107 protein-coding genes (2 of these 107 running past the window's edge) are annotated in these 110,365 nt (G+C 71.9%); 59 read left to right on the forward strand and 48 right to left on the reverse strand.

The window, feature by feature from the left end; all coding sequences use genetic code 11:
• A protein-coding gene (locus tag ACIBEJ_RS36715; protein WP_397187894.1) for a glycosyl hydrolase family 28-related protein crosses the window boundary here: on the reverse strand, positions 1-1,029 show its 5' portion. The gene continues 759 nt to the left of window position 1, outside the view; 1,029 of the gene's 1,788 nt are visible here — the first part of the coding sequence; its start codon is at positions 1,027-1,029; its stop codon lies off the left edge, out of view.
• On the opposite strand from ACIBEJ_RS36715, the gene ACIBEJ_RS36720 reads away from it, so the two are divergent.
• Positions 1,028-1,195 carry a hypothetical protein gene (locus tag ACIBEJ_RS36720; protein WP_397187533.1) on the forward strand — a complete coding sequence of 56 codons (168 nt, stop codon included), beginning with the start codon at positions 1,028-1,030 and terminating at the stop codon, positions 1,193-1,195. The two genes, ACIBEJ_RS36715 and ACIBEJ_RS36720, sit on opposite strands and share 2 nt — an antisense overlap.
• Positions 1,196-1,231: 36 nt before the next feature.
• Here ACIBEJ_RS36720 and ACIBEJ_RS36725 read toward each other — a convergent pair whose 3' ends face one another.
• The 5 genes from ACIBEJ_RS36725 to ACIBEJ_RS36745 all read right to left on the reverse strand — a co-directional run bounded on the left by ACIBEJ_RS36725 (position 1,232) and on the right by ACIBEJ_RS36745 (position 7,332).
• Complete coding sequence (locus ACIBEJ_RS36725; protein ID WP_397187534.1) at positions 1,232-2,752, reverse strand: glycoside hydrolase family 13 protein; 1,521 nt, start codon at positions 2,750-2,752, stop codon at positions 1,232-1,234.
• Positions 2,753-2,783: 31 nt separating this feature from the next.
• On the reverse strand, positions 2,784-3,734 hold the full coding sequence (locus ACIBEJ_RS36730) for a carbohydrate ABC transporter permease (protein ID WP_397187535.1): 951 nt from the start codon (positions 3,732-3,734) through the stop codon (positions 2,784-2,786).
• A complete protein-coding gene (locus ACIBEJ_RS36735; RefSeq protein WP_397187536.1) occupies positions 3,731-4,630 on the reverse strand; it encodes a carbohydrate ABC transporter permease in 900 nt (299 codons plus the stop codon). Before ACIBEJ_RS36735 ends, ACIBEJ_RS36730 begins: the two co-directional genes overlap by 4 nt.
• 69 nt (positions 4,631-4,699) lie before the next feature.
• Positions 4,700-6,085, reverse strand: a complete 1,386-nt coding sequence (locus ACIBEJ_RS36740; protein WP_397187537.1) for an extracellular solute-binding protein — start codon at positions 6,083-6,085, stop codon at positions 4,700-4,702.
• A gap of 203 nt (positions 6,086-6,288) precedes the next feature.
• Entirely contained in the window at positions 6,289-7,332 is a 1,044-nt protein-coding gene (locus tag ACIBEJ_RS36745) for a LacI family DNA-binding transcriptional regulator (RefSeq protein WP_397187538.1), read from the reverse strand.
• Positions 7,333-7,561: 229 nt separating this feature from the next.
• On the opposite strand from ACIBEJ_RS36745, the gene ACIBEJ_RS36750 reads away from it, so the two are divergent.
• The 4 genes from ACIBEJ_RS36750 to ACIBEJ_RS36765 all read left to right on the forward strand — a co-directional run bounded on the left by ACIBEJ_RS36750 (position 7,562) and on the right by ACIBEJ_RS36765 (position 15,535).
• On the forward strand, positions 7,562-11,797 hold the full coding sequence (locus tag ACIBEJ_RS36750) for a discoidin domain-containing protein (RefSeq protein WP_397187539.1): 4,236 nt from the start codon (positions 7,562-7,564) through the stop codon (positions 11,795-11,797).
• Positions 11,798-11,884: 87 nt separating this feature from the next.
• Positions 11,885-13,252 carry a xylulokinase gene (gene xylB, locus ACIBEJ_RS36755; protein WP_397187540.1) on the forward strand — a complete coding sequence of 456 codons (1,368 nt, stop codon included), beginning with the start codon at positions 11,885-11,887 and terminating at the stop codon, positions 13,250-13,252.
• Positions 13,249-14,403, forward strand: a complete 1,155-nt coding sequence (xylA, locus tag ACIBEJ_RS36760; RefSeq protein ID WP_397187541.1) for a xylose isomerase — start codon at positions 13,249-13,251, stop codon at positions 14,401-14,403. Before xylB ends, xylA begins: the two co-directional genes overlap by 4 nt.
• Positions 14,390-15,535, forward strand: coding sequence for an ROK family protein (locus ACIBEJ_RS36765; RefSeq protein ID WP_397187542.1), 1,146 nt, complete (start codon positions 14,390-14,392; stop codon positions 15,533-15,535). The genes xylA and ACIBEJ_RS36765 overlap by 14 nt, the downstream gene beginning before the upstream one ends.
• 296 nt (positions 15,536-15,831) lie before the next feature.
• Here ACIBEJ_RS36765 and ACIBEJ_RS36770 read toward each other — a convergent pair whose 3' ends face one another.
• Positions 15,832-16,029 (reverse strand): hypothetical protein, encoded by a 198-nt coding sequence (locus ACIBEJ_RS36770; RefSeq protein ID WP_397187543.1) that lies wholly within the window; start codon positions 16,027-16,029, stop codon positions 15,832-15,834.
• Between ACIBEJ_RS36770 and ACIBEJ_RS36775 the strand changes: the two genes are divergently transcribed.
• Positions 16,028-16,675 carry a DUF1345 domain-containing protein gene (locus ACIBEJ_RS36775; protein ID WP_397187544.1) on the forward strand — a complete coding sequence of 216 codons (648 nt, stop codon included), beginning with the start codon at positions 16,028-16,030 and terminating at the stop codon, positions 16,673-16,675. The genes ACIBEJ_RS36770 and ACIBEJ_RS36775 overlap by 2 nt on opposite strands.
• 299 nt (positions 16,676-16,974) lie before the next feature.
• Here the strand turns inward: ACIBEJ_RS36775 and ACIBEJ_RS36780 are convergent, their stop codons facing one another.
• Positions 16,975-17,610 (reverse strand): TetR family transcriptional regulator, encoded by a 636-nt coding sequence (locus ACIBEJ_RS36780; RefSeq protein ID WP_397187545.1) that lies wholly within the window; start codon positions 17,608-17,610, stop codon positions 16,975-16,977.
• 77 nt (positions 17,611-17,687) lie between these two features.
• Between ACIBEJ_RS36780 and ACIBEJ_RS36785 the strand changes: the two genes are divergently transcribed.
• Genes ACIBEJ_RS36785 through ACIBEJ_RS36795 form a run of 3 tightly spaced genes read left to right on the forward strand, consistent with a single transcriptional unit; the run spans position 17,688 to position 21,210 of the window.
• A complete protein-coding gene (locus tag ACIBEJ_RS36785; RefSeq protein ID WP_397187546.1) occupies positions 17,688-18,164 on the forward strand; it encodes a 2Fe-2S iron-sulfur cluster-binding protein in 477 nt (158 codons plus the stop codon).
• Positions 18,161-19,120 carry an FAD binding domain-containing protein gene (locus tag ACIBEJ_RS36790; RefSeq protein WP_397187547.1) on the forward strand — a complete coding sequence of 320 codons (960 nt, stop codon included), beginning with the start codon at positions 18,161-18,163 and terminating at the stop codon, positions 19,118-19,120. The genes ACIBEJ_RS36785 and ACIBEJ_RS36790 overlap by 4 nt, the downstream gene beginning before the upstream one ends.
• Positions 19,117-21,210, forward strand: a complete 2,094-nt coding sequence (locus ACIBEJ_RS36795) for a xanthine dehydrogenase family protein molybdopterin-binding subunit (protein ID WP_397187548.1) — start codon at positions 19,117-19,119, stop codon at positions 21,208-21,210. The genes ACIBEJ_RS36790 and ACIBEJ_RS36795 overlap by 4 nt, the downstream gene beginning before the upstream one ends.
• A 66-nt stretch (positions 21,211-21,276) precedes the next feature.
• Here the strand turns inward: ACIBEJ_RS36795 and ACIBEJ_RS36800 are convergent, their stop codons facing one another.
• Entirely contained in the window at positions 21,277-21,888 is a 612-nt protein-coding gene (locus ACIBEJ_RS36800) for a TetR/AcrR family transcriptional regulator (protein ID WP_397187549.1), read from the reverse strand.
• A gap of 94 nt (positions 21,889-21,982) precedes the next feature.
• Between ACIBEJ_RS36800 and ACIBEJ_RS36805 the strand changes: the two genes are divergently transcribed.
• The 4 genes from ACIBEJ_RS36805 to ACIBEJ_RS36820 all read left to right on the forward strand — a co-directional run bounded on the left by ACIBEJ_RS36805 (position 21,983) and on the right by ACIBEJ_RS36820 (position 26,971).
• Entirely contained in the window at positions 21,983-22,732 is a 750-nt protein-coding gene (locus tag ACIBEJ_RS36805) for an SDR family oxidoreductase (RefSeq protein ID WP_397187550.1), read from the forward strand.
• Positions 22,733-22,801: 69 nt separating this feature from the next.
• Positions 22,802-24,919, forward strand: a complete 2,118-nt coding sequence (locus tag ACIBEJ_RS36810; protein WP_397187551.1) for a hypothetical protein — start codon at positions 22,802-22,804, stop codon at positions 24,917-24,919.
• Between the two features lie 289 nt (positions 24,920-25,208).
• Positions 25,209-25,787 carry an ArsR/SmtB family transcription factor gene (locus ACIBEJ_RS36815; protein ID WP_397187552.1) on the forward strand — a complete coding sequence of 193 codons (579 nt, stop codon included), beginning with the start codon at positions 25,209-25,211 and terminating at the stop codon, positions 25,785-25,787.
• Positions 25,784-26,971: an aspartyl protease family protein gene (locus ACIBEJ_RS36820; RefSeq protein ID WP_397187553.1), complete on the forward strand. Its 1,188-nt coding sequence runs from the start codon at positions 25,784-25,786 to the stop codon at positions 26,969-26,971. The genes ACIBEJ_RS36815 and ACIBEJ_RS36820 overlap by 4 nt, the downstream gene beginning before the upstream one ends.
• 17 nt (positions 26,972-26,988) lie before the next feature.
• Here the strand turns inward: ACIBEJ_RS36820 and ACIBEJ_RS36825 are convergent, their stop codons facing one another.
• Positions 26,989-27,678, reverse strand: coding sequence for a hypothetical protein (locus ACIBEJ_RS36825; RefSeq protein ID WP_397187554.1), 690 nt, complete (start codon positions 27,676-27,678; stop codon positions 26,989-26,991).
• Positions 27,679-28,168: 490 nt separating this feature from the next.
• Between ACIBEJ_RS36825 and ACIBEJ_RS36830 the strand changes: the two genes are divergently transcribed.
• From ACIBEJ_RS36830 to ACIBEJ_RS36840, 3 genes are all read left to right on the forward strand, one after another.
• Positions 28,169-28,495, forward strand: coding sequence for a PadR family transcriptional regulator (locus ACIBEJ_RS36830; protein ID WP_397187555.1), 327 nt, complete (start codon positions 28,169-28,171; stop codon positions 28,493-28,495).
• Entirely contained in the window at positions 28,492-29,421 is a 930-nt protein-coding gene (locus tag ACIBEJ_RS36835; protein WP_397187556.1) for an HD domain-containing protein, read from the forward strand. The genes ACIBEJ_RS36830 and ACIBEJ_RS36835 overlap by 4 nt, the downstream gene beginning before the upstream one ends.
• A 153-nt stretch (positions 29,422-29,574) precedes the next feature.
• Positions 29,575-30,225: a lysophospholipid acyltransferase family protein gene (locus tag ACIBEJ_RS36840; RefSeq protein ID WP_397187557.1), complete on the forward strand. Its 651-nt coding sequence runs from the start codon at positions 29,575-29,577 to the stop codon at positions 30,223-30,225.
• A gap of 298 nt (positions 30,226-30,523) precedes the next feature.
• Here the strand turns inward: ACIBEJ_RS36840 and ACIBEJ_RS36845 are convergent, their stop codons facing one another.
• Positions 30,524-30,949, reverse strand: a complete 426-nt coding sequence (locus ACIBEJ_RS36845; protein WP_397187558.1) for a hypothetical protein — start codon at positions 30,947-30,949, stop codon at positions 30,524-30,526.
• A gap of 167 nt (positions 30,950-31,116) precedes the next feature.
• On the opposite strand from ACIBEJ_RS36845, the gene ACIBEJ_RS36850 reads away from it, so the two are divergent.
• On the forward strand, positions 31,117-34,878 hold the full coding sequence (locus ACIBEJ_RS36850) for a hypothetical protein (RefSeq protein WP_397187559.1): 3,762 nt from the start codon (positions 31,117-31,119) through the stop codon (positions 34,876-34,878).
• 85 nt (positions 34,879-34,963) lie between these two features.
• On the opposite strand, the gene ACIBEJ_RS36855 is transcribed toward ACIBEJ_RS36850, so the two are convergent.
• Together ACIBEJ_RS36855 and ACIBEJ_RS36860 are read right to left on the reverse strand one after the other, a co-directional pair.
• Entirely contained in the window at positions 34,964-35,632 is a 669-nt protein-coding gene (locus tag ACIBEJ_RS36855; protein ID WP_397187560.1) for an NUDIX hydrolase, read from the reverse strand.
• Positions 35,633-35,636: 4 nt separating this feature from the next.
• Entirely contained in the window at positions 35,637-36,269 is a 633-nt protein-coding gene (locus tag ACIBEJ_RS36860) for a TetR family transcriptional regulator (RefSeq protein ID WP_397187561.1), read from the reverse strand.
• A gap of 48 nt (positions 36,270-36,317) precedes the next feature.
• Here ACIBEJ_RS36860 and ACIBEJ_RS36865 point away from each other — a divergent pair, with 48 nt between their 5' ends.
• The 8 genes from ACIBEJ_RS36865 (at position 36,318) to ACIBEJ_RS36900 (ending at position 42,547) form a co-directional block, all read left to right on the forward strand.
• Positions 36,318-38,339: a HelD family protein gene (locus tag ACIBEJ_RS36865; RefSeq protein WP_397187562.1), complete on the forward strand. Its 2,022-nt coding sequence runs from the start codon at positions 36,318-36,320 to the stop codon at positions 38,337-38,339.
• 52 nt (positions 38,340-38,391) lie between these two features.
• The gene (locus ACIBEJ_RS36870) at positions 38,392-38,757 is read left to right on the forward strand and encodes a hypothetical protein (RefSeq protein WP_397187563.1); all 366 of its coding nucleotides are present in this window, start codon (positions 38,392-38,394) and stop codon (positions 38,755-38,757) included.
• Between the two features lie 33 nt (positions 38,758-38,790).
• Positions 38,791-39,549, forward strand: coding sequence for a MerR family transcriptional regulator (locus tag ACIBEJ_RS36875; protein WP_397187564.1), 759 nt, complete (start codon positions 38,791-38,793; stop codon positions 39,547-39,549).
• A gap of 14 nt (positions 39,550-39,563) precedes the next feature.
• Positions 39,564-40,139: a hypothetical protein gene (locus ACIBEJ_RS36880; RefSeq protein ID WP_397187565.1), complete on the forward strand. Its 576-nt coding sequence runs from the start codon at positions 39,564-39,566 to the stop codon at positions 40,137-40,139.
• 14 nt (positions 40,140-40,153) lie between these two features.
• On the forward strand, positions 40,154-40,486 hold the full coding sequence (locus ACIBEJ_RS36885; protein ID WP_397187566.1) for a YciI family protein: 333 nt from the start codon (positions 40,154-40,156) through the stop codon (positions 40,484-40,486).
• Positions 40,483-40,827: a YciI family protein gene (locus ACIBEJ_RS36890; protein ID WP_397187567.1), complete on the forward strand. Its 345-nt coding sequence runs from the start codon at positions 40,483-40,485 to the stop codon at positions 40,825-40,827. The genes ACIBEJ_RS36885 and ACIBEJ_RS36890 overlap by 4 nt, the downstream gene beginning before the upstream one ends.
• The gene (locus ACIBEJ_RS36895) at positions 40,824-41,993 is read left to right on the forward strand and encodes an RNA polymerase sigma factor (protein ID WP_397187568.1); all 1,170 of its coding nucleotides are present in this window, start codon (positions 40,824-40,826) and stop codon (positions 41,991-41,993) included. Before ACIBEJ_RS36890 ends, ACIBEJ_RS36895 begins: the two co-directional genes overlap by 4 nt.
• Before the next feature lie 74 nt (positions 41,994-42,067).
• Positions 42,068-42,547, forward strand: a complete 480-nt coding sequence (locus ACIBEJ_RS36900) for an SRPBCC family protein (protein WP_397187569.1) — start codon at positions 42,068-42,070, stop codon at positions 42,545-42,547.
• 3 nt (positions 42,548-42,550) lie between these two features.
• Here the strand turns inward: ACIBEJ_RS36900 and ACIBEJ_RS36905 are convergent, their stop codons facing one another.
• Both ACIBEJ_RS36905 and ACIBEJ_RS36910 read right to left on the reverse strand, forming a co-directional pair.
• Positions 42,551-42,958: a DUF4440 domain-containing protein gene (locus ACIBEJ_RS36905; protein ID WP_397187570.1), complete on the reverse strand. Its 408-nt coding sequence runs from the start codon at positions 42,956-42,958 to the stop codon at positions 42,551-42,553.
• A complete protein-coding gene (locus ACIBEJ_RS36910; protein ID WP_397187571.1) occupies positions 42,958-43,809 on the reverse strand; it encodes an SDR family oxidoreductase in 852 nt (283 codons plus the stop codon). The genes ACIBEJ_RS36905 and ACIBEJ_RS36910 overlap by 1 nt, the downstream gene beginning before the upstream one ends.
• Before the next feature lie 71 nt (positions 43,810-43,880).
• On the opposite strand from ACIBEJ_RS36910, the gene ACIBEJ_RS36915 reads away from it, so the two are divergent.
• Positions 43,881-44,840, forward strand: coding sequence for an AraC family transcriptional regulator (locus ACIBEJ_RS36915; RefSeq protein WP_397187572.1), 960 nt, complete (start codon positions 43,881-43,883; stop codon positions 44,838-44,840).
• Between the two features lie 193 nt (positions 44,841-45,033).
• Here the strand turns inward: ACIBEJ_RS36915 and ACIBEJ_RS36920 are convergent, their stop codons facing one another.
• A complete protein-coding gene (locus ACIBEJ_RS36920; protein WP_397187573.1) occupies positions 45,034-46,062 on the reverse strand; it encodes an Rv2578c family radical SAM protein in 1,029 nt (342 codons plus the stop codon).
• Positions 46,063-46,195: 133 nt separating this feature from the next.
• Here ACIBEJ_RS36920 and ACIBEJ_RS36925 point away from each other — a divergent pair, with 133 nt between their 5' ends.
• The 4 genes from ACIBEJ_RS36925 to ACIBEJ_RS36940 all read left to right on the forward strand — a co-directional run bounded on the left by ACIBEJ_RS36925 (position 46,196) and on the right by ACIBEJ_RS36940 (position 51,269).
• Complete coding sequence (locus ACIBEJ_RS36925) at positions 46,196-46,462, forward strand: DUF3040 domain-containing protein (RefSeq protein WP_397187574.1); 267 nt, start codon at positions 46,196-46,198, stop codon at positions 46,460-46,462.
• An 87-nt stretch (positions 46,463-46,549) separates the two neighbouring features.
• Complete coding sequence (locus ACIBEJ_RS36930; protein WP_397187575.1) at positions 46,550-46,675, forward strand: hypothetical protein; 126 nt, start codon at positions 46,550-46,552, stop codon at positions 46,673-46,675.
• Between the two features lie 70 nt (positions 46,676-46,745).
• Complete coding sequence (locus ACIBEJ_RS36935; RefSeq protein ID WP_397187576.1) at positions 46,746-49,847, forward strand: S41 family peptidase; 3,102 nt, start codon at positions 46,746-46,748, stop codon at positions 49,845-49,847.
• 150 nt (positions 49,848-49,997) lie between these two features.
• On the forward strand, positions 49,998-51,269 hold the full coding sequence (locus ACIBEJ_RS36940) for a glycosyltransferase family 4 protein (protein ID WP_397187577.1): 1,272 nt from the start codon (positions 49,998-50,000) through the stop codon (positions 51,267-51,269).
• Between the two features lies 1 nt (position 51,270).
• Here ACIBEJ_RS36940 and ACIBEJ_RS36945 read toward each other — a convergent pair whose 3' ends face one another.
• The 3 genes from ACIBEJ_RS36945 to ACIBEJ_RS36955 all read right to left on the reverse strand — a co-directional run bounded on the left by ACIBEJ_RS36945 (position 51,271) and on the right by ACIBEJ_RS36955 (position 54,226).
• The gene (locus tag ACIBEJ_RS36945; RefSeq protein ID WP_397187578.1) at positions 51,271-52,182 is read right to left on the reverse strand and encodes a S1C family serine protease; all 912 of its coding nucleotides are present in this window, start codon (positions 52,180-52,182) and stop codon (positions 51,271-51,273) included.
• A gap of 413 nt (positions 52,183-52,595) precedes the next feature.
• A complete protein-coding gene (locus tag ACIBEJ_RS36950; RefSeq protein ID WP_397187579.1) occupies positions 52,596-53,027 on the reverse strand; it encodes an MmcQ/YjbR family DNA-binding protein in 432 nt (143 codons plus the stop codon).
• Between the two features lie 473 nt (positions 53,028-53,500).
• The gene (locus ACIBEJ_RS36955; protein WP_397187580.1) at positions 53,501-54,226 is read right to left on the reverse strand and encodes a DinB family protein; all 726 of its coding nucleotides are present in this window, start codon (positions 54,224-54,226) and stop codon (positions 53,501-53,503) included.
• 62 nt (positions 54,227-54,288) lie between these two features.
• Between ACIBEJ_RS36955 and ACIBEJ_RS36960 the strand changes: the two genes are divergently transcribed.
• Positions 54,289-54,639 (forward strand): TetR-like C-terminal domain-containing protein, encoded by a 351-nt coding sequence (locus tag ACIBEJ_RS36960; RefSeq protein ID WP_397187581.1) that lies wholly within the window; start codon positions 54,289-54,291, stop codon positions 54,637-54,639.
• A 363-nt stretch (positions 54,640-55,002) separates the two neighbouring features.
• Here the strand turns inward: ACIBEJ_RS36960 and ACIBEJ_RS36965 are convergent, their stop codons facing one another.
• From ACIBEJ_RS36965 to ACIBEJ_RS36980, 4 genes are all read right to left on the reverse strand, one after another.
• Positions 55,003-55,743 carry a TetR/AcrR family transcriptional regulator gene (locus ACIBEJ_RS36965; RefSeq protein ID WP_397187582.1) on the reverse strand — a complete coding sequence of 247 codons (741 nt, stop codon included), beginning with the start codon at positions 55,741-55,743 and terminating at the stop codon, positions 55,003-55,005.
• A 152-nt stretch (positions 55,744-55,895) separates the two neighbouring features.
• The gene (locus ACIBEJ_RS36970; RefSeq protein WP_397187583.1) at positions 55,896-56,294 is read right to left on the reverse strand and encodes a hypothetical protein; all 399 of its coding nucleotides are present in this window, start codon (positions 56,292-56,294) and stop codon (positions 55,896-55,898) included.
• Positions 56,291-56,674, reverse strand: coding sequence for an SgcJ/EcaC family oxidoreductase (locus ACIBEJ_RS36975; protein ID WP_397187584.1), 384 nt, complete (start codon positions 56,672-56,674; stop codon positions 56,291-56,293). Before ACIBEJ_RS36975 ends, ACIBEJ_RS36970 begins: the two co-directional genes overlap by 4 nt.
• A 115-nt stretch (positions 56,675-56,789) precedes the next feature.
• A complete protein-coding gene (locus ACIBEJ_RS36980) occupies positions 56,790-57,392 on the reverse strand; it encodes a PadR family transcriptional regulator (RefSeq protein ID WP_397187585.1) in 603 nt (200 codons plus the stop codon).
• Between the two features lie 83 nt (positions 57,393-57,475).
• Between ACIBEJ_RS36980 and ACIBEJ_RS36985 the strand changes: the two genes are divergently transcribed.
• Positions 57,476-58,072: an NAD(P)-dependent oxidoreductase gene (locus ACIBEJ_RS36985; protein ID WP_397187586.1), complete on the forward strand. Its 597-nt coding sequence runs from the start codon at positions 57,476-57,478 to the stop codon at positions 58,070-58,072.
• Between the two features lie 6 nt (positions 58,073-58,078).
• On the opposite strand, the gene ACIBEJ_RS36990 is transcribed toward ACIBEJ_RS36985, so the two are convergent.
• From ACIBEJ_RS36990 to ACIBEJ_RS37000, 3 genes are all read right to left on the reverse strand, one after another.
• Positions 58,079-58,522, reverse strand: a complete 444-nt coding sequence (locus ACIBEJ_RS36990; RefSeq protein ID WP_397187587.1) for a hypothetical protein — start codon at positions 58,520-58,522, stop codon at positions 58,079-58,081.
• Between the two features lie 287 nt (positions 58,523-58,809).
• Positions 58,810-59,154 carry a fluoride efflux transporter FluC gene (locus tag ACIBEJ_RS36995; protein ID WP_397187895.1) on the reverse strand — a complete coding sequence of 115 codons (345 nt, stop codon included), beginning with the start codon at positions 59,152-59,154 and terminating at the stop codon, positions 58,810-58,812.
• Between the two features lie 5 nt (positions 59,155-59,159).
• Complete coding sequence (locus ACIBEJ_RS37000) at positions 59,160-59,546, reverse strand: fluoride efflux transporter FluC (protein ID WP_397187588.1); 387 nt, start codon at positions 59,544-59,546, stop codon at positions 59,160-59,162.
• 60 nt (positions 59,547-59,606) lie between these two features.
• Here ACIBEJ_RS37000 and ACIBEJ_RS37005 point away from each other — a divergent pair, with 60 nt between their 5' ends.
• On the forward strand, positions 59,607-60,317 hold the full coding sequence (locus ACIBEJ_RS37005; protein WP_397187589.1) for an HNH endonuclease family protein: 711 nt from the start codon (positions 59,607-59,609) through the stop codon (positions 60,315-60,317).
• On the opposite strand, the gene ACIBEJ_RS37010 is transcribed toward ACIBEJ_RS37005, so the two are convergent.
• On the reverse strand, positions 60,314-61,108 hold the full coding sequence (locus ACIBEJ_RS37010) for a GDSL-type esterase/lipase family protein (protein ID WP_397187590.1): 795 nt from the start codon (positions 61,106-61,108) through the stop codon (positions 60,314-60,316). The two genes, ACIBEJ_RS37005 and ACIBEJ_RS37010, sit on opposite strands and share 4 nt — an antisense overlap.
• A 184-nt stretch (positions 61,109-61,292) precedes the next feature.
• Between ACIBEJ_RS37010 and ACIBEJ_RS37015 the strand changes: the two genes are divergently transcribed.
• Complete coding sequence (locus tag ACIBEJ_RS37015) at positions 61,293-62,525, forward strand: isochorismate synthase MenF (protein WP_397187591.1); 1,233 nt, start codon at positions 61,293-61,295, stop codon at positions 62,523-62,525.
• A gap of 178 nt (positions 62,526-62,703) precedes the next feature.
• Here ACIBEJ_RS37015 and ACIBEJ_RS37020 read toward each other — a convergent pair whose 3' ends face one another.
• From ACIBEJ_RS37020 to ACIBEJ_RS37030, 3 genes are all read right to left on the reverse strand, one after another.
• Positions 62,704-63,408 (reverse strand): GNAT family N-acetyltransferase, encoded by a 705-nt coding sequence (locus tag ACIBEJ_RS37020; protein ID WP_397187592.1) that lies wholly within the window; start codon positions 63,406-63,408, stop codon positions 62,704-62,706.
• Positions 63,409-63,425: 17 nt separating this feature from the next.
• Positions 63,426-64,853, reverse strand: coding sequence for an adenylosuccinate lyase (gene purB, locus ACIBEJ_RS37025; protein WP_397187593.1), 1,428 nt, complete (start codon positions 64,851-64,853; stop codon positions 63,426-63,428).
• 125 nt (positions 64,854-64,978) lie between these two features.
• The gene (locus tag ACIBEJ_RS37030) at positions 64,979-68,230 is read right to left on the reverse strand and encodes an efflux RND transporter permease subunit (protein WP_397187594.1); all 3,252 of its coding nucleotides are present in this window, start codon (positions 68,228-68,230) and stop codon (positions 64,979-64,981) included.
• A 103-nt stretch (positions 68,231-68,333) separates the two neighbouring features.
• On the opposite strand from ACIBEJ_RS37030, the gene ACIBEJ_RS37035 reads away from it, so the two are divergent.
• Entirely contained in the window at positions 68,334-68,771 is a 438-nt protein-coding gene (locus ACIBEJ_RS37035; protein WP_397187595.1) for a MarR family winged helix-turn-helix transcriptional regulator, read from the forward strand.
• 323 nt (positions 68,772-69,094) lie between these two features.
• Here the strand turns inward: ACIBEJ_RS37035 and ACIBEJ_RS37040 are convergent, their stop codons facing one another.
• Complete coding sequence (locus ACIBEJ_RS37040) at positions 69,095-71,344, reverse strand: HelD family protein (protein WP_397187596.1); 2,250 nt, start codon at positions 71,342-71,344, stop codon at positions 69,095-69,097.
• Between the two features lie 145 nt (positions 71,345-71,489).
• On the opposite strand from ACIBEJ_RS37040, the gene ACIBEJ_RS37045 reads away from it, so the two are divergent.
• The 3 genes from ACIBEJ_RS37045 to ACIBEJ_RS37055 all read left to right on the forward strand — a co-directional run bounded on the left by ACIBEJ_RS37045 (position 71,490) and on the right by ACIBEJ_RS37055 (position 74,008).
• The gene (locus ACIBEJ_RS37045) at positions 71,490-72,110 is read left to right on the forward strand and encodes a hypothetical protein (protein ID WP_397187597.1); all 621 of its coding nucleotides are present in this window, start codon (positions 71,490-71,492) and stop codon (positions 72,108-72,110) included.
• Positions 72,111-72,135: 25 nt separating this feature from the next.
• On the forward strand, positions 72,136-72,891 hold the full coding sequence (locus tag ACIBEJ_RS37050) for an SDR family NAD(P)-dependent oxidoreductase (RefSeq protein WP_397187598.1): 756 nt from the start codon (positions 72,136-72,138) through the stop codon (positions 72,889-72,891).
• A gap of 739 nt (positions 72,892-73,630) precedes the next feature.
• Positions 73,631-74,008, forward strand: a complete 378-nt coding sequence (locus tag ACIBEJ_RS37055) for a hypothetical protein (protein ID WP_397187599.1) — start codon at positions 73,631-73,633, stop codon at positions 74,006-74,008.
• A gap of 57 nt (positions 74,009-74,065) precedes the next feature.
• Here ACIBEJ_RS37055 and ACIBEJ_RS37060 read toward each other — a convergent pair whose 3' ends face one another.
• Positions 74,066-74,602, reverse strand: a complete 537-nt coding sequence (locus tag ACIBEJ_RS37060; RefSeq protein WP_397187600.1) for a CGNR zinc finger domain-containing protein — start codon at positions 74,600-74,602, stop codon at positions 74,066-74,068.
• Between the two features lie 110 nt (positions 74,603-74,712).
• Between ACIBEJ_RS37060 and ACIBEJ_RS37065 the strand changes: the two genes are divergently transcribed.
• Genes ACIBEJ_RS37065 through ACIBEJ_RS37075 form a run of 3 tightly spaced genes read left to right on the forward strand, consistent with a single transcriptional unit; the run spans position 74,713 to position 76,375 of the window.
• A complete protein-coding gene (locus tag ACIBEJ_RS37065; protein ID WP_397187601.1) occupies positions 74,713-75,582 on the forward strand; it encodes a hypothetical protein in 870 nt (289 codons plus the stop codon).
• A 44-nt stretch (positions 75,583-75,626) separates the two neighbouring features.
• Entirely contained in the window at positions 75,627-75,950 is a 324-nt protein-coding gene (locus ACIBEJ_RS37070) for an ArsR/SmtB family transcription factor (protein ID WP_397187602.1), read from the forward strand.
• On the forward strand, positions 75,947-76,375 hold the full coding sequence (locus ACIBEJ_RS37075; RefSeq protein WP_397187603.1) for an SRPBCC domain-containing protein: 429 nt from the start codon (positions 75,947-75,949) through the stop codon (positions 76,373-76,375). The genes ACIBEJ_RS37070 and ACIBEJ_RS37075 overlap by 4 nt, the downstream gene beginning before the upstream one ends.
• A gap of 4 nt (positions 76,376-76,379) precedes the next feature.
• Here the strand turns inward: ACIBEJ_RS37075 and ACIBEJ_RS37080 are convergent, their stop codons facing one another.
• The 4 genes from ACIBEJ_RS37080 to ACIBEJ_RS37095 are packed head-to-tail and all read right to left on the reverse strand — an operon-like array spanning position 76,380 to position 78,955.
• The gene (locus ACIBEJ_RS37080; protein ID WP_397187604.1) at positions 76,380-76,592 is read right to left on the reverse strand and encodes a hypothetical protein; all 213 of its coding nucleotides are present in this window, start codon (positions 76,590-76,592) and stop codon (positions 76,380-76,382) included.
• A gap of 3 nt (positions 76,593-76,595) precedes the next feature.
• Complete coding sequence (locus ACIBEJ_RS37085; protein WP_397187605.1) at positions 76,596-77,324, reverse strand: alpha/beta fold hydrolase; 729 nt, start codon at positions 77,322-77,324, stop codon at positions 76,596-76,598.
• Positions 77,321-77,950 carry a LysE family translocator gene (locus ACIBEJ_RS37090; protein WP_397187606.1) on the reverse strand — a complete coding sequence of 210 codons (630 nt, stop codon included), beginning with the start codon at positions 77,948-77,950 and terminating at the stop codon, positions 77,321-77,323. The genes ACIBEJ_RS37085 and ACIBEJ_RS37090 overlap by 4 nt, the downstream gene beginning before the upstream one ends.
• Positions 77,951-77,980: 30 nt before the next feature.
• Positions 77,981-78,955, reverse strand: a complete 975-nt coding sequence (locus ACIBEJ_RS37095; protein WP_397187607.1) for a helix-turn-helix transcriptional regulator — start codon at positions 78,953-78,955, stop codon at positions 77,981-77,983.
• Between the two features lie 62 nt (positions 78,956-79,017).
• Between ACIBEJ_RS37095 and ACIBEJ_RS37100 the strand changes: the two genes are divergently transcribed.
• Positions 79,018-80,349 carry an AAA family ATPase gene (locus ACIBEJ_RS37100; RefSeq protein WP_397187608.1) on the forward strand — a complete coding sequence of 444 codons (1,332 nt, stop codon included), beginning with the start codon at positions 79,018-79,020 and terminating at the stop codon, positions 80,347-80,349.
• The gene (locus ACIBEJ_RS37105) at positions 80,328-81,530 is read left to right on the forward strand and encodes a tetratricopeptide repeat protein (protein ID WP_397187609.1); all 1,203 of its coding nucleotides are present in this window, start codon (positions 80,328-80,330) and stop codon (positions 81,528-81,530) included. Before ACIBEJ_RS37100 ends, ACIBEJ_RS37105 begins: the two co-directional genes overlap by 22 nt.
• Positions 81,531-81,533: 3 nt before the next feature.
• On the opposite strand, the gene ACIBEJ_RS37110 is transcribed toward ACIBEJ_RS37105, so the two are convergent.
• The 3 genes from ACIBEJ_RS37110 to ACIBEJ_RS37120 all read right to left on the reverse strand — a co-directional run bounded on the left by ACIBEJ_RS37110 (position 81,534) and on the right by ACIBEJ_RS37120 (position 83,813).
• Positions 81,534-82,295 carry a TSUP family transporter gene (locus ACIBEJ_RS37110; protein WP_397187610.1) on the reverse strand — a complete coding sequence of 254 codons (762 nt, stop codon included), beginning with the start codon at positions 82,293-82,295 and terminating at the stop codon, positions 81,534-81,536.
• A gap of 340 nt (positions 82,296-82,635) precedes the next feature.
• A complete protein-coding gene (locus ACIBEJ_RS37115; RefSeq protein WP_397187611.1) occupies positions 82,636-83,250 on the reverse strand; it encodes an ATP-dependent Clp protease proteolytic subunit in 615 nt (204 codons plus the stop codon).
• Between the two features lie 2 nt (positions 83,251-83,252).
• Positions 83,253-83,813 carry a ClpP family protease gene (locus ACIBEJ_RS37120; RefSeq protein ID WP_397187612.1) on the reverse strand — a complete coding sequence of 187 codons (561 nt, stop codon included), beginning with the start codon at positions 83,811-83,813 and terminating at the stop codon, positions 83,253-83,255.
• A 141-nt stretch (positions 83,814-83,954) separates the two neighbouring features.
• Here ACIBEJ_RS37120 and ACIBEJ_RS37125 point away from each other — a divergent pair, with 141 nt between their 5' ends.
• Positions 83,955-85,172, forward strand: coding sequence for a sensor histidine kinase (locus ACIBEJ_RS37125; RefSeq protein ID WP_397187613.1), 1,218 nt, complete (start codon positions 83,955-83,957; stop codon positions 85,170-85,172).
• Entirely contained in the window at positions 85,169-85,807 is a 639-nt protein-coding gene (locus ACIBEJ_RS37130; protein WP_397187614.1) for a response regulator, read from the forward strand. The genes ACIBEJ_RS37125 and ACIBEJ_RS37130 overlap by 4 nt, the downstream gene beginning before the upstream one ends.
• Before the next feature lie 4 nt (positions 85,808-85,811).
• Here the strand turns inward: ACIBEJ_RS37130 and ACIBEJ_RS37135 are convergent, their stop codons facing one another.
• Entirely contained in the window at positions 85,812-86,666 is an 855-nt protein-coding gene (locus ACIBEJ_RS37135) for a DUF2268 domain-containing protein (protein WP_397187615.1), read from the reverse strand.
• Between the two features lie 45 nt (positions 86,667-86,711).
• Entirely contained in the window at positions 86,712-87,461 is a 750-nt protein-coding gene (locus ACIBEJ_RS37140; protein ID WP_397187616.1) for a hypothetical protein, read from the reverse strand.
• Positions 87,462-87,542: 81 nt separating this feature from the next.
• On the opposite strand from ACIBEJ_RS37140, the gene ACIBEJ_RS37145 reads away from it, so the two are divergent.
• Genes ACIBEJ_RS37145 through ACIBEJ_RS37175 form a run of 7 tightly spaced genes read left to right on the forward strand, consistent with a single transcriptional unit; the run spans position 87,543 to position 93,826 of the window.
• Positions 87,543-88,544, forward strand: coding sequence for an AAA family ATPase (locus ACIBEJ_RS37145; protein ID WP_397187617.1), 1,002 nt, complete (start codon positions 87,543-87,545; stop codon positions 88,542-88,544).
• A 26-nt stretch (positions 88,545-88,570) separates the two neighbouring features.
• Entirely contained in the window at positions 88,571-89,533 is a 963-nt protein-coding gene (locus tag ACIBEJ_RS37150) for a DUF58 domain-containing protein (protein WP_397187896.1), read from the forward strand.
• A complete protein-coding gene (locus ACIBEJ_RS37155) occupies positions 89,530-90,477 on the forward strand; it encodes a VWA domain-containing protein (RefSeq protein ID WP_397187618.1) in 948 nt (315 codons plus the stop codon). Before ACIBEJ_RS37150 ends, ACIBEJ_RS37155 begins: the two co-directional genes overlap by 4 nt.
• A gap of 11 nt (positions 90,478-90,488) precedes the next feature.
• On the forward strand, positions 90,489-91,079 hold the full coding sequence (locus tag ACIBEJ_RS37160; protein WP_397187619.1) for a class I SAM-dependent methyltransferase: 591 nt from the start codon (positions 90,489-90,491) through the stop codon (positions 91,077-91,079).
• Positions 91,076-91,615, forward strand: a complete 540-nt coding sequence (locus tag ACIBEJ_RS37165) for a TrmH family RNA methyltransferase (RefSeq protein ID WP_397187620.1) — start codon at positions 91,076-91,078, stop codon at positions 91,613-91,615. Before ACIBEJ_RS37160 ends, ACIBEJ_RS37165 begins: the two co-directional genes overlap by 4 nt.
• A gap of 35 nt (positions 91,616-91,650) precedes the next feature.
• Complete coding sequence (locus ACIBEJ_RS37170; protein ID WP_397187621.1) at positions 91,651-92,451, forward strand: glycerophosphodiester phosphodiesterase; 801 nt, start codon at positions 91,651-91,653, stop codon at positions 92,449-92,451.
• Between the two features lie 7 nt (positions 92,452-92,458).
• Positions 92,459-93,826: an MFS transporter gene (locus tag ACIBEJ_RS37175; RefSeq protein WP_397187622.1), complete on the forward strand. Its 1,368-nt coding sequence runs from the start codon at positions 92,459-92,461 to the stop codon at positions 93,824-93,826.
• Here ACIBEJ_RS37175 and ACIBEJ_RS37180 read toward each other — a convergent pair.
• Complete coding sequence (locus ACIBEJ_RS37180) at positions 93,823-94,302, reverse strand: winged helix-turn-helix transcriptional regulator (protein ID WP_397187623.1); 480 nt, start codon at positions 94,300-94,302, stop codon at positions 93,823-93,825. The genes ACIBEJ_RS37175 and ACIBEJ_RS37180 overlap by 4 nt on opposite strands.
• A gap of 33 nt (positions 94,303-94,335) precedes the next feature.
• Here ACIBEJ_RS37180 and ACIBEJ_RS37185 point away from each other — a divergent pair, with 33 nt between their 5' ends.
• Entirely contained in the window at positions 94,336-94,845 is a 510-nt protein-coding gene (locus ACIBEJ_RS37185; protein ID WP_397187624.1) for a nuclear transport factor 2 family protein, read from the forward strand.
• Here the strand turns inward: ACIBEJ_RS37185 and ACIBEJ_RS37190 are convergent.
• Complete coding sequence (locus ACIBEJ_RS37190; RefSeq protein WP_397187625.1) at positions 94,832-96,178, reverse strand: FAD-binding oxidoreductase; 1,347 nt, start codon at positions 96,176-96,178, stop codon at positions 94,832-94,834. The genes ACIBEJ_RS37185 and ACIBEJ_RS37190 overlap by 14 nt on opposite strands.
• Positions 96,179-96,283: 105 nt before the next feature.
• On the opposite strand from ACIBEJ_RS37190, the gene ACIBEJ_RS37195 reads away from it, so the two are divergent.
• On the forward strand, positions 96,284-96,580 hold the full coding sequence (locus ACIBEJ_RS37195; protein ID WP_397187626.1) for a winged helix-turn-helix domain-containing protein: 297 nt from the start codon (positions 96,284-96,286) through the stop codon (positions 96,578-96,580).
• Between the two features lie 24 nt (positions 96,581-96,604).
• Positions 96,605-99,265, forward strand: a complete 2,661-nt coding sequence (locus tag ACIBEJ_RS37200) for an ATP-binding protein (protein WP_397187897.1) — start codon at positions 96,605-96,607, stop codon at positions 99,263-99,265.
• On the opposite strand, the gene ACIBEJ_RS37205 is transcribed toward ACIBEJ_RS37200, so the two are convergent.
• Positions 99,252-100,667 (reverse strand): OmpA family protein, encoded by a 1,416-nt coding sequence (locus ACIBEJ_RS37205; RefSeq protein WP_397187627.1) that lies wholly within the window; start codon positions 100,665-100,667, stop codon positions 99,252-99,254. The two genes, ACIBEJ_RS37200 and ACIBEJ_RS37205, sit on opposite strands and share 14 nt — an antisense overlap.
• Positions 100,668-100,817: 150 nt before the next feature.
• On the opposite strand from ACIBEJ_RS37205, the gene ACIBEJ_RS37210 reads away from it, so the two are divergent.
• The gene (locus tag ACIBEJ_RS37210; protein WP_397187628.1) at positions 100,818-101,423 is read left to right on the forward strand and encodes a hypothetical protein; all 606 of its coding nucleotides are present in this window, start codon (positions 100,818-100,820) and stop codon (positions 101,421-101,423) included.
• A 141-nt stretch (positions 101,424-101,564) separates the two neighbouring features.
• Positions 101,565-101,909: an RNA polymerase-binding protein RbpA gene (locus tag ACIBEJ_RS37215; protein WP_157247199.1), complete on the forward strand. Its 345-nt coding sequence runs from the start codon at positions 101,565-101,567 to the stop codon at positions 101,907-101,909.
• Positions 101,910-101,978: 69 nt separating this feature from the next.
• Here ACIBEJ_RS37215 and ACIBEJ_RS37220 read toward each other — a convergent pair whose 3' ends face one another.
• From ACIBEJ_RS37220 to ACIBEJ_RS37235, 4 genes are all read right to left on the reverse strand, one after another.
• On the reverse strand, positions 101,979-102,494 hold the full coding sequence (locus ACIBEJ_RS37220; protein WP_397187629.1) for an FxsA family protein: 516 nt from the start codon (positions 102,492-102,494) through the stop codon (positions 101,979-101,981).
• 85 nt (positions 102,495-102,579) lie between these two features.
• On the reverse strand, positions 102,580-103,320 hold the full coding sequence (locus ACIBEJ_RS37225; RefSeq protein ID WP_397187630.1) for a polyprenol monophosphomannose synthase: 741 nt from the start codon (positions 103,318-103,320) through the stop codon (positions 102,580-102,582).
• 9 nt (positions 103,321-103,329) lie between these two features.
• Complete coding sequence (lnt, locus tag ACIBEJ_RS37230) at positions 103,330-104,961, reverse strand: apolipoprotein N-acyltransferase (protein ID WP_397187631.1); 1,632 nt, start codon at positions 104,959-104,961, stop codon at positions 103,330-103,332.
• A gap of 535 nt (positions 104,962-105,496) precedes the next feature.
• Positions 105,497-107,641, reverse strand: a complete 2,145-nt coding sequence (locus ACIBEJ_RS37235) for a HelD family protein (protein WP_397187898.1) — start codon at positions 107,639-107,641, stop codon at positions 105,497-105,499.
• A gap of 416 nt (positions 107,642-108,057) precedes the next feature.
• On the opposite strand from ACIBEJ_RS37235, the gene ACIBEJ_RS37240 reads away from it, so the two are divergent.
• Together ACIBEJ_RS37240 and ACIBEJ_RS37245 are read left to right on the forward strand one after the other, a co-directional pair.
• Positions 108,058-109,257 (forward strand): ROK family protein, encoded by a 1,200-nt coding sequence (locus ACIBEJ_RS37240; RefSeq protein WP_397187632.1) that lies wholly within the window; start codon positions 108,058-108,060, stop codon positions 109,255-109,257.
• Between the two features lie 13 nt (positions 109,258-109,270).
• Positions 109,271-110,365: the 5' portion of an ABC transporter substrate-binding protein gene (locus ACIBEJ_RS37245; RefSeq protein ID WP_397187633.1), read on the forward strand. Its footprint extends 249 nt past the window's final position; 1,095 of the gene's 1,344 nt are visible here — the first part of the coding sequence; it begins with the start codon at positions 109,271-109,273; its stop codon lies off the right edge, out of view.

Raw genomic sequence — 110,365 nt, forward strand, 5'->3', positions numbered from 1 at the left:
GTTGAGCGCGTCGGCGATCTGGTCGACGACGATGTTGCCGGTCACCTTGACGTTGCGCATCGGGCCGTCGAACCACAGGCCGACCTTGGTGTGGCGGATGTGCAGCCCCTGGATCGTCGAGTCGCTCATGGCGCCGCCGATGCCGTTGACCTGGTCGGTGTCGATGCGCTCGCGTACGTCGCCCTCGATGGCGAACCCCGACAGGTGCACGTTACGGCTGCCGCCCTCGGCGGCCGGCCTGCCGTAGAAGCCGACGCCGGTATGCACGGAGCCGTCGGGCGACGGTTCCGGCAGCGCGACCTGCCTGCCCCTGATGATCGTGTACCAGTTGCCGGCTCCCTCGATGGTCACCTCGTCCACGATGACGTGGCGGTTGACCTGGTAGACGCCGGGCGGCACGTACACCTTGAGGTTCTCGCGCTTGGCGAAGGCGATGGCCCGGTCGAAGGCGGCGGCCGACTCGCGCCTGCCGGTGGGGTCGGCGCCGAAGGCCAGCACGTTCGCCGCCACCAGCCGCACGTGCGGCGGCCCGACGAGCTCGGAGTCGAGCAGGTCGATGACGGTCCACGCGGCGTTGCCGGCCTGCGGGACGGTGAGCCTGATCCGGTCGCCGGCGCGGTAGGTCCTGCCGAGCAGGAGCCGCTGCTCGTCGTAGAAGTGCGTGGGGCGGAACGGCTTGGCGAAGGTGGGCGCGGGGCTGGTGGCGGACGGGACGCAGGAGCACTCGGTGACCCACCAGTCCGGGTGCAGCAGGTCGGCGCCGGGGTCGTTGGTGAACGGGTACTGGTTGTAGAGCCAGGCGTACTCGGAGGTGAGGGTCATCACCTTCCTGGCCCCGCCGTTCACCGTGACCTCAAGGGGGGCCTTGATGCCGCCGCCGGTCGGGGAGTCGGGGATGCTGTAGCGCACGGTGATCGCGTTGGCGGCCTTCGGGAGCGTGAACTCGACGTGCCGGCCCGGCGTCAGCCGCACGGCCCTGCGGCCCGACGCCTCGGCGGGCAGCGTGTAGGCCGTACGGTCGGGGCCGATGACGGTGCCGTCGGTGGCGGCGTTCTCGGCCTCCTGCTCGGTGAACCTGACGTCGGCGCCGCGGCCGGCGACGAGGGCCGGGCGGGTCGAGCGCGGCCCTGGTCACGACCGGCGCGGTGGCGGCGACCGCGGGGGCAGGGGCCACGAGGACCGTGGCCACGAGTAACAGCGCGGTGAGGAGTCGGGACATCGCGTCCGCCTTTCACGGAGTGCGGGGGGAGAGCCAGACGGCGGTGTCGCCGGGGAGCTCGCCCCCGTCGAGCGGGCCGCTGGCCAGCAGGACCGACCCGTGCGGCGGCAGCCGTACCGGATCGGGACCGAAGTTCACGACGCAGGCCAGGCCCGAGTCGCGGGTGAAGGCCAGCACGTCGGGGCGGCCCTCCAGCCAGCTCAGCGTCCCGTCGCCGAGCCAGTCGCGGCGCAGGCGCAGCGCCGTGCGGTAGAGGGTGAGCATGGAGCCCAGGTCGGCCTCCTGCGCCTCGACGGTGAGCTTGCGCCAGGTCTCCGGCTGGGGCAGCCAGGGGCTGCCGGCGCCGAATCCGAAGGGAGGCTCCTCGCCCGACCACGGCATCGGGACCCGGCAACCGTCGCGGCCCGGCACGGTGTGGCCGGAGCGGCGCCACATCGGGTCCTGGCGCAGCTCGTCCGGGATGTCCTCGACCTCGGGCAGGCCGAGCTCCTCGCCCTGGTAGATGTAGACGCCGCCGGGCAGCGCCATGGCCAGAAGCGCCGCCGCCCTGGCGCGGCGGTAGCCGAGCTCCAGATCGGCGGGCACGCCGTCGCGGCGGTTGCCGTGGTCCCAGGAGGTCTCCGCCCTGCCGTACCTGGTGACCACGCGGGCGACGTCGTGGTTGGACAGCACCCACGTGGGCGGGGCGTCGAGCGGCAGGTGGGTGGCGAGCGTGCGGTCGATGCAGGCGCGCAGCGCCTCCGGCTCCCACGGGCAGGCCAGGAAGTCGAAGTTGAAGGCCGTGTGCAGCTCGTCCGGCCGCAGGTAGCGGGCCATGCGCTCCTGGTCGGGCAGCCACACCTCGCCCACCAGCATGCGGTCGGGGTACTCGTCCGCGATCCGCCGCCAGTCGCGGTAGATGTCGTGCACGCCGTCGATGTCCTCGAAGGCGGTCTCCGACTTCACGAGCAGCGCGGCCGAGTCGATGCGCACGCCGTCCACGCCGCGGTCCAGCCAGAACCGCAGCACCTGGCGGAACTCCTCGTGGACCTCGGGGTTGTCCCAGTTCAGGTCGGGCTGCCCCGGGTCGAACAGGTGCAGGTACCACTGGCCGTCGGGCACCTGCGTCCACGCCGGCCCGCCGAAGATCGACTGCCAGTCGCCCGGCTCGTCGCGGAACCAGAAGCGGTCGCGCTTGGCAGGATCGGCGAGCGCCTCCTGGAACCAGGCGCTGGCGGTCGACCCGTGGTTCGGCACCACGTCGATGATGACCTTGATGTCCAGCGCGTGCGCCTCGCCGATGAGGAGCTCGGCCTCGCCCAGGGTGCCGAAGTCCGGGTGGATGTCGCGGTAGTCGGCGACGTCGTAGCCGCCGTCGGCCATGGGCGAGGGGTACCAGGGGGTGAGCCAGATCGCGTTGACACCCAGGTCCTTCAGGTACGGCAGGCGGGCCCGCAGGCCGCCGAGGTCGCCGATCCCGTCACCGTTGCCGTCGGCGAAGCTGCGCGGGTAGACCTGGTAGATCGCGGCTCCCCGCCACCACGTCTGAGGCATGCTAAAACACAACTCCTTGCGTTGTCAGAGCTCAGCCCTTCAGGCTGCCTGCGGTGAGACCGGCCATGATGTGCCGCTGGAAGATGAAGAAGACGATGATCGTCGGGATGCTGGCGATGACGAGCGAGGCGATCAGCACGTTCTGCGGCATCTGGCTCGACAGCGAGGCGATGCCGATGCTGACCGACATCTTCTCGGGGTCCTGCAGCACCAGCAGCGGCCAGACGAAGTCGCGCCAGACGTTGACCACGGTGAGGATGGAGACCACGCCGAGGATGGGCCGCGAGACCGGGACGACCACCGACCACAGGATGCGGCCGGGCGAGGCGCCGTCGATCTCGGCCGCCTCCAGCAGCTCCCTGGGGATGGAGTCGAAGAACCGCTTGAGCAGGAAGATGTTGAAGCCGTTGGCGGCGGCGGGCAGCCAGATCGCCCAGGGGGTGTTCAGCAGGTCCCAGCCCAGCAGCGGCAGGTCCTTGACGGTCAGGTACGCCGGCAACATGATCACCATGGGCGGGATCATGAGCGTGGCCAGCATCAGGCCGAGGACGAGCCTGCCCAGGGCGGGACGCAGCTTGGACAGCGCGTAGGCGGCGGTCACGTCGAGGGCCAGGGTGAACAGCCAGGCGCCGCCGGCGTACAGGGCGGTGTTGCCCATCAGCAGCTTCAGGTCCATGATCTCCCACGCCTCGGCGAAGGCCTCCAGGCCGAAGCGCGAGGGGAGGAACGTGGGCGGGATCGCCACCAGTTCCTCGGTGGTCTTCATCGCTCCCGTGATCATCCAGTAGAGCGGGAAGACGAACGCGGCGGTGAAGCTGATCACGACGAAGCCCAGGACGAGCCAGTAGACGCGGCGTCCCCAGCGCGAGTTGAGCTGGTGCGGCGAGACGACCGTGCGGATGTCGCTGTGGATCGTCCTGCGGGGCCGTGGCCGTTTGCCGCCCCGGTGGCCGGTCGCCGGCCGTTCCAGAAGCGTGGTCATGACCTGTTCTCCCTCGACACGCGCAGGTAGATGGTGGAGAACACGAGCAGGACGATCATGAGCATCACACCGAGCGCGTTGCCGCCGTTGATGTTGCCGAAGTTGAAGGCGTACTGGTACATGAGGTAGACCACGGTGACCGTGGAGTTCTCCGGGCCGCCGCCGGTCAGCAGGAAGGGCTCGATGAACACCTGCATCGTGGCGATCACCTGCAGCAGCAGCATGACCAGGAGGATGAGCTTGGTCTGCGGGATCGTGACGTGCCAGATGCGCTGGAAGATGCCCGCGCCGTCCAGTTCGGCCGCCTCGTACAGCTCGCCCGGGATGGTCTGCAGCGCGGCGAGGTAGATCAGCGTTCCGGAGCCCAGGTTCATCCACGTGGAGACGATCACCAGGGAGACCAGCGCGGTGTCGGTGGAGTTGAGCCAGCCCAGGGCGGGCAGGTTCAGCCCGCCGAGGATGGTGTTGAACAGGCCCGTCTCCGGCTCGTAGAACCACTGGAAGAGCAGCACGCCGACCGCGGGCGGCAGCATCACCGGGAGGTAGACCACGAAGCGCAGGTAGGCCCGGCAGTGGCGGAGCTCGTTCAGGACGATGGCGACGACGAACGGCACGCCGTACCCGATGACCAGCGCGAGCGCGGTGAACGTCACGGTGTTCAGCCAGGCCGGGGCGAACGCCGAGTCCGCGAAGACGGTGCGGAAGTTCTCCAGGCCCACCCACACCGGCGGGTCGACGAAGTTCGTCTGCTGGAAGCTGAGGATGATCTCCCAGACCATCGGGTACCAGGAGAAGAACGCGAAGCAGATCAGCGCCCCGCTGAGGAAGCCGTAGGCCGTGATGTTGCGTCTGATCGCGCGGCCGCGTTGGGCTCTTCTGATGGTGAGTGTCGTCATCGTTGATCCGATCCGGGTGCTCGGCTGCCCGGAGCCCGGGGTGCGGGCTCCAGGCAGCGTGCCGTCAGGTCAGCCCTTCTTGCTCAGCAGGGCGTTGACCTTCGCCTCGGCGTCGGCGAGCAACTGGTCGATGTTGGCGTCCTGCCTGGTCAGCACGGCCGACATCGGGGTGTCGAGGATGGCGTAGATCTCCTGGGCGTACGGGCCCGGCTCCGGCTTGGGCGCGATGCCCTTCGAGCCCTCCACCCACTTGGCGAACTGGGCCAGGTCGATGTTGGCGTTGGCGGCGCGCAGGTCGGCGACGGCCTTGCCGGACTCGGTGTCGGCTCCGTACAGGTCCGGGTACGGCTGGCCGACAGTCAGGTCGGCGCCCTTGGCGCGTACGTAGTCGAGCTGGCCCTTGCCCGGGGTCAGGAACTCGTACTCGATCCACTTCAGGCCGGCCTTGATCTGCTCGGGCGTGGCCTTCGGGTTGATCATGTAGCCGGCGCCGCCGTTGAACAGCGCCTTGGCCTCGGGCACGGAGGTGACCGCGTAGTTCTCGAACTTGGCCTTGAAGTCGTTGCGCAGGCCGATCAGCACGTCGGGCGCGCCGAGCATCATGCCCATCTTGCCGCCGGCCATGGCGCGCATCAGCGCCGGCCACTCGTTGTACAGGCGCGAGCCGGTGCTCTTGTCGGTCCAGCGCATCTGCTTGAGGAAGTCGAGCACGGCCTTGCCCTCGGGCGAGTTGAAGGCCGCGGACTTGCCGTCGGGGGCCAGGATGTCGCCGCCGCGGGCATAGAGGGAGGCGGTGAAGTGCCAGCCGCCGGTGTTGCCGCCGGAGTACTCGCCGAAGCCGACGTAGCCGGGGCCGAGCGCGGCGACGGCCTTGGCGGCGGCCTGGACCTCGGCCCAGGTCTTGGGCGGGTTGTTCGGGTCCAGCCCGGCCTTGGTGAAGACGTCCTTGTTGTAGACCAGGCCCATGCCGTAGCCGTCGGTGGGCAGGCCGTAGACCTTGCCGTCCTTCTTGAACAGGTCGATCGCCTGGTTGTAGTCCTTGTAGGTGGTGAGCGAGTCGAGGTAGGGCGTGAGGTCGGCCGCCTGGCCGGACTCGATGAGGCGTCCCACGTTGGGGAAGTTCACGTAGAAGACGGTTTCGAGCTGGCCGCCCGCCAGCTTGGCCTCGAAGGTCCGCGGCTCGTAGCAGGGGAAGGCGTCGACCGCCTTCTCGATCTTGATGTTCGGGTTGAGCTGCTGGAACGCGTCGACGTCCTGCTGGAAGGTGGCGCGTTGCGCGGTGTTCGTCTTCGGCGGCATGCAGTTGATCGAGATCGACACCGGCGCCGCGGACGCCGCCGAGCCCGATGCGGTGGCCGCCGCGCTGGACTGGGGCGGGGCGCCGCCGGAGCCGCACGCTGCGAGGCTGAGTGCGAGTCCTGCGCCGAGCACGATCGCGATGGGACGGGCTTTCATGGGTGGGTTACCTCCTGGACGGTCCCCGACCGACGAGGCTCAAAAGTCGGACCCGGCTTCGCGAGCCGATTGCGAGGAACATACTGCGCCACACAGATCGCAGCAAGAGTTCGGCAACAACTCCGCAAAAAAGTGACAAGCCCGCGATACAACGACGGCCCGGCCCCCTCCGGGAGAGGAGCGCCGGGCCGGGAGAAGGGGCGTCAGGCGCGCACCTTCAGCGGGGCGGTGGAGCCGCGCACGACGAGCTCCGGCTCGAACAGCAGCTCCTCGACCGATCCCGCGGTGCCGTCGACCTGGTTGACCAGCAGGGTGACGGCGGTGCGCCCGATGGCCTCGATGGGCTGGCGGACCGTGGTCAGCGGGGGGTTGGTGCAGTTCATGAAGGCGGAGTCGTCGAAGCCCACCACGGAGACGTCGTCGGGGACCGACATCCCGAGCCGCCGCACCGCCCGCACCGCCCCGAGGGCGAGCACGTCGCTGGCGCAGATGATCCCGGTGATCCCCTTCTTGACCAGCCTGGTCGTCACGGCCTGCCCGCCCTCCAGGGAGAACAGCCCGCGCTCCACCGCCTCGGGGTCGAACACCATGCCCGCCTTGGCGGTCTCGGCCTGGAACGCCTCCAGCTTGCGGCGCGAGGGCATGTGGTCCTCGGGCCCGAGCACCATCCCGATCCGGTCGTGGCCCAGCGAGGCGAGGTGGCCGAAGGCCTGCTCCACCGCCACGACGTCGTCGGTGGAGACGCGGGGGAAGGCCAGCCCCTCGGTGGCGGCGTTGATCAGCACCACGGGCAGCCGCACGTCGAGCAGCCGGTAGTAGTGCTCGTGCGGCGCGTCGGACTCGGCGTAGTGGCCGCCGGCGAACACGACGCCGGAGACGTGCTGGTCGAGCAGCATCTCGATGTAGTCGGACTCCGACAGGCCGCCCGCCGTACGGGTGCAGAGCACGGGGGTGAAGCCGCGCTGCGCCAGCGCGCCGCCGAGCACCTCGGCCAGCGCGGGGAAGATGGGGTTGCCCAGCTCGGGCAGGACCAGGCCGACCAGCCGGGCCCGCTCGCCGCGCAACTGGGTCGGCCGCTCGTAACCCAGCACGTCCAGCGCCGTGAGAACGGAGGCCCGTGTCGCCTCCGACACCCCGGGCTTGCCGTTGAGCACGCGGCTGACGGTCGCCTCGCTGACGCCGACCTTCTTGGCGACCTCCGCGAGGCGGCGCGTGGTGGACCGGCTTGACGTCGGGTTTTCAGTCACGTTGCAAGCATAGAGCGAAAGTCACTCAAACGGCTTGCGAAGTATCGGGAAGCAGAGTCGTGCTTGCACCACTCGATTGCCTTCGATCCGTAATCTAGTCGTTACATTTCATCACTCAGTCGAAATATTGCAGAGATCTGCTCGGCAACTTAATGTGTGGGCAGTCAGCCGGGCAGAAGCGGTCCGAGCGTCCCTGACCGAGAGCCCCCCATCACGGACAGAGGAAGCGATGACAAGCAAGCATGTGGCCTTACGCCTGCTCGCCGCAGTGCTCGCGGCGAGTTGCGTCGTCCTCGGCCTGGTGGCCGTCCCCGCCTCGGCCGCCGGCGGCCCCAACCTCGCGGCGGGCCGTACCGCCACCGCGAGCAGCAGCGTCAACGGCAACGTCGCCTCGAACATCACCGACGGCAACCCCGGCTCCTACTGGGAGGGCACCAACCACGCCTTTCCCCAGTGGGCCCAGGTGGATCTCGGCACGAGCGTCGGCATCGACCAGGTCGTGCTGAAGCTCCCGCCAAGCTGGGGCGCCAGAAATCAGACGCTGTCGGTGCAGGGCAGCGCGGACGGCACCGGCTTCTCCACGATCGTGAACTCCGCCTCCCACGCCTTCGCCCCCAGCGCGACGATCAACTTCCCCGCCACCGTCACCCGATTCGTGCGGATCGCCATCACCGCCAACACCGGCTGGCCCGCCGGACAACTGTCCGAGCTGGAGGTCTACGGCGCAAGCACCTCCTCCGACAACCTGGCCGAGGGCAAGACGATGAGCGCCGGCAGCACCGTCAACGGCTACGTCGCGGCCAACGCCAACGACGGCAACCAGGCCACCTACTGGGAGAGCGCCAACCACGCCTTTCCGCAGTGGATCCAGGTCGACCTGGGCGCTGCCGTGAGCGTGAACAGGCTCGTCCTGAAGCTGCCCGCCTCGTGGGGCGCCAGGACGCAGACGATCACGGTCAGAGGCAGCACGAACGGCTCCGCCTTCACCGACCTGGTCCCCTCGACCGGCTACTCCTTCAATCCGGTCGCGACCATCTCCTTCAACGCCGCCACCACGCGCTACCTCCGCCTGCACATCACCGCCAACACCGGCTGGCCCGCCGGACAACTGTCGGAGTTCGAGGTGTACGGCCCGGCCACCGGCGACACCCAGCCGCCCAGCGCCCCCGCGAACCTGGCCTACGCCCAGCCCGTCTCCGGCCAGATCCGCCTGACCTGGAACGCCTCCACCGACAACGTCGGCGTCACCGGCTACGACGTCTACGCCAACGGCGCCCTGCTGACCTCCGTCACCGGCACCAGCCACGTCGACCAACGCCCCGACAGCGAGACGGTCTCCTACCACGTCAAGGCCAGGGACGCCGCGGGCAACCAGTCCCCGGCCAGCAACACCGTCACGCGCCAGGGCCAGGGCGGTGACACCCAGCCGCCCACCGCGCCCGCCAACCTCGCCTACACCCAGCCCGCCCCTGGGCAGATCCGCCTGACCTGGAACGCCTCCACCGACAACGTCGGCGTCACCGGCTACGAGGTGTACGCCAACGGCGCGCTGCGCACGACCGTGACCGGCACCACCCACACCGACAACCAGCCGGACAGCGCGACGGTGACCTACCACGTCAAGGCCAAGGACGCCGCGGGCAACCTGTCGGCCCAGAGCAACACCGTGACGCGCCAGGGCAGCGGCGACGGCACGAACCTCGCGGCGGGCAAGGAGGTCACCGCCTCCGGCCACGTGCACACCTTCGTCGCCGCCCACGCGGTCGACGGCGACCTGAACACCTACTGGGAGGCCAACTCCGGCGCCTTCCCCAACACCCTCACCGTGAAGCTGGGCGCCAACGCCGCCCTCAACCGGGTCGTGCTCAAGCTCAACCCGTCGAGCGCCTGGGGCACCCGTACCCAGAACATCCAGATCCTCGGCCGCGACCAGGGCTCCTCGTCCTTCACCAGCCTGGTCGGCGCCGCCAACCACACCTTCGACCCCGCGACGGGCAACAGCGTCAGCATCCCGGTCCCGGCCACGGCGGCGGACGTGCAGCTCAGGTTCGCGAGCAACACCGGCGCGCCCGGCGGCCAGGTCGCCGAGTTCCAGGTCTTCGGCACCCCGGCGCCCAACCCGGACCTCGTCGTCACCGCCGCGTCCTGGACCCCCGCCTCGCCGGTGGAGACCGACGCGATCACCCTGTCGGCCACGGTGAAGAACCAGGGCACCGCGGGCTCAGTCGCGACCGGCGTCAATCTCTACCTGGGTGACACCAAGGCCGGCACCGCCGCCGTCGGCGCTCTGGCGGCCGGGGCGTCGGCCACCGTGACGGCCGGCATCGGCCCGCGCGACGCCGGCTCCTACCAGGTGAGCGCCAAGGTGGACGAGGACAACGGCGTCATCGAGCAGAACGAGGGCAACAACTCCTTCACCGCGCCCGGCTCGCTGACCGTCCGCCCCGTGGACAGCTCCGACCTGGTCCCGGTCCTGAGCTGGACGCCCGGCAACCCGGCGAGCGGCGCCACCGTCACCTTCTCGGTGGCGCTGAAGAACCAGGGCACGGTGGCCTCCGCGAGCGGCGCCCACCCCATCACCGTGACCGTGCTCAACGACACCGGCGGCACGGTGAAGACCCTGAACGCCACGCACAACGGCGCCATCGCCGCGGGCGCCACCACCGCGCCGGTCGGCCTCGGCACCTGGACCGCGGCGGGCGGCCGCTTCACCGTCCGGGCCGTCGTCGCCGACGACGCCAATGAGCTGCCGGTCAAGCGCGCCAACAACACCGTCAGCCGGTCGCTGTTCGTCGGGCGCGGCGCCAACATGCCCTACGACCACCTCGAAGCCGAGGACGCCGTGACCGGCGGCGGCGCCACGACCGTCGGCCCCAACCGCACCATCGGCGACCTGGGCGGCGAGGCTTCGGGCAGAAGGGCGGTGACGCTGAACGGCACCGGCGCCTTCGTCGAGTTCACCACCAAGGCGCAGACCAACACGCTGGTCACCCGCTTCTCCATCCCGGACTCCCCCGGCGGCGGCATCAGCTCGACCCTGAACGTCTACGTCAACGGCGCCTTCCACAAGGCGCTCAACCTCAGCTCCAAGCACATGTGGCTCTACGGCGCCGAGGCCAGCCCGAACAACTCCCCCGGATCAGGCGCCCAGCGGCACATCTACGACGAGGCGAACCTGATGCTCGACGCCTCCTTCCCGCCCGGCACCAAGATCAAGCTGCAGAAGGACGCGGCCAACACCACCACCTACGCGATCGACTTCGTCGACACCGAGCAGGTCGCGCCGATCGCCAACCCCGACCCGGCCAAGTACGTCGTGCCCAACGGCTTCACCCACCAGGACGTCCAGGCCGCGCTGGACAAGGCCCGCATGGAGAGCGGCTGGGAGGGCGTCTACCTGCCCGCGGGCAACTACCAGACCTCCCAGAAGTTCAACGTGTACGGCAAGGCCGTCAAGGTGGTCGGCGCCGGCCCCTGGTTCACCCGGTTCTACGCGCCCACCAACCAGGAGAACACCGACCTCGGGTTCGACGTGCCGGCCTCCGCCAACGGCACGCGCTTCGCCGGCTTCGCGGTCTTCGGCAACTACACCTCGCGCCAGGACGGCCCCGGCAAGGTGTTCAACCTGACCGGCGTCAGCGACATCACGATCGACAACCTCTGGATCGAGCACCAGATGGTCATGGTCTGGGGCACGAACCTGCAGAACGTCACGGTCACCAACAGCCGGGTCCGCGACCTGTTCGCCGACGCGATCAACTTCACCAACAACAGCGACAACAACGTCGTGCGCAACGTCGACGCCCGCACGACGGGAGACGACGCCTTCGCCCTGTTCAACGCCGTGGACATCGTCCAGGGCGACAACACGGGCAACGTCTTCGAGAACCTGTCGGCCACGCTTCCCTGGCGGGCCGCGGGCATCGCGGTCTACGGCGGCTTCGACAACGTCTTCCGCAACATCTACATCGCCGACACCCTCACCTACTCCGGCATCACGATCAGCTCGCTGGACTTCGGCTACGCCTTCCGCGGCTTCGGGACCACCCCGACGCGGTTCGAGAACATCTCGATCGTGCGCTGCGGCGGCCATTTCTGGGGGGCGCAGACCTTCCCGGGGATCTGGCTCTTCTCCGCCTCCAAGGAGTTCCGCGGCATCCGGGTGAACGACGTGGACATCGTCGATCCGACGTACCACGGGATCATGTTCCAGACGAAGTACACCGGCGGCCAGCCCGAGAACCCGGTCACCGACACGATCCTCACCAACGTCTCGATCTCCGGCGCGCGCAAGAGCGGTGACGCCTTCGACGCCAAGTCCGGGTTCGGGATCTGGGCCAACGAGCTGCCCGAGCCGGGTCAGGGCCCGGCGGTCGGCTCGGCCACCTTCAACAACCTGACGCTGACCAACAACCACCAGGACATCAGGAACACGACGACCACGTTCACGATCAACAGGAACTGACACGGACCGGGTGCCCGGCGGGAGGAGGACGCACCCTCGCCGGGCATCCTCATTGACTTTTAGTTTGGACAGTGAACAAATAAGGGCATGCTGGTCGCGGGCGTGGACTCGAGCACGCAGAGCACCAAGGTCGTCCTGTGCGAGGCCGACAGCGGGGCGGTCGTGGCCGAGGCGTCGGCGCCGCATCCGGAGGGCACGTCCTGCCCGCCCGAGGCGTGGTGGCGGGCGCTGACCACGGCCGGGGACGGATTGCTGAGCAGGGCGGCGGCCGTGGCGGTCGCCGGCCAGCAGCACGGCATGGTGGTGCTCGACGGCGACGGCGCGGTGGTCCGCGACGCCCTGCTGTGGAACGACACGCGCGCGGCCGGGGCGGCCCGCGACCTGGTGCGCGAGCTGGGCGGCCCGGACACGTGGGCGGCCACGACGGGCAGCGTGCCCACGGCCTCCTTCACCGTCACCAAGCTGCGCTGGCTTTCGCGCAACGAGCCCGAGGCGGCGTCCAGGGTGCGCCGGGTGATGCTGCCGCACGACTACCTGACCTGGCGGCTGGGCGCCCGCGATCCGGTGACCGACCGGGGAGACGCCTCGGGCACCGGGTACTTCGACGTCCGGACCGGGCGGTGGCTGCCGGCGTACGTGGAGGCGGCCTTCGGGCGGCCGCTGGAGCTGCCCCGCGTGGCCGGGCCCGCCGAACGGGTCGGCGAGACCGCCTGGGGCGCGGTGCTCGCTCCAGGCACCGGCGACAACATGGCGGCGGCGCTCGGGCTGGACCCTCAGCCGGGCGACGTCGTGGTGTCCCTGGGCACCTCGGGCACCGCGTTCACGGTGAGCGCCGCCCCCAGCGCCGATCCGCGCGGCGAGGTCGCCGGCTTCGCCGACGCCACCGGCCGCTTCCTGCCCCTGGTGTGCACGCTCAACGCGGCCCGGGTGCTGGACTCGGCCGCCGCGCTGACCGGGGCGAGCCTGAGCGAACTGTCCGACCTGGCGTTGCGGGCCGAGGCCGGCGCCGGCGGGCTGACCCTTCTGCCCTACCTGGACGGCGAGCGGACCCCGAACCGGCCCGGCGCGAACGGGGTGCTGCGTGGGCTGACCACCCGCAACGCCACCCGGGAGAACCTGGCCCGCGCCGCCGTGGAGGGCATGCTGGCCAGCCTTGCCGAGGCCGCCGACAGGCTCGGGCCCGCGCCGCGGCGGATCGTGCTGATCGGCGGCGCGGCGGCCAGTGACGCCGTCCGGCGGATCGCGCCCGAGGTTTTCTGCGTGCCCGTCGTGGTGCCGCGGCCCGCCCAGTACGTGGCGCTCGGCGCCGCCCGCCAGGCCGCCTGGGCGCTGACCGGGACCCTGCCCGCCTGGGAGCGGGCCCCAGCCGAGACGTTCACCGCCCCGGCGCGGCCGGTGATCCGCAAACAGTTCGTCGCGCTGCGTGACGACACCCGACCGTGGACCGAGGAGTGACCGTGACCTACACACCCTCCCCTGACGACAAGTTCTCCTTCGGGATCTGGACGGTCGGCTGGACCGCCCAGGACGTGTTCGGCGGGGCCACCCGTACCCCGATGCCGGCCGAGCGGGCCGTGCGCGAGCTCGCCGAGCTGGGCGCCTACGGCGTCAACTTCCACGACAACGACGTCTTCGCCTTCGACGAGTCCGACCGCGACGAGCGCGTCCGCGCCTTCCGCAAGGCGCTGGAGGCAACGGGCCTGGTCGTCACCACGGCGACCACCAACCTGTTCTCCCATCCGATCTTCAAGGACGGCGGGTTCACCGCCAACGACCGGGACGTGCGCCGCTTCGCGATCGCCAAGGTCCTGCGCAACATCGACCTGGCCGCCGAGCTGGGCGCGCGGACGTACGTCTGCTGGGGCGGGCGCGAGGGCGCGGAGTCGGGCGCGTCCAAGGACGTCAGGGCCGCGCTGGACCGCTACAAGGAGGCCCTCGACATCCTCTGCTCCTACGTGCTCGAACAGGGCTACGACCTGCGGTTCGCGATCGAGCCGAAGCCGAACGAGCCGCGCGGCGACATCCTGCTGCCGACCATCGGCCACGCCCTGGCCCTCATCGGCGAGCTGGAGCACCCCGAGATCGTCGGGCTCAACCCGGAGATCGGCCACGAGGAGATGGCCGGGCTCAACTTCGCCCACGGCATCACGCAGGCGCTGTGGCACGGCAAACTGTTCCACATCGACCTCAACGGCCAGCACGGGCCCCGCTTCGACCAGGACCTCCGCTTCGGCGCGGGCAACGTGCGCGGCGCCTTCTGGACGGTCGACGCACTGGAGTCCGGCGGCTACGAGGGGCCGGTCCACTTCGACTTCAAGCCGCCCCGCACCGAGGACGACCGGGGGGTATGGGAGTCGGCCAGGGCCTGCATGACCAACTACCTGATCCTGCGCGCCAAGGTGCGGGCCTTCCGCTCCGACCCCGCGGTGATCCAGGCGCTCGCCGAGGCCAGGGTGGGCGAGCTGGCCGTCGGCACGCTGGCGCCCGGCGAGACCTGGCGGACCCTGCGGGAGCTGACCGTCGACGTGGACGCGCTCGCCGCCCGTGGCATGGCCTTCGAGGCGCTCGACCAGCTCGCCCTTGAGCACCTCTATGGCGTTCGCTGACGATCCGGCGACACCGGCCACCGTACGCAGGCACAACGCCCGGCTCGTCCTCGCCCGGGTCAGGAGCCACGGCGCCCGCTCCCGCGCGGACCTCGCCCGCGACACGGGGCTGGTGAAGGCGGCGGTCTCCGCGATCGTCGCCGACCTGATCGGGGCCGGGCTGCTCGCCGAGGCCGGGCAGGTCCCCGTCGGCGGCAGGGGCCGTCCGGTCACGCTGCTGCGGCTGGACGGCGGCCGGGCGGCGGCCCTGGGCGTCGAGGTCAACGTCGACTTCGTCAACGCCGTCGCGGTCACGCTGGACGGCCGGGTCGTCCTCAGCGAGCGCGTCCCCGTCCGGGACCCCTCGCCCGAACAGGCCAGAGCGACGCTCGCCGCGCTCGCCGACCGGCTCGGCCGTCCCCTCCTGGGCGCCTGCATGGCGGTCCCCGGGCTGGTCGACACCGCCACCGCGACCGTCAGGCACGCCCCCAACCTGCGGTGGCACGACGTCCGGGTGGCCGACTGGCTGCCCGGCGGGCTGCTGTGCGACAACGACGCCAACCTCGCGGTCATCGCCGAGCACCGGCGCGGCGCGCCCGCGGACTCCGCCTACCTCACCGGCACCGTGGGCGTCGGCGCCGGGCTGCTCCTGAACGGCCAGGTCTACCGGGGCGGCTTCGGCTACGCCGGCGAGATCGGGCACATGCCCATCGCCGGCAACCACGCCCGGTGCGGCTGCGGGCGCACCGGCTGCTGGGAGACGGTCGTCGGCCTCGACGCGCTCAGCCGCCGCATCGCGCCGGACGCCGGCGGCACCTACGACACCAAGGTCGCCGCGCTCGTCAGGCGGGCGCGGACCGGCGAGCCGCAGGTGCTGGAGGCGCTGCGCGAGCACGGAGCCTGGCTCGGGCGCGGCGCGGCGGCGATGATCAACCTGCTCAACCCCAAGGCCCTGATCCTCGGCGGCTACCTGGCCGACCTGGCGCCCTGGTTCCTGGACACCCTGCGCGAATCCCTCGACACCCACGTGGTCGCCGCCGACCTCAGCCCGTGCCGGCTGCGCCTGTCCTCGCTCGGCGTCACCGCCGCCTCCCTCGGCGCCACCGACCTCGTCCTGGACCGGATCTTCGCCGACCCGCTCCCCGCCAGGTGACCCAAGCCGGCCGTTCGCCCTGGCGAAAGCTCCCTGCGCCCAGGACCCGCGCCGCGCCGCCACAGTGGATCGCAGGTCTTCCCTCCCCCAGCCTGCCGATGGCGCATTCGTGACCTTGTCCCCGCAGGGTTCCCACCGTGCGCGGCCCCGTGGCCGCCGATGATCTGGGCACCGTCCCGATGCACGAGCCCGTCGGCGCCACCGCCGACTGGACTACTTGCGAAGGCTCGCCGACAACGGCTCGTACCTGTCACGAGGAGTCGTGCCGGACGCCTGGCCCGCGGAGCCGTCCGGCGTCACGGGCTCGCGGGCTGCGGTACGTCCCCGGACCGCTGCCAGTCGAGTCTCCCCGCCCAGGGCCCGCAGATCCTGCTCGCGCCGTGCAGGCTGGTGAACGCGTCGTTGCACGCGCTCACCGAGGGGATCGGATCGGCCGGGCCCCAGGAGTACATGTCCCTGGTCAACCGCCTGTGGTCGGCTAGGGTGCGGATCATGCCGGTCCGATGGTGGATGCACGAACTGCCCAAACAGCTCCTGGCCATACCACCCGCCCTGCTCAGCCTTCTCGTGCCGGGCGAACCCCTGGTCAGGTATCTCCTCGCGTGGGACATCTACGCCGTCTGCTACCTCCTGCTCACCTGGCTCGCCGCCCGCGGGCGCGACCCCTCGGACCTGCGGGCGATGGCGCTCGCGTTGCGGAGCCGGCGTACCGACCACCTGCTGGCGTCCACTCCGGAACGGCTCTCGCAGCTCGCCGCGGCCATCGCCCTGGTCGCGACCGTCAACGTGATGCCCCGGGCCCAGGAACTGGGCGCGCCGCCCGCCCTGGTCCTCACGATCAGCGTCGTCGCGGTGGCGACCGCGTGGCTGACCGTGCACACCGGCTTCGTCATGGTCTATCTGGGTTTGTACGCCGAGTCGGGCGGGCTGGAGTTCCCCGGCGACGACGAGCCGGACATGGTCGACTTCCTGTATTTCGGGTTCTCGATCGGCACCACCTTCGGCACCACCGACGTCACCGTCACCCGGCGCCGGGTGCGACGCCAGGTCCTCGTGCACGGCATCCTCTCCTTCCTGTTCAACACCATGATCCTCGCCGTCGCCATCACGATCCTGACCTCCTACATCACCGGTCCCTGACCGCGCCCGGTCGCGTCCGAGCGTGTCGTTGCGGCATGGCGGGGAAGGGAGTCGGGCGAGGCGGACGGAGCAACAGGTCATGGCGTGAGCACGCGGGAGATCGCCGACCTCGCGGCCGGCGCCCTCATCGCCGCAAGCAAGGACTTCGACCTGCTCATCGTGCCCAACTCCGACCACGCGCTGCTGTCCGGCACCGCGTACACGATCCGGCGCCGCTGGGACCACTTCGTCCGGCACCCGATACGCCGCCCGGCTGCCGGATCGCCGACATCCCGCCCGGCCCGGAGGCGTTCGCGTGATCAGCGCATGGTCTGGAAGCCCCTCGCGCACGCCGTGAGGGCGCGGTGCAGGGTCGGGGAGAAAGGCGGGCAGACGGCGGCGATCTCGGGGTCCTGGGCGTAGAGCTCGGCGATCGTCGGGGGCGGGTTGGTGACCGCGTGCAGGGTGCCCGCGAGGGCGGTGGCGAGCATGACGAGCTCGGTGGCCTCCTGCTCCGGCAAAGACGGGTCGGCGGCGGCCGCCTGGGCGCCCAGGGCGGCGATGGTGGCGATGACGACCGTCTTGAACTCGCGGGCGGCCTCCACCGAGATGTTGTGCTCCAGCGAGGTCGGGCTGTGGGCGAGCAGGTCGCAGAAGAGGTGCCGCTCGGCCAGCGTGTCGACCAGGACGGTGACGAGGCCGTCGCCCGTGGCCAGGCGGGCGGTCACGGCCTCGGCCCAAGCGCGCCACTCCGCGGCGGCCAGGGTCAGGAAGACCTCCTCGCGGGTCCCGAAATAGCGCACCACGTTGGATTTCGCCAGGCCCACGGCGGCGGCCAGGGCGCCGAGGCTGACCTCGCGGACGCCGCGCTTCACCGCCAGCTCGCGGGCGGCGGCGAGGATCGCGTCGCGTCGCTGCTGTTTCTGCTCTGGCCGCCTGGCCCGGCTGAACGTCATGACCGTGGCATCATATCCCGAGATAACGGGACACTGTTCTCTTGTTAAGAGGACGATGTTCCGTTAGCGTGCGAAATATGCGGATTAGGGTGAACGGAACGGTCGAGGAGCTCGATCTTGAGCCCCGGGTCAGCCTGCTCGACGCGCTACGCGAGCACCTGGGGCTGACGGGCACGAAGAAGGGCTGCGATCAGGGGGCGTGCGGCGCCTGCACGGTTCTGGTGGACGGCGAGCGCATCCTGTCCTGCCTGACGCTCGCCGTGCAGTACGAGGGCCGCGAGGTCACCACGATCGAAGGCGTGGCGGACCCGATCCAGGAGGCGTTCGTCAGGAACGACGGCTTCCAGTGCGGCTACTGCACCTCCGGCCAGATCTGCTCGGCCCTCGGCATGCTGGCCGAGCACAAGTCGGGCATGCCGAGCGCCGTCACCGAGGACCTGGCGGCGCCGTACGGGGAACTGTCGGATGAGGAGATCAGGGAACGCATGAGCGGCAACCTGTGCCGGTGCGGCGCGTACAACGGCATCGTCGAGGCGATCAAGGAAGTCCGATGAGAACCTTCGCCTACGAGAGCGCCGCCGACCTCGACGCGGCGCTGCGGAGCATCACCCGCGAGCACACCAAGGTCATCGGCGGCGGCACCAACCTCGTCGACCTCATGCGCGAGCACATCGAGCGGCCCGAGACCGTCGTCGACATCACCAGACTGCCGCTCGACGGGATCGACGAGCTGCCGGGCGGCGGCCTCAGGATCGGCGCGCTGGTGCGCAACAGCCACCTCGCCGCCCACCCGCTGGTCAGATCCGGCTACCCGGTGCTCGCGCAGGCCCTGCTCATGGGCGCCTCCGGTCAGCTCCGCAACATGGCGACCGTCGGCGGCAACCTCATGCAGCGCACGCGCTGCCCGTACTTCTACGACACCCACGCCGCCTGCAACAAGCGCGAGCCCGGAGCGGGCTGCGACGCGATCGGCGGCTTCTCCCGCGGCCACGCGATCCTCGGGACCAGTGACAGCTGCGTGGCCACCCACCCGTCGGACATGTGCGTCGCGCTCGCCGCCCTCGACGCGACCGTCGAGGTGCGGAGCCTGCGCGGCGAGCGCCGCATCCCGCTGACCGGCTTCCACCGGCTGCCGGGCGACACCCCGCACCTGGAGACCGAACTGGCCGCCGACGAGCTGATCACCGCCGTCGAGCTGCCGCCGCTGCCGGTCGCGGCCCACTCCCGCTACCGCAAGGTGCGCGACCGCGCGTCCTATGCGTTCGCGCTGGTGTCGGTCGCCGCCGCCCTGCGGGTCGCGGACGGCCGCATCCAGGAGGTACGGCTCGCGCTCGGCGGAGTGGCGCCCAAGCCCTGGCGCGCCGCCAAGGCGGAACGGATCCTGACCGGCGCCGAGGCGGACGAGGAGACGTTCGAGCGGGCCGCCCGAACGGAGGTGGAGGGCACCGAGGGATTCAAGGCCGAACTGGCCCGCCGTACGATCGTCGCGACCCTGAGGGAACTGGCATGAGCATCGACAGGATCGACGGCCCGGCCAAGACCACCGGAGCCGCCCGGTACGCCGCCGAGTTCCCCTACCCGGACCTCGCCTATGCCGTCATGGTGCACGCGACGATCAGCCGGGGCCGGATCACCTCGATCGACACGAGCGAGGTCAAGGACGTCGTCGCCGTCATCACCCACGAGAACGCCCCGCGGATGAAGCCGCCGCCCCGCCCCAACCCGGTCGTCAACATCGCGACGCTGATGACCGGCTCGTCGGTCAACTACCTCAACACCGACGAGGTCCACTGGGACGGGCAGCCGGTGGCCGTGGTCGTCGCCGACACCCTGGCCGCCGCCCAGGAGGGGGCCGCGCGGGTCAGGGTCGGCTATGCCGTACAGGAGGGTGTGGTCGACTTCGCGGCCGAGGAGCCCAACGCGGTCCCGCAGAAGAACGACATCGTCTCGCAGGGCGAGGCGAAGAAGGGCGACGCGGAGGCGGCGCTGGCGGCCGCCGCGGTCACGGTCGACCTGCGCTTCACCACTCCCCCGCAGAACCACAACGCGCTCGAACCCCACTCCACCACCGCGATCTGGGACGGCGAACGGCTGACGCTGCACGACAGCACGCAGAGCCTGGCCGCCGTCCGGTATTTGATCGCCCACAAGTTCGGCCTCAAGCAGAGCCAGGTCAGGGTGATCGCGCCGCAGGTCGGCGGCGGCTTCGGCGGCAAGGCCGGCACGTGGCCAGGCACGATCATGGCGGCGCTCGCGGCCCGGGTCACCGGCCGGCCGATCAGGATGATGCTCAGCCGTAAGGCCGTCTACCGCACGGTCGGCGGGCGCACCCCCTCGACCCAGCGGGTCGCGCTGGGCGCCGACGCCGATGGCGCGATGACCGCGCTCATCCACACCAGCGTCGCCAGGGTGGGGCGCACCGGCGGGCACGCCGAGCAGATCACCTCGCAGACGCACCACCTCTACGACGCCCGCAACCTGCTCGCCCGGCAGAACCTCGTCAAGCTCGACCTGGTGCCCAACACCTCGATGCGGGCACCCGGGGAGGCGATCGGCACGTTCGCGCTGGAGTCGGCCGTGGACGAGCTCGCCGTCAAGCTCGGCATGGACCCCATCGAGCTGCGCCTGCGCAACGAGCCGGAGCGCGACCCGATCGAGGGCAAGGCGTTCTCGCACAGGATGCTGCGCGAATGCTACGAGCGGGGCGCGAAGCTGTTCGGCTGGGAACCCGGCGAGCGGCCCAGGCGCGAGGGCAGATGGCTGGTCGGCAGGGGTGTGGCCACGGCCTACCACCCGGCCTGGCAGTTCCACGCCAACGTGGTCGTGCGCCTGAAGGCGGACGGGTCCGTGCTGGTGCGCTGCGGCTTCCAGGAGATGGGGATGGGCAGCGCGACGGCCGTCACGCAGATCGTCAGCGAGGCGCTCGGCGTGCCGCCGGAGAAGATCACCGTCGAGTACGGCGACAGCGACCTGCCGACCGGCCCCGCCGCCGGAGGCTCGGCCCAGACGGCCAGCGTGGCCGCCGCCCTGGTCGAGGCGTGCGCCAAGCTGGCCAGGCGGCGGCACCGCGCGCCCGTGGAGGTCAGGGTCGGCGCGGACAGCGGGCTCGGCGCGATCGCCGGTCAGGTGCGGTTCATGGGCAAGCTGCTGCGCGACCGGCGGCGATGGCAGAAGGCCGCCTGCGGCGCCCACTTCTGCGAGGTACGCGTCGACGCCGACACCGGGGAGACACGGGTGTCGCGGTGGACGTCGGTGTTCGACGTGGGCCGGGTCATCAACGCCAAGATGGTGGCCAGCCAGCTCCGCGGCGGCATCGTGATGGGCATCGGGGCGGCGCTGTCGGAGGAGACGCTGGTGGATCCCCGGTCCGGGCGGGTGATGAACGCGAGTCTCAGCGAGTACCACGTTCCGGTGCATGCCGACGTTCCGGTCATCGACGTGCATTGGATCGGCGACCCCGACCCGACGATGCCCCTCGGTGTCGTGGGGGTGGGTGAGGTCGGGATCACCGGGGTCGCCGGGGCCGTGGGCAACGCCGTACGGCACGCCACGGGGATTCGCGTGACGGATCTTCCCATCACGCTGGACAAGCTGCTCTAGCCGCACGCCCGGCCCGAGGCGATCGAGGTCCTCGGACGGTTCGCGGCGACCCCGTTGCCCCGCGCGTCACGGCGTGAGTGGCCAGGTGCGGAGGGCGGCGTCGGCCATGGCCTGGAGTTCGTCCCGGCCGACGCCGCTCGCCGCCTGTACGGCGATGCCGAAGGCCAACGTGGTGACATAGCGGGCCAGGACCACCGGATCGGCCCCCGGAGGCAGGTCGCCGTCGTCGGCGGCACGCTGGAACCGTTCCCGGACGCGGGTGCAGCCGTCGTTGCGCCAGGCGGCGAGAAGGTCACGGGCCGGTTGCCCGGAGTCGCCGGTGGCCAGGGCGCCCTGGACGCCCAGACACCCTTGAGGATGGGCCGGGCGGGTGGTGGTGTGAATCACGCCGGCCAGGATCGCCGCGGCCACGCCGGCGGCGGTCGGCTCGCCCAGGGCTCGGGCCAGATACGCGCTCGGGCCCTCCGTGTAGCGCTCCACCGCCTTGCGGAACAGCTCCTCCTTGTTGCCGAAGGCGGCGTACATGCTGGTGGTGGAGATGCCCATCGCCTCGGTCAGCATGGCGAGGCTGGCGCCCTCGTAACCGTGCTCCCAGAAGACCAGCATGGCGCGCTCAAGCGTCTCCTCGGCGTCGAATCCCCGCGGCCGGCCGACGGGGCCGCTCTGTCTGGTTGCCACCCCCGCAGCCTACCCCTTCTGTATCGATCGCTGCAGAAAGTGCTACGGTGAAATTCCGCATCGATCGCTACAGAATTCGGAAGAGGCGACCCACATGGGACTGCTTGAGGACAAGACCGCACTCGTCACCGGGGGCAGCACCGGAATCGGCCTGGCCACCGCCGTACGGATGGCCGAGGAGGGCGCGCACGTGTTCATCACCGGCCGGCGCAAGACCGAGTTCGACGCGGCCGTCGAGGTCATCGGCTCGTCGGCCACCCCGGTGATCGGCGACATCGCCGACCCGGCCGACCTGGACCGGCTCTACGACACGGTCCGCGACCGGGGGCGGGGCCTGGACGTCCTGTTCGCCAACGCGTCGGTCGTCAAGTTCGTGACGCTGGAGGAGGTCACCGAGGAGCACTTCGACACCCTCTTCGGCATCAACGTCCGGGGCCTGCTGTTCACCGTGCAGAAGGCGCTGCCGCTGCTCAACGACGGCGCTTCGGTGATCCTGAACGGTTCCACCAACGTGGACTCCGGCCCGGAGGCGCTCGGCGTGTACTCGGCCACCAAGGCCGCCACGCGATCCTTCGCCCGGACCTGGGCCAACGAGCTCAAGGGACGCGGCATCCGGGTCAACACCGTCACCCCGGGCCCGACCGACACCCCCGGTCTGTCGGGGCTCGCTCCCGATCCGGACCAGGCCGCGATCTTCAGGGGGCACGTGGCCGGGCAGGTGCCCCTGGGCCGGCTGGGGCGCCCGGAGGAGATCGCCGCCGCCGTCACGTTCCTCGCCTCGGCGCAGAGCAGCTTCGTCACCGGTTCCAGCCTGTACGTGGACGGCGGCCTGAACCAGATCTGAACTCCTCCGGCCCTTCAGCGGCAGGAAAAGGGCCAGCGTATCGGGCTTACTCGCCTATAAGGTGCGCACGTGGACAATCTTGAGGGGCTCGTGATCGCCCGACGGCTGCGCGTCCCGATCGGCGACGTCCCGGCCGGTTCCCACCCGGGCTGGGGCGAGGTCGCCGCCCGCCAGCTCGACGCCGCGCTGCTCAGCGCCGGCTTCAAGTGCTCGGCGGCCCTGCTCGACCGTCTGGCGAGCCTTCGCGGCGAGACCGTGCTCGACCTCGGTGTACGCGTGCTGGCCGCCGTGCGCCACCTGGTCGGCGACCACGTGGCGCACAACGCGTACTTCATCGACTTCCCGAAGAACGTGCCCGACACGATCGAGTTCTGGGTCGGCCTGCTGCGGGAGGCGATGCTCGACCCCGTCGCCGCCGCCCGGGTCCGGCCCGCCACGCTGAACCTGCTCGAACTACCCGGCTACGGCCGCTACCGGCACACCTACGCCGACCTCCTGGCCGCGCACGCCGAACTGGTCCCGGCGGCCGGCGACCGGGTGACGGTCCTGGAGCTCGGCGGCAGCGTCGAGGCGGAGGCCCGCGAGCTCTACCTGTCGCTGGCGGTCTCGCCGGTTCCGCTGCCCGCCGAGGATCTGGAGGTGCTGCGCGGCCTGGCCGCGTTCTGCGGCGACGAGCCCGAGCACATCCCCGTGCGGGAGAACCGGGCGGTCATCAACGAGACGCGCCTGGCGGCGGGCCGTCCGCTGCTCGTCGACACGGTCACCGACGTACTCCGGCTGGCCTGCGGCAGTTCCGGCGGCGACGTCACCCTCGCCGTGCCGACCGCCTTCCGCTCCTTCCCCCGCGGTGAGCGCCGGGCCCTGCTCCAGGCGCTGGACGCGGTCGCCACCCCGGCCAAGCTGGGCGACGTGCCGCGCCACCGCGAGCAGTGGAAGCGGCTCGGGGAACGCCTGCACGCGGGCGAGTACGCGCGCCGCTTCCCCAGGGCCGCGCGCGTCTTCGAGGTGGCCCGGGGCGGCCGCGCGGTGCGCAGTTTCGACAGCCAGGTCGAGGCCGCCCTCTCGCAGGGCCGCACGAGCGACGCCGTCGCCCTGCTGGAGCGGGCGCCGGGCGCGCTGCTGCGCCGCCTCGACCATCTCCTGCGCACCGCGCCGTCGCCCGCCGCCGTCCTCGACGCGGCCGAGCGGGCCGTCGCGGGCGCCTCCGGGCGGGTACTGCTGTCGCTGCGCGAGCACCTGCAGAACCGGCTGACCCCCGTCGCGGGCCGGACCTTCGCCAACCGGCACGGCCGGGCCTGGGCGGCGCCCGATCTCCGCCCTCCGCTGCGGGAGGACGTGCTGGCGCAGGCGGCAGCCGTACTGGATGAGGAGATCAGCAGGCGCCTGCCCGACCTGGGCACGCTGATCGTCGACCCCGACGCGCTCGACGTGGCGCTGCCGCTGTCCGGCATGTCCGTCACGCCCGGGCTCGGCATGCTGCCGCGCGGCTCGCTGTCGCCGGTGGACGGGGAGCTTCTGCGCTTCTTCGTGTACTGGCGGCAGGCCGAGGACCGCACCGACTACGACCTGTCGGCGCTGATGCTGGACACCGCCTACGGCAACCCCGAGCACATCTCGTGGACGAACTACCGCAACGGGTTCGCCGAGTACTCCGGCGACCTCACCGAGGCCCCCGAGGGGGCGAGCGAGTTCATTGACATCCGCCTCGCCCAGGCGACCCGGCCGATCATCATCCCGCAGGTCAACATCTTCGACGGCGAGGAGTTCGACGAGGCCGCCGAGGCGTTCTTCGGCTACATGAGCCGGGACGCCGACCAGGACGGGCGGCCGTTCGAGCCGCGTACCGTGCGCATGAAGTCGGACCTGCGTGGTTCCGGGCGGGTCGCGCTGCCGCTGGTGTTCCTGCGCGACGAGCAGGGTGAGTGGCGGGTGAAGTGGCTGCACCTCTACCTGAAGGGCCATCCGTCCTTCAACCGGGTCGAGGGCAACCGGGTCACCGCTTCCCTTCTGGTGCGCTCGATCGTCGAACGCGACCACCTGCGCGTCCGCTACCTCGCCGACCTGCTGCGGGCCAGGCAAACGTCCGGTTCGCACACCACCTACATCGGGCTGCACCGGCCGGACGACCTGCCGGAGGGGGCGCGGGTGTACACGCCTACGACGCTGCACGAGCTGATCCCCGCCTGATAGTGTGAAGATCGCGAGGCCATGGGAGGGCTTCCTTCTTCATCTTTTCAATGAATCTCTAGCCTTTCCGCTTTCCTCGCACCCTTTTCCTCCGGTACGGCGGCGCCTTGCCGCGGCAGGCGCCGAGACGTACGCGGCAATCCCCGGCATCGGTTGATCTTCCGCTGCCGTCACCTTCGTGCGCGCGTGTACTCGTGCCGCGGCTCCGCATGCCCGGAAACTCTTGTCCGCCTCCGGTCCATCGATCTACGATTTTACGAAATATCGGAATATCGTGGTTGGGGGATCCATGGAGGACCGCCTGACGGCGTTGGAACGGCGGATCGCCCGGCTGGAACGGCAGGCCGGGATGCCAGCCGCCGAACCCGCCAGCACACCCGGCGCACCGCCTGGCGCGTCGGCCCTGGAGCTCGCCCAGCACTTCCGCGAGCGGGCCACCGCGGACGGGAGCGCGGGCACGGTCGCCTACCAGGGGGCGGTCCACGTCAACGGCCTGGAGTACTCGTGGGCCGGGCAGCGCGAGGTCGGCGACCTCCTGGCCGCCGGATGGGCGCCCGCCGCCGCGGTGCTGGAGGCGATGGGCAGCCCCGCCCGGCTGGCGCTCCTCGGGAGGCTCGTCGGCGGCACGCGTACCTCCGCCGAGTTGCAGGAGACGCTCGGCGGGGACAGCTCGACCGGGCACCTGTACCACCACCTGCGCGAGCTGCAGCGCGCCGGGCTGGTCACCCAGCGGCGGCGGGGGGCCTACGAGCTGTATCCGCAGGCCGTCGTCCCCCTGCTGGCCATCCTGTCCGCCGCGCTCGACCTCCGGCCGGGCGATCACTCCCCCGGCAGCGGGCCGGGCACGAGCGGACAGGAGCTCCCATGACGCCGCGCAGGCCGGCGACGGCCACGACCAGAGCCGCCGCCCGGACCGCCTGGCGGACCGGCGACATCGACGCGGCCGCACGGCTCGCCACCGCGGCCGGGGACGAGCACCTGGCGCTCCTGACCGATCTCGTCCGCGGCCGGCTGGCAAAGGCGCTGAACCGCTACAGCCGCCTCCGCCGCCGTCCCCGCGCTCTGGACCTGCCGATCGCCGACGCCTGGCTGCACCTCGACCAGCCCGGCCAGGCGTGGGAGCACCTGCGCCGCAGGCGTCGCCGCGTCCCGCCGCATGTGGCCTTACGCCACGAACGCCCGATGACGGTGAAGGCGGCCGGCCCGGTCGAGCTGCCGTTCGCCGACCAGCCGCTGGCCCCCTACCTGCCGGCCGTACAGGCCACGCTCAACGGCCGCCGCACGCTCCTGCACCTCGACACCGGCGGCACGTTCCTGGTGATGGGCCCCGCACGGGCCGCCGCGGCGGGCGTCGAGTCGATCGCGAACGGGCGCCGCTTCCACGGCATCACCGCCGCGCCCGCCCGCGCCGGCCTCGCCGACGAGCTGAACCTGGGCGGGACGGTGCTCACCAACGTCCCCGTCGACATCCTGCCCACGCTCACCGGCCCGCAGGACCTCGTCATCATGGGCACCTGCCTGCTACGGCGCTTCCTGCCCACCATCGACACCCCGGAGTCCCGGCTCCTGCTGGCCCCCCGAGGATCGGTTGTCCCGGCCGGTGGCACGCGCATGCCGTTCCATCTGTGGGGCGATCACTTCATGTTCGCCGCAGGCGGCTACGGCGAACGCGACCTGACCTTCTTCGTCGACTCCGGTCTGGTCCACCTGCTGCAGGACGGCGACACGCTGCGCCAGGCCGCCGTCCTGGCGACCAGGAGCCAGTACCGCTCCTGGGGCCTGACGCCCGGCGAGCTGTCCGGCACCCACCACAACGCCACCCGCCCGCTACGGCTCGGCCCGCTGGAGCAGGACGGACACCTGCTGGCGATCGCGCCCGGCCGCCGGGCGCCCTGGTCGGAGCTGGGCGGGGTGAAGGTGAACGGTCTCCTCTCCCAGGCGTTCCTGTCCCGGTACGCCTGGACCCTCGACTTCGACCGCCACGAATACACCTTCACGTCCGGGCTCTCCCACGGCCCCTTGGAGAAGCCAGAACACCGCGACGGATCGTGAACGTCTCCGGCATGTGCTCAGGACGTGGCTGAACCGGCGGTCAGGGGGAGGCCGTTCAGGAGGCGTTCGCGCAGGACGTCGCCGCGGATGCCCGCCTCCGGCAGGTCGTCAGGGCCGGGGGCGCCGGTGATCAGGAGTTCGGGGGCGAGGAGGCGGCTCAGCGGGGTGCCGGAGGTGGGGTCGGCCAGGGCGCCGATGGGGGCCGTGGACAGGTCGAGGTAGGGGGGAACGACGGTTCTGCCGAAAAGGGTGCCGGCGACCAGGTCCGGGCAGAACTCGTTCCAGAAGATCGAGACCTTGGCCCGCAGGTTGCCGTGGATCATCACCAGGTTGCCGGTCATGTCGCCCACGAAGGTCTCGGCGGTCACGTCGCCGGTCACGATCAGCTTGGTGTCACCGGCCAGGTAGAGGTCCCTGGCCCGCAGGTCACCGAGGACGATGAGCGCGGCGTCGCCGTAGTCCACGTCGATCACGTTCCCGTCGACGACCAGGTCCCCGTCCACGACGTAGCCGGTGGCGGCCTCGGGGGTGTCGTCCCGCCACGGGGTCCGCTCGTGGTCGTCGAGGGGGAGCTCGCCGGTGACCGTGGCGGGGCCCGGCACCAGGATGTACTCCTCCTCGTAGAGGTTCTCGTACGTCTCCTTCGGCAGCCCGCGCCGCTCGAACAGGCTCACCGCGTCGTCCCAGCCGAGGTAACTTGATCGCATGCGCGCGACCTTATCCAAGGCGGTACGCGCCGGTCACCGACGGCCGCCCGGCCACGATCGGGCAATGACCCCGCCAACGATTACCTTCCACGGCCAGCCGTGTGCTTAACTCGAGTTGCCGCTGTGGTTTGTGTCCCCCGGGCCGCAAATTACCGCCTTCACGGAATACCGTTCGGCTGGAGCCGTGTTGTGCCTCTCGCCGAGGAGGCGACCGCCACAGCGGCCTAGACGACCTGCAAGGGCGCCCCACATCACGTGGGGCGCCCTTCGTCGTTCCGAGACGGCTGCCCGCGAGCCGGCCGACGACATCGGCGCCGAAACCCTCCCTGGCCAGCCGGCCGACCCGGAGGAGGCCTGGAGTCACTAGGCCCTACCTGCTGCTCGAGATCGGCGTCACCGATCAGCCCGGCGTGATGCCCTGATCGAGGGCAGGTGGTTGTCACCTGGACAGGGATGTCACGCTCGGTGGTGGATGTCTAGAGTTCGACACATGGCGGAAGACCCGCACATGACCCTGCAGACGATGCTGATCCTGCGCGTGCTGCTGTCCGATCCGGCCAGGCGGCGTTACGGGCTGGAGCTGTGTGAGCGCACGGGCCAGCACTCGGGGACCGTCTACCCGATCCTGGCCCGGCTGGAGCGCACCTTCGGCTGGCTCGAGCGCCACAAGGAGTCGCCCGCCGAGCACCTCGCCGAAGGGCGGCGCGCCCGGTACTACTACGTCCTGACCGAGGAGGGCGCGGTGCGCGCGCGGGCGGCCCTCGATCGGGCCGAGCGGTCGCGGGCGATCCTGAACCTCAGGACGGCGACGCCATGACCGGCCTCGTGGCCCCGCTGCTGGGCCGCCTGCCCGCCGGCTTCAGCGCCGCCGACCGGGACAGGATCCGGCGCGCGTACGAGCTGGCCGCCGTTCACCACGCGGGTCAGTTGCGCAAGAGCGGCGACCCCTACATCACCCACCCGATGGCCGTGGCGGAGATCGCCGCCGACGCGGGGATGGACTGCGACACCATCTGCGCGGCGCTGATGCACGACGTTCTCGAGGACACGGAGTGCGACGCCGCGCGCATCCGCGCGGAGTTCGGCGACGAGATCACCGCGCTGGTCCAGGGCATGACCGACCTCGACAGCCGGCACGACCGGGAGGCGATCGACGCCGCCGACGAGCGCGTGCTGGCGCTGAAGGTGCTCGACCGCCTGCACAACATGCGCACGATTCATCCCTTCGACCAGGCGAAGCGGCAGCTCAAGAGCCGGCAGACGCTGGAGGTCATCGCGCCGCTCGCCGAACGTCTCGGCCTGCGGGCCGTCGCGGAGGAGCTCGAGTCGATCGCCCGCCGCCATCTGCCGGGCAACCGGGTGCTCGCCGTGGGGTCGCTGCTCCTGCCGAGGGCGCACCGGGTGAGCTATCTGGACGAATGGCTCGGTGAGCTGGAGGGGGTGGCGGCCCGCCGTACCCGGACGCGCTTCGTGTTCGGGCTGATGTACGGCATGCCCGCGCTCGCGCTGACCCTGAGGCGCTCCCCCGGACGGCTGCCAGGCGTGCTGCGATGGATCCTGCGCTCGAACCTGCGCACGTGGGCTCCCCTCGGCCTGCTCGTAGGCTGGATGATCATGGAGACCGCGCGGAACAGCGTCGGCGACGCGGTGGCCATCCTGATCACCGTGCCGCCCGTCCTGCACGCCGGCGTCAGCCGCCTGCGCGCGAGGCTCGGCCTGTCCCGCCAGGCCGGCGGGGAGTGAGACCGGCGGCGTTCAGGAATATTTCACGGAATGATCAACGTTGCAGGGTGGCCGGACTCCACCGCAGATCAGGGACGATTCGATACCGCACATCGGGTGGGGCGCCTGCTTTATGGTGGGGTGCGCCGGAGCGAGATCGAATCAGGAGACCTGTTGCTGTACCAAGTGGTCAAGTTCGCCGCCACCCCCCTCGCGAACGTCATGTGCCGCCCGCACATCTCGGGTGGGTCGAACGTCCCCAGGACCGGCGGAGCCATCCTGGCCGCCAACCACCTGTCGATGATCGACTCGTTCCTGCTGCCCGCGCTGCTGCCACGCCACGTGACCTTCGCCGCCAAGAGCGAGTACTTCTCCGGCAACCCGGTCTCCCAGTGGTTCATGCGACTGGGCGGAAGCCTGCCGACCGACCGCGACAGCGCGCACGCGGCCCAGGCCATGCTCGACGCCGCCGCCGAGATCCTTGAGGACGGCGGACTGTTCGGCATCCACCCCGAGGGCACGCGCTCCCCCGACGGACGCCTGTACCGGGGCAAGATCGGGGTGGCGTGGCTGGCGCTCAAGACGGGCAAGCCGGTGCTGCCGGTGGCGCTGTCGGGGACGGAGAAGGTGATGCCGGTGGGCGCCAAGGTCCCGCGCCCGGCCAGGGTGGGGATCACGATCGGCGAGCCGATGCGGTTCGAGGGCGACTACAAGAACGCCCGCGACCGGCGCCGCGTCACGGACGACATCATGTCGGCCATCCAGCGCCTCTCCGGCCAAGACTACGTCCCCCAGTACGCCTCTTCTTTCAAAGCCGCCTCGTAGCGGTTCTCCGCGCGCGGTGCCGTCCCGTTGTGGCGGCTCGCCGTCACAAGCCTCGTCCGCGGTGCCGTCCCGTTGTGGTGACTCGCCGCCGCAAGCCCCATCCCGTACGGCAAGCCGCCCCACCCCCACCCGCCGCCGTGCGCGGGCGCAGATCGTGGGGATCGCTTCTCACGTCGGACGAACGCGCCACCGCAACGGCCCAAGTGAGCCAGCGCCCCGAGCCCCCGTGCCAGGTGGCGTCGGGTATGCGGAAAGCCGGGGACAGGGTTGTTCGTCCCCGGCCGGCCCCCGCCGTCTTCTATGTGTAGTTCTGGACCCTCACGTAAGCCGTGCAGTTGACCGCCGCGACCCGCACGTCGTAGTACCGCGACGGGTTCAGGCCGGTGATCTTGGTGGACCTGGCGATGGGGAAGGCCCACCTACCGCCGAAGAACCGTTCCTGGCCGGTCGTCCGGTCCGTGTACCAGAAGTTCAGGTAGCAGGACGCCACGTTGATCGCGTTGTAGCGGACGTAGAGCCAGCCCTCCGGGTTGTGCGGCTCGATGGCGCCGGACTGTGAGCCGGCCTGGTTGACGACGCAGTCGAGGATCACGTAGCTGGGGGCGCACCAGCGCCACCCCCAGGGGTCGGCGCTGGCCGGCGCCGGGTTCGCGGTTAACAGGGCCGCGGCGCTCGCGAGCGTCGTCGCGAGCACGGCCAGGGTCCTTTTGATGCGTGTGCGCATGTCTCTCCCCGTGATTCGAGCAGGTGTGGGCTACCGATCGAGGCCAGCGAAAGCGATCTCCGGGGCGAGCGGCAACGGGTCGCGAATTGTCCGCACAAGGCCGCACAAAAGGGTTCGGCACTCCGCCACTATTAGGGCGACGTCGCGCCGGTTCCGCGGAGGATGGCATGCCCGATGGCTTAGATCGGCCCGACCCCGACCGGGTCACCACGCGCGAGGATCTCGCTCGCGAGCTCACGCTCCTGCGCAACACGGCGCGCAGGACCATCAGGGAGATCGGCAAGGCCGTCGACATGCCCTACGGCACGCTGGGCGGGTGGTTCCGCGGGGCGAACGTGCCGCTGGCCTCGCAGGCCGACCAGTACGAGAAGGTCCTGCTCATCTGCGGGGTCACCGATCCCGAGCAGCGTGAGCGGTGGGTGCTGGCGCTGTTGCGGGCCCGGCGGGCTCCGGGGCGGCGACCGGCCGGGGAGGCGGCGCCGTACCGCGGACTGGAGTGTTTCCAGCCGGAGGACGCCGGCTGGTTCTTCGGGCGGCAGGAGCTGACCAGGAAGCTGGTCGACCAGGTGTCGCCGGGGCTGACGATGGTGGTCGGGCCGTCGGGATCGGGCAAGTCGTCGCTGCTGCGGGCCGGGCTGATCCCGGCGCTGCCGTCCTGGACGCTGCTGGAGCCCGGCGGGAGCCCGCGGCCGCCGGGCGGCGGCGGGGTGGTGATCGTCGACCAGTTCGAGGAGGTCTTCACCTCGGGGCTGAGCGACGGCGAGCGGCTGCGGTTCGTGGGCGAACTGGCGGAGCTGGCCGAGTCGGCGCCGGTCGTGGTCGGGATGCGGGCCGACTTCTATCCGCACGCGCTGCGGCATCCGGTGCTGGCCGGCGCGCTGCAGTCGCGTCAGCTCGTGGTGGGGCCGATGACCGAGAGCCAGTTGCGCCAGGCCATCGAGGGACCGGCCCGCCGCGCCCGCCTCGACCTCGATCCCGGGCTGGTCGAGTTGCTGCTGCGCGAGAGCGCCCCGCACGAGGCCGGCGCGCTCCCCCTGCTCTCGCACACGCTGCTGGCCACCTGGGAGAACTCCCGTGGCCGCAGGATGACCGTCGAGCACTACCGGGCCAGCGGCGGGCTGCGGGGCGCGGTGGCCGCCACGGCCGAGTCCGTCTACGGCGAGCTGACGCCCGCCCAGCAGGAGCTGGCCAGGCAGGTGTTCCTGCGGCTGACGCACATCGGCGCCGACACCGCCGACACCCGGCGCCGGGTCACGCGGGACGAACTGGCCGAGGAGGCGGGGCCGGTCCTGGATCATTTCGTGCGGCGCCGGCTGCTGACCGTGGACGCCGGCTCCGTGCAGATCAGCCACGAGACCCTGCTGTCGGCGTGGCCGAGGCTGCGCTCGTGGATCGACGCCGACCGGGCGGGACTGCGCGTGCTGCGCCGCCTCACCCAGGACGCCCAGTCCTGGGAGGCGGGCGAACGCGACCCCGGCGCCCTCTACCGAGGCGGGCGGCTGGAGGCGGCGCGCGAATGGGCCGGCGAGCCTGCGCACCGCGCCCAGCTCAACCCGCTGGAGCAACGCTTCCTCGACGTCAGCCTCCAGCAGCACCGGCGCAGGAACCGCCACCTCCACCAGCTGCTGGCCGCGCTGACCGTGCTGGCCGTGCTGGCGGGCGGGCTGGCGGCGTACTCCCAGTGGAAGCGGGTGGAGGCCGACCAGGCGCGGGACATGGCGATCTCGCGGACCATGACCATGACGGCGGCCCGGCTGCGCGGCACCGACCCCGTGCTCGCCGCCCAGCTCGCGGTCGCCGCCTACCGGCTCGCGCCGACCGTCGAGGCCCGCTCGGGGCTGGTCGAGGCGGCCGGCGCGCCCGCGGTCACCCGGCTGGTGCGCCCGAGCCGGGCGCTGCAGGCCGTCGCGACCTCGCCGTCGGGGCGGCTGCTGGCCGCGGCGGGCGCGGCCGTGACCGACAGCACCGTCCTGCTGTGGGATCTGTCCGACCCCCGCCATCCGGTACGGCTCGGCCCGCCGCTCACCGGGCACATGAGTTCGATCTACGCGGTGGCGTTCAGCCCGGACGGCAGGATCCTGGCCACCGGCGGCAAGGACCGCACCGTCCGCCTCTGGGACGTGGCAGACCCGGCACACGCCAGGCCGCTGGGCCCGCCGATCACCGGCCCGGCCGACACCGTCTACGCGCTCGACTTCAGCCCATCGGGTCAGACCCTGGCCATCGGCAGCCGCGACGGCACGATCCGCCTGTGGGACCTGCGCACCACCACCCTCGGCCCCGCCCTGACCAGCCCCAACAGCACAAAAGGCCCCGACAGCCCGGACAGCACGAAGAGCCCAGGCGACGCGAAAGGCCCGGACGGCAAGACAGGCACGAGCGGCTCGAAGGATCCGGCCAGCGCGCCCCCGGCAGTGCGGGCGCTGGCGTTCCGGCCCGACGGGCGGGTGCTGGCGGCGGGCAGCGGCACCGACACCGAGGGCTCCCTGCGGCTCTGGGACACCGGCGACCCGGCCAGGACACGGCCCGCGGGCCCGCCGCTGCCGTTGCCGAGCCGGGTGAACGCCCTCGCCTACCACGGCGACCTGGTCGCGGTCGGCAGCAACGACGGCTCGGTGCGGTTGTGGGACACCGCCCGCCCCGACCGGCCCGAGCCGTTCGGGCGGCCGCTCGTGGCGGAGGTGAGCGTGTGGGTGAACGTGGTCTCCTTCAGCTCGGACGGACGTCTGCTGGGCGTGGGCAGCGCCGACAACAGCGCGCGGGTGTGGGAGGTGGCCAGCGGGCGCGTGGTCGGGCTGCTGCCGCACCCCGAGCCCGTGACGGCCGTGCAGTTCAGGAACGGCGACCGCCTCGTCGTCACCGGCGGCGCCGACGGCGTGGCCCGCGTCTGGGACCTGCCTGGACCGGTGATCAAGGCGAGCGAGCACCCGATCGACAACGTGGCCTTCCGCGGCGGCTCCGCCATGCTGGCCGCCGCCGCGGGTGACATCAGGCTGTGGGACGTGACCGGCCGGCGTCCCACTCCGGTGAGCCCGCCGCTGACCGCGCCGCCGCCGTACGACCGGATGGGCAGCACCGTGGCGATCAGCCCGGACGGCCGCACGCTGGCCGGGGGCACGCGGCTGGGCAACGCCGTCCTGCTGTGGGACATCACCGACCCGCGGCGGCCGGTGCGCCGCGCCACGCTGCTGGGGCCGTCGGCGCTGGTGCAGGGCGTGGCGTTCAGTCCCGACGGCGGGCTGCTGGCGGCGGGCAGCGACGACGGCACGGTGCGGCTGTGGGACGCGCGCACCTGGCGGGCGCTCGCCACGCTGAACCCGGGCTCCGGGCAGGTCTTCGCGGTCGCCTTCAGCCCGGACGGGCGGCGGCTGGCGGCGGCGACCCAGGGCGGGGTGGTGGCGCTGTGGGACGCGCGGGCGCCGGGACGGGCCACGACGCTGCTGACCGCGCTGGGCGACGACGTGCGTTCGGTCGCCTTCAGCCACGGCGGGAAGTTGCTGGCCGCCGGGAACGCCTCGGGGACCATCCGGCTGTGGCGGCTGGGCGAGGGGGCCGCGCCGGTGCTGGCGGGCGCGCCACTGACCGGCCCGGACGGTCGGGTCTTCGCCGTGGCCTTCGACCCGCGCGACGGCATGCTGGCCGCCGGTACCGGCGCGGGACACCTGTGGCTCTGGGACATCGCCGACCCCGCCGCGCCGAGGCTCCAGGTGGCGGTCAACAGTCCGGGCGAGAGCTACACGGAGCTGGCCTTCAGCGCGGACGGCGGCACGCTGGCCAGCGCGGGCGGCGACGTGCGGCTGTGGGAGGTGGAACCGGAACGGATCGCGGCCAGGCTCTGCGGGGAGTCCGGCGAGCCGATCACCGAGCCGGAGTGGCGCAAACACGTGAGCGGCGTGGCCTTCCAGCCGCCCTGCTCGCCACGAGGCTGACCACCACTCAGCCCTCGCCCTTGCGGGGCGCGCCTGGCTGATCGCCGTTCAGCCCCCCTCCTGCGGGGGCGGGGCTAAGTGGGGGTCAGGTTCTGGTCCAGGCGGGCTGGGCGACGTCGAAGACGCGCAGCTCGCGGCCGCGCAGGCACACCTCGGCGAACTGCCACAGGATCGCGCCCGTCGGCGCGTGCACCACGATCTCGGGTCCCAGCGGCATCTGCAGCAGGGGCCCGCGCCAGCGCGGCACGCCCGGGGCCAGCAGGCGTTCCAGCGGGACCTCGTGCACGGAGGCGACCTCACGGGGGTCGGGCACGGCCCGCTGACGGCCCCCGAAGGCCACCACCGGGGTGATCACGAACCCGGAGTCGGTGACGAAGTCGTCCAGCAGCCCGGCCACCCGCACCCCGCTGATCCCGGTCTCCTCGGCCAGCTCGCGCAGCGCCCCCTCCACGGGCCCCTCGCCGTCGTCGAGCCGCCCGCCCGGCAGCGCCCACTGTCCCGCGTTGCGCCCGCGCGGCGCGCGCCTGATCAGGATCAGGTACGGCTCGCGCCCCTCCAGCACGCACACCGTCACCGCCGCCCCACGCAACCCCTCGACCCCCGCCGCCCGGCCCCGCCCCTCGGCCCCCGGCTCTGCCCGGCCCAGCCCCTCGGCCACCGGCTCTGCCAACCGCAACCCCTCGGCCCGTGGCACCGCGCGGCGCTCGAAGCCCTCCAGGTTGGCCCGTACCTTCGCCTCTAACGCCTCGAACACCTGCTCAGGATCTCATCTCCGAGGCGGCGGGCCGTACCTCGAAGGCGTGGGAGAGGCGGTGGAAGGAGCGGTCGGCGGCGGCCACCGCCTCGGGGTGGACCTCGGCGGCGGTGCGGCCGCGAGCCAGCTCCAGCCACGTACGGCGGGCCAGCACCCGCTGCGCGGCCAGCGCCTGGGCGGCCAGCAGCGCGGCCGACAGCTCGTCGAAGGGCCCGGTCAGGGCGGCGGCGAGGGCGGCCTCGTCGGCGGCCGTGTACACGGCGACGCGGGCGGCCAGGCTGGGCGTGTCGAAGACCATGCGGTGGAAGGCGAGCACCTCGGGGTGGTCGTTGAGGCCGGTGACCGGGTCGCGGCGGGCCAGTCCGTCCACGAAGTGGGCGTGCAGGGCGGCCACGGGGTCGCCGCCGGCGGCGCGCACGACCCGGGCGGCCTCGCCCTGGTGGTCGGCGATGCGGTGGACGACGAGGTCCTCCTTGGTGGCGAAGTACTTGAAGAGCGTGGGCTTGGAGACGCCGGCGGCGGCGGCCACCTCGGCCACGGACACCTCGTCGAAGCCGCGCTCCAGGAACAGCGTGATGGCCGCCGCCGAGATCGCCTCGTGTACCTGCTGCCGCTTGCGCTGGCGTAGTCCCGTCATGCCCCTATGTTAACCTGGTTAATAACTTAACCGAGTTAAGGGAGTTGGATGAGCGCGCTGGACCAGGAGCGTGACTACGTCGAGGCGTGCCGCGCGGGGCTGCGGCGCATGCTGGCGGGGGCACGGGAGAACGTCATCATCGGCGAGAGCGTCGCCGGCGACCGCTACAGCGCCGAGCGCCTGGGCCGCTACCTCAAGAGCCTGGCCAAGGAGCTCGGCGAGGAGCCGGACGGGCCGCCGTTCTTCGGCCGGCTGGCGTTCGGCCAGGGCGAGCACGCCGGGCGCTCCTACTACATCGGCCGCCGCCACATCCCCGGCGAGCACGGCGGCGTGCCGCTGGTCATCGACTGGCGGGCGCCGGTCTCGCGCGCCTTCTACCGGGCCGGCGCCCGCGACCTCCAGGGCGTGGCCACCCGGCGCCGCTACGGGTGGTCGGGGCTGCGCCTGACCGGGTTCGAGGACGAGGACCTGGGCCGGGGCGAGCAGGGCGGCGGCACGATCCTGGCCGCCGAGATCGAACGGCCGCGCGTGGGACCCATGCGCGACATCGTGGCCACCATCCAGCCCGAACAGGACGACCTGGTACGGGTCGGGGTGGGCGAGTCGGTGTGCGTGCAGGGCGCGCCGGGCACCGGGAAGACGGCGGTGGGGCTGCATCGGGCGGCGTACCTGCTGTATGCGCACCGGGCACGGCTGGAACGCTCCGGCGTGCTGGTGCTCGGGCCCAACCGGGCCTTCATCGGCTACATCTCCGCGGTGCTGCCCGCGCTGGGCGAGGTGGAGGTGGAGCAGACGACGCTGGAGGAGCTGCTCGGCGGCGCCGAGGCACGGGCCGCCGACCCGCCGCACGCGGCGGCGGTCAAGCACGACGCGCGGATGGCCCGGGTGCTGCGCCGGGCGCTTTACGACCGGATCGCCCGGCCGGTCGAGCCGGTGGTGGTGACCGACGGGGCGGCGCGGTGGCGGGTGCCCGAGGAGGAGTTGCGGCGGATCGTGGACGACACGCGGCGCGAGCGCCTGCCGTACCTGACGGGGCGCGAGCGCGTGCGCTCGCGGATCATGGCGCGCGTGATCCGCCAGGCCGAGCTGCGCGGGCACCTCGTCACCGCGGCCTGGACGAGGAAGGCGGGCCGGCAGGTCACGCCGTTCCTGGACGCGGTCTGGCCGGCGCCCAAGCCCGAGCAGGTGCTGGCCGAGCTGCTCACCGACCCCGCGCCGGCCGCCGCGGGCGTGCTGGAGGAGCACGAGATCGCGGCGATCACCTGGGCGCGCCCGCCGCGTTCGTACAAGAGCGCCCGCTGGACGGCCGCCGACGCGGTGCTGCTGGACGAGCTGGCCGGGCTCATGGAGCGGCCGGCCGGATACGGGCACGTGATCGTCGACGAGGCGCAGGATCTTTCGCCCATGCAGTGCCGCGCCATCGCCCGGCGCAGCGAGCACGGCTCGCTGACCGTCCTGGGCGACCTGGCCCAGGCCACGACGCCGTGGGCGGCGCGCGGGTGGGCCGACCAGCTCGCCGCACTGGGCAAGCCGGAGGCGCGCACGGTCGAGCTGACGACCGGCTTCCGCGTGCCCGCGGCGGTGGTGGAGCTGGCCAACCGGCTGCTGGCCGCGCTGGAGGCGGGGGTGCCCGCGACGCGTTCCCTCCGCCGCGACGGCGCGCTCAGCGTGCGGGAGGCGCCCGACCTGCCGGCGGCGGTCGTGGCGGCGGTGCGGCGGGCGCTGGAGCTGGAGGGCTCGGTCGGCGTGATCGCCGCCGACCCGGCCGTGGACGGGCTGCGCGCGGCGCTGTGGAACGCCGGCCTGGACGCCACGCTCGTCGAGCCCGGCTCGGGCGGCGCCGCCGCGTGCCGGGTCAGCCTGGTGCCCGCCTCGGCGGCCAAGGGGCTGGAGTACGACCACGTGATCGTCGCCGAGCCCGCCGAGATCGCCGAGGCCGAGGCGCGCGGGCTCAACCGCCTGTACGTGGCGCTGACCCGGGCCGTGTCCCGGCTGGACGTGCTGCACGCCCGCCCGCTGCCAGACCCTTTGATCACCACGTACTCGACAGGACATGCGCGTTCGGTGTGAGATGAGTCCTGACAGGCACGACTTTCGGGGGTCCACACCTAGGAGCAGTCCTATGACCACACCGCAGAACCCGCCCCAGGGCGACGACCCGAACGCCCGGGAGCCGCAGTGGTCGCCCCCGCCCCAGCAACCGGGGCCGGCTCCGCCCTACGAGCAGCCCTACGGCCAGGCCCCCTACGGCGGCCAGCCGCCCAAGAGCGGCTCGGGCACCCAGGTGCTGTCCATCATCGCGTTCGTGATGGCGGCGGTCGCGCTGCTGTTCATCCCGATCCTGTTCGGGCTGATCGGGATCGTGCTCGGCATCGTCGGCCACACCCGGGGCGAGTCGCTCGGCAAGTGGGCCGCGGTCACCTCAGGCGTCACCATGATCCTCGGCATGCTCATCGGCCTCCTGGTGGTCCGGAGCATGGCGGGTTGACCTTGACGTAGCGTCAGGGTTTTTCATGGAGGTATGCGGATAGGAGAACTCGCCGCCCTGGCCGGCGTCTCGACCAGGGCGGTGCGCCACTACCACCAGCTCGGCCTGCTGCCGGAGCCGGAACGGCGGGCCAACGGCTACCGCCAGTACACGCTACGCGACGCCGTCGTCCTGTCGCGCATCCGGCGGCTGTCGGAGCTGGGGCTGTCGCTGGAGGAGATCCGCGACGTACTGGCCGACCAGCACGGCCGCGAGCTGCGTGAGGTGCTGACCGAGCTCGACGCCGACCTGGCCAGGCAGGAGTCCGAGATCAAGGAGCGGCGGGCGCGCCTGGCCACGCTGCTGGAGCAGGAGAGCCTGCACCCCGACGACGCGCTCTCGCCCGAGATGGCGCGCGTCCTCGGGCGGCTGCCCCAGGCCGGCGGCGGTATGGCCGCCCGCGACCGCGAGCTTCTGGCGCTGCTGGACACCTCGATGCCCGCGGATCGGCGGGCCGGCTTCGTCGACCCCGTCCTGGCCCTGCCGGAGGCCGACCCCGAGTTCCACGCCCGGGCCGCCGCCGTCTACGCCGAGCTCGACGCGTTCGCCGACATCGTTCCCGACGAGGACGACCCCCGGGTGGAGGAACTGGCCTGGCGGCTCATCGAGCTGACGCCGCGCGAGCTCATGCCCGCCGACGGCCTGCCGATCCCCGGCGAGGAGGATCCGTTCGTGCGGGCCTTCGTCGCCGACCTGACGCCCGGTCAGGCGGTCGTCATCCGCCGCGTCATGCACCTGCTGAGCAAGCCGTGAGGGTGGCGCGCCGCATGCTGGCGCACGAACTGCGCGCTCTGGCCAGCCTCGGCTACTGGGTGCTGGGCCGCCGGCACGGCGTCGGACCGGGCCAGGTGGCGATCTCTTACCACGCGGGCGGGGGGATCACGATGTGGCTGTTCCTGTTCGGGATCGTGATCGAGGGCGTGGCGCTGGAGTTGTGGCTGGACTGGCCGATCCTGACCGTCATGCACGTCTACCTCGTGCTCGCCTGCCTCGGCATGATCGCCGCCGCCCGCGCGCGTCCGCACGTGGTGGACGAGCACGAGGTACGGCTGCGCCAAGGAGCCGCCTTCGACCTGCGCATCCCCCGCGAGCTGATCGTCTCGGCGCGGGCCGGCAGCCGGATCCACGACTCCGGGTTCGTCGTCCTGGAGGACGGGCGCCTGGACCTGGTCGTCGACTCGCGCACCAACGTCGTGCTGGAGCTGGCGGAGCCGGTGACGGTCGTGCGGCCGCTGGGCCGTACCGGGGAGGCTGGTGTGATCAGATTGTTCGCCGACGATCCGCGAGAATTCCTCCGGACGCTGTCGATTTCCGCGCCGCCCGCGCGTCATGGCAGTGACTGAAGGGAGACAGACCCATGAAGTACATGCTGCTCGTCATGGGCGACGAGAGGCCGTGGTCGCAGGCTGGACCCGAGGAGCGTGCCGCCGTCTACGCCCGGTGGGGCGCCTACACCGCGATGCTCAACGAGCGCGGGGCGAACCTGGCCGGGCACGAGCTGGCCCACTCCTCCACCGCCACCACGGTCAGGAAGAACGGCGACCAGGTCCTCATCACCGACGGGCCCTATGCCGAGACCGTGGAGCAGATCTCCGGCTACCAGATCGTGGCGGCCAGGGACCTGGACGAGGCGATCGAGCTGGCCGCGGCCATGCCCTCCGACGTGGAGATCAGGAGGTGCGCGTCATGAAGTACGCCCTGCTGCTGTACGGCAACGCCGCCGAGTGGGCCAGCGCCACCCCGGAGCAGATCCAGGAGGGCATCGCCCGCCACGGCGCGTTCATCGAGATGCTCAAGAACCGCGGCTCCTTCCTGGAGGGCGAGGAGCTGGGCGCGCCGGGCGAGGCCGTATGCCTGCGCAGGGGCGAGGCGGAGACGCTGCGCACCGACGGGCCGTTCGTGGAGACCGTCGAGCACCTGGGCGGCTACTACCTCATCGAGGCCAAGGACCTGGACGAGGCGATCGAGCTGGCGACCGCCTGCCCGGAGCGGATCGTGGAGGTGCGGCCGGTGGTGGAGTACTCGGGATGACCGCCGTCGAGCAGGCGTACCGCGAGCACTGGGCGCGCCTGCTCGCCATCCTCACCGCCGAGCTGCGCGACCTCGACCTGGCCGAGGAGTCGCTGCAGGACGCCTTCGCCGCCGCGGTCGCGTCCTGGCCGCCGGTGCCGGACAACCCGCCGGCGTGGCTGCTGACCTCGGCCCGGCGGCGGGCGGTCTCGCGGCTGCGCCGGATGGCGGTGGCGGCTCGCAAGCTGCCGCTGCTGGTCGTGGACGAGCCGCAGGCGGGCGACGACCTGCTCAGCCTGATCTTCACCTGCTGCCACCCGGCGCTGTCGATGGAGGCGCGGGTGGCGCTGACGCTGCGCTGCGTGGGCGGGCTGAGCACGCGGCAGATCGCCCGGTTGTTCCTGGTCGGCGAGGCGACGATGGCGGCCAGGATCACGCGTGCCAAGAAGAAGATCAGTCAGGCGGGCATCCCGTACCGCGTGCCGTCCGGCCCCGAGCTGGCCGCGCGCCGCGACGGGGTGCTGGCCGTGCTCTACCTGATCTTCACCGAGGGGTACGCGGCGGCGGAGGGCGAGGACCTGATCCGCACCGAACCGGCGGAGCAGGCGATCGCCCTGGCCAGGATGCTGGCCGAGCTGATGCCGGACGACAGCGAGGTCGGCGCGCTGCCGGCGCTGATGATGCTGCACCACGCGCGCCGCGATGCCCGGCTGGACGAGCGGGGGCGCATCGTGACGCTGGCCGAGCAGGACCGCGGGCGCTGGTACCGCGAGGAGATCGCCGAGGCCCTGAGCCTGCTCCGGCCGGGGCCGCCCGGCCCGTACCAGGTGCAGGCGGCGATCGCGGCCGAGCACGCCTGCGCCGCCGATCCGCGCGACACCGACTGGACGGCGATCGCCCAGCTCTACGAGCTGCTGGAGGCGCTGACCGGATCGGCGGTGGTCCGCCTGAACCGGGCGGTCGCGGTGGCCGAGGCCCAGGGGCCCGCGGACGGGCTGGAGCTGCTGGCGGGCCTGGAGGAGCACCTGCCGCGCCATCACCTGCTCCCGGCGACCCGCGCGGAGCTGCTGCGCCGGCTGGGCCGGCTGGAGGAGGCGGTGGAGGAGTACGGCAAGGCGCTGGCGCTGGTGGGGACGGCGCCGGAGCGCGAGTTCCTGCAGTCCCGGCGCGCGGCCCTGCGTTCTTGACATGCAACCGCCCGGCTGCCTATCGTGAAAAGGCAGCCGGACGGCTGCATGTTTGCTGTCACCGGGAGCCACTCATGAGCAAGCCGCAGTTCGTCTACATCACCTACATCCGCACCACGCCCGAGCGCCTCTGGCAGGCGCTGACCGACCCCGCCTTCACCCGGCGGTACTGGGGTGTCACCTTCGACACCGACTGGGCCGTGGGCTCGCCGATGACGTGGGAGGAGAACGGCCGCAAGACCAGCGATCCCGCGCAGGTCGTGCTGGAGTCGGACCCTTACCGGCGCCTGGCCTACACCTGGCACACCTTCACCCCCGAGTGGGCCGAGGGCGCCGGGGTGTCGCAGGAGACGCTGGCCGCCATCAGCGCGGAGCCGCGTACCAAGGTCTCCTTCGACCTGGAGCAGGTGGGCGAGACGGTGAAGCTCACCGTGATCCACGACGGCTTCGCGCCGGACAGCACGCTCCTGGGCATGATCAGCGAGGGCTGGCCGTCGGTGCTGTCGGGCCTCAAGACCCTGCTGGAGACCGGCGAGCCGCTGCCCTCGTCGTAGCGCTCACGCGGGCGCGGGCAGCCAGGTCTCGTGCAGGTGCAGCCAGCGCAGCCCGCCGTCCTCCCTGCGGAGCACGGCCGTGGAGCCGCGGGCGCCGTCCTGCTGCCACTCCTCGTAGGCGGCCACCAGCAACGCGCCCTCCGCCGCCACCACGCGCACGTCCCGGATCTCGATCCGCAGCCCGGGCGCCGCGCCGCGCAGCTCGCGCACCTGCCGCAGCACCTGGCCGCGGTCCAGGGTACGCCCGTCGGGCCCGGCCAGGGTGAAGCCTTCGGCGTGGGCCCGCTCGAACTCCTCGAACCCCTGCCCCGGCTCCCCCGACAGCCACCGCTCGATCACCTCGTGATGCCGGACGACCTCCTCCCGCACCGCCACCAGGTCCTCCCCCGCCGCCACGGCACGCGCCGCCATCAGGCTCGCCCCGCCGGTTCGTGTCGTCTCGTGAGCCAGGCGGTGGGGGTGGCCGGCCGTACGCTCAGGAGGTCCAGAGCGGCGGGGGCGGCGGCGAGCAGGGCGCGGTCGACGGCGGCCCAGCGGTAGGTGGCGGCGACCGCCGCGGCGGTGGCCGGGCCCGCGAGCGTCGCGAGGGGCGTCTCGAAGGCGTCAGGGTCCTGGGCCTCATAGCGGGCGCCGATCGCGGCGGCCAGGTCCGCTCCGGTGACGGCCTCGGCGGCGCCGACGTCCAGGATCCTCCCCTCCAGCCCGTCGAGGGTCAGCGCGGCGAGCGTGATCTCGGCCAGGTCGGCGTGCGACAGCCACGCCACGGGCAGGTCGGCGGGCAGCGGGTAGGCCAGGACGCCCTCGGCCGCCAGAGGGGCCGCGACCCACGGGGCGGCCAGGTTGTCGAGGTAGATCGGCGGGCGAAGCTCCACGACCGGCAGCCCGGCGGCGCGCAGTTCGTCCCCGGCCAGGCGGCGGGTCTCGAAGGCGGGCAGGCCGCTGTCGCGGGCGGGCAGGCGGTTTCCGGTGTTGAACACCAGCCGCCGCACCCCCGCCGCCAGCGCCGCGTCCCGCACGTTGCGGACATACCCGGCCACGGTCTCGGGGTCGTAGACCATGGGCAGCATCACCGAGGCATGGGTGACGCCGTCGAAGGCCGCCTTCACCGCCGCGCCGTCCGCCAGATCGCCGGTGAACGGCCGCGCCCCCTGCGGAGGGCGGCCCCCACGGGTGAAGGCACGCACGGGCAGGCCCTCGGCCAGCAGGCGGCGGGCGATGGCGCCGCCCTGGGCGCCGGCGGCGTTCAGCACAAGGAAGGTCATGCACGTCAGCCTGCCCGCGAAACGGGATACGCTCCATAAAGCATGCTCTCGAAATCTTTAAGGATCGTCCGTTGGATGGGGACCTGCTCAGCGACCTGCTCGCCCCGCTCCGGCTGCACGGCGTCTTCCACAGCCGCTGGGAGGCCCGCGCGCCCTGGGGCGTGGCGGGGCGGCGGGAGAGCTGCGCGCTGCTGCACTACGTCGACCAGGGCTCGTGCACCGTCGAACTGCCCGGTCACCCGCCCGTCACCCTCGCCACGGGCGATCTGGCCGTCTTCCCGCACGGCAGCGCCCACCGGCTGGCCGACCGGCCGGGGCGGGCCACCGTACCGCTGAGCCGGGTTCTTCCCGAACGCCGGCCCGGCGGCGTGCGCACGGTCGAGATCGACGGGCCGGGCGCGCGGACCGTCATGCTGTGCGGCGGGCTCCACTACGACCACGCCGCCGCCACCCCTCTCTACCAGGCGTTGCCGCCGATGTTCGTGCTGGAGAGCGCGCGGCTGCGGTCCCATCCGCTGCTCGGGGCCACGCTGGAGCGGCTGGCGGGCGAGTGGGACACCGCCGCGCCCGGCGCCCGGCTCGTCGCCCTGCGCGCCTTCGAGCTGGTGTTCGTGCTGGCGTTGCGTGCCGCGCTGGAGGCGCCCGGCTCCGCGCTCCCGGCCGGGGCGGCGGTCCTGGACGCGCTGCGCCACCCCGGCGTGGCCGCCGCACTGCACACCGTCCAGACCCGCTTCGCCGAGCAGTGGACCGTGGAGGCGCTCGCCGCCGAGGCCGGCATGTCCCGTTCTTCCTTCGCCGCGACCTTCCGCCGCCTGGTCGGGCAGGCGCCCATGCGCCACCTGACGGCGCGCCGCATGCAGGAGGCCGCGCGGCTGCTGTCCGAGACGGACCTGGCCCACAACCGGATCAGCGAGCGCGTGGGGTACGGCTCGCCGGTCGGCTTCCACCTGGCCTTCCGTCAGTGGTACGGCGTGACGCCCGGCGAATACCGCCTCACACCACCACTGGCCGGCCCGCGCCCAGACCACTGAACAGCACCTCCACCCCCAGCGGACCACCCAGCCACGCGTGACAGTCCAGGCACGGGCGACGGTCCAGGCGCGGGGGGCGATTCGCCCGGCACCCGGTCTCGCTGTCTCGCTGTCTCGCTGTCTCGCTGTCTCGCGGCCGAGCGTGGTGACGCCGTGTCGGAGAAAGGTCCGGGCGGGCGATCCGGGGGCGGGGCTAGAGGAGGGTGAGTTGTTCGGGCACGGCGGGTGCGGGGGGTGGGGTGGGGAGGCGGCGGGGGCCGCTGGGGCCGGTTCTGCCGAGGCCGTGGCGGCGGGCCAGGTCCTTGACCTGGGCGGTGACGCGCTCCTGGTAGGCGCGCGGAGCGTAGGCGCCTCTGCCGTAGAGCTCCTGGTAGCGCGGGACCAGGCGGGGGTGTTCGCGGGCCAGCCAGCCCAGGTACCACTCCCGCGCCCCCGGCCGCAGGTGCAGGACCAGCGGCGTCACGTGCACCGCGCCCGCGGCGGCGACGCGCTCGACCGTGCGGGACAGCTCGGCCGGCGAGTCGGTCAGGTACGGCAGCACGGGGGCCATCAGCACGCCGCAGCGGATTCCGGCGGCGTTGAGGCGGGCGCAGGCGGCCAGGCGGCGTTCGGGGTGCGGGGTGCCGGGCTCGACCGTGCGCCAGACCTGCTCGTCGACGAAGCCGACCGACACGTTCACGGCCACGTCGGTCACCTGCGCCGCCTCGGTGAGCAGGTCGAGGTCGCGCAGGATGAGCGTGCCCTTGGTCAGGATGGAGAAGGGGTTGGCGGCGTCGCGCAGCGCCGCGAGGATGCCGCGCATCAGGCCATAGCGGCCCTCGGCCCGCTGGTAGCAGTCGACGTTGGTGCCCATCGCCACGTGCGCGCCCGTCCAGCGGGGCGCGGCCAGCTCGCGGCGGGTCAGCTCGGGCGCGTTGACCTTCACCACGACCTTGGAGTCGAAGTCGAGCCCCGCGTCGAGGTCGAGGTAGGTGTGGGTGTTGCGGGCGAAGCAGTAGCGGCAGGCGTGGGAGCAGCCCCGGTAGGGGTTGATCGTGTACTGGAACGACATGCGGCTCGTGGCGGGGACCCGGCTGATGATCGAGCGGGCGCGTACCTCGAAGAAGGTCATCCCCCGGAATTCGGGCGTGTCGAATCTCCGCGTCACCGCCTCCTCGGCGAACAGCGGCACCGCAGGATCACGGTCGTCGGCTCCGGTGAGCCGCAGGTTGTCCCAGCGCATGACATTGATTAGAACAGAGGTTCGACAAAGATCGCAAAGCAAAAGAGCGCACAATTACCTGGCAAGATCACGGCTAATGATCTTCATGGTTGGGCAGAAAGCCGTAACAGAGCTTGCGTTCCGGAGGTGCACCATGGCCTGGTCGCAGGACGAGGAGAGGTTGCTGGCCCAGATCGAGCGCCACCTCGTCGACGAGGACCCACGGCTCGTCGCGCGTTTGGAGTCCTTCAACGAGCGCGCCCGCCGCAGCGAGGCCAGGGCCAACGCGGAGTCACTCCCCCGCCGCCGTCCGCGCCGCTCCACGGTCATCATCATGGTGAGCTGGCTGCTCATCGCCACGCTCGTGGCCACCCTGCTCATCCTCGTGCTGCGCAACGAGGCCGCCGCCCTGGCGTTCTGACCAGACATAAGCGAAATGTCGCTTTTGTGGGGTGAATGGGTATTAACGATGTCGTATCTGGCACAGCCATGACATCGGGGGAGAGCAATGACCGAGCAGCGCAAGAAACCGGCGGCCAAGTCCGGCAAGGCCAAGAAGGCCACGATCAAGGCCACCAGGCAGGCCAAGGCCGCCAAGCGCCAGGAAACGCGCAAACCCGCGGAAGAAGCGTAAGAGCCGCCGCCACTGAAATGATCAGACAGCCGGGACACTCGCGTCCCGGCTGTCTGACCACGGAGAGACGATGCCCGCCTACCTGCGCTTCCCCGCCGTCTTCCAGGACGTCGTCGTCTTCGCCGCCGAGGACGACCTCTGGATGGTCTCCGCCCAGGGCGGGCGCGCCTTCCGTCTCACCGCCGGGCTGGCCGAGGCCACCTACCCCCGCATCTCCCCCAGGGGCGACCAGCTCGCCTTCGTCGGCCGCGAGGAGGGCCCGGAGGAGGTCTACGTCATGCCCGCCGAGGGCGGCGCCGCCACCCGTCTGACCTACCACGGCGCCCGCTGCACCGTCACCGGCTGGGACCACGAGGGCGGCATCCTGTACGCCAGCGACGCCTGCCAGCCGTTCGAGGGCCGCAAATGGCTGCACCGGGTCGCCCCGGGAGGGGTCCCGCACCGCCTGCCGTACGGCCCCGCCAACTCCATCGCGCACGGCCCGCACCACATGATCGTCCTTGGCCGCAACACCGCCGACCCCGCGCGGTGGAAGCGCTACCGGGGCGGCACCGCGGGCGACCTGTGGATCGACCCCGACGGCCACGGCGACTTCCGCCGCCTGGTCAAGCTGCCCGGCAACCTCGCCTCACCTTGCTGGGGCGGCGAGCGCGTCTACTTCCTGTCCGACCACGAGGGCACCGGCAACGTCTACTCCTGCACCCCCTCCGGCCAGGACCTGCGGCGCCACACCCACCACGCCGACTACTACGCCCGCAACCTCACCAGCGACGGCCACCACCTCGTCTACCACGCCGGAGCCGACCTCTACCTGCTCGCACCGGGCGCCGAGGACTCCCGCAAGATCGACGTACGGCTGGCCTCCTCCCGCACCCAGCGCAACCGCCGCTTCGTCGAGGCGGCCGACTACCTCGACAGCGCCACCCTGGGCCCGGACGGCACCACGCTGGCGCTCACCACGCGCGGCAAGGCGTACACGATGGCCGCCTGGGAGGGCCCGGTCCGCCAGCACGGCGCGCCCCACGGCGTGCGCTACCGCCATCTGACCTGGCTCAACGACGGCGAGCGGCTGGTCGCGGCGGCCAGCGGCGCCGACGGCGACGAGACCGTCACGCTCATCGGCCCGGACTCCGCCACCGACCTGGCCGAGCTGGGCCGCGTCAACGAGCTGGTCCCCGACCCCGCCCACGACCGGGTGGCCGTCACTAACCACCGGGGCGAGCTCCACCTGCTCGACCTCGGCACCGGCCGCTCGACGCTCGTCGAGGACAACCCGCACGCGGCACCGCACGACCCCGCCTGGTCGGCCGACGGCACGTGGCTGGCCTACGCCAGCCCCCTCAACGCCCAGACCACCGCCATCAAGCTCCATCACCCGGACTCGGGCCGGACGCTGCAGGCCAGCGAGCCCATCCTCGAAGACGGCGCCCCGTGCTTCGACCCGGACGGCCGCTACCTCTACTTCATCGGCCAGCGCACCTTCTCGCCGGTCTGGGACCAGCTCCAGTTCGACCTCGGCTTCCCGCTGGGCACCCGCCCGTACGCGATCTCGCTGCAGCGCGACGCGCCCGACCCCTTCGTGCCGCAGCCCCGCCCGCTGGAGTCCAAAGACGACGAGGAGGAGGACGAGCAGGACGACCCGCCGCCCCTGCGCGTGGACGCCGAGGGGCTGGCCCACCGGGTCACCGCCTTCCCGCTGCCCGAGGGCCGGTACGAGCGGGTAGCCGCTTTGCACGGCAAGGCGCTCATCCTGTCCAGCCCGCTGGAGGGCGAGCCGGTCCTGCACCTGTACGACTTCGCCAAGGCCAAGAACGAGACGTTCGCCGAAGGCGTCACCGATCTGGAGCTGGCCCGCGACCACAAGACGCTCCTCTACCGGGCCGACTCGCGGCTGCGCGTGGTCAAGGCCGGGGAGGCGCCCGAGCACGACGACGACCCGCCCGGCCGGGAGAGCGGCTGGATCGACCTGAACCGCGTCAAGGTCTCGGTGTGGCCCGAGCACGAGTGGCGGCAGATGTTCCGCGAGGCGTGGCGGCTGCAGCGGGAGAACTTCTGGACCGCCGACATGTCCGGCGTCGACTGGCAGGCGGTCTACGAGCGCTACCTGCCGCTGGTCGACCGGGTCAGCACCCGGGGCGAGTTCTCCGACCTGCTGTGGGAGCTGCACGGCGAGCTGGCCACCAGCCACGCCTACGAGAGCGGCGGCGAGTACCGTCCGGGCCCCGACTACAGCCAGGGCAAGCTGGGCGTCGACTGGGACTACCGCGACGGCGTCTACCACATCGGCGCCATCGTCACCGGCGACCCGTGGGACCCCGAGGCCACCTCGCCGCTCAACCGCATGGGTCTGGACGTACGGCGGGGCGACGCCGTACTGGCGATCAACGGGCACCCCATCGGCGCCGAGACCACCCCGAACGAGCGCCTGGTCAACCAGGCCGACCAGGAGGTGGAGCTGACGCTGCGCCGCGGCGAGGACACCTTCACCGCCACCGTCAAGGCCATCGCCGACGAGCAGCCCGCCCGCTACCGCGACTGGGTCAACCTCAACCGCGCCCGCTGCCACCAGCGCTCGGGGGGACGCGTCGGCTACCTGCACGTGCCCGACATGAGCACGACGGGGTTCGCCGAGTTCCACCGCGGGTTCCTGGCCGAGTACGACCGCCACGCCCTGGTCGTGGACGTGCGCTTCAACGGCGGCGGCAGCGTCTCGGCCCTGCTGCTGGAGAAGCTGGCCCGGCGCCGCCTGGGCTACGACTACCCGCGCTGGGGGCACCCGGAGCCGTACCCGCCGGAGTCGCCGCGCGGCCCGCTGGTCGCCCTCACCAACGAGTGGGCCGCCTCCGACGGCGACATCTTCAGCCACACCTTCAAGCTCCTCGGCCTCGGCCCGCTCATCGGCAAGCGCACATGGGGCGGCGTCGTCGGCATCTGGCCGCGCCACCGACTGGCCGACGGCACCGTCACCACGCAGCCGGAGTTCTCCTTCGCCTTCGACGACGTCGGATGGAAGGTGGAGAACTACGGCACCGATCCCGACATCGAGGTGGACATCACCCCGCAGGACTACGCGGCCGGGGTCGACACCCAGTTGGAGAGGGCGATCGACATCGCCCTCGACCTGCTCGAACGCAAACCACCGCACACACCCGCAACTCACGTGCAACCTTGACGGGGTGAACAGCGTCTAAAAGGTCATAGAAGGGGCAGTGCCACGGGGATACCGGCGCTACTCCGACTACACAGATCCTGGAGCCGGTGGCGGGAACGTTCCGTCACCGGCCTCGTGTGTCATGAGACCGGACGAGGGGACAAGTAAAAAGTGCGCGCACTGGCACGCAAGGGGAAGGCAGCGGCGGCCCGGCTGTACAGGGGGTACAACCGGCGCAGGCAGCGCAATGCTCCGCCTCCCTCCATCGGGACGATCCGCATCCTGCTCCTGCACGCCAACGGCATGGGCGGCACGATCAGGACGGTGTTCAACCTGGCCAGCTACCTGGCCGCCACCGGGCGCGACGTCGAGATCGTCTCCATCCTCAAGGAGGCCGAGCACCCGTTCTTCCCCGTCGACGAGCGCGTGAAGTTCCGCTTCCTCGACGACCGGCTCAAGCCGCGCCGCGGCGTGCGCGCCATGCTGTCGAAGATGCCCAGCCGCCTGATCCCGGAGGGGGAGTCGGCGGCCCACCGCTTCAACGCCTGGACCGACATCCAGCTCGCCCGCTACATCCGCTCGCTCGACACCGGCGTCCTCATGGGCACCCGGCCCGGCCTCAACCTGGCCATGGCGCAGCTCGCCAACCCCAACGTGATCACGATTGCGCAGGAGCACGTCGGGCTCAACGCCAAGCCCGAGGCGCTGCAGGCGCTCATCAAGTGGCGCTACCGCCGCTTCGACGCCCTGGTCACCCTCACCAAGGCCGACCTGCGCGACTACCGCAACACGCTGCCCAAGCGGCCCAGGCGGCTGGTGCGCATCCCGAACGCGGTGCCGCCGATGAACGGCGGCCAGGCCAAGCTCGACGCCAAGCTCGTCGTCGCCGTGGGCCGCATCACCCGGCTCAAGGGCTTCCACCGCCTCATCACCGCCTGGGAGCAGATCGCCAAGCTCCACCCCGACTGGAAGCTGCGCATCTTCGGCGACGGCCCCCAGCTCGACAACCTGCGCACCCAGATCGCCGAGGCCGGGCTGGAGGACAAGGTCGAGCTGCCGGGACCCACCCAGGACGTGGGCGCCGAGCTGGAGAAGGCGTCGATCTTCGTGCTCAGCTCGCGGCACGAGGGCTTCCCGATGACGATCCTGGAGGCCATGGCCAAGGGGCTGGCCATCGTCAGCTTCAACAGCCCGCACGGCCCCAAGGAGATGATCACCCACGAGAGCGACGGGCTGCTGGTCAAGCCGCGCACCAACGACAACCTCGCCGCCTCGATCCTGCGCGTGATCGAGGACGAGCACCTGCGCCGCTCCCTGGCCGCGGGCGCCCTGGAGACCGCCCGTACCTACGAGGTGGACGCCGTCGGCCGCCAGTGGGACGACCTCATGGAGGAGCTGCTGGCCCGCCGCAACGGCACCTACGTGCCCAAGCCCGTCGCATAGGTCAGACGGTCAGCTCCAGCGGCTCGGCGATCACGTCCACGAGCGCGCCGTTGCGGTAGACGGTGATCGGCAGCGGCCGTCCGATCGCGTCGGCGAACATGAGCCGTTGCAGGCTCTGCGCGTCGCCGACCGGGGTACGGCCGGCGCTCAGCACCAGGTCGCCCGGCCGCAGCCCGGCGCGCTCGGCGGGCGAGCCCGCCACGACCTCCACCACGCGCAGTGCCGCCGCCTGCCCGGTGCGCCTGCGCAGCGGCTCCGGCAGCGGCGCGGGCGAGGTCACCAGGCCGAGGAAGGCCCGCCGTACCCGTCCGTCGCGGATGAGCGCCGCGATGATCGAGCGTGTCGTGCTGTTCATGGGTACGGCCAGCCCGACCCCCATCCCGGCCACGGCGGTGTTGACGCCCACCACCCGGGCCCGCGAGTCGGCCAGAGCGCCGCCGGAGTTGCCGGGGTTGAGGGCGGCGTCGGTCTGGATGACGTCCTCGATCATCCGTACCGCCGACCCGGCCCGTGCGGGCAGCGAACGGCCCAGCCCCGAGACCACGCCGGCCGTCACCGAGCCGGCCAGCCCGAGCGGGTTGCCGACGGCCACGACGAGCTGCCCCACCACGAGCTTGTCGCTGTCGCCCAGGACCGCGGGCTCGGGCGTAGGCCCCTGCGCCCTGATCACCGCCAGGTCCGAGAGGGGGTCGCGGCCCACCACGGCGAACTCCTCCACCGCGCCGTCGGCGAAGGCGACCGTGCCGCCGCGCGCCGAGCCCACCACGTGCGCGTTCGTGAGCAGGAACCCGTCGGAGGTGAACACCACCGCCGAGCCGCTGTTGCGTCCCGCCCGTACGCCGGCCACCTTGGGCAGCAGCTCCGCGGCGACGGAGGAGACCACTTGAGAGTAGGCGTCGAGGGGATCCGCCATCGCGCGCTCCTTCGCTGATTACAGGATTACACGCTAACTCCTCACCCGGTAGGCCGCACCCCCCTGCTGTCTGACCCCGGATCTCTGGCACAGGGTTTGCCTGCCTGCTGCCTCAGGCCTTCGAGGCAGCGGGCAGACGGAACGAAACGTCCTACCGGTTGCGCCAACCCCAAGGAGCCTTTCGGATGAACGCCGGACCTCCGCAGACCGCCCCGGCCATCGTCGTTGACCTGATGGCCCGTGGCGAGCCCGTCGATCGAGCCGGTCTGCTGTCCGACATCGCCCCCGGCCAGGACGAGGCAGCGGTCGCCGGAGTGCTCGCGCAGTTGGAGGTCGGCGGGTTTCGTGGCCGGCCCGTGGCGACCGACCACGTCCGTGCCGCGCTGCCCTGGCGTGCCCGGTGTTCCCGTGATTCAGCCCGGTCCGCCGGCCGCGGGACCTGGCCGGGGAGCCTGTGCCGCCAGCTTCTTCGGGGCCCGCAGGCAGTAGCTCTCGATGAGCAGCTCGGCGATCTCGTCCCAGTCCGCGTCCGGTTCGATCACCATGCCCACGACCTGCGAGTGCCACCTCGGTTTGTAGAACGGGTGGCCGGTGCCGACGAGCGCGGCGAGCTCGGCACCGCCGGAGCGGAAGGTCAGGACGGTGGCATCCCCGACGAACGGCGCGTCGCGGGTGTAGGCGGGCGGGTACTCGTCGCTGATGCCGAGGACGTGGGCGAAGGTCTTCTTGCGGACCAGCCAGCGGGTGCCGACCCAGGCCTGTTCCTCGTAGACGCCGGGGAGTGCGAGACACAGCGCGCGCAGGCGGTCGAGGACGTCGTCCGGCACGTCGGGGCTGTCCGGCATCGGCGTCTCCCAAAATCGTCGGTGCTCTCGTACATGATGCCCGCCATGAGCCTGAACCACGTCGACATCGTCCTGGCGGCTGACCCACGTGCCTGACATGCCTTACCGATCATCAACCGCTGAACAGCCGGAACGCTCAAGGCCCTGAGGCAGAGGCGGCGGAGACCTTCGGTGATGCATCAGCGTCAAGTGGCACTCTCGCTGACTTGATCAACACCGGGTGAGGCACGTGGCGGCCTCTTGGAATGCCACTCGACAGCGGCCGAGATCGGTCCACGATTGTTCGTGGCATGTGACCGCCGGCAGGGTTGGGCGAAGTCGTTGTTCCCGGGATTCGACCGCACTGATGGACCGCATCGCCGACCTCCAGGCGGCGGCACCTCTACGAGTTCGCCGCCCTCCCGGCGGGCCGCCCGCACCTAGCTCAGGTCCGCCGCATGCTCGAGAAGTGCCGCGTGAGTCCGTAGCCGGTCCTACTCAGCGTCCTGTGCCTCGATCAAGTCGAGATCGCGGACGCAGAAGCGGTGGTGCTCGAAGGTCTCGTTGAGCACCGTGCCGAGGCACTGCCGCACCGAGCGGCCCCGGGCGTACGGCGGCCAGACATCGTCGTCGGGCACCGGCGCTCGCCCGGCGAGCTGCTCAGCGGTGACCTTGCCGAGCCAGGCCTCGAGCTCGGCGGCCTGTGCGTCACGCACGCTCACAATGTCGTCTAGGGACGGATCGAGCGCGAGGTCAAGCCCGTGCGCTCCACGGTAGGGCTCGACGGTCGTCCCGATGCCCATCGGCGTGAACAGCTCCGTCGAGCCCAGGCAGCAGCGGCGCAACCACGAGTCGTGGACGAAGACCAGGTGGCGCATCGTCTGCACGGCCGACCACTCGTCGTTCACGCTGCGGCGCTCGATGCCGGGCCTACGACGGATTCGCTCGATCGTGGCGGCCCAGCCGGCATGGAGCTGACGCGCTGCCTCGCGCAGATCGGCAGGGTCCTCGGAGCGGATCAGCAGCCGCACCGGATTACGCCGGTCGAGCTCTGCCTCGACGTACTCGGTGACCTCGACCCCGTTCACCACGAGGTTGGTGACAAGCCCGTCGATCACGGCGTCCTGCATGACGACGCCGATCAGGCGTGCCCCGGTCAGATCGCACTCGCGGAACTCCGCACCGTGCAGGTCCTCGTCGACATACCGCTTCATGTTCATGCTCGGCATGCTAGGGCCGAGTACTGACAAGCCGGCCTCCCTGACCCCGCGACCTCCATCCCATGGTGCGGTCGGCCCAACTGACAGCGTTCGCCACCGCCTATGTCCAGTTCGCCGCCGACCATCCAGCTCTGTTCGAGCTCATGTTCGCCGCCGGATTGGACAAGGCCCGCTTTCCCGAACTCGCTGCGGCCGGCCAGGCGCTGTTCACCGAACTCTCTGCGCCGGCCCGAGCCCTGTGCGGCGATGAGCACCGGGCACGTCGACTAATTCCGGCTATCGCGGCCAGCGCCCACGGCCACGCGGTGTTCCTCGCCCAAGGCGTGCTGGACGACCTTGCGGACCCCCTCGGGACCGCCAGACGAGAGGCCGCCATCTCCGCCTCGGCACTGATCGCAGGGCATACCGGCTGATCAAATGCGTAGGGCACAGCCAACCCGATCGTCACGCTCTGCAACGCCGCCTCGACCACGGCCCAGTCGACTTCGAATCCGCTCCGATCCTCTCCACAGGTCGGGCGAGCTGTACGGGACAGGGCGTTGCGGAGCGGTCCCCCGGGCCGGGATGTTTCATGAGTGGTGACGCGCGCTACCCGCCAGCACCCCACACATCGGACAGTTGAAGGACTCGACCGCGACGGCAGGATCGGCAAGCTGCGTCATATCGCGAAATTCATCGCGGACAGTGTTTTGAGATGACGGTCGCGAGCTCATCCAGCGGCTGGTCGACGGCGCGGGTCGGCAGCCGGCTGCCGCGGAGCTTCGTTGTCGCCTTGGTCAGGGGCGCTGAACGTATTTTGCGAGGCCGTCCAGTATCAGGTCGAGGCCGAACCCGAACCGTTGGCGGCAGGCGCCGTTCCCCATCACCTCGACGTAGCCGGACAGGAGCGGGAACCGGTCGGGGGGCAGGTTGGTGTAGAAATCGCGGACCTGCCCGAACTTTTCGCCGGCATCGCTGTGGCGTGCGGGGTGTGTCGAGCGCTTAGAGGCGTCGGCCGAGATGTGGAGGCAGAGGAGGTCGGCCCCCCAGGCCGCTATCCGCGGCGGCAGCCCGCCGACCAGCATGATCGCGAGCATTCGCTCGGCCGTCCTGAGCGCGTTGGGGGTGGTCGGGATGTTCGCGAGGGCGACCTTGGCGATGTCGGCGTGGGCTGTCAGCACGCGAAACGACTCCAGCGCCAGCTCCCGCAGCCGCTCCCGCCAGTGCTCCGGATCGGGCTCGGGGATCCGGATCTCCCCCAGGATCTGATCGTAGACCAACTCCAGCAGCTCGTCCTTGTTCGCCATGTGGGCGTAGAACGAGGCCGGGCCCGTGCCGAGCTCCTGGGCGACCCTGCGCATGCTCAGCGCGTCCATCCCCTCGGCGTCGAGGATCCGCAGACCGGCCTCGACGATCAGCCGGCGGCTGAGCGGCTTCCGGGATGAGGAGGTCTTGCGGGATTTACGCCAGGGGCGGTCGGGGAACCCCGCGTGCGGACAGGTTCGCCCCCACGGCTGGGACAGGGGCTTGAGCAGCAACGGATGGGCCAGTGGCGAGAGTGGGCTGACGAACGCTGGGTTACCGCCACTGGCCGTGCGGATGTGAGGGGCGTAGGGAGATCAGGGTGGAGACCCTGTCACCACGGACTACGCCGATCTGACGGGCATCGGGCGGAGGGACCCGTTGACGCTCAGGCGGGACCGGTGGGACAGCTCAGGCGATGTCCTATTCGGGAGAGTTTCTCCATGAAGGCCGCACGCGTACTGTCGGCGAAACCGACGAACATGCGGTTGGCGAGCGGCACGCCCCAGCGCGCCCGGCGCGCCACGTTGAAGACACGGTGCACGAGCAGCGTGCCCGTGGGGTGCGGTTCGACGCTCCACTCGCCCCGGTACCACCAGCCGCCCTGTAGGGAGATGGTGTGACCGGTCACCTCTGCGGTGGAAGTGTGGCCGGGGGCGTCTTCGACGGTGAAGCGGCCGGAGCGCCTGCCGCCGGGCAGCAGTTCGTCGGCCAGGGCGTCCCAGGTCTGGGCGACCGGCGCCTGGATGAGCCCGGCCACCTCGACGAGCAGCTTCTTCTTCGTCACGACGTCACCCTGGTGTTCTGGAAGGAGGCGAAGCGCCGGCCTTCGGGGGTGTCGACGGCGGTGAAGGTGACGATGGAGTCGCGCAGGCGGCCGTCCACGGCGGTGCCGCCCTGGGAGATCACCAGCGCGGCGCCGTCGGCCAGCGGCTTGACCTGGACGTCGCCGCTGTAGGGGGCGGGCATGGTGGAGCCCTTGAGCGGCCCCTCGAACAGCCATCGGTGCGAGGACTCGATGGCTTGCCGCCCCCGGGTGTGTGTGCCGTCGAAGGAGACGTAGTCGGCGTCTTCGGTGAACAGCGTGGCGTAGGCGGTGGCGTCACCTGCGTTCCACGCTTCGGCCAGGCGGGTGAGCATGGTGATGATCTCCGCGTTGGCGGACATGGCGCAACTCCTTGTGGTTGCGGCGCCTATCCTGAGGTTGCGACTTCAGGCAGGGCAGGCGCCTTGTTTCTGATGTCCGGCTGTCAGGGTGTTGGCGCACCCTGACAGCCTTTTTCTACGATGCGTCGAGGACGTTTCCCAGCTGGTCGCGGTTGAGGGTGTCCGACCAGTGGAGTTCGCCCGACTCCAGGCGGGCGATGAGCTGCCCGATCCAGGCCAGCTCGGCCTTGGTCAGGGCCTGCTCGTAGTCGAGCTCGATCGTCAGGACCTCGGGCAGGCCGCTGTCGCGCAATGCCTTCAGGTGAGCGTTGAGCCCGGTGAGGTTTCCGTCGAGTGCCGCCGCCCTGGTGCGCAGGGACTGCAGCGCGTCGGGCACCGGAAGAACGCCGATGAGCGAGACGGCCGCGGTGAAGACGCGCCGCTCGCCGCCCGGGTCGTCCAGGAGCGCCCGGAGCCTGGTTGCCAGCTCGCGGCGGCCCTCGTCGGTGATCTCGTAGATCGTGCGTTCGGGCCGGCGGCCTTCCCTGCTGGTCTCGACGGGGACGATCAGTTCCTGGCCGGCCAGCTTGTCGACGGCGTGGTAGAGGCTTCTCGGCAGTCCCGTCACGTAGTCCTTGTGCGTGTCGATGATGAAGCGGTGCAGTTCGTACGGGTGGCCGGGACGTACCGACAGCATGGCCAGCACGGTCAGGCCGACCAGGTCGGGACGTCGTGCCATGACTCTCCTTTCTTAGTGCGATTTGCACTATAGCTTAAGGTTGGGGTTATAGTGCAAATCGCCATATTGAAGGAGGCTCTAAGATGAAGATCATGGTCATCGGCTCGACCGGCCGGACCGGAAAATACGTCCTGACGCAAGGCGTCAAGCGCGGACACGAGATCACTGCCTTCGCCCGCAGGCCGGACCTGCTCGCCGACCGCGCCGGGCTGGCAGGCGTGCACCAGGGCGACGCGCACGACCTCGAGACCGTACGCCGGGCCGTACAGGGACAGGACGCCGTCATCGCCGCGGTCGGCGGCAGCCAGATCGCCGCCACCCTCATCACCGCAATGCACGAGCACGACGTACGGCGGGTGGTGATGACGAGCAGCCGCTCCGTGCCCGCCACCCGGCCTCGGCTCGCGGTCTCCCTGGCCTGGCTGTTCTTCCGCGAAGCGTACGCCGACCTCGCACGCGCCGAGGGCATGCTGCAGGTCAGCGGCCTCGACTGGAGCATCGCCCGCGCCACGATGCTCAACGACAAGCCACCCGCCGGACGTGTGCACATCGACTTCGAGGCCAACGCCACGGGCGGCGCGATGCAGCTCTCGCGCGCCGACTACGCGATGGCGCTGCTCGACACCGTCGAGGACCCCGCCCTGATCGGCAAGGCCCTCGGCATCTGCGGCCCCCGATAGCCTCGCTCATACGACGCCACCATCCAGCAACGGCGCCCTCCGACCGGGTGACAGCTCGGTGGCCGTCCAGATCGCCGGCGTATCCGCAGACGACCACGGCAGCCCGGCAGGCCGAAACGCCTCAGCCACCGCTGCCGACCACGCAGGCCCTGGGCCACAGACCTTGCCGGCCAACCTGCTTTCAGGCGGTTGATGCGAGTTCTGCCAGTTCAAGACGGGCGAGATGGCTGGTTCGATCTCGATCGAAGACGCTGGCGACAGAAGGATTGCTGTCTTGTCCTTACCAGTGGAGATGACGAGCTTGGCCGCGATCTCGGAGGAGAGCGGTCCTGGCCGGCCGGGCAACTCCAGGAGGCGCTGGCCGGCCTGCGCGACCATGCGCCGGTCATCGTCCACGTCGCCAGCGAGAGCGACCCCCAAGGCCGTCGACGACCAGATCATCACGAGCACCGACTACGGCAACGTCGGCTGGGGCGACGGGTACGGCATGGAGTGCGAAGCCGCTGAAGACGTCGGGATCGCCCAGGCAGGTGGCATACCCGATCGAGGCGGTGAACTGCACCTGCTGCGCAGTCAGCAGCAGGCCGGGGTTGTAACTCTGGGCCACAGCGCCTGTGCACATCATCAGCGGGTCCTGAGCGTGCGCGGTGGATCCCTGCTGGTCAGCGAGCCGAACGTTTCCCTGCCCCCGAAGGCGGCCCGCGCCGGATTCCGTTCTGTTTCGCAGCGCGACACGACTAGGCGTGCGCGAGGGCCGCCCCGGCTGCGGCGGCGCCCAGCCCGGCCGCCACGCTGAGCACCGCGTTGCCCACGGCCGCCGGCCGCGCGCCGTCCTCGGCCAGCCGCAGCGTCTCATACCCCAGCGTCGAATAGGTGCTCAGCGCCCCGCACAACCCGGTGCCCGCCAGCGCCATCAGCCCCTCACCCGCGGGCCAGGCCACCAGGAAGCCCAGGACGGCGGAGCCGAGCACGTTCACCACGAGCGTCCCCCACGGGAACGCGGTCCCCGCCCACCTCTGCACGGCCCGGTCCAGCAGGAAGCGCAGCGGCGCCCCCACCGCCGCCCCGAGCGCCACCAGCATGACGTTCACGCCGCCCACCCGGCCAGCAGCCGCGCGAGCCGTACCCCGGACCAGGTCGCCGCGACCGCGCCCGCCATCGTCACGGCGAGATAGAGGGCCGCGAGCCCGTACGCCCCCTCCCCCGCCAGGAACCGCGCGTCCACCACGTAACCCGAGAACGTCGTGAAACCCCCCAGCACCCCGACCCCCAGGAACGGCCGCGCCAGCCGGTGCATCCTCGGCACCGCCACCATGAGCATCCCGATCAGCAGGCAGCCCACCACGTTGATCACCAGGGTCGCCCACACCGACGGCCACCACGACTGCAGCCAGAAGCGCGCCAGCGACCCGATCACCCCGCCCAGCGAGACCGCGCCGAGCACCCGCCACTGCCCCACAACACCCTCCCTCATCGTGTCAAAGCAGGCGATCATGGGAATTCACCAAGAAGAGGCCAAGCCTACGGAGGCTCCTTGAGCACACGGGACGCGGTCGCCCTCCTCGCGGGCGGCGTCATGATCGTTTCCTTGCTCGGCACCACCGAGAACACCGAGGCCGGCGCGAGCGCCGCCAGCCCCCTGGCCAACACCTCCGGCACCGGCCCGAGCCTGGCGCCCCTCACCAGCCATGCCGACAAGAAGGACGCCCGCGCCCTCATCGGCCGGCTCCGCGTCAAGGCCCGCGGCTCCAGCACCGGCTACCGGCGCACCAACTACGGCGGCAACTGGGCCGACTCCGCACCCGGCGTCCCCTACGCGGGCAACGGCTGCCGCACCCGCGACGACCTGCTCGCCCGCGACGGCCGCGACGTCGTCCGCGCCGGCTGCACCGTCCTGTCGCTGACCCTGGACGACCCCTACACCGGCCGGGCCATCGACTGGCGCGTCGCCGACGCCGACGAGATCCAGGTCGACCACGTCGTCCCGCTCTCCTACGGCTGGCGCATGGCCGCCAAGTCCTGGCCTGAGTCCAAGCGCCTCGACTTCGCCAACGACCCCCTCAACCTCCTGCCCGTCGACGGCCGCGCCAACGAGGAGAAGGACGGATCGGGACCCGCCGCCTGGCTGCCGCCCCAGCGCCGCATCCGCTGCGCCTACGTCACCCGCTTCGCCCAGGTCGCGGTCAAGTACGACGTGCCCGTCACCCGCACCGACAAGCAAACCATGCTCGACCAGTGCCGCTAACGCGCGTCCGCCCAGTCGAAGCCGTGCTTGAACGTCTGCTCGGCCAGCGCCTTCTGCCCGGCCGCGTTCGGATGGAAGAAGTCCCACTTGCTGATGTGATCCAGCGTGTACGGGAAGGAGAACACCGCCCCGCCGTCAGTGCGGCAGTTGGGCCCGTAACGGGCGCAGGAGCGTTCCAGCACCCGGTTGAAGTCCACCACCCGCTGGCGCACCCGGGCCCGCCGTTCCACGTCCTTGCGCTTGGTCGAGGCCGGCGCGGCCAGCATCGGCCGGCAGATCCGCCCCAGCGTCCAGAACGTGCGCGCGATCGGGTTGTCCTTGCCCGCCTGCCACAGCCGCCGCAGGTCCGGGATCGTCGCCACGAACACCCGCGCCCCCGGCAGGCCCGCCCGCAACGCCTCCAGCGACTGCTCCACCCGCCGCTCGAACACCGGCACCGGCGTCATCGTCTTCTCCGTGCCGCCGCCGCACACGTCCTGGGCGCCAATGAGAATCGTCACATATTCCGCCTTCGCCGCCACCGCCTGACCCACCTGCCCGCGCAGATCGGCGCTCGTCGAGCCCGGCACCGCGAAGTTGAGATTGCCGTCCTTCATCCCCAGCCGGGTGAAATGACTGCCGACCGAGCGGTCTGCGCCCGCCGCCCACGAGCGCGACGTGCACGAGACGTACCACCCGCACGCGTTGAATCCCGACGTGATCGAATCCCCCAGCGCCGCCATGACCTGCGGAACCGGAGCGACGATCGAACCGGACACCAGCACCGCGACCGCGGCGAAAGGCGTGATCATGGCCACAAAGGTAGATCGGCCGTTGCCAGCCCACCAGACGAACGGCTCCCTCCACACCCACTTCGCATCGCCGCTTGACACGCCCGATCCCCAACGGGGGAAAGTTTTCGCGTTCATGGTCCGTAACCGGTCATTCACGGGGCCGGGAGTCGAACGTGTTCAGTTCCCGCATAGAGTGTCTTGAGTGAGTGTCGCGCTCGGAATCACCCGCCCTCTGCCGGTTCGCACCACCTCGGTAGGCGACCCCGGCGACCTGCTGCAATCCCTGCCCAAGACCGCGCCCTACGCGTGGATCCGGCACGGAGAAGGACTGGTCGGCTGGGGAGAAGCCGCCCGCGTCGCCGTGCCACCGGGCCCCGGGCGCTTCGCCTGGGCCCGCGAGTGGCTCACCGACGTCTTCGGCCACGCCGCCGTCCGCGACGACGTGGGCACGCCGGGCACCGGACCCGTGGCGTTCGGCACCTTCACCTTCGACGAGGACTCCCCCGGCTCCACCCTCGTCGTGCCGCAGGCCGTACTGGCCCGCCGCGACGGCCACGCCTGGCTCACCACGATCGGCGACGCGCCGCTCGAACGCTTCAGCCCGACCCGCACGCCCGGCCGCATCAGCTACGGCGACGGCAGCCTCACCGCGCTCGAATGGGAGACCATCGTCGCCCGCGCCGCCCAGCGCATCCGCGACGGCGAACTGGAGAAGGTCGTCCTGGCCCGCGACCTGCTCGCCACCGCCGAGCGCGCCATCGACGTCCGGCTGCTGCTGGCCCGCCTGGCCGCCCGCTACCCCGACTGCTACACCTTCTCCGTGGCCGGCCTGGTCGGCGCCACGCCCGAGCTCCTCATCCGCCGCACCGGCCAGGAGATCGAGTCGCTCGTCCTGGCCGGCACCACCCCGCGCGGCACCAGCCCCTCCGACGACCTGGCCCGCGGCGCCGCGCTGTTCGCCAGCGCCAAGGACCGCCACGAGCACGAGTGCGCCATCGCCAGCGTCCGCGACACGCTGGCCCCGCTCTGCTCGGCCCTGCAGACCCCCGACGAGCCCGAACTCCTCGTGCTGCCCAACGTCCAGCACCTGGCCAGCCACGTGACCGGCCGCCTGGCCGACGGCGCCTCCGTCCTGGACGTGGTGGCCGCCATGCACCCCACCGCCGCCGTCGGCGGCACCCCGACCGACACCGCGCTGTCCGTCATCCGCGAACTCGAGGGCATGGACCGCGCGGGCTACGCGGGCCCGGTGGGCTGGATCGACGCCAACGGCGACGGCGAGTGGGGCATCGCACTGCGCTCGGCCCAGATCGACGGCCGCAACGCCCGCCTGTTCGCCGGCGGCGGCATCATGTCCACCAGCGACCCAGCCCTCGAACTCGCCGAGGCCCAGGCGAAATTTCGCGTCATGCAGTACGCACTCGAGGGGCCATAACCGCCATAACCGCCAGAACCCCCTTTATCCTTTACGGCCGGCCACCCCCACGCCACCCGCCGACGTCGGCGCGCGCAGGTCGGGGGGATCGCTTCTCACGTCGGACGGGCCGGGCACCGCAACGGCGCCCCCTTGGCCACCTGGACGGGAAACCCCACCCTTACCCGGCTTACCCGGCTTATCCGGCCAGGGACGCTGCCGCGATTCTGCGGCGGATGTAGCCGATTCGCCGGTACACGCCCAGCGCCGGGCCGTTGTCGTCGTCCACCATGAGAGCTGCCCTGCCGTGGGCGCGTACCAGCTCTTGCGAGGTCCATCGGCAGATTCGCTCGCCCAGGCCGCGGCCGCGGAACTCCGCATCCGTCGCCACCCCCGCCAGAAAGCCCACGTCAGGGGCGCTCCAGGCGTCCGCGGCCACCGCCGCCAGTTTGCCGTCCACTCTCAAGCCCGCCCAGCGGGTCACGCCCGGGGTGCCTGGGGCCGCGTAGGAGTTCGGGGCGGAGGTACTCAGCAGGGTGGCCACCTCCGTCTCGTCGTGTAACCAGGTCACGTCGGGGTCGTTCGTCGGCGGTGCCGTATTCAGGCTCATCCAGGAGAACTCGCCTGCCACTTCCAAGCCGTCGATCTTCGACGCCAGGTCCGTGATCGTCCGGGTGTCGCCCAGCGGGCGGTAGGCCGGGCCCAGTTCGGCCCACGCGTGGCGTACCAGGGAGATCGCGCTCGTCGTGTCGCCCCAGACGGCCAGGCGGTGGTGACGGGCCAGGGACGGGGCGGCGCTCACCACCGCGCCCGCCAGCGACCACGACCGGGCGCCCGCCCGCAGGCCCTGGGCCGTCCACATGAGCAGGTCGTCGTCGCCGCAGGCGGCCCTCACCTCCTCCACAGAGGTCAGCTCCCTGATCACAGGATCGAGCCGGGACGGTACGCCGCCGCCTCCGGATGAGCCGCCACCACGCGGCCCACACGCTGCGAGACCGACTCCACCTGGTCGGCCGCCGCGCCGGTGAAGGAGACGCGGTCGGCCAGCAGCGCCTCCAACGACGCCCGGTCCAGCGGGAATCGTTCGTCGGCGGCCAGACGCTCCAGCAGTTCGTTGCCGATCCCCTCCGAACGCATCGCCAGCGCCGCCGCCACGGCGTGCTCCTTGATCAGCTCGTGCGCCTGCTCTCGGCCCACCCCGGCCCGCACCGCCGCCATCAGCATCTTCGTCGTCGCCAGGAACGGCAGGTAGCGGTCCAGCTCGGCGGCGATCACCGCGGGGAAGGCGCCGAACTCGTCCAGCACCGTCAGCATCGTCTCCACCAGCCCGTCGAAGGCGAAGAACGCGTCGGGCAGCGCCACCCTGCGCACCACCGAGCACGACACGTCGCCCTCGTTCCACTGGTCGCCCGCCAGCTCCCCCGTCATCGAGGCGTAACCGCGCAGGATCACCGTCAGCCCGTTGACCCGCTCGCACGAGCGCGTGTTCATCTTGTGCGGCATCGCCGACGAGCCGACCTGCCCCTCCTTGAACCCCTCGGTCACCAGCTCGTGCCCGGCCATCAGCCGGATCGTCTTGGCCAGCGACGACGGCGCGCCGGCGAGCTGCACCAGCGCCGTCACCACCTCGTAGTCCAGCGACCGCGGATACACCTGTCCCACCGAGGTGAACCGCCGCTCGAACCCCAGGTGCGTCGCGACCCGGTTCTCCAGCTCCGCCAGCTTCCCCCGGTCACCGCCCAGCAGGTCCAGCATGTCCTGCGCGGTCCCGACCGGCCCCTTGATCCCGCGCAGCGGATAGCGGGCGATCAGCTCCTCCAGCCGCGCGTACGCCACCAGCAGTTCGTCGGCCGCGCTCGCGAACCGCTTGCCCAGCGTCGTCGCCTGCGCCGCCACGTTGTGGGAACGGCCGGCCATCACCGTGGCCTCGTGCTCCTCCGCCAGCGTCGCCAGGCGCGCCAGCAACGCCACCGTGCGCTCGCGTGCCAGCAGCAGGCTGTCGCGGATCTGGAGCTGCTCGACGTTCTCCGTCAGGTCACGTGAGGTCATCCCCTTGTGGACCTGCTCGTGACCGGCCAGCGCGTTGAACTCCTCGATCCGCGCCTTCACGTCGTGCCGGCTGACCCGCTCCCGCTCGGCGATCGAGGCCAGGTCGACGTCCTCCAGCACCTTCTCGTAGTCGGCGACCGCGCCCTCCGGCACCGCCACGCCCAGCTCCGCCTGCGCCCGCAGCACCGCCAGCCAAAGCCGCCGCTCGGCGACGACCTTGTACTCGGGAGACCACAGGCGGGCCAGCTCGGGGGAGGCGTAGCGAGCGGCCAGGACATTGGGGATACGCGGCTTAGTCACGTTCCATGAGTCTATGGTGCGGCCACCTGCCGGAGCACGCCGCCCCGGCCCGCCGTACCGGAAATCGCCGCCGCGGCGGACGGGGCACCACGCCCGCCCGCCGCAGCGCGCTCACACGCCCGAGATCAGGGCGCCGAGGCCATGACCTTCGGCTCCTCCCCCACCTCGGCCGCGGGCTTACGGCGCAGCCGGTCCTTCGTCCGCTCGACCATCGTGTAGAGGGTCGGCACCAGGACCAGCGTCAGCAGCGTCGAGGAGATCAGGCCGCCGATGACCACGATCGCCAGCGGCTGCGAGATGAAACCGCCCGATCCGGTCACGCCCAGCGCCATCGGCGTCAGCGCGCAGATCGTCGCCACGGCCGTCATCAGGATCGGCCGCAGCCTGCGCCGGCCGCCCTCGACGACCGCCTCCACGATGCCCATCCCCTGATCGCGGTACTGGTTGATCAGGTCGATCAGCACGATCGCGTTCGTGACCACGATGCCGATCAGCATCAGCATGCCGATCAACGCCGGCACGCCCAGCGCCGTGTCCGTGGCCACCAGCAGGCCGATCGCGCCCGTCGCCGCGAACGGGATCGACACCAACAGGATCAGCGGCTGGACGAACGAACGGAACGTCGCCACCATGATCATGAAGACGATCGCGATCGCGGCCAGCATCGCGATGCCCAGGTCCGAGAACGCCTCCGCCTGGTCGGCCGAGACGCCGCCGATGGTGTAGGAGGCGCCCGCGCCCAGGGCAACGCCGTCCAGCTTCGTCGTCAGCGCCTGCGTCACACTGCCCAGGTCGCTGCCGGCCGCCTTGGCCGAGATCGTCGCCGACCGCTCGCCATCGATGCGCGAGACCTGCGTCGGACCCGCGACCTCCTCCACCTCGGCCACCGACGACAGCTTCACCAGGCCCGCCGCGGTCGGCAGCTTCAGCTTCTCGATCTCCTCGACGTCGGCGGGCGCGTCGCCGCCGCGCAGCACCAGGTCGGAGGAGCGGCCGTCCAGCGTGACCTCGCCCAGCGGCGCGCCGCGGAACGCCTGCGCCACCGCCTGGCCCACCTGGGCCTCCGACAGGCCCTTCTCGGCCGCCTTCTCCCGGTCGACCCGCACCTCGATGCGCGGCGCGCTGGCCTCCAGGTTCGAGGAGACGTCCTGCAGCCCCGGCACGTCGGCCATGGCCGTCTTGACCGCCTCGGACGCCGTCCGCAGCGACTCCGCCTCCGGCGCCTGGACGATCACGTCGATCGAGTCGGAGGCGAACCCGCCGCTCTGCGCGCCGACCTTCACCTCGCCGACGCCGCCCAGCCCCTCAAGCCGCTCGCGGATGCGCTGCTCGACCGCGACCGTGTCAACGTCCTCCTTCAGCGTCACCGAGTACGAGGCCCGGTCGGCGCCACCGCCGACGCCACCCTGCATCTGGTTGCCGCCACCCACGTTGACCTGGTAGGACTCCACGCCGTCCAGCCCGGTCAGCGCGTCCTCCACCTTCTTGGCCGCCGCGTCGGTGGTCTTCAGGTCGGTCCCGACCGGCATCTTCTGGCTGATCGAGATCGTGTTCTGCCCCGAGGAGTCCAGGAAGTTCGTCTGCAACTGGCCCGCCAGGCCCATCGTGCCCACGAACACCGCCACGCCGATGAGCAGCGTGACCACCCGGAAGCGGGTCGCGAACCGCAGCACCGGCAGGTACATCCGCTGCAGCGGGCTGCGCAGTTCCTTCGCCTCGGCCTTCTCCCGGTACGCGCGCGCCTGCTCAGGGGTCAGCTTCGGCGTCTTCAGGAACCAGTACGCCAGGACCGGCACCACGGTCAGCGACACCACCAGCGAGGCCAGGAGCGCCACGGCCACCGTGACCGAGAACGGGCCGAACAGCTCGCCGACCATGCCGCCCACGACCGCGATCGGCGCGAACACCGCCACCGTGGTCAACGTCGAGGCCGTGACCGCCCCTGACACCTCGCGCACCGCGGTCAGGATGGCCTGGAGTTTGGCCTCGCCGTACCCGAGATGGCGTTTGATGTTCTCCAGCACCACGATCGAGTCGTCGACCACGCGACCGACCGCGATCGTGAGCGCGCCGAGCGTCAGCATGTTGAGCGAGTAGTCGCCCGCCCACAGCGCGATCAGCGCGATGACCACCGACAGCGGGATCGAGACCGCGGTCACCAGCGTCGAGCGCACCGACAGCAGGAAGACCAGGATCACCAGTACGGCGAAGGCCAGGCCCAGCAGGCCCTCGGTGGTGAGGCTCTTGATCGACTCCTGGACGTACGGCGCCTGGTCGAAGACCACCTCGACCGCGGTGTCGGAGGAGTCGCCCAGCGACTTGGTCAGCTCGGGCAGCCTGTCGCGGATCTCGTTGGAGATCGTCACGGCGTTGCCGTCGGGCGACATCGTCACCGACACGCCCAGGCTGGTGTGGCCGTCGGTGCGGGTGATCGTGCTCGCCTCGGCCAGGCCGCGCTCGACCGTGGCCACGTCGCCGAGCTTGACCGGCTTGAGCGGCTTGGGCGTCGGGATCGTCTGCGCCGGAATTTGGCCGGTCTGCGGGCGGCCCTGCGGCTGTGCCTGGGGCTGACCCTGCGGCTGGCCCTGCGGGCGGGCCTGGGCCGGGTTCTGCGGCTGGGCCTGCTGCTGCGGCTGGGCCGGGGTCAGGTAAAGGTCCTTGAGCTTGTTCAGCGAGTCGACCCTCGCGCCCACCTGCACCGACAGCGACTTGCCTGCCTCGGTCAGCGAACCGGCCGGGATCGGCGTGCCGTTCGCCTTCAGCACCTCGGGGATCTGCGCCGCCGTCACGCCCGCCTTGGCCATCTTCTTGGCGTCGGGCGTGATCGTGACCACCTCGTCGCGGGTGCCGGTGACCGACGCCTCGCGTACCCCCTCGACCGACTGCAACTCCGGCACCATGATCGTGCGCAGCTTCTCGGCCATCGCGCGCGAGTCGCCGCCATCGCCCACCGACAGCACCATCACCGGGATGTCGTCGGTGTTGCCCGCAACGACCTGCGGCTCGACGTTGTCCGGCAATTGCGGCTGGATGCGGCTGACCGCCGTCTGCATCTTGTTGAGCGACGACTCGATGTCGGTGCCGAAGGCGAAGGCCACCTGGATCTGCGCCAGGCCCTCCTTCGAGGTGGAGGTGATCTGCTCCATGCCTTCGATGCCCTTGAAGGAGTCCTCGATCGGCTTGGTGACCTGGTCCTCCACGATCTCCGGCGAGGCTCCCGGGTAAGGAGCGACCACGAACGCGCCGGGGAAGGCCAAAGAGGGCAGCAACTGCTGCTTCAACTGCGGAATCGTGAACGCGCCAAACGCGGTGAGGACGATCGCGACCAAGATCACAAGGCTGCGGTTGACCAGGCTCAACCTGGCGAAAGCGGTCATGGGGGTCCCTTCAGAGTTCGCCCCAGACTAACACTTCGCCTTGCGCGAATATTTAACGACCTATGGACTTCCTGATAACCTTCTCAGGAAGCAAGGGGTGAGAGTGGACGACGAACGCGCCGAACTGATCCGCCGGATCACCGATACTCAACGTGACCTGGCACGGTTCTTCGCCCAGGACCGATCACCGCTCTTCGACAGCAACCTGACGCTGCGCCAGCTCAAGGTCGTCATGATCGTCTCCTTCCACGGCTCCGCCTCCGGTCAGGACCTCGCCCACAATCTCGGCGTCGGCCTGGGTACGGTCACCGGCATCGTCGACCGCCTCGTCGCCCACGGCCTGGTCAGCCGCTACGAGGACCCGCACGACCGGCGGGTACGCCGCATCCGGCTGACCGAGGCGGGCGACGAACTGGTGGAGCAGATCAACGACACGGGCCAGGGCCACTTCCGCCGCATCATGGAACGCCTCGACCTCGACACCCTCAAGACGCTGGCCGAGGTCACCGAGAAGATCCACGAAGTGGCCCGCTGCCTCTGACCGGGCACCCCTCAACCCACGACGGCCACACCCGCTCACCCGGCTAGCGCGCCCCGAGTCTCGCGGCCGGCTCGCCCGTGTCCCGGCTCCCTCGCGCCCCGAGTCGCGTGCCCCGGACCGCGCGCCACGCCCGATCGGGGGTGTCCGGTCGCACGCTGCGCCCAGCCGGGTGCCCTGCGGTCGTGTGCCCCCCGGACCGGCGCGCCACGCCACGCCCGGTCGGGTGTGTGTCCTGCGGCTCGTTCTCCTGGTAAGGCGCGCTCATCCCCTTGGCGCCTGGGTTGGTGAAGGTGATCCGCGTGGTCGCCATGAACCGAGCGCCTTTACGTTGTAGATTCCAAGCGGGCCAGCGACCTGGGCAGCGGGCCCTCGTGCACCACGGTCAGCCGCCGGGTCGCCCGGGTCACCGCCACGTACAGGTCCCGCCCGCCCATCCCCGCAGGATCTACCACCACGACAGCGTCGAACTCCAGCCCCTTGGCCCGCGTCACCGTCAGCACCGCCACCGGCGCGTCGAGGTCGTCGCCGCCCGGGAACAACGCCGCCACCCGCGGGTGCAACGCGTCCGAGACCACCACCCCCACCCGCCCCTCCCCGATCGCCGCCACTTCCCCCGCCACCAGATCGGGCAGCACCTCAGGACCACCCGCCACCGCACGAGGCTCCGCACCGCCCTCCCGCACCGACTCCGGCGGCTCGTGACCGGGGTCGATCTCGCGCAGCACGTCCGCGGCCAGCCGCATGATCTCCACCGGCGTCCGGTAGTTGACCAGCAGCCGCTCCTCCCGCCACCGCCCCTCCAGGTAGGGGTCGAGCATCCCGGCCCACGTCCGCGCCCCGGCCGCCGAGCCGGTCTGGGCCACGTCCCCCACCACGGTCAGCGACCGGGCCGGAACCCTGCGCATGACCAGCCGCCAGGCCATCGCCGACAGCTCCTGCGCCTCGTCCACGATCACGTGCCCGTACGCCCACGTGCGGTCGGCGGCGGCCCGCTCGGACAGGCTGTGCCACGGGCCGTCGTCGTGGTGGCGCTCGGCCAGCCCGCCGCCCTCCATCAGGTGTCCGATCCCGGTCAGTTCGACCACCTCGCGCGCGAACAACTCCTCCTCCGCGCGCCCGCGCTCGCCCTCCCTGGCCGCCGCGCGACGGGCCGAGTCGTCCTCGCCCAGGAGCTCGGCCGCCTCGTCCAGCAGCGGGACGTCGCCGACCGTCCAGCCGGCGTCCACCGGCCGCAGCAGTGCCTGCCGGTCGAGCCCGTCGGGCACGGTTCTGGCCAGCGCCTCCGGGTCGGCGAGCGTCTCGGCGATCAGGCGCTGCGCGGTCAGGTCCGGCCACAGCTCGTCGACGGCGTGGCGTACCTCCTCGTCGGTCCACAGGCGCTCCGAGCCCAGCCTGAGGTCGGTCTCGTCGAGGTCGCGGTCCAGCTCCAGCGGGGCGTACTCGGGGTCGTCCAGGTCCTCGATGCGCAGCGCCGCCTCCAGGGCGCGGGCCTCGGCGGCCACCAGTTCCTTGAGGAGTTCGGTGACGAACAGCTTGCGGGCCATGTTGTGCGGCAGGCGTACCGCGCGGGCCCGCCGCCGCAGTTCGGCGCAGGTGTCGTGGGCCACCCTGAGGGTCAGGCCGTCGTAGGGGACCTCCATGTCGCCGTCGGGCACGCGCTGGCGGTCGCGCACCGCCGCCGCGACGAAGGCGGCCATCCGCGCGTCGCCCTTGACCACCGCGGCCGGCGCCGGGTCCTGGGCCACGGCCCGCACGCCCGGGAACAGCTCGCCCACCGTCGCCATCACCACCTGCGTCTCCCCCAGCGCGGGCAGCACCTGGCCGATGTAGCGCAGGAACATCGGGTTGGGTCCCACGACGAGCACGCCGCGCCGGTCGAGGGCCTCGCGGTGGGTGTAGAGCAGGTACGCCGCCCGGTGCAGGGCCGCGACCGTCTTGCCCGTGCCGGGGCCGCCCTGGACCACCAGCGCCCCCTGGAGCCCGGCCCTGATCACCCGGTCCTGCTCGGTCTGGATGGTGGCCACCACGTCGGTCATCCGCCCCGTGCGCCCGCGGCGCAGCGCCGCCAGCAGCGCCGCCTCGCCCACCAGGTGGCGCCGGTCGTGCTCGCTCATCCCGGCCAGGTCGAACACCTCGTCGTCCAGGCCCACCACCGTGCGCCCTCGGGTGTGCAGGTGGCGGCGCCGTACCAGGCCCGCGGGGTCGGCCGGGGTGGCGACGTAGAAGGGCCGCGCGGCCGGCGCGCGCCAGTCGATGAGGACGGACTCGTGCTCGTCGTCGCGCAGGCCGATGCGGCCGACGTAGATCGTGTGGCCGTCGGGCTCGTCGATGCGGCCGAAGCACAGGCCGCGCTCGACCGCGTGGAGCCGGGCCAGGCGGCCGGCCCGCTCGCCCGCCGTCACCTCGCGTTCGACCAGCATCCGCGCGGTCAGCCCCGCCCCGCCGCCGCCGTGCGCCTCGCGAAGCGCGCGTTCGGCCCGCTCGCGGGCGAGGTCGAGCCTGCCGTACAACATCGAGACCTTGACCTGCTCGGACTCGATCGCCTCAGCCAGAGCACTTTGACGATTGGGCATCGCGTGGTATACTCCTAATTGGAGATGTGTAGCCGTCGGCCGATTCTCCAGCTTAGCACCGCGTGCTCTCGCACGCGGTTTTTGTGTCTTACGACCGTTTTACGGCGTGCGGCATTGACTCCCCGGTAGATCGAGGAGGCATGCCATGACCGACATAGACCCTGTCCGCGTGATCCCGCGCAAGCTCATCATCGGCGCCGTCGCCGCACTGGTGATCACCACCGCCGGTGGTGCGGGCGTGGCCACCGCGGCCAGCGCCTCGCCCACCCCCGCCCCCAGCGAGACCGCCGCGCCCACCGAGACCCCGCCGCCGTCCGAGGCGCCCACGGCGGTGCCCCCGAGCGCGACCGCCCCCGCCGAACCGCCCAAGCGCGCCCGGCTCAGGGCCATGGGCGGCATCCGCAGCGAGGTCGTCGTGCCCAAGGCCGGCGGCGGCTACCAGACCATCGCCACCCACACCGGCGAGGTCACCGCCGCCGACGCCGACAGCATCACCGTCAAGAGCGAGGACGGCTTCTCCCGCGAGTACGCCGTCACCGACACCACCCGTGTCAACGCCGGTCGCGAGGGCATCAGCGGCGTCAAGAACGGCGACACCGTCCACGTCACCGCCACGGTCGAGGGCGACAGCGCGACCGCCCAGCAGGTCACCGACCTCACCCGCCCCGAAGCCGGACCCGTGCCCCTGCCCGGCCACTTCAAGACGCTGCCCGGCATCATGCCGCCCGACTTCGCCGTCAAGAAGCGCCTGCCCGAAGGCGAGTGACCGCGGCGCTGCTAGCTTCGAGGCCGTGTACCTGACCGAACTGTTCTCCCTGGCCGGCCGGCGCGCCCTCGTCACCGGCGGCAGCTCCGGCATCGGCTACGCCATGGCCGAGGCCATCGGCCGCGCCGGCGCCGAGGTGGTCATCGTCGCGCGCCGGCGGCCCGAACTGCGCCGGGCCGCCGACCGGCTGGCCGCGCACGGCGTCAAGGCCTCGTGGATCAGCGCCGACCTCGGCGACCGGGCCGACCTCGACCGGGTCGCCGAGGAGGGCGGCGAGATCGACATCCTCGTCAACGACGCCGCCAACAACATCCGCAAGCCCATGGCCGAGCTCACCGACGACGACTACGCGCAGACCATCGCCCTCAACCTCACCGCCCCCTACCTGCTGGGCCAGCACCACGGCCCCCGGATGGCCGCGCGCGGCTGGGGCCGCATCATCAACGTCGGCTCGCAGCAGACCATCAGCGCCTTCGGCGACAGCGGTGTGTACGGCGCCGCCAAGGCGGCCATCGCCGGCCTCACCCGCTCCCAGGCCGAGGCGTGGTCACGCCACGGCGTGTGCGTGAACACGATCATCCCCGGCTTCGTGCTGACCCCGCTCACCGAGCCCGCCCAGTCCATCCCCGGCCGCACCGAGGAACTGGCCGCCCGCCACATGGTCGGCCGCAACGGCCTGCCCGCCGACTTCGCCGGCGCCGCCGTCTTCCTCGCCTCCGCGGCCTCCGCCTTCGTCACCGGCCAGCAACTCTTCGTCGACGGCGGCTTCTCCGTCCACTGACCCCAGCACACAGGACGCGGGACCGGCGGCATGGGGACCAGGAACGGCGCGGACCTGTCACTGTTCCGCACGATCATGAGGCACGAAATCTAGGCTTGTCTCATGGCCGGACACTCCGAGACCGCGCAAGATCCATGCTCAGCCACCAACCGGAGAGCGCGTCCTGGATTCTTCGAGTTCGCGGGTGCCGGGCAAGACCGGTTGCCACGACTGACGATCCGTCTGAACAGGCGACAGCGCAGGAGCGCGCACGCCGTCGCGAAGACGGCCGTCCCCGGCCGCGACCCGGACTTCACCGGAAGGGAGGACGTGCTCAGGGTGCTCCGGCGGCTACTGACCCTGGAGCACATACCCGAAGGCCCTCCTCCTGAGCACCTTCGCGCGGGCGTGCGGACGACGCGGGCGGCTGGCAGGATCAACCGCCGCGCGGACCAGGCCGTGGCAGCGGCGCCCGGAATCCACGCGCAGATGGCCGAGCAGCCCATGCGAGTGCCGGGACCGGCCGCGTCCCCGCACGACGCGAACAGGTCCGCCCACCTCTTGCTCTGGGCGATCCTGGCGTGGGTCCGCACGCTGCTGACCCTGGCGCGGGTACGACGCGCCCCGGTGCTCAGCCCGACCACGCTTGTGAGACAGCGCTCCCGTCGCCGCCGCCGGCGAAGACGATTCGCCGGCGGCGCGGTGCTGTCGAACCCACCGCCTCCCACGGTGTCCGCGCGCCGCCCGAAGGCGGCGGCCGATGGACGCCTTCCTCGGGTCCCTCATCGGAGTCATCTGCGTGGGGCTGTTCATCAACGAGTTCGGCGAACTCGCTCCCTGGGCGTCGCGTAAGCTCGCCCTCTACGCTTCCCTCGCCGTTCACCGGGACCGTGAACGTGCCCGCCGGTGCGCGGCCCGGCTCGATGAGGCCCTGGCGCTCGTGCCGGGGAAAGCCGCACGTCTTCCTGCTGCTCTCCTCCTCGTGGGGGCGCTCCTCGCCGGTGCTGTGTGGCGCAGCCGGGCCAAAGACAGGCTGCTCGATTTCCTCACCGCCAGGACGCGGGCGCCTCGCCGTGCTTTCGTCCGCGTCAGGCAGGTGGTCATGCGGATCAAAGCCCGACGGCGTCAAACCCCGTAGCGGCTGGTACGGCCGGGCGAGGGCTTCACGGCCGCACGGCGGGGCTAGTGGGCGGGGTCAGGGGGTGCGGGTGGTGCGGCGGGCTCGGTAGGCCGCGGCCTTGGCGCGGTTCTGGCAGGGCAGGCCGCAGAAGCGGCGCGAGGCGTTGCGGGTCACGTCGAAGAAGACCAGATCGCACCCGGCCGCCTCGCATGCCGACAGCCGCTCCCCCTGGCCCACGCCGATGACCATGGCCAGCGCCGTCCCCGCGTCGGCGGTCATCGCGCCGGCCAGGTCGGCGCCCGGGGGGTGGAAGGCCAGGACGGGCGGTTCGCCGTGGAGGTTGGGGACGGCGGCGTGCCGTACCAGGAGGTCGTTGAGCTCGGCCACGCCCGCGTCCGGCCCGTCCTGGAACACGGCGCGCAGGGCCACGGCCGCCTCGGCCAGGCGGGCGGTGTCGAGCGGGCCGCCGCCGGCGCCGCCCGCGTCCACAGTGCGGGTGCGCCAGTCCGTCAGGGCGGGGTCGAGGGCGGCCTCGCGCTCAGACGCCGTCCGCGGCGGTTCCCGGGTACGGCCCAGCGCCCGCTCCACCGCCAGCGTGTTCACCAGCACCACGGCCAACTCCGCCCACCGCCCGACATAACTGTCTATTTGGGATTGACCAGTGATCCGCCAGGCGTCTATCGTCACTGCCATACCTAGATTAGACAGTGAGAGGACCCCTCATGTCCAGGCTTGCCCGCAGCATGTGGCACCAGCTCGAACCCGTCCACGCCGCCGTCTACTTCGCCCCGCAGGCCTTCGAGCGGGCCGCCAAGCTCGGCTACGACGTCGAGTCGCGCTGGCCCAGCTACTTCGCCTGGCGCACCGCCCCGCTCGGCGCGGCCGGTCCGCACCTGGTCGGCGCCACGTACTACAGCTTCAGCCCGGCCATGGTCGCCGAGCACGTGCCCGGCATCTGGGCGGTCGCCTCCCCCGAGGACGTGCTGGCCGCCCGGCTGGAGGCCGTGGACCGGCTCTACCGCGACTGGCTGGGCGAGCATCTGACCTCACCCGGACTGGCCGAGGCCGCCGAGCTGGCACGGGCCGCCGCGGAGGCCGTCACCACGCCGGGACGCCCGCTGGCCGCCGCCAACCTCGACCGGCCCTGGCCCGGCGAACCGCACCTGGCGCTCTGGCAGGCGGCCACCATCCTGCGCGAGCACCGCGGCGACGGCCACCTCGTCGCGCTCCAGGCGGCCGGGCTGGACGGCTGCGAGGCGCTCGTGTCCTTCGCCGCCATCGGCGCCGCGCCGGTCGAGAACTTCGCCGGGCGCGGCTGGAGCCGGGAGGAGTGGCAGGCCGCCGAGGAGCGCCTGCGCGGCCGCGGCCTGGTCGGCGCGGACGGGCTGGCCACCGACGCCGGACGCGCCCTGCGCGACCAGGTCGAACGTATGACCGACGACCTGGCCGCCGCCCCCTGGCGCGCTCTCGGCGAGGCACGCGCCCAGCGTCTGGCCGAGCTGAACGGCCCCGTCCTCGGAGCCGTCTTCGGGGCCGGGGTCCTGCCCATGACCAGCACCCTGGGCATCGCCACCGTCCAGGCCCCCGAGTGAGGGATATGGTTGCCTCAGACGTTAACCGTTAAGGGCTGAGGACAGTGAACGACCTGGACGCCACGCTGGCAGCGCTCGCCGACCCGACCCGGCGCAAGGTCGTCGACCTGCTCCGCGACGGACCACGACCGGCCGGGGAACTGGCCGAGGCGGTCCAGATGAGCGCGCCCGCGCTCAGCCGGCACCTGCGCGTGCTGCGCGCCGGGGGCCTCGTGCGGGCCGAGACCGGCGAGGCCGACGCCCGCCTGCGCCTGTACTCCCTGCGCCCCGAGCCCTTCACCGCGCTGCAGGCCTGGCTGGACCAGGTGCAGGCGTTCTGGGCCGAGCAGCTCGGCTCGTTCAAGGAGCACGTGGAGCGCGGGCGGTGAGCGGCACCGACTCGGTGACCGCGAGCGTGACCGTGGCCGCCGATCCCGTCACCGCGTTCCGGGTGTTCACCGACGAGATCGACGCGTGGTACGTGCGCGGGCCGTACAGCTGGGTGAACGCGGAGAAGGCGGCGGGCATCAGGTTCGAGGGCGGCTACCTGCGCGAGGTGTGGAAGGACGGCGGGCACGTCGACACCGGGCGGATCCTCACCTGGGAGCCGCCGCGCCGCCTGGTGTGGGCCGACCTGCTCAACGACGGGTCGATGGAGATCGAGGTGGAGTTCCGGGGCGTGGCGGGCGGCACCGAGGTGGTGCTGGTGCACCGCGGCCTGGACACGCTGCCGCCCGACGTGGCGGGGCGCATCCGGCGCGGGTACTCCTGGAACATCGGCCTGCGGTGGTACGCCGAGTTCCTCGGCCGGTGAGGGGTCAGCGTCTGCCGTACTTCTTGTGCACGGCCTGCTTGCTGACCCCGATCGCGTCGGCGATCGTCGCCCAGGGCAGGCCCGCGACGCGCGCCCGGCGGACCTGCACCGCCTCCATGCGCTCGATCTCGCGCCGCAGCGCGGTCGTGGCCTGAAGGGCCCGCAGGGGGTCCTCGTCCTGTGCCTGCCGTACCAGGGCTGCCAGGTCGTTCGTCATGAACTAAAGGTAGTCCAGCAACAGCGCGGTGATCTCCTCCGGACGCTCCAGGGACGGCAGATGACCGGCCCAGCCGAGCTCGACGAGGCCGGCGTCCGGCAGGTTCTCAGCCAGGTGGCGGGCGCTCTGCCGGAAGTGGAGCAGGTCGTGGGCGCCGCCGACCACCAGCGCGGGCACGCCGATGCCGGCGAGCGTGAAGTCCGGCTCGAACTCGTCGACCTCGCGGCCGAGCTGCAGCGAGAACGCGTCCGCCTGCATCCGCGTCACCAGGGCGTGCGCCTCGTCGCCGGCCTCGGGGCCGAGCCAGGTGCGGGCGTTCAGCTCGGCGGCGGCCTGGATGTCACCCCGTTCCAGCAGCCGGTCCTCTTCGGCGCCGAACGCCTTCACGTCGTCGGTCTTGGGCAGGTCGGAGCCCGGGTTGAGCAGCACGAGGCGGGTGGCGCGGCCCTGGTGGGCGAGCTGGAGGGCGATGCGGCAGCCGTAGGAGGAGGCGACGATCGCCGCGCGCTCGTGTCCGGCCTCCTCCAGCACCGCCGCGACGTCACCGCAGGTGCTGAACGGCTCCGCCGACTCATAGGGCGTACGGCCGAAGCCACGGAAGTCCGGATAGATAACCTGGAACCGCTCGCTCAGCGCCGGGAGCTGGGGCTCCCACATGCGGGAGTCGGCCACCCCGGCGTGCAGGAGCAGGAGCGGGTCACCGGATCCGGCCGTGCCGTACCAGATCGTCATCGCGCGTCCAGGATCAGGCGTACGCCGAGCCCGATGAGCACGACGCCGGAGATCTGCTCCAGGCGGCGGCGCACGGACGGACGCGACAGCAGGTCCTTGGCGCGCGCGACCGTCCAGACGACCAGGCCGAACCAGAGCGTGTCGACGAGCACCCAGATGACGGCGAGGGCGACGAGCGTGAGCGGCACGTTCTGGCCCTGCGGCACGAACTGCGGCAGGAACGACATGGCGAACACCGCGGCCTTGGGGTTGGCCAGGCAGGTGCCGAACCCGGCCAGGAACGACCGGCGCCAGCCGTCCACGGCCACGGGCTCGGCGAGCTCGGCCGCGGCGGGGCTCCTGCGGCGCTTTCCGGCCTGCCACAGCGACTGCGCGCCCATGTACAGCAGGAAGCAGGCCCCGGCCACGCGCATCACGTCGTAGGCGAGCTGGGAGGCCAGCAGCAGGGCCGACAGGCCGAAGGCGGCGGCCATGGCCCACAGGAAGATGCCGGTCTCGTTGCCGAGGGTGGCGGCCATGCCGGAGCCCCGGCCCGCGCGCAGCGTCTGGCGCAGGATGATCGCGGTGCTGACCCCGGGGACCATCGCCACCAGGACGCACGCGCCGATGAACGCGAGTAGATACATGGCGGACATGTTGTCACGTGCCGGGACGGATCAGCCGTAGATTTTTCCGAGCTCGGCGACCGCCTCGGCCATCAGCTCGCGCAGCTCCGGCGGGCCGATCACCTCCACGCCCGCGCCCATGCGCAGCAGCAGCCAGCGGGCATGGGTGATCGACTCGATCGGCACGGTCAGCGTGCGCCACCCCTCGGCGTCCGGCTCGCCCGCCTGGGCCAGCGCGCCGCCGACCACCTCCTCGCCCATGGTGTAGGCCAGCAGCTTCTCGGTGCCGGGCGCCGTCCTGATCACCGCTTCGGCCGTGTACATGCGCTCGCGGAACTCCTGCGCGTACGCCCGCCAGAAGCCGCCCAGCTCGAAGTCGCCGGGCCGCTCGAAGGTGTGCCCGCCGGGCTCGGCGGTCAGGATGCGCGAGACCCGGTAGGTACGCGGGTCGCCGCCCGCCGCCGGAGCCGCCACCAGATACCAGGAGCCGCCCTTCAGCACCAGCCCGTACGGGTGCACGAGGCGCTCGACCACCTGCTGACCCCAGCGCCGGTAGGTCATCAGGATCGACCGCTGCTCCCAGACCGCCCCGGCCACCTCGCTCAAAAACGGCACGTCGTCGGCGCCCCGGTACCAGCCGGGCACGTCAAGCAGGAACCGCTCGCGCATCCGCGACGCCTGCGAGCGCGGCTCGGGCGGCAGCGCCGCGAGCAGCTTCAGCTCGGCGTTGGCCACGACCTCCGACAGCCCCAGCTCCGCCGCCGGCCCCGGCAGGCCCGCCAGGAACAGCGAGGACGCCTCCTCGGCGGTCAGTCCGTTGAGCCGGGTGCGGTAGCCGTCGAGCAACTGGTAGCCGCCCGCCGGGCCGCGGTCGGCGTAGACCGGGACGCCCGCCGCCGACAGCGCGTCGACGTCGCGGTAGACGGTCCTGACCGACACCTCCAGCTCCTCGGCCAGCTCGCCCGCCGTCATCCTGCCCCTGGTCTGGAGCAGCAGGAGCAGGGAGAGCAGGCGGCTGGCGCGCATGCCAGCACCCTACGCGATAGGTTTCTTGCCGCATTCAGCCGGACAGAAGGGATGCCCTCATCGTGGTCGACGACAGCGGCCTGCAGGCGTTGCGCGAGGCGGCGCGCCTGTCCCCCGACAACCTGCCCCTGCGCCGGCATCTGGCCGACCTGCTCCTGGCCCAGGGGTATCTCGCCGAGGCCGAGGGCGAGTACCGCGCGGCGCTGGTGCTCGCGCCGCGTGACCCCGGCATCACCGCCGGACTGGCCGAGGCGTTCGCCCGGCAGGGCGCGTACGGCGCGGCGATGTCGGCCCTGGAGCCCTTCCTGGCCCAGCCGGGGTACCCGCCGCGCATGGGCGTGATCGCGGCCCGCGCGCTGCTCGGCGAGGGCGACCTCGCGCAGGCCGGGTTCCGTTACCACGAGGCGGTGATGCGCGAGCCGGGCGCCGCCGACGCCGACCTGGCCGCACGCCTGGCCGCCCCGGTGAAGGCCGAGCCTCAGCCGGTGGACGGGCCCGCGGAGCCGTACGAGGAGGAGGTGGCGGCCAGGCGCTCCTCGGTCACCTTCGACGACGTGGCCGGGATGGAGGGCGTGAAGGAGGCGCTGCGGGTCAAGCTGCTGCTGCCGACCCAGCAGCCGGAGCTGTTCGCCGCCTTCGGCAAGCGCGCCGGCGGCGGGGTGCTGCTCTACGGCCCGCCGGGCGGCGGCAAGACCCACCTGGCCAGGGCCGCGGCGGGCGAGCTCGGCGCCGCGTTCGTGAGCGTGGGCCTGGCCGACGTCCTCGACATGTACGTCGGCCAGAGCGAGCGCAACCTGCGCGACATCTTCGACGCCGCCCGCCGCAGCGCGCCGTGCGTGCTGTTCTTCGACGAGGTGGACGCCCTGGCCGCGCGCCGCTCCGACATGCGCCAGGCGCACAACCGCCAGGTGGTCAACCAGTTCCTGGCCGAGCTGGACGGCGTCGACGACAAGGCCAACGAGGGCGTGCTCGTGCTGGCGGCCACCAACGCGCCGTGGTACATCGACGTGGCCTTCCGCCGTCCCGGCCGCTTCGACCAGCTCGTCTTCGTGCCGCCGCCGGACCTCGCGGCGCGGGCGGCGATCCTGCGCATCCTGTGCCGCGACAAGCCGCTGGCCGAGATGGACTTCGAGGCCGTGGCCAAGGCCACCGCCGACTACGTGGGCGCCGACCTCAAGGGCCTGGTCGACCGGGCCGTGGAGGACAAGCTGCGCGAGTCCATCGCCGCCGGTCGCCCGGTCCCGCTGACCACCCGCGACCTGCTTGCCCTCACCAAGTCGCAGCGGCCGAGCTCGGTGCTCGAATGGCTGGCCACCGCGCGCAACTACGTCATGCACGCCAACGACTCCGGCGCGTGGGACGAGCTCCTGCCGTGGATCAACCGCAAGCGGTGAGCGCCCAGGAGGGCCTCCAGCGCGCCCGCGCCCTGCTCGACCTGCGCCGCGCCCCCGAGGCCGCCAAGGAACTGCACGGGGTCCTCGCCCAGGACCCCGGCAACTCGGTCGCCCACGCCTTCCTCGCCCTCGCGCTCAGCTACCAGGACCGGTGGGAGGAGGCGGCGGGCGCCGCCGCGGAGGCGATCAGGCTCGCGCCCGACACCTGGTTGCCGCACTACATGGCCGGTCAGGTCCACTACCGTGCCCGCCGCCTCCAGGAGGCGCTGCCGCCGATCAGGACCGCCCTCGCGCTCAACCCGGAGTGGCCGCCGCTGTGGGAGCTGCTGGGCAAGGTGCAACTGAGCGCCGGACGGTACGAGGAGTCCGCCGCCTCGGCCCGCCACGCCCTGGCCCTGGACCCCGAGGACGCCGACCCCGCCGCCCTGCTCGCCCACGCCCTCACCGGGCTCGGCCGATGGCAGGAAGCGCGCGAGGCGGCGGAAGGCGCCCTCGCGCTCGACCCCGAGCACGCCGGCGCCCACCTGGCGCTGGGCCGCGCCGAACTGGCCCACGGCGACCCCGCGCGCGCCGCGGCCGCCTTCCGCGAGGTGCTGCGCCTGGCTCCCGGCTTCGACGAGGCGCGCGACCTGCTCGTGCTCGCGCTCAAGCGGCGCAACCCGCTGCACCGGGCGCTGGCCCGCGTGCGCGAGCGCTACCGCGGCGGCTGGCGCCTGCTCTTCCTACTGCCCGCGGTGCCGCCGATCATCCTTGTGTTCGTCGTCATCGCGCTGCTGCACTGGGCGGCGTGGCTGGCCGAGGCGTGGGCGACGCTCCGCCTGCACCTGGGCGCCCGCACCCGCCTGCTGCTGACGGCCACCGAGGCCCGCACCGCCGCGCTGACCTGGGCGCTGGCCGCGGCGGGCCTGGCGACGCTGGCGGCCGGCCTCGCGCTCGGCCACGCGCCCCTGGGGATGGCGGGCGTCGCGGTCATGGCGCTGGTCACGCCGCTGCAGGAGGCCGCCCACACCTCCGCCCGCGCCGGCCGGGCCATCCTGTACGGCTGGGCCGCCCTGCTGGCCGCCGCCGTGGTGACCTCGGCGGCGCTGCCGTCCGGGCAGACGCTCGGCCTGGCCGGGGCGTACGCGGCGCTGGCCACGATCTGGATCGCCGCCGGAGTACGCCGCCTGGTCACACGCTAGCCGTCACCCGAACTGCTGCCAGGCCAGCCGGGTGACCATCGCGGCCACCACGATCAGCAGCACGACGCGGACGAACGCGGCGCCCCGCCTGAGCGCCATCGCGGCCCCCAGGCGCGCGCCCGCGACGTTGCACACCGCCATCCCGAGCCCCAGCGCCCACAGCACGTGCCCCTGCGCGCCGAAGACGACCAGCGCGCCCACGTTGGTCCCGATGTTGATGATCTTCGCGGTGGCGCTGGCGTTGACGAAGTCGAGGCCGAGGATGGTGGTGAAGGCGATGATGAGGAAGGTGCCGGTCCCGGGCCCCATGATGCCGTCGTAGAAGGCGATGCCCACGCCGCCGACCAGCACGGCCGCGACGACACGGGCGTTGGTGCGCAGGTGCGGCTTGGGCACCTGTCCCATGGCCGGGCGCAGCGTGACGAACGCCGCCACGCCCAGCAGCACCACCATCACGACCGGCCGCAGCACCTCGGCGCTGATCGCCACCGCGGCCATGGCCCCGAGCCCGGAGCTCAGCACCGCCAGCGCCCCGGCCGGGACGGCGACCTGGCGGTCCAGCTTGGTCGAGCGCACGTACGTGATGGCCGCGGTGGTGGTGCCGAAGACCGACGACAGCTTGTTGGTGGCCATGGCCTGCACCGGCGGGATGCCGGCCACCATGAGCGCCGGCAGTTGCAGCAGCCCACCGCCGCCCACGACCGCGTCCACCCACCCGGCCCCGGCGGCGGCCACGAGCAGCACGACGATCTGTTCCAGCGACACGCCACTCCCCCGTCACGGCCCGACAAACCGCAAAGAGGCTACAAACCCCACCCAAACCCACCCACACCCGGGGGTGCACCCCCGGGCACGGGTGGCCGTTGAGCACCCGAGGTTCGCCCCGCGGCGCGAGCGGTCGGTTGAGCACCTGGGGTTCGCCCCCAGGTGCGAGCGGTCGGTTGAGCACCTGGGGTTCGCCCCCGGGCGCGAGCGGTCGGTTGAGCACCCAGCGTTCGCCCCCAGGCGCGAGTGCCGGTTGGGCGCGCGGGGTGTGCCCCGGGGCGCGAGCTGTCGGGCAACCGGTTGAGCTCGCGGGACGTGCTCCCGGGTGTGGGTGGTCGGGTCAGCGGGGCAGGAGCATGCGCTTGCGGCTGGCGAAGACGTCGTCGATCAGGCCGTAGGAGCGGGCCTGTTCGGCGGTGAAGATGCGGTCGCGTTCGATGTCGCGCCTGATCTCCAGTTCGCCGCGACCGGTGTGCCGGGCCAGGATCTGCTCCTGCTGGTCGCGCATGCGCAGGATCTCCCTGGCGTGGATCTCCAGGTCGCTGGACTGCCCGCGCCCGCCCTCGGTGGCCGGCTGGTGCAGCAGTACCCGGGAGTGCGGCAGCGCCGCCCGCTTGCCCGGCGAACCGGCCGCCAGCAGGACGGCGGCGGCCGAGGACGCCTCGCCGATGCAGACGGTCTGGATCTGCGGCCGCACGTACTGCATGGTGTCGTAGATGGCGGTCATGGCGGTGAAGGAGCCGCCCGGCGAGTTGATGTAGAGCTGGATGTCCTGGTCGGGGTCGATCGACTCCAGCGTCAGCAACTGGGCCATCACGTCGTTGGCGCTGGTGTCGTCGATCGGCGTGCCGATGAAGACGATCCGGTCCTCGAACAGCTTGTTGTAGGGCGTCATCTCCTTCACGCCGTAGCTGGTGCGCTCGGTGAAGGAGGGCAGGACGTAGCGTCCGCTCATGGTCAGTTCACCCCGCTCGCGGTGATGTGGTCCACGAAGCCGTACTCCAAGGCCTCCTGCGCGGTGAACCAGCGGTCGCGGTCGGAGTCCTCCTTGATGCGCTCCAGCGGCTGCCCGGTGTGGAAGGCGATGATCTCGGCCATGCGCCGCTTGGTGTACAGCAGGTTCTCGGCCTGGATCTGGATGTCGGCGGCCGAGCCGCCGATGCCGCCGAGCGGCTGGTGCATGACGATCCTGGCGTTGGGCAGCGCGTACCGCTTGCCCGGCGCGCCGCCGCACAGCAGGAGCTGCCCCATCGAGGCGGCGAAGCCCATCGCGACCGTGGCCACGTCGCAGGGCACGAACTGCATCATGTCGTACAGCGCCATGCCGGCGGACACGGAACCGCCCGGTGAATTGATGTAAAGGGTCACGTCGCGCTTCGGGTCCTCGGCCGCGAGCAAAAGCAGCTCACCACAGAGCCGATTGCAAATGTCGTCGTCGACCTCCTGGCCGAGAACGAGGATGCGCTCCTTCAGCAAACGCTGGCCCAACTGCTCCGGCCACTGCTTCGTCTCCGTCATGACCTGCCTTTCCGTCGAAGTGCAATTACCTCCGACGGTAGACCCGGGGGGCGTGAATTCCGCTTTCTTTTCGCTCACGGGGGATTTCTCCAAAGGCGTATTATGCCGTGCGCGAATTTTTATCGACATAGAATGCGGGCTGTGAGAAAGAACCTCGCCAGGCGGTGGGCCTGCCTGGTGCTCGGCGGCGCTCTGCTGATGCCGTACATGATGGCCGGGGTGCTGATGTCCGGCGTGCTCGGCGGCACGGGCGGGCGGATGTCCGACCTGATGGTCCCCGTCGAGCTGGGCGTGTTCGCGGCGGTGCTGCCGGTCGTGGCGCTGACCGGGTTGTTCCTGCCGGTGCGCGGGCTGGAGGTCAACGCGGCGCAGGGGCTGCTCGGCGTGCACGTCGACACCCCGCCGCGCCAGGCCCGCCGTAGCTGGCAGGAGCGGCGCCGTACCGCCGCGTGGTTCACCCTCCACCTGGGTGTCGGCGGGATCATGAGCGGTCTCACGCTGGCGATCGTGCCGTTCACGCTGTGGACGCTGCCGCTGGCCTGGCGGGGCAGCTCCTGGCTCGTCTACGACGTGCGCCCCGGCTGGAGCGCGCTGCCCTGGACGCTGGCCGGGCTGGCGCTCCTGGTCGGGCTGGTCTTCGGGGTCGCGGGCGCGGGGGCGCTGCTGGCCAGGCTCGCTCCCGTGCTGCTCGGCCCCACCCCCGCCGAACGGCTGGCCGCCGTCGAGGAGCACGCCCGCGTCCTGGCCGAGCGCAACCGGCTGGCCCGTGAGCTGCACGACTCCGTCGGCCACGCGCTCAGCGTCGTCACCCTCCAGGCCGCCGCCGCGGGACGCGTCCTGGAGCGCGACCCCGGCACCGCCCGCGCCGCGCTGGCCGCCATCGAGCGCTCCGCGCGCTCGGCGCTCGAGGACCTCGACCACGTGCTCGGCGTCCTGCGCGAAGGTCCGGACGGCACCGCGCCACAGGCCACGCCGGAGACAAAGGCCACACCGCAGGCCACGCTGGACGATCTCGACGCGCTGGTGCGCGCCTCGGGCGCCGACGTGCGTGCGGAGGTGGGCGATCTGAGCGGGGTGCCGGCGGTGGTCTCGCGTGAGGCGTACCGCATCGTGCAGGAAGCGCTCACCAACGCCATCAAGCACGGGCAGGGTCCGGTACGGCTGGCGGCAGCCGTACAGGGAGACGACCTGAGACTCGAGGTCAGCAACCCCGCGGCGGCCCGGGAGGCGGGCGGCGGGGGAAGGGGCGTGACCGGGATGCGCGAGCGCGTCCGGCTGCTGCGCGGCGAGCTGGAGGCAGGGCCGGCCGAGGGCGGCTGGCGGGTGTCGGCCCGGCTCCCGCTACGGTCGAGCCCATGACCGTCAGGATCGTGATCGCCGACGACGAGGACCTCATCCGCGCGGGCCTGCGGATCATCCTCGGCTCCGAGCCGGATCTCAGCGTCGTCGGCGAGGCGGCCGACGGCGCCGAGGTGGTCGCGGTGGTGCGCCGCGAGCGGCCCGACGTCGTGCTCATGGACGTGCGCATGCCCGCCGTGGACGGCATCCAGGCCACCCGGCGGCTGGTGGCGATGGAGGAGCCGCCGAAGGTGCTGGTGGTGACCACGTTCGAGAACGACGATCACGTCTACGACGCGCTGCGCGCCGGCGCGGCCGGGTTCCTGCTCAAGCGGACCAGGCCGGAGGAACTGGTGAGCGCGGTCAGGACGGTGGCCAGGGGCGAGTCGCTGCTGTTCCCCGCGGCGATCAGGGGTCTGGCCGTCAGCCGCCCGCGGGTGCCGGTGCCGGGCATCGACCGGCTGACCGGGCGCGAGGGCGACGTGCTGCGGCTGATGGCCAAGGGGCTGTCCAACGGCGAGATCGCCGCCGAGCTGGCGGTGAGCGCCGAGACCGTCAAGACGCACGTCGGCAACGTGCTGGCCAAGCTCGGCGCCCGAGACCGCACCCAGGCCGTCATCGCCGCCTACGAGTCGGGGTTCGTCGGCCCGTCCTGAGGCGTCACCTGCTGGCGCGCAGGATCTCGGCGGCGGGCAGGCCCGAGCTCTCGGCGGCGCTCATGCCGGTGGCGGCCAGGTGTGCCTCGACCAGGCGCAGCCCCACCGCGTACCCGGCCATGTCGGGGATGCCGCGCGGCTCGCCGCCGAACTTGGCGGTCGCGGTGTCGCCCAGCACGTACGCGGGGGTGTTCTGCATGCCCTGGAGGTCGATGTCGGCCATGATCTTGCGGTAGGCGTCCTCCAGGGGCTCGCCGCTCACCATCGCCGACCAGGGGCCCATCGCCTGCGGGCCGGACAGCTCCCGCACGAACGCCTCGGCCAGCCCCTCGGCCACGATGTGCTCGCCGACCGTGACGGTGGCCGGGTTCCACTCGACGTTGTGGTAGCGGATCTGGTGGTGCAGCTCGTGGACGGCGCAGTGGGCGATGCGCTCCACGTTCTCGTCGGTGGGCCAGGCCAGCAGGTAGAGCCAGCCAGGGGTGCCGCCCATGCCGTAGTAGCCTCGGGCGGTGGTCATGAGGTGGTCGTTGTCGGGGTTGCCGAGGACGAACATGACGCGGACCAGGTCGGGCTGCTTGAGGTGGGAAAGGCCCGCGCTCGCGCGTTCCAGCTCCTTCTCGATGCGGCCCTTGAGGTCGATGGAGACCAGCCGCTCGACGGCGGGCAGGTAGCGCGGGTCCTCGGCGTCGACGCGGAACCCGCCGCCCTGCTGATGGATGTCGACGATGTCGCCGGGGAAGGGGATGATCGCGCGGATCGGCTCAAGCATCTCGCGCAGCAGGTCGGGGCGCTCGGGCAGCGGGGCACGCAGGATCGCCGCCATCGCGTCAAGGTTGTCGTGAACGAGGAACTTCATGCCGGCGACCCTAAAGTCTCCCGTTACGGGAGGGTCAAACCGGTTTCAGATGGGGTCGCCCTCGCCCGACTCGTCGCCGGGCGTCGGCCCGGGGGTGCCGCTGCCGCTCTGGCTCGGCGACGGCGACGGCGTGGGTTGCTGCGGCTCCGGCGTGAGCGGGGTCGGCGGCGGCGTCGGCACCTGGACCGTCGGCGGCAGCGGGCGCGGCAGCGGATCGCTCTCCTGCCTGCCCAGCAGCAACACCAGCGCGATCACCACGCCCACCAGCAACAGCGCCAGCAGGACGGCCAGCGCCAGCAGCACCCGTCGCGCGGTCTCGGTCAGCGGCCTGGGCGCGCCCGGCCGTCCGGGCAGCGCCGGCGCCCGGTCCCCCAGCCAGTACGGCACGAAGTCCGGCCCGTGCGCCTGCCCGATCAGGGTCCCGCCGACCATCACCGGCTCCAGGAAGCGCTCCGCGCCCGGCCGTCCCGGCAGGTACGGCACCGCCACCCACGGCGCCACCCCGGCGTCCATGGCCAGCACCTGAGGCGAGCCGTCGAGCACCGCGGCCCGGCCCGTGGCCCGCCCGAGCCACCCGCGCACCCCGCCGGGCGCCGACTCGCGCACGGCGGTGACGAAGCGGTCGCGCGCCGCCGCGTCCATGGCCGCGCCCTTGGTCAGCACGGCCAGCGACACCGCCCGCCCGTCCTGGGCCTGACCCAGGTAGACGAACCCGGCGGCCATGACGTGCAGGCGCGCCTGCACCGTGAAGGGGCCCAGGGAGGGCGGATCACCGGGCTGGAGCGGACTGGCCACCCACTCATGAAAGCACAGGCGAGCCCCCCGCCCGGGGGTGCCTCCGTGCGCGTTCGCGGCACGTTTGGTGAAATGGCACCCATGACCGTCGCTGAAGAGCTGCCCAGCGGAACCGACCCTGCCGTGCTCCGCAAGACGCTGGAGGAGGTCCGGCGCGTCATCGTGGGCCAGGAGCACATGGTGGAACGCCTGGTCGTGGCCCTGCTGGCACGCGGCCACTGCCTGCTCGAAGGCGTGCCCGGCGTCGCCAAGACCCTGGCCGCCGCGACGCTGGCGACGGTGGTCGGCGGCACGTTCGCCCGCATCCAGTTCACCCCCGACCTGGTGCCCAGCGACATCGTCGGCACCCGCGTCTTCCATCCCTCCAGCGAGAAGTTCGACGTCGAGCTCGGCCCCGTCTTCGTCAACTTCCTGCTCGCCGACGAGATCAACCGCGCCCCGGCCAAGGTGCAGTCGGCGCTGCTGGAGGTCATGGCCGAGCGGCAGGTCACGCTGGCCGGCGTCACCCACCCGCTGCCCAGGCCGTTCATCGTGCTGGCCACCCAGAACCCGATCGAGTCCGAGGGCGTCTACCCGCTGCCCGAGGTCCAGCGCGACCGCTTCCTGTTCCGCGTGCGGGTCCCGCATCCGAGCGCGCACGAGGAACTGGAGATCCTGCACCGGATGAGCGTCACGCCGCCGGTGGCCGAGCGCGTCCTGGACCCGGACACGCTGATGGCGCTGCAGGAGCAGGCCGAGCAGGTCTCGGTGCACCAGCTCGTCGCCGACTACGTGGTGCGCCTGGTGATGACCACGCGCTCGCCCGCCGAGTACGGCCTGCCCGACCTCGCCGAGATGATCGAGATCGGCGTCAGCCCGCGCGCCACCCTGGGCCTGGTGTCGGCGGGAAGGGCGCTGGCGCTGCTGCGCGGGCGCGACTACCTGCTGCCCGACGACGTGCGCGACGTGGCCGTGGACGTGATGGCGCACCGGCTGATGCTGACGTTCGACGCGCTGGCCGACGGCGTGGACCCCGAACAGGTGGTCAGGCAGATCCTGCACGCCGTGCCGCCGCCCCTGGTGGTCTGGAACCAGAACCGATGAGCGCGGGCGGCCCGGAACCGGAGCCGATGACGCAGGCGGGAGCCGTACCCCGGGGCGGGCGCGGCGCGGAGCACGCGCTGCGCAGGCTGGAGCTGACCGTCACCCGGCGCCTGGACGGGCTGCTGCACGGCGCGCACCAGGGCCTGCTGCCCGGACCCGGCAGCGAGGCCGGCGACAGCCGAGTCTACGTCCCCGGCGAGGACGACGTGCGCCGGATGGACTGGGCGGTGACGGCCCGCACGACGGTCCCGCACGTGCGGGACCTGATCGCCGACCGCGAGCTGGAGACGTGGGCGCTGGCCGACCTGTCGGCCAGCATGGACTTCGGCACCGCCGACACCGACAAGCGCGACCTGGTCGTGGCCGCGATCGGCGCGATCGGCTTCCTGTCCAGCCGGATGGGCGACCGGTTCGGCGCGCTGGTGCTGCACGAGGAGTTCATCCACCGGCTGCCCGCGCGCACGGGCCGCCCCGCCCTGTACGGGCTGCTGCACGCGCTGATGGACGCGCCGCGCGGCGGTCCCCGGCAGGACGCGCCCGACCTCGCCGAGGGCATCGACGTGCTGGCGGCCACCCGCAGGCGGCGGGGCATGCGGCTGGTGGTCTCCGACTTCCTCGACGCGCAGCCCTCGCTCGACCCGGACGCCGAACGCCCCTGGGAGCGCCCGATCCGCCGCCTTGCGGCCAGGCACGAGGTCCTGGCGGTCGAGGTGATCGACCCCCGCGAGCTCGAACTACCCGATGTCGGGCAAATCGCGTTCGCCGATCCAGAGAGCGGGAAGGTACGCGACGTGCACCTTTCACCCAAGGTACGGCAGGCGTACGCGGAGGCGGCGGCGCTGCAACGGGAGGGCACCAGGGCCGCCCTGCGCCGGGCCGGGGTCTCCCACCTGGTGCTGCGTACCGACCGCGACTGGGTCTTCGACGTGGCCCAGTTCGTGCTCCGCCGCCGCAGGATGGCGCACCTGGCACACCGGAGGGGCGCGTGACGTTCCTGTCCCCGGCCTGGCTTTGGCTGTTCGCCCTGGTGGTGGCGCTGGTCGGCGGCTACGTGGCGGCCATGTTCCTGCGCCGCCGCTACACGGTGCGCTTCACCAACCTGGCCCTGCTCAACCTCGTCGTCCCCGAGGGACCCGGCTGGCGCCGCCACGTGGCGCCCGCGCTGTTCCTGGTGATGATGTCGCTGCTGGTCATCGGCGCCGCCAGGCCCGCCGACCAGGTGCGGGTGCCGCGCGACCGGGCCACGATCATCATCGCGCTGGACGTGTCGCTGTCGATGGAGGCCGACGACGTCCAGCCCAACCGCATCAGCGCCGCCAAGGCCGCCGCCCAGGCCTTCGCCCGCGACCTGCCCGAGCGCTTCAACGTCGGCGTGGTCGCCTTCGCCCGATCGGCCAACGTGGTCATCTCCCCCACCACCGACCACCAGGCCGTCATCACCGCCATCGGCAACCTGACCACCCGGCCGGGCACCGCGATCGGCGAGGCCGTCTTCAACGCGCTCGACTCGATCCGCTCCTTCGACCAACAGGCAGCCACCGACCCGCCGCCGTCGGCGATCGTGCTGCTGTCCGACGGCGACAACACCTCGGGCCGCTCGGTGCCCGAGGCGATCGAGGCCGCGACGGCCGGGCGCGTGCCCGTCTCCACCATCGCGTACGGCACGCAGGAAGGCACCGTCTCCATCGACGGCCGGGAGGTGAACGTCCCGGTGAACAAGCAGACGCTCCAGTCGCTGTCGGAGGGCACCAGCGGGCGCGCCTACGCCGCCGAGTCGGGCAGCGAGCTGCGCGAGGTCTACGAGCAGATCGGCACCTCGCTGGGCTTCAAGCTCGTCAACCAGGAGATCAGCCAGTGGTTCATCGTGGCCGCGGTGCTGCTGGGGGCGCTGGTGGCCGGCGCCTCGGTCTGGTTCGGTGCCCGGATCCCGTAACGTTTGAGCACGTGGCCCACTACTTCTCCGAGCGGCCTGACACGAGCCACAAGCCGGGCTCGGTCAGTCTCGTGCTGCCCGACCTGCACCTGCGGCTGGAGACCGACAGCGGCGTGTTCTCCCCCGAGCGGGTCGACCTCGGCACGAAGATCCTGCTGGAGAACGTGCCGCCGCCGCCGCAGGAGGGCGACCTGCTCGACCTCGGCTGCGGCTACGGGCCGATCGCGCTGACGATGGCCGCGCGGGCGCCCGAGGCCACCGTCTGGGCGGTCGACGTGAACCGGCGTTCGCTGGAGCTCACCGAGCGCAACGCCCAAGCCGCCCGCCTTTACAAAGTAAGACCGATTCATGTCGACGACGCACCAGAAGACGTGAAATTTCGAGCTATCTGGTCTAATCCGGCGATCCGGATCGGGAAACCGGCGCTCCACGCCATGCTCACCAGGTGGCTGTCGCGGCTGACCCCCGACGGCGTCGCCTACCTGGTCGTCCAGAAACACCTCGGCTCCGACTCCCTGCAGCGCTGGCTCGGCGAGCAGGGCTGGCAGGCCTCCCGCGAGGCGTCCAGGGCCGCGTACCGAATCCTGAAGGTGACACGATGAGAAGGCAGCTTCGCCCCACGGACGTGAAGCGGCTCAACCGCACCTGGCGGCGCGGGACCGAGAACCGGGTCGCGCTGATCCTCGAGTCGGTGACCGGCCCGTTCAACGTCGGCTCGATCTTCCGCAGCGCCGCCGCGTTCGGCGTCGACACCATCTGGCTGGCCGGCAACGCGACCCCGCCCACCCATCCCAAGGCGGGCAAGACCGCGCTCGGCACCGACCGCCTGGTCACCTGGCACGAGCCCATGCCCGCGGTCGACGCGGTCAAGGCGGCCCGCGAGGACGGCTACGCCGTACTGGCGATCGAGCTCACCTCCGACGCGCAGCCGATCTTCCGCGCCGACCTCGGCCGCGACGTCTGCCTGGTCGTCGGCAGCGAGGACCACGGCTGCTCGCCCGCGCTGCTCGACGCCGCCGACGGCGCCTGCTACATCCCGCAGGTGGGCCGGGTCGGCTCGTTCAACGTCGCGGTGGCCGCGGCGATGGCGCTGGCCGAGACCCGCCGCCAGGAATGGGCGGCCCTGCCAGATTCGTAACCCAAACGTTCACCCACGGAAGGCATACTCGACCCGTGCTCAGCCGCCGCTTCCCGTTCCTCGACCACCCGGGCCCGCTGGCCTTCGCCCACCGCGGCGGGGCGGCCGAGGGCAGGGAGAACACCGCAGCCGCCTTCGAGCGGGCCGTCGGCCTCGGCTACACCTACCTCGAGACCGACGCCCACGCCACCTCCGACGGCGTGCTGCTGGCCTTCCACGACCACACCCTGGACCGGGTGACCGACCGCCGCGGCCGGATCGCCGACCTGCCCTACAGCGCGGTACGCCAGGCCCGCATCGGCGGCACGCACGAGATCCCGCTGATGGAGGACCTGCTCGGCAGTTTCCCCGAGGCGCGCTTCAACATCGACGTCAAGGAGGCGGGCGCCGTCGCCCCGCTGGCCGAGGTGGTCAGGCGCACCAACGCCTTCGATCGCGTCTGCCTGACCTCCTTCTCCGACGAGCGGCTCGACCGGGCCAGGGCGGCGATGGGCCGCGAGGTCTGCTCCTCCCTCGGGCCGCGCGGCGTGGCCGCCCTGCGCACCGCCGCCAGCACCCACGGCTACGGCCGGCTGCTCACCCGCCTGGCCCGCTCCGGCGTCCCCTGCGCGCAGGTCCCGGTGGGCTTCCGCGGGCTGCGCGTCACGACCAGGGCTCTGGTACGCACCGCGCACGCCGTCGGCATGCAGGTGCACGTGTGGACCATCAACGACCCGCTCCGCATGAACCGCCTGCTCGACCTGGGCGTCGACGGCATCATGACCGACAACATCTCCGGCCTGCGCGACGTCCTCGACCGGCGCGGCCTCTGGCATCCCGGCTCCCTGGCCGCATAGGAGAAGCATGACCGTCCCCTCACCCCCCGCGGTCTTCGACGACTCCCCCGCCGCGCGCAAGCGCGAGCAGTGGGGCTGGTACTTCTACGACTGGGCCAACTCCGCCTTCCCGACGACGGTCCTGACCGTCTTCCTCGGGCCGTACCTGATCACGATCGCCGAGGCGGCCGCGAACGGCGCGCCGTACGTGGACGTGCTCGGCTTCGACGTGCGGCCGGGGGCGTACTTCTCCTTCGTCGTCGGCGTCGCGGCCATCCTGCAGATCGTCTTCATGCCGGTGGCCGGCGCGCTGGCCGACCACACCGGGCGCAAGAAGCAGCTGATGGGCTTCTTCGCGATCCTGGGCGCGCTGGCCACGGTCTGCTTCTGGTTCGTCGGCGACGGCCGCTACATCCTCGGTGGCGCGCTGTTCCTGGTCGCGAACGTGGGCTTCGCGTGCGCGTTCGTCATCTACAACTCCTTCCTGCCCGAGATCGCCACGCCCGACGAGCGCGACCGGGTCTCCGGCATGGGCTGGGGCTTCGGCTACCTGGGCGGCGGGCTGCTGCTGGCCGTACACCTGGTGCTGTTCCTGTTCGGCGAGGGGCTGCTCGGCATCGACAAGGGCACCGCGGTGCGCATCGCGCTCGCCTCCGCGGGCCTGTGGTGGGGCGGCTTCACGATCATCCCGCTGCTACGGCTGCGCAACCGGCACGCGCTCGCGCCCCGCTCGGAGTCCGTGGGCCAGGCGGTGGGCGGCTCCTTCCGCCAGCTCGGCCGGACCGCGATGGGGCTGAAGGCCTACCCGCTGACGCTGGCCTTCCTCGTCGGCTACCTGCTCTACAACGACGGCGTCCAGACGGTCATCTCCTTCTCGGCCACCTTCGCGGAGAAGGAACTGGGCCTGGGCACGACCGTGCAGATCGGCGCGATCCTGATGGTGCAGTTCGTGGCGTTCTTCGGCGCGCTGCTGCTGAGCTTCGTGGCCTCGCGGATCGGCGCGAAGAAGGTCGTGCTGATGGCGCTGGTGGCCTGGACCGCCGTCGTCGCCATCGCCTACTTCCTGCCCGCGGGCTCGGCGGCGGCCTTCTACGCGCTCGGCTTCGCGATCGCCATCGTCATGGGCGGCACCCAGGCCCTGTCGCGCTCGCTGTTCTCCCACGTGATCCCGCAGGGCAAGGAGGCGGAGTACTACAGCCTCTACGAGATCAGCGACAAGGGCTCGACCTTCCTCGGCTCGGCCACGCTGGGCATGGCCATCCAGATGTCGGGCAGCTACCGGCTGGGCATCATCTCGCTGGTCGTCTTCTTCATCCTGGGCGGCGCCATCCTGGCCGCGGTCAACCTGCCCAAGGCCATCCGGGCCGCCGGCAACGCGGTTCCGGACAAGCTCTAGTCCGGCCTGGCCAGCACCATCGTCCCCGGCCCCTGCGCGGCGCCGGGACCGCCGACGATCGTGATCGTGTCCGCGCCGGCCTCGCCGCCGCAGTGCGGGCACGTCACCGTGGGCGTGAACTGCCGCCCGCAGGAGTGGACCAGCAGCGCGGGCGGCCCGCCGGGCGGCGTCGCCCACCGGTCGCCCCACGCCATCAGCGTGATGAGCGCGGGCACGATGTCGCGGCCCGCCTCGGTCAGGTGGTACTCGTAGCGGGCCGGCCGTTCCTGGTAGGCGACCTTCTCCACGACGCCCGCCGCCTGCAGGCGCTCCAGGCGCTGCGTGAGCAGGTTGCGCGAGATGCCGAGGTCCTCGCTCAACTGATCGAACCTGCGCAGGCCGAGGAAGAGGTCGCGCAGGATCAGCGGCGTCCACGGCTCGGCCACCACGCCGACGGCCTGGGCGATGGAGCAGTGCATGTCCCCGAACCTGTTCATGACCCCAGCATAGTCAGTTGATAAAGTGAACCCATGACGGTTCATTTTCAGGACTCACTCAACGACGTCAGCAGGCGTTATCGCGAGGCGGGCGAGGCCAAGGACCTCGACGCCATCATGGCCACGCTGTCGCCCGGGGTGACGTTCCACTCCCCGCTGAGCCAGCGCGCGAGCTTCTCCGGGCACGCGCAGATCCGGCAACTGTTCGCCGTGGCTCTCGGCGCGCTCGGCGAGCTGCGCTACCACACCGACGTCGGCGACGAGCGCACCCGCATGCTCGCCGCCACCGCCCGCCTCGGCAAGCACGAACTGGAGGAGGCCGCCCTGGTCAGGATCGGCGAGGACGGCCTCATCGAGGACGTCACCATGTGGATCAGGCCGCTGCCCGCGCTCACCGCCATGATGGCCGCGCTCGGCCCCGGCCTGGCCCGCGCCGCCGGCAGGCCCGCCCTGGCCGCGCTGGTCGGCGCCTCGGTCCGGCCGCTGGCGTTCATGACCGACGTCGGCGACCGTACGATGGTGCCGCTCGTCAGTCCGAAGTGACCCGCACGTGGGCGCAGTGCCGGAAGACGTCGTCGGGGTCCCAGGCCGACTTCACCCGGCGCAGCCTGCCGTAGCGCGCCTCGCCCATCGCCCAGCGCACCCGGTCGTCGTCGGGGGCCTCCAGGTTCAGGTACGTGCCGGTGACCTCGTGTTCCCTGATCGCGGCGGTCACCCTGGCCGTCCAGGCGCGGTTGGCCGCGTCGGCGGCCGGGTCCGTCCAGACCGCCATGGGGTGGATGAGGTAGCGGCCGCCCTGCCGGCCCGGGTAGGCCGAGTCGGGTCCGTTCCTGACCGCCTCCGGCATCGCCGCGACGACCAGTTGCGACAGCGGACTCGGGGCGGTCATCGCGGCCTCCTGCAGGTCGGCGACGAGTGCGGCGGGCAGGTCGCGAACGAGTTCCGCGCTCCACCGGTTGCGCCATCCCGGCTGCGCGCCGGCGTCCATCATCGACTGCAGCGCCACGTAGGGCATCGGCTGGGCGGCGTCGAAGAGGGGCTCGGCGGCCGCGTACAGGGGGCTGATCGCCGCCTTTCCGCTCTCCGGGGTCCCCAGCCAGACCGGCGCGACCGCGAGGATCGGCCGGCCGACCACGTGGCCCGGCACGAACGGCTCCGGCGGCGCGGCCATGAAAACGGCCGCGCCGTTGAAGTCCGGCAGGCCCTCCAGTTCGGCCATCGCGGCCAGGACGGCGGGCGCGTCGGCCACCCGGTAGCCGATCAGCCCGCCGAGCATCAGCGGCTCCACCGGATGCAGGCGGAAGGTGAAGGAGGTGACGACGCCGAAGTTGCCGCCGCCGCCGCGCAGCGCCCACATGAGGTCGGGCTCGTCCGGCTCGCTCGCGCGGACCACGCGGCCGTCGGCCGTGACCATCTCCACGCCGATCAGGTTGTCCGCGGTCAGGCCGTGCCGTCCCGACAGCCAGCCGTGGCCGCCGCCCAGCGTCAGCCCGGCCACGCCGGTGTGGCTCACCCGGCCGCCGGGGACGGCCAGCCCGTGCGCCTGCGCGGCCTGGTCGACGTCCCGCCAGGTCGCGCCGCCCGCGACCACCGCGGTCCGCGCGCCCGCGTCCACGGTGACGCCGCGCAGCGCCGACAGGTCGATCACGAGGTCGCCGCCGAGCGCGAGCCCCGCCACGCCGTGCCCGCCGCCACGCACGCTCACCTCCATGCCGCGGGCGCGGGCGTGGGCCAGCGCGACCACCACGTCCTCGGTGCCGCCCGCCCGCACCAGCAGCGCGGGCCGCCGGTCGATCATGCCGTTGTAGAGCCGCCGTGCGTCCTCGTAGCCGGGGTCGTCGGGGGTGAGCGCTTCTCCTCGTACGGCGAGCCGCATCCTTGTCTCCTCAGTCCGTGGAACCGATGCCCCCAAGCGTGGGGCGGCGGCCTTCCACCTCCGTTTCACCGGCGTCTCACCGGCGAGCCTGGGATAATCCAGCCCATGTCATCGCCCTCCGGCCTGGACGTGCTGGTGCTCGGACCGGTCATGATCCGTGCCGGGGAGGCTCTGGTCCGGGTGGAGCGGCCGCTCGAACGCGCGCTGCTGGCCCGGCTCGCGCTGGCCGGCGGGCGGCCGGTGCCCGACGGACGGCTCGCCGCCGACCTGTGGGGCGAGGCCGAGCTCACCCGCCCCACCGAACGTCTGCGCGTCCTGGCCTCCCGCCTGCGCACCGCCCTGTCCGCCGCCCCCGAACCGGACGCGCCGGGAGCACGCCTGGTCAGGGTGGCGGGGGGTTAATCCCTCGACGCGGGGCCCGCCGACCTGCGGGCCGCGCGGGAGGCGGCCGAGCGCCTGCACGCCGCCGCGCGGGCCGATGACCACCGGGCGGCCAGGGACGCCGCCGCCGAGGCGCTCGGGTTGTGGCGCGGCTCGTCGCTGGAGGACCTGCGGAGCGTCCCGTTCGCCGCCGCCGAGGGTGAGCGCCTGGACGCCTGGCGCTTCGACCTGCTCGTGGAGCGGCTACGCGCCGACCTGGCCCTGGGCGCCGCCGCCGAGTCCCGCGCCGAGCTGGAACGGCTGGCCGCCGAGCAGCCCCTGGACGAGCGGGTCCACGGCCTGCTGGCCACCGCCCTCTACCGGACCGGCCGCCAGGCGGAGGCCCTCGACCTGCTGGCCAGGCTGCGCCGTACCCTCGCCGAGGAACTCGGTGTGGACCCCGGCCCGGAGACGGCGCGGCTGGAGACGCGGATGCTCCGCCACGACCCGTCCCTCCACCCCGACCCGGCCCCGCGGGTGGAGAGCACGGTCCGGCCCGCCGGCCCGCGACCGCCGGAGGACAGCGCGGCGGACCGGACGGACCGCGCGCGGGAGGAGGGCGGGGTGTGGCTGCCCGGGCCCGCCACCAGCTTCGTTGGGCGCGACGGAGATCTGGCCGCGCTCGTGGGGCGGCTGGCGCGGCCTGGACTGGTGACGCTCACCGGTGGGCCGGGCAGCGGGAAGTCCCGGCTGGCGATCGAGGCGGCCAGGGCGGTGGCGGGGCGGCGGGCGGTCACGGTCGCCGAGCTGGCGCCGCTCAGCAGGCAGGACGCGGTCTGGGCGGCGGCGGGCGCCGATCCCGGCGATCCGGCGGAGGCCGCCGCGCGGCTGGACGGCTCGCTGCTGGTGCTGGACAACGCCGAGCACCTGGTCGAGGCGGTGGCGGAGCTGGTGATCGCGCTGCTGGGCCGTACGCGGGAACTGACCGTGCTCGTCACCTCGCAGCGACCGCTGCTGGCGGCGGGCGAGGAACTGCACAGGGTCGGGCCGCTGGCGCCCGCGGCGGCGGCGCGGCTGTTCGTGGAGCGGTGCGCGCCCGACCAGAGCGGCGCAGACCCCGCGGCCGTGGCGGCGATCTGCGCCGCGGTGGACCGGCTGCCGCTCGGCATCGAGCTGGCCGCGGGGCTCACCCGCGCGCTGACCGCGGCGCAACTGGCCACGCGGGTGCGGGACCGGCTGCGGCTGCTGGCCGGCGGCGGGCGCGACGCTGGAGGACGGCACACCAGTCTGCGCGCCGCGCTCGACTGGAGCCACGACCTGCTGGACGAGCGCGAGCGCGCGGTCCTGCGGCAGGTGTCGGTCTTCAGCGGCGGCTTCACGCTGGAGGCCGCCGAGCACGTGGCCGGCGCGCGCATGCCGCGCGGCGACGTCGCCCCCGCGCTGGCCGAACTCGCCGACCGCAGCCTGGTGACGGTGGAGACCGGCGGTGGCGGGCGCAGGTTCGGGCTGCTGGAGACGGTCAAGGAGTACGCCGCGGCACGGCTGGCCGCCGCCGGCGAGACGGAGCCGGCCCGCGCCGTACACCTGGGCTGGTGCCTGGACCTCGTGCGGCGGCTCGGTCACCCGGACGACTTCGCCGGGGCCGAGGCGGTCGGCGCGGTGTTCGCCGAGTGGCCGAACCTCCTGGCCGCGCTGGACGGCGCGCCGGGCACCGACCGCGCCGCCGACGGGCTGCGGCTGGCGCTGGAGCTGCACACCCCGTGGCTGATCAGAGGCTGGTACGCCGAGGCCAGGCGGCACTTCGCGGCCCTGTCCGACGCCCCCGGCACCACCCGGGCGGAGCGCGCCGCCGCGCTGTGCGACCACGGCTTCGTCACCACGATGGTCGGCCGCTTCGACGCGGCCGCCGAACTGCTGGCCAGGGCCGAAGAGCTGGCCGACGACGACACGCTGACCATGAACGTCCGCTACTACCGGGGCATCGTGGAGATCGAGCGCGGCCGGCTCAACGATGCCCTCGCCCCGCTGCTGGAGGGCCAGGAGCTGGCCGAGCGGCTGGACAACGGCCAGCGCAGGTCGGCGTTCGCGGACGCGCTGGGCACCCTGCACCTGTACCGGGGCGAGGCGGAGGCGGCGCTGGAGCGGTACGTCGCCGCCAACGCCCTCGACCGCGACAGCGGCGACGAGCACGGCCTGGCCAGGGGCCTCAGCAACCAGGCCCAGGCGCTGCTGGCCCTGGGCCGCACCCGCGAGGCGATGGCCTGCGCAGCGGAGTCCGACCACTACGCGACCCGGCTGGACGACCGGCAGATCCTCCCGCTGAACGAGCTGATCAGGGGCAACGCCCGGCTCGACGAGGGTGACGGGCCCGCGGCGCGGACCCATCTGCGCGCGGCGCTGGCCTACGCCGCCGAGGACGGCACCGGGGCGAGCATGGCGCACATCGACCTGGCCGCGGCGCTGGTCATGGACGGCGACCTGGACGAGGCGGGTTCGCTGCTGCGGGCGGTCTACGCCGACGCCCCCGAGGGCAGCACGCCGTGGCTGGCGGCCAGGGCGGTCTCCGCCGCGCTCGCGCTGGCCTCGGGCGAGCGCGCGGGCGCCGGGAAGCTGGCCGAGGCGACGGCCTCCGTCTACGCCGCCTCGGGGTTCGGCTGGCCCAGGTACGCCACCCGGCTGGCCGAGGTCCGCCGCGAACTGGGCCTGGACGGGGTCAGCCGCCGGTGATCGGGGCGTCCAGCGGCTCGCCGTACCCGCCGAGCCGGATCTTCACCGACGTGACGTCCTCCGGCGGCGCGGCCAGCAGCCCCCAGAGCGTCACCTCCGCGCCCGCCGGCAGCACGTCGAGCTTGCCGGGCGTGAACCCGGAGCTGAGCGTGCCGACGAAGTCGAAGTAGGTGGGTTCGGCGAACCCGCACAGCTCGTGTCGGCTGCCGGGCCCGGTGACCGACAGTTGCCCGGTGGTCAGCTCCTTGGGGGTGAAGTGGTTCTCGTACGGCAGCGCCGCCGTCCCGGAGCCGGGATTGCGCACCTTCACCGAGGCCAGCAGGTAGCCCGACAGCCGCACGACGCTGTCGACCTCGGCCGTCAGCCCGGCCTCCGACAGTTCGCCGCCCGAAACCGGGGCCTCGGGCTCGCGCTCGCCGTCTACCTCAATCTCGACGCGCCGGTTCTTGGCCCGTCCCCTCGGGTCGTCGCCGCCGTCCGGCTTGGCGTTCGGCGCGACCGGCTCGCGCTCGCCGTGACCCCGGGCCTGGTAGGTGAAGGAGTCGCCCAGCTCGGGCATCAGCGCCTGGCGGACCGCCTTCGCGCGCTGCTCGGACAGCGTCTGGTTGCCCGCGTCGCCGCCCACGCCGTCGGTGTGGCCGTCGACGGTGACGGTGCCGGAGGAGGCGCCGACCCGCTCGCCCAGCCCGCCGATCGCCGACCTGGCCGCCGGTGACAGCCTGGCGCTGCCGAACTCGAACAGCACGTCGCTGGGCAGCGTGTACGCCTCCTTGCCGCCCCTGCCGACCTCGCAGACCAGCGCGCCCACCTGGGGATCGCCGGGCGAGCCGGGCGGCGCGTCGTCCCCGGAGTCGCCGGGGCCGATCGGCACCATCACCGGCCGCAGGCCGTTGAGCGCGACGAGCAGTTCCGAGGTGTCCTCGGGCGGTGCGGTGAACACGGCCGTCACCGGGACGCTCGCGCCCGGCTCGACGTCCGCGTCCTCGCTGATGCGCCCTTCGCCGGAGTCTCCCGCCAGGCCGTAGGCGGTGCCGGTGACCGGGTCGACGAGGGCGACCAGCCGCTCGCGGGCGTCCAGCCCGAGCGCGCCGGGCGAGAGCCGCCCGCCGGTGCCGTTGAACAGGTCGAAGCGCAGCACCAGCTCCCCCTCTCCCGCCCTGGCCAGGCGCAGGTTCCTGCCCTCGACGGGCAGCGCGGTGGAGACGGCCGGGGCGACGATCCCGGCGCCGGGCTCGGGCGATGGGGATTCGTCCGCCGTACGGGGCTGAGCGGGCGCGGAGGGTTCGGACAAGCCGGACGCCGAGGGCTCGGGGGCGGAGACCGGCCCCGGCGGCGCCGCGCAGGCCGACAGTCCGATCACGAGCGCCGCGCCGCAGGCCAGGCGCCGGGTGCGAGGGGTCATGGCGCCAGCGTGCCGGGGCCGCGTTCCACGGACGTCTCACGGCCGTCTCACCCGAGAACGCTCGTCCGAGAGCAGTGCTCTTGACAACTGGCGCTCTATTCCGAGAGCATTGCTCTCACAACGGAGCAATGAACATCAAGGAGAACATCGATGCCCGCCCCTCGCCTCACCTCCGCCGCCTTCGCCGCCACCGGGTTGATGTTCCTGCTCTATCCCGTCCTGCGTCCCTCGGGCGACGACGCGGCCGCCATGGCCTCGGCGAACTGGGTTCTCGGCCACCTCGCGGCCATGCTGGGGTTCGTGCTGGCCGGCCTGGCCGTACTCGGGCTCCACCAGACGCTCGGCGACCGGCTCTCGCTGCGCGCGGCGGTCGTGACCTGGATCGGCGCCGGGCTGACGCTCCCCTACTACGGGGCCGAGGACTTCGGGCTCAACGTCATCGCCCGGCGTTCCCTGCGCGACGGCGCCCCCGCCCTGATGGAACTGGCGCAGGAGTTCCGCTACGGGACGGTGGAGGTCACGATGTTCGCCGGCGGCCTGCTGCTGCTCGGCGCGGGCGCGGTCATGGCCGCGGTGGCCGTCTGGCGCACCGGCGTGCTGAGCAGGTGGAGCGCGGTGCCGATGGCCGCCGGGTTCGCGCTGTTCATCCCGCAGTTCTTCGCCCCGGTCTACGCCCTGCGCATCGCCCACGGGGTGCTCATCGCCCTCGGCGCGCTGTGGCTGGCCGGGGAAATGTGGCGCTCGCGAACCGCGTGAAAGAAGAACTTCCTCCCACTCCTGGCGGCCTGCGCGATTGGATCACGCTCCGGAGGGGAATCCCATCACGGTATCAAGCGTTAGACACCGTGGGAGACAGACCCCCCATCTTATTGGGGGCCCTGTAGGAGGCATTAAGACATGGGCGAGCGCGCGCTTCGTGGCACCCGGCTCGGGGCAACCAGCTACGAGAACGACCGTAACACGGATCTGGCCCCGCGCCAGGAGGTGTCCTACACCTGTCCTAAGGGCCATCGCTTCGAGGTTCCGCTTGCCGCTGAAGCCGAGATCCCCGCCACCTGGGAGTGCCGCATGTGCGGCGCGACGGCGGTGCGCGTGGACGGCGAGCAGCCGGAGTCGAAGAAGGCGAAGCCCCCGAGGACGCACTGGGACATGCTCCTGGAGCGGAGGTCCATCGAGGACCTGGAAGAGGTGCTCAACGAGAGGCTGGCCGTCCTTCGCGCCCAGCGTCGCAAGAGCGCCTGACACAGTCTCACGGTGAAGCCCCCGGCCCCTGACGGGTCCGGGGGCTTTGGCTTGCCCGCGTCCGGCCGCTCAGCCGCCGTCGCGCTCGTCCCTGATGACCTCGCCGTGCACGACCTTGCCGCCGGTGGAGCCGCCGGTCGAGCCGCCGCCCGAGGGCTCCTGGTCCACGCGCGGGAAGGGCACACCCAGGTTCGCGTACGGCGAGGCCGCCGCCATCGCCTTGACCCGCCGGGCGAAGAACCACGAGCCCAGGCGGCGCATCATCGGCCGGGTGAACGGCAGCACGCACAGGAACCCCAGAATGTCGGTGAGGAACCCCGGCGTCAGCAGCAGGGCCCCGCCCACGAGGATCAGGCCGCCGTCGGCCAGCTCGCGATCCGGCATGCGCCCCGACTGCAGCGACTCGTTGATGCTGCGCCACGCCCTGCGCCCCTCGCGGCGCACGATCCACGCGCCGAACAAACTGTCGGCGATCAGCAGCGCCACCGTGGTCCAGCCGCCGATCACGGAGCCGACCTGGATCAGCACCCAGATCTCCAGCACGGGCACGACCAGGAAGGCCAGGAAAAGCAGGAGCCGGACCATCGTTTTCCTCATTCGGGCAGGCGGACGCCGTTTACTGACCGTACAACGTCCGGGCCGTCCAGGACGTTCCGCGAAGGGCGCGGCCTCAGCGGCGGCGTCGCAGCCGCGCGGGCAGCCCGGTCAGGCCCCAGAGGCTGACCCGCCACAGCGCCTCGGTGATGACCTTGCCGCTCATCTTGCTGACCCCGTTGACCCGCTCCACGAACGTGATCGGCACCTCGCGGGCGCGCAGCCCGTTCCGGACGGTGCGCAGGGTGAGGTCCACCTGGAAGCAGTAGCCCTGCGACTCCACGCCCGACACGCCGATCTTCTCCAGCGTGGCGGCGCGGTAGGCGCGAAAGCCCGCCGTGGCGTCGCGGATCGGCAGGCCCAGGATGAGACGCACGTAGACGTTGGCGCCCCGGGACAGGAACTCGCGGTGCGCCGGCCAGTTGACCACCTTGCCGCCGGGCACCCAGCGCGAGCCGATCGCCAGGTCCGCGCCCTCGGCCAGCGCCTCCAGCAGCTTGGGCAGCTCCTCCGGCTGGTGGGAGCCGTCGGCGTCCATCTCGACGAGCACGTCGTAGCCCTCGCTCATGCCCCAGCGGAACGCGGCGATGTAGGCGGCGCCGAGCCCCTGCTTGCCGGGCCGGTGCAGGACGTGGACGTGGTCGTCCTTGGCGGCCAGCTCGTCGGCGAGGTCGCCGGTGCCGTCGGGGCTGTTGTCGTCGACGATCATGAGATGCGCGTCGGGCACGGCGGCCCGGATCCGTTCGGCGATCAGCGGCAGGTTGTCACGCTCGTTGTACGTGGGTACGACGATGAGCACCCGGCCAAGCGTCTCCATGGTCAGTCGTTACCTCATCCGATCGTCTCGGCGCCTGCCACGCCACGCGGCGGCGCCTACGGCCCCCACACCCATCACTGCCAGTGCCCATTCGGGCGCCGCGCCCACCGTGGTGGCGAGCGTGGCGCGGGTCCTTACGGGCACCTTGACCACGTTCATGTCGGCGACCCCCTCGCGGGTCTGCCAGGAGACCTTACCCTCCGGCGTGACGAAGGCGGAGATCCCTGTGGTCGCGGCGGTCACCACGGCTCGATTGTGCTCCACCGCGCGCAGCTTGGACATGGCCAGTTGTTGCGGGGGAAGATTGGACAGTGCGTAGGTGGCGTTGTTCGTCTGCACCGCCAGCGGCGTGCCACCTGCCCTGACGGTCTCGCGGACGGTCGCGTCGAAGGCGACCTCGTAGCAGTTGACGGCGCCGATCGTGACCGGGCCCATCCTGAGGTCGCCCGGCTTCGTGCCCGCCACCGACTGCCGCCCGACCAGCCTGGCCCGCTCGAACAGCGCCAGGAAGACCTCCTTGAACGGCGTGTACTCGCCGAACGGCACGAGCTGCTGCTTGTCGTAGTACGCGCCGGGCCCCTTGACCGGGTCCCAGACGAGGCTGCGGGTGGCGCGCTGTGTGTCGCCGATCGAGACGACCGCGCCGACCAGCGTGGGCACCCCCACGTCCTTGACCGAGGCGTCGATGACCGAGCGGGCGAAGTCGCTGCGGTAGGGGTCGATGTCGGTGGAGTTCTCCGGGAGGATGACGATGTCCGGCTTGAGCACCTTGCCCTCGCGCGCGGCCTTGGCCAGGCGCCTGGTCTCGTTGGCGTGGTTCTGCAGGACGATCGCGGGTTCCTCGCCGAAGGCGTACATGCCCTTGCCGGGCACGTTGCCCTGGACGATGCCGATGTTGACCGACCTGCCCTCGTCTCCCGGCCGCGGGATCGCCAGCGCCACCAGGGGTACGGCCAGCGCGAGCGCCACCGGCGCCAGCCCCCGGAGCCCGTCACGCGGCGCTGGGGCGCCGGTGGCCCGGCGCACCGCCGGAAGGTGCCGGACGGCCGCCCAGGCGATCAGCGAGCCGCACAGGGCCACGGCGAAGGTCACCAGCGGCACGCCGCCGAGCGCGGCGTACGGGGTGAAGGGGGACTCGCCCTGGCTGAAGGCGACCCGCGCCCACGGGAAGCCGCCGACCGGGAAGGTCGAGCGGCACCACTCCATGCCCACCCAGAGCGCCGCCGCCCACAGCGGCCACCAGGGCAGGCGCAGGGTGAGGCGGGTCAGGAAGGCCCAGGCGGCGTAGAAGAGGCTTTCGACGGCGACCAGCGCGATCCAGGCGTCGACGCCGATCGGGCTGACCCACCACAGGGTCGGCAGCAGGAAGACCGTGCCGGCCAGGTAGCCGAGCCAGGCGGCGCGGCGGGGGCGGCAGCCGTACAGGGAGACGACCAGGAGCGCGAGGCCGGGCGGGGCGCTCCACCACCAGTCGAGCGGCGGGAAGGCGAGGAAGAGGGCCATACCGCCGGCGACGGCGGCGGCGACGCGGGCGAGCAGGAGCGTGCGGGGTTCCCTCGGCCACTTCGGCGGCGGGGCGGCGGGCGCGGCGGGGCCGGGAGGGGGCGAGGGCGGTGGGGCCGCCGCTTTCTCCTGCACCACGCCGGTCTCCTCGCGATCGCATCAAGCCGTCGCGCAAACGGTACCGCCTGGCCGGTGTGCACGGCCGCGCGCCTGGCCAGGAGTGTCGTACCTGGCAGGGTGACCCCGCGGCGCCGTCGGCCGCGAGATCACCCGGCGCTTGTGGTGATCCGCTGGCACGGGAGCGGGAAGAGGGCCCGGAAACCCTTCGGACCGGACCCGTCTCGTCGGCGGCGAGCGCGGAATTCCGTTGTCTACTGGGCTACCGGGCCCGTCCCGGGTCCAACCCCCCGCCCGGTTGGGGTGCCCCGACTCGACGGACCGACGGCCCTGCACCTGGCTGTGTGGACGGAGTCGCGCACAAAGAGTCACGCTCCGTCACGGACGCAGGATCCGACGATGTCAGAGACGGCCAACCGGCCAAGTCCCGTGCTGGACTGCGCAGCAAACTACCGACTCCAACTCAGATGTCAACCGTGTCCCGATCAGCGGAAACATCAAGTTTTCGCAGGTAGTCCCCTTGGGTGTCGCGGTGACGGCCACACGGGGCGCCACGCTAAAGCCCATTTGTCGGTCCATTTCCCCGGGGGCGCAAGCGGCTCAGCGCGGGCCCCAGCGGGCGATCGTGGGCGACGCCGAGGCGTTGTGTGGCGCGGGTCAGGGCCACGTAAAGATCGCTCGAACCGCGTGCGGACTGCTCGACGATCAGTTGCGGTTCCGTCACGATCACGGAGTCGAACTCCAGCCCTTTCGCGTCCGCCACGCCCATCACGGCCACCGGCGCGTCCAGCGCGGCCGCCCCGCCGCCCACGACCGTGCCCGGCACCGTCGCGGCCACGCTCGCGCCGAGCGTGCCCACCAGCGCGTCCGGGGCGACGACCACGACCTTGCCGCCCTCGCCCACCTCCGCCTTGACCAGTTCCGGCAGCTCGACCAGCGGCGCCGACCAGGGCTGCGCGCCGCTCTCGCGCACCGAGACCGGCGCCTCGAGCGCGGGGTCGATCGTGGCCAGCACATCCGCGGCGACCGCCATCAGCTCCACGGGCGTGCGGTAGTTGACCGTCAGCCTCTCCTGCCGCCAGCGTCCGGCCACGTAGGGGTCCAGGACGTCGGCCCAGGCGCGGGCCCCGGCCGCCGAGCCGGTCTGGGCGATGTCACCCACGATCGTCATCGAACGCGTCGGGATGCGGCGCATGAGCGTGCGCCAGGCCATCGGCGACAGCTCCTGCGCCTCGTCCACGATGACGTGGCCGTAGGCCCAGGTGCGGTCGGCGGCGGCGCGCTCGGCGGTGGTCAGGTAGGGGCCGCCGCCGCGCTGGCGCTCGGCCAGCCGCTCGGCCTCCATGACGTCGGACAGGCCGGTCAGCTCCAGGACCTCGCGCGCGTAGGCGAGCTCCGCCTCGCGCTCGTGCTCCTCGGCCTGGCGGGCCGCGGCGAGGTCCTCCTCCGCCTGGGCGGCGCTGGCCCGCAGCACCCTCTCGTCGATCTCGCCGAGCAGCTCGGCCGCCTCGTCCAGCAGCGGGACGTCGGCCTCCGTCCACTCCCCGCCGTCCCTGCGCAGCAGCGCGCGTTCGGCGGGGGTCAGGGCGGAGGCGGCGTAGTCGAGGCGTTCGGCGGAGCCGTACAGGCCGAGGAGAAGGCGCTGCGGGGTCAGATACGGCCAGAAGCGGTTGAGCGCGGTGCGCACGACCTGCTCGGTGCGCAGTTCCTCGCGCAGGTCCGCCAGCTCCTCCTCGTCGATCAGGCCCTTGCCTATCTTCTTGGCGGCCTGGCGGGCCAGCGCGTTGAGCACGGAGCGCACGAACACCGCGCGCGCCTGGTTGTGCGGGCGGCGCGAGCGCACCGCCTTGTTGCGCGCGGAGTCGAGCATGCCGGGCTCGATCGTGAGCGTGTAGCGGCCCAGCGGGAGCTGGACGGGCTTGCGCTGGACGCGCTGGCGCTCGCGCACCGCCCGCGCGATCACCTCGGCCATCCGGATGTCGCCCTTCAGCGCGGCCGTCTCCGGCAGGTCGCGGGCGGTCGCGTTCAGGCCCGGGTAGAGCTCGCCGACCGTGGACAGCAGCACGTCCGTCTCGCCGAGCGAGGGCAGCACCTGCTCGATGTAGCGCAGGAACGTCAGGTTGGGGCCCAGGATGAGCACGCCGCGCCGTTCCAGGCGCTCGCGGTGGGTGTAGAGGAGGTAGGCGGCGCGGTGGAGCGCCACGACCGTCTTGCCCGTGCCGGGGCCGCCCTGGACGACCAGGACGCCGTTGAGGTCGGCGCGGATCACCCGGTCCTGCTCGGCCTGGATGGTCGCCACGATGTCGCGCATGCGGCCCGTGCGCTTCTCGTCCAGCGCCGCCAGCAGGGCGGCCTCGCCGTTCAGGGTGGCGCGGTCGGCGTCGCTGATCGCGTCGAGGTCCAGCAGGTCGTCGTCGACCCCCACCACGGTACGGCCGCGCGTCTGCAGGTGCCGGCGGCGGGTGACGCCCATGGGGGCGGCCGGGGTGGCACGGTAGAACGGCTGGGCGACCGGCGCCCGCCAGTCGATGAGCAGGCGTTCCTGCTCGTCGTCGGTGAGGCCGAGCTTGCCGATGTAGAGCCGGCCTTCCTCCGTGTGGTCCAGCCGTCCGAAGACCAGTCCGCGTTCCACCGCCCAGAGGCGGGCGAGGCGGTTGGCGTACATGTCGGCGAAGGTGTCGCGTTCGGAGCGGTTCTGCATGGTGCCGACGGCTCCGGTGGCCAGCACGTCCTTCAACTGGACCTGGGTGCGCTCGCGCAGCACGTCAAGCCGGGTGTACAGACCGGAGACGTAGTGCTGCTCCTTGGCCAGCTCGGTTTGACGGGAGGGTGTGGGACCACTAGTGTTTGTGGTGTTAATGGGACACTCCGGGCCATTCTGCTAGTTGTTACGACAAATCACGACCCTAGCATGCCTGTTGAGACACCCAGGATCTTCCTTTCCTCGAGACGGTCACGTCTTGGTTTCACCTCTTGACCGATCCTGCCAGGACTCCGTACGTTCACACCAAGTTAGGAAACTTTCCTAACCCTCGACCCGGCGCTCGGGAACCCGGCGCTCGGGGGGCCCACGTCCCAAAGGCTGGGGGTGGGAGAGGTAGTGGTGAGGGAGATGTCGTGAGTGGTCCGGTTCCTGGTACTCCAAGTCTGCTCCGCGCGATCAACGACCGCGCGGCCCTGCAGGCGTTGCTGGAGAGAGGGCCGCTGACCCGCCCCGAGATCGGCACCCTCACCGGCCTGTCCAAGCCAACCGCCTCCCAGCTCCTGTCCCGCCTGCAGGACGCCGGCCTGGTCGTCCTCGACGGGATCAGGGAAGGACTGCCGGGCCGTACAGCAGAGGTCTACCGGATCAACCCCGCCGCCGCCTACGTCGGCGCGCTCGACGTCACCCCCGACCGCGTCCAGGCGCGCGTCGCCGACATCACCGGCGCCGTCGTGGGCGAGTTCACGCTGCCCACCGCGCGCCGCCCCTCCGGCACCCTCGTCGAACGGCTGCGCGCCGCGCTCGACGGCGCCAACCCGCCGGGCCCGCTGCGCCGCGTGGTCATCGGCGTCCAGGGCGCCATGGACCCCACCACCGGCCGCCTCGGCTTCGCCACCGCCAAGGACGTGCCGGGCTGGCTCATCCCCGACCTGGTGCCCACCCTCGCCGAGGGCCTGGACGCGCCGGTCGACGTGGAGAACAACGTCAACCTCGTCGCGCTGGCCGAGCAGGCCCACGGCGTGGCCCGCGGGCACGGCGACTTCGTGCTGCTGTGGGCCGACGAGGGCATCGGCATGGCCATCGTGCTCGGCGGGCGGATGCACCGCGGCGCCACCGGCGGCGCCGGCGAGGTCGGCTACATGCCCACGCCCGGCGCCCCCACCGCGCGGGAGGCCGGCCGCTACGCCAACCACGGTTACCAGGCGCTCAGCGGCGGCCCCGCCGTACACACTCTTCTCCAGTCATACGGCGTGCGCGGCTCGGACTTCCGCCAGGCCATCGCCAACGCCACGCGCGCCGCCCAGGGAAGCGGGCAGCGCGCCGACGACGCCAGGGCGGGGCTGCGCGATGTCGCGGCCCGGCTCGCGGTGGGCCTGGCCTCGATCACCTCGGTGATCGACCCCGCGCTCATCGTGCTGACCGGCGGCACCGTGCTGACCGGCGGCGAAACCCTGCGTGAGCTCGTCGAACACGAGCTCCACGCGCTCACCATCCTTCGACCTCAGGTGCGCTTGTCGACCATGGAAGGCAATCCCGTCCTCGCCGGCGCGCTCGACCTGGCCCTCGACACAGCCCGTGACGAGGTCTTCAGCAGTACGGTTACCACGCCATGAGGAGGCACCCCCCGTGCGCTTCGTTCCCCTCGCGGTCGCCGGGCTCACAGCCCTGGTCCTGACCGCCTGCACCGCGGGCAAGGAGGCGGCGCCGTCACTCGGCGCGCAGCCCAAGCCCTCAGGATCGGCCTCGCAGGCCCTGCCCGCGGCCACCCTCGAACTCTGGCACGGCTTCTCCACCGATGCCGAGGCCAAGGCGTTCGAGGACTCCATCGCGGCCTTCACCAAGAAGTTCCCGCAGATCACCGTCAACACCAAGAAGGGCGTCCAGGACGACCAGATCACCGCGGCCATCCGCGGCGGCAAGGCGCCCGACGTGGCCGCCTCCTTCACCACCGACAACGTCGCCCAGTGGTGCAAGTCGGGAGCGTTCCAGGATCTGACCGCGGTCATCCAGCAGGACGGGATCGACCTGTCGGTGCTGCCCGAGGCCTCGCGCGCCTACACGGAGTTCGAGGGCAAGCGGTGCGCGATGCCGCTGCTGGCCGACGCCTACGGCCTGTACTACAACCGCGCGCTGATGAAGGGCAGCGAGCCGCCGAAGACGCTGTCGGAGCTGACCGAGCTGACCAAGAAGCTCACGGTCCGCGACGCCAACGGCGACATCAAGGTGGCCGGGTTCATCCCCAGCTCGCAGTACTACGAGAACAGCCCGTCGCACCTGGGCCCGATGGTCGGCGGCAAGTGGTACAACGACGACGGCACCTCGGCCATCGGCTCCGACCCCGCCTGGAAGCAGTTGCTGACCTGGCAGAAGGAGCTGATCGACTGGTACGGCTACGACAAGCTCGAGAAGTTCCGCAAGGGCCTGGGTGACGAGTGGGGCGCCGAGCACCCGTTCTTCAAGGGCAAGGTCGCCATGATCCTCGACGGCGAGTGGCGCAACGCCATGATCGCCAACGACCCCAAGGCCAAGAGCCTGGACTACGGCACCGCCCCCCTGCCGGTCGCCGACGACAAGCCCGACCTGTACGGCAGCGGCTTCACCGCCGGAACCGTCATCGGCGTCCCCAAGGGCGCCAAGAACCCGCAGCAGGCCTGGGAGCTGATCAAGCACCTGACGACCGACACCGACTCGCTGGTGACGCTGTCGAACGCGCTGCGCAAC

Origin of the sequence: Nonomuraea sp. NPDC050790 (genome assembly GCF_044456745.1) — a bacterium.
Lineage (GTDB): Bacteria > Actinomycetota > Actinomycetes > Streptosporangiales > Streptosporangiaceae > Nonomuraea.

Excerpts from the sequence above, each read along its gene's own strand:
- ACIBEJ_RS36720 (WP_397187533.1), top strand. The coding sequence starts at position 1,028 with ATGACGGTGCCGTCGGTGGCGGCGTTCTCGGCCTCCTGCTCGGTGAAC.
- ACIBEJ_RS36725 (WP_397187534.1), bottom strand. The coding sequence starts at position 2,752 with ATGCCTCAGACGTGGTGGCGGGGAGCCGCGATCTACCAGGTCTACCCG.
- ACIBEJ_RS36730 (WP_397187535.1), bottom strand. The coding sequence starts at position 3,734 with ATGACCACGCTTCTGGAACGGCCGGCGACCGGCCACCGGGGCGGCAAA.
- ACIBEJ_RS36735 (WP_397187536.1), bottom strand. The coding sequence starts at position 4,630 with ATGACGACACTCACCATCAGAAGAGCCCAACGCGGCCGCGCGATCAGA.
- ACIBEJ_RS36740 (WP_397187537.1), bottom strand. The coding sequence starts at position 6,085 with ATGAAAGCCCGTCCCATCGCGATCGTGCTCGGCGCAGGACTCGCACTC.
- ACIBEJ_RS36750 (WP_397187539.1), top strand. The coding sequence starts at position 7,562 with ATGACAAGCAAGCATGTGGCCTTACGCCTGCTCGCCGCAGTGCTCGCG.
- xylB (WP_397187540.1), top strand. The coding sequence starts at position 11,885 with ATGCTGGTCGCGGGCGTGGACTCGAGCACGCAGAGCACCAAGGTCGTC.
- ACIBEJ_RS36765 (WP_397187542.1), top strand. The coding sequence starts at position 14,390 with ATGGCGTTCGCTGACGATCCGGCGACACCGGCCACCGTACGCAGGCAC.
- ACIBEJ_RS36775 (WP_397187544.1), top strand. The coding sequence starts at position 16,028 with ATGCCGGTCCGATGGTGGATGCACGAACTGCCCAAACAGCTCCTGGCC.
- ACIBEJ_RS36770 (WP_397187543.1), bottom strand. The coding sequence starts at position 16,029 with ATGATCCGCACCCTAGCCGACCACAGGCGGTTGACCAGGGACATGTAC.
- ACIBEJ_RS36780 (WP_397187545.1), bottom strand. The coding sequence starts at position 17,610 with ATGACGTTCAGCCGGGCCAGGCGGCCAGAGCAGAAACAGCAGCGACGC.
- ACIBEJ_RS36785 (WP_397187546.1), top strand. The coding sequence starts at position 17,688 with ATGCGGATTAGGGTGAACGGAACGGTCGAGGAGCTCGATCTTGAGCCC.
- ACIBEJ_RS36790 (WP_397187547.1), top strand. The coding sequence starts at position 18,161 with ATGAGAACCTTCGCCTACGAGAGCGCCGCCGACCTCGACGCGGCGCTG.
- ACIBEJ_RS36795 (WP_397187548.1), top strand. The coding sequence starts at position 19,117 with ATGAGCATCGACAGGATCGACGGCCCGGCCAAGACCACCGGAGCCGCC.
- ACIBEJ_RS36805 (WP_397187550.1), top strand. The coding sequence starts at position 21,983 with ATGGGACTGCTTGAGGACAAGACCGCACTCGTCACCGGGGGCAGCACC.
- ACIBEJ_RS36815 (WP_397187552.1), top strand. The coding sequence starts at position 25,209 with ATGGAGGACCGCCTGACGGCGTTGGAACGGCGGATCGCCCGGCTGGAA.
- ACIBEJ_RS36820 (WP_397187553.1), top strand. The coding sequence starts at position 25,784 with ATGACGCCGCGCAGGCCGGCGACGGCCACGACCAGAGCCGCCGCCCGG.
- ACIBEJ_RS36825 (WP_397187554.1), bottom strand. The coding sequence starts at position 27,678 with ATGCGATCAAGTTACCTCGGCTGGGACGACGCGGTGAGCCTGTTCGAG.
- ACIBEJ_RS36830 (WP_397187555.1), top strand. The coding sequence starts at position 28,169 with ATGGCGGAAGACCCGCACATGACCCTGCAGACGATGCTGATCCTGCGC.
- ACIBEJ_RS36835 (WP_397187556.1), top strand. The coding sequence starts at position 28,492 with ATGACCGGCCTCGTGGCCCCGCTGCTGGGCCGCCTGCCCGCCGGCTTC.
- ACIBEJ_RS36845 (WP_397187558.1), bottom strand. The coding sequence starts at position 30,949 with ATGCGCACACGCATCAAAAGGACCCTGGCCGTGCTCGCGACGACGCTC.
- ACIBEJ_RS36850 (WP_397187559.1), top strand. The coding sequence starts at position 31,117 with ATGCCCGATGGCTTAGATCGGCCCGACCCCGACCGGGTCACCACGCGC.
- ACIBEJ_RS36860 (WP_397187561.1), bottom strand. The coding sequence starts at position 36,269 with ATGACGGGACTACGCCAGCGCAAGCGGCAGCAGGTACACGAGGCGATC.
- ACIBEJ_RS36865 (WP_397187562.1), top strand. The coding sequence starts at position 36,318 with ATGAGCGCGCTGGACCAGGAGCGTGACTACGTCGAGGCGTGCCGCGCG.
- ACIBEJ_RS36870 (WP_397187563.1), top strand. The coding sequence starts at position 38,392 with ATGACCACACCGCAGAACCCGCCCCAGGGCGACGACCCGAACGCCCGG.
- ACIBEJ_RS36875 (WP_397187564.1), top strand. The coding sequence starts at position 38,791 with ATGCGGATAGGAGAACTCGCCGCCCTGGCCGGCGTCTCGACCAGGGCG.
- ACIBEJ_RS36880 (WP_397187565.1), top strand. The coding sequence starts at position 39,564 with ATGCTGGCGCACGAACTGCGCGCTCTGGCCAGCCTCGGCTACTGGGTG.
- ACIBEJ_RS36885 (WP_397187566.1), top strand. The coding sequence starts at position 40,154 with ATGAAGTACATGCTGCTCGTCATGGGCGACGAGAGGCCGTGGTCGCAG.
- ACIBEJ_RS36890 (WP_397187567.1), top strand. The coding sequence starts at position 40,483 with ATGAAGTACGCCCTGCTGCTGTACGGCAACGCCGCCGAGTGGGCCAGC.
- ACIBEJ_RS36895 (WP_397187568.1), top strand. The coding sequence starts at position 40,824 with ATGACCGCCGTCGAGCAGGCGTACCGCGAGCACTGGGCGCGCCTGCTC.
- ACIBEJ_RS36900 (WP_397187569.1), top strand. The coding sequence starts at position 42,068 with ATGAGCAAGCCGCAGTTCGTCTACATCACCTACATCCGCACCACGCCC.
- ACIBEJ_RS36905 (WP_397187570.1), bottom strand. The coding sequence starts at position 42,958 with ATGGCGGCGCGTGCCGTGGCGGCGGGGGAGGACCTGGTGGCGGTGCGG.
- ACIBEJ_RS36910 (WP_397187571.1), bottom strand. The coding sequence starts at position 43,809 with ATGACCTTCCTTGTGCTGAACGCCGCCGGCGCCCAGGGCGGCGCCATC.
- ACIBEJ_RS36920 (WP_397187573.1), bottom strand. The coding sequence starts at position 46,062 with ATGCGCTGGGACAACCTGCGGCTCACCGGAGCCGACGACCGTGATCCT.
- ACIBEJ_RS36925 (WP_397187574.1), top strand. The coding sequence starts at position 46,196 with ATGGCCTGGTCGCAGGACGAGGAGAGGTTGCTGGCCCAGATCGAGCGC.
- ACIBEJ_RS36930 (WP_397187575.1), top strand. The coding sequence starts at position 46,550 with ATGACCGAGCAGCGCAAGAAACCGGCGGCCAAGTCCGGCAAGGCCAAG.
- ACIBEJ_RS36935 (WP_397187576.1), top strand. The coding sequence starts at position 46,746 with ATGCCCGCCTACCTGCGCTTCCCCGCCGTCTTCCAGGACGTCGTCGTC.
- ACIBEJ_RS36945 (WP_397187578.1), bottom strand. The coding sequence starts at position 52,182 with ATGGCGGATCCCCTCGACGCCTACTCTCAAGTGGTCTCCTCCGTCGCC.
- ACIBEJ_RS36950 (WP_397187579.1), bottom strand. The coding sequence starts at position 53,027 with ATGCCGGACAGCCCCGACGTGCCGGACGACGTCCTCGACCGCCTGCGC.
- ACIBEJ_RS36955 (WP_397187580.1), bottom strand. The coding sequence starts at position 54,226 with ATGAACATGAAGCGGTATGTCGACGAGGACCTGCACGGTGCGGAGTTC.
- ACIBEJ_RS36960 (WP_397187581.1), top strand. The coding sequence starts at position 54,289 with ATGGTGCGGTCGGCCCAACTGACAGCGTTCGCCACCGCCTATGTCCAG.
- ACIBEJ_RS36975 (WP_397187584.1), bottom strand. The coding sequence starts at position 56,674 with ATGTCCGCCAACGCGGAGATCATCACCATGCTCACCCGCCTGGCCGAA.
- ACIBEJ_RS36980 (WP_397187585.1), bottom strand. The coding sequence starts at position 57,392 with ATGGCACGACGTCCCGACCTGGTCGGCCTGACCGTGCTGGCCATGCTG.
- ACIBEJ_RS36985 (WP_397187586.1), top strand. The coding sequence starts at position 57,476 with ATGAAGATCATGGTCATCGGCTCGACCGGCCGGACCGGAAAATACGTC.
- ACIBEJ_RS36995 (WP_397187895.1), bottom strand. The coding sequence starts at position 59,154 with ATGCTGGTGGCGCTCGGGGCGGCGGTGGGGGCGCCGCTGCGCTTCCTG.
- ACIBEJ_RS37000 (WP_397187588.1), bottom strand. The coding sequence starts at position 59,546 with ATGAGGGAGGGTGTTGTGGGGCAGTGGCGGGTGCTCGGCGCGGTCTCG.
- ACIBEJ_RS37010 (WP_397187590.1), bottom strand. The coding sequence starts at position 61,108 with ATGATCACGCCTTTCGCCGCGGTCGCGGTGCTGGTGTCCGGTTCGATC.
- ACIBEJ_RS37030 (WP_397187594.1), bottom strand. The coding sequence starts at position 68,230 with ATGACCGCTTTCGCCAGGTTGAGCCTGGTCAACCGCAGCCTTGTGATC.
- ACIBEJ_RS37040 (WP_397187596.1), bottom strand. The coding sequence starts at position 71,344 with ATGCCCAATCGTCAAAGTGCTCTGGCTGAGGCGATCGAGTCCGAGCAG.
- ACIBEJ_RS37045 (WP_397187597.1), top strand. The coding sequence starts at position 71,490 with ATGACCGACATAGACCCTGTCCGCGTGATCCCGCGCAAGCTCATCATC.
- ACIBEJ_RS37055 (WP_397187599.1), top strand. The coding sequence starts at position 73,631 with ATGGACGCCTTCCTCGGGTCCCTCATCGGAGTCATCTGCGTGGGGCTG.
- ACIBEJ_RS37065 (WP_397187601.1), top strand. The coding sequence starts at position 74,713 with ATGTCCAGGCTTGCCCGCAGCATGTGGCACCAGCTCGAACCCGTCCAC.
- ACIBEJ_RS37080 (WP_397187604.1), bottom strand. The coding sequence starts at position 76,592 with ATGACGAACGACCTGGCAGCCCTGGTACGGCAGGCACAGGACGAGGAC.
- ACIBEJ_RS37085 (WP_397187605.1), bottom strand. The coding sequence starts at position 77,324 with ATGACGATCTGGTACGGCACGGCCGGATCCGGTGACCCGCTCCTGCTC.
- ACIBEJ_RS37090 (WP_397187606.1), bottom strand. The coding sequence starts at position 77,950 with ATGTATCTACTCGCGTTCATCGGCGCGTGCGTCCTGGTGGCGATGGTC.
- ACIBEJ_RS37095 (WP_397187607.1), bottom strand. The coding sequence starts at position 78,955 with ATGCGCGCCAGCCGCCTGCTCTCCCTGCTCCTGCTGCTCCAGACCAGG.
- ACIBEJ_RS37115 (WP_397187611.1), bottom strand. The coding sequence starts at position 83,250 with ATGAGCGGACGCTACGTCCTGCCCTCCTTCACCGAGCGCACCAGCTAC.
- ACIBEJ_RS37120 (WP_397187612.1), bottom strand. The coding sequence starts at position 83,813 with ATGACGGAGACGAAGCAGTGGCCGGAGCAGTTGGGCCAGCGTTTGCTG.
- ACIBEJ_RS37130 (WP_397187614.1), top strand. The coding sequence starts at position 85,169 with ATGACCGTCAGGATCGTGATCGCCGACGACGAGGACCTCATCCGCGCG.
- ACIBEJ_RS37135 (WP_397187615.1), bottom strand. The coding sequence starts at position 86,666 with ATGAAGTTCCTCGTTCACGACAACCTTGACGCGATGGCGGCGATCCTG.
- ACIBEJ_RS37145 (WP_397187617.1), top strand. The coding sequence starts at position 87,543 with ATGACCGTCGCTGAAGAGCTGCCCAGCGGAACCGACCCTGCCGTGCTC.
- ACIBEJ_RS37150 (WP_397187896.1), top strand. The coding sequence starts at position 88,571 with ATGACGCAGGCGGGAGCCGTACCCCGGGGCGGGCGCGGCGCGGAGCAC.
- ACIBEJ_RS37165 (WP_397187620.1), top strand. The coding sequence starts at position 91,076 with ATGAGAAGGCAGCTTCGCCCCACGGACGTGAAGCGGCTCAACCGCACC.
- ACIBEJ_RS37175 (WP_397187622.1), top strand. The coding sequence starts at position 92,459 with ATGACCGTCCCCTCACCCCCCGCGGTCTTCGACGACTCCCCCGCCGCG.
- ACIBEJ_RS37180 (WP_397187623.1), bottom strand. The coding sequence starts at position 94,302 with ATGAACAGGTTCGGGGACATGCACTGCTCCATCGCCCAGGCCGTCGGC.
- ACIBEJ_RS37185 (WP_397187624.1), top strand. The coding sequence starts at position 94,336 with ATGACGGTTCATTTTCAGGACTCACTCAACGACGTCAGCAGGCGTTAT.
- ACIBEJ_RS37190 (WP_397187625.1), bottom strand. The coding sequence starts at position 96,178 with ATGCGGCTCGCCGTACGAGGAGAAGCGCTCACCCCCGACGACCCCGGC.
- ACIBEJ_RS37195 (WP_397187626.1), top strand. The coding sequence starts at position 96,284 with ATGTCATCGCCCTCCGGCCTGGACGTGCTGGTGCTCGGACCGGTCATG.
- ACIBEJ_RS37205 (WP_397187627.1), bottom strand. The coding sequence starts at position 100,667 with ATGACCCCTCGCACCCGGCGCCTGGCCTGCGGCGCGGCGCTCGTGATC.
- ACIBEJ_RS37210 (WP_397187628.1), top strand. The coding sequence starts at position 100,818 with ATGCCCGCCCCTCGCCTCACCTCCGCCGCCTTCGCCGCCACCGGGTTG.
- ACIBEJ_RS37215 (WP_157247199.1), top strand. The coding sequence starts at position 101,565 with ATGGGCGAGCGCGCGCTTCGTGGCACCCGGCTCGGGGCAACCAGCTAC.
- ACIBEJ_RS37220 (WP_397187629.1), bottom strand. The coding sequence starts at position 102,494 with ATGGTCCGGCTCCTGCTTTTCCTGGCCTTCCTGGTCGTGCCCGTGCTG.
- ACIBEJ_RS37225 (WP_397187630.1), bottom strand. The coding sequence starts at position 103,320 with ATGGAGACGCTTGGCCGGGTGCTCATCGTCGTACCCACGTACAACGAG.
- ACIBEJ_RS37235 (WP_397187898.1), bottom strand. The coding sequence starts at position 107,641 with ATGCAGAACCGCTCCGAACGCGACACCTTCGCCGACATGTACGCCAAC.